Here is an 81,700-nt window from a genome sequence, read left to right as displayed (position 1 = left end):
GCTCCCCCCGCCGGACGCCCGCTCCGCGCCGGGCATGGGCGTGCGCCGCGCGGCCTTCCCCCCCCGCCCGGCCGGGGTGCCGACGGCGCACCACCGGAGAAACGGCGCACCACCGGAGAAGGAGACCCCCATGGCCGACGAGGCCCCCACCGCGCCGGTGACCGGCAGGCTGCACTCCTGGGACCTGTCCACCGGCGTCGACGGCCCGGGCACGCGCTTCGTCGCCTTCCTGGCCGGCTGCCCGCTGCGCTGCCAGTACTGCCACAACCCCGACACCCGCTACCTGGCCGACGGCCGTCCGGTCACCGCCGACGAGATCGTCCGGGAGGCCGCCAAGTACACCACCTTCATCGGGGCCGCCGGCGGGGGCGCGACCGTCAGCGGCGGCGAGCCGCTGCTGCAGCCCGCGCTCACCGGCGAACTGCTGCACCGGTTCAAGCACGAGCTCGGGCTGCACACCGCCCTGGACACCTCCGGCTACCTGGGCGCCCGCGCCGACGACGCGCTGCTGGCCGACACCGACCTGGTGCTGCTCGACATCAAGTCCTGGGACCGCGCCCTGTACCGCCGGGTGACCGGCCGCGGGCTCTCCCCGACCCTGGACTTCGCCCGCCGCCTGGCCGGTCTGGGCACCGAGGTCTGGGTGCGCTTCGTGCTCGTCCCCGGTCTCACCGACCCCACCGAGAACGTCGAGGGCGTCGCCGCCTTCGCCGCCTCGCTCGGCAATGTCACCCGCGTCGACGTCCTGCCCTTCCACAAGCTCGGCGCGGCCAAGTGGAAGGCTCTCGGCCTCGACTTCCCGCTCGCCGACACCCCGGTCCCGACCGCCGACCGGACCGCCGCGGCCCGCGCGGTGTTCACCGCGCACGGCCTGTACGCGGTCTGAGGCGCCGGGCCGCCGTTCCCGGCCGCACCGGTGGGCCCGAACCGTGTCGGGCCCACCGGTGTTCCGTGCGCTACCCGTGGGTCAGCGAACGGGTGTAGACGTGCCAGTCGTAGCTGCCGGGGCCGCCGGGGACGAGGTTGCCGCTGGTGCTGGCGAACAGCACCGTCCGGCCGTTCTCGGGGACGAACGGGTCGAGCGAGGCGCCGTCCTCCTGGGTCCCGTCGACGGCCGTGCTGACGAGTTCGGTGCGGCCGCTCCCGAGGTCCTGGCGGTAGAGGTTGAACCGCGCCTGACCGGCCCGGATGATCGTGTCGGAGCAGCCGCCGGAGAAGTAGATCCAGCGGTCGTCGGCGGTGATGGCCGCCCCGGAGCTCCCCCAGCAGATCGCGTCCGGGTTGGCGGAGGTCCGGATGCTCTTCACCCGCCCCGTGCGCAGGTCGCTGACGAACAGCTCGGTACGGGACTTGCCACCCGGCAGCGGGGCCGCGGCGAGCGCGTAGGCGGCGTAGCGGCCGTCGGGGCTGAGCCGGAGCACCTTGTCCGCCGAGCCCGGCGTTCCGTCGGGGTCGAGACCGGCCACGACGGTGGTGCCGCGGTGCAGGTCGGTGGCGTACAGGGTGGTGTAGCGCTGCCGGAGCACGCCGGCGTCGCCCCCGGGCGCGGCCGGCAGGAGGTTCGTCGCCTTGGAGCTGTAGCCGACCGTCCGGCCGTCCGCGCTGATCGTCGGGTTCTCCGACGGGCCGTTGGCGGGCTGCCCGTCCGCCCCGACGCTGACCAGCCGGGTGGCGCCGGTGACCCGGTCCGCGACGTAGACGTTGCGGGTCTCCGAGGTGACGGCGGCACCGGCCACCGCGTCGTCGCGGGCCGACATGAAGGCGACGTGCCGGCCGTCGGCGCTGATGACCGGCTGGTAGGAGCCGTGGTCGCCGGTGCCGGACGCGGTGCCGTCGGTGAGGATCTGGGTGCGGCCCTTGAGCCGGTCGCGCACGTAGACGTTGAACACCCCGTTCGCCTCGCCGGAGAACGCGATGTAGCGGCCGTCGCCGCTGATCCCCGCCTGCTCGGAGGCGTTGGGCACCGGGGTGCCGTCCTCGGCGCGGCTGACCAGCTCGGTCCGGCCGGTGCGCAGGTCACGCACGTACAGGCCGTAGGCGGGGGCCGCGGCGCCCGCCAGCAGGTTGGTCGCGGAGGAGCCGAACAGCGCGTACCGGCCGTTGGCGCTGATGCCCAGGGTCATCGACTGGCTGTCCGCCCGGACACCGTCGGTGCCGAGGTCGACCTGGGCGGTGGGGCCCCAGGTCGGAGCTGCGGCCTGGGCCGGTGCGGCGGTGGCGGCGACGGCCGCGGCCACCGCCAGCACGCAGGCGGCGCGGGCCCATCCGCGGGTGCGGGCCGTTCGGTTCGTCGCCGGTGTCTCTCGCGTCGCGCGCATGGTGATGGGTCCTCCCCGGGTCGTCGGTCCGGCCCGCCCCTGCTCCCCGTGTCGGCGGGCCCGGGGAGAGCCAAGCGCCGGACGCGGCCGACGGTCAACCGTCCGGGGGGAAACCGGCCGCAGAATACGTCTCGGGTGCGCCGTGCGGACCGGTCCGCCGTGGCGTTCGGTGCCGGATCACCCGGTCCGCCCGCCGGGTTCCGGCGGCCCGTCCCGGACATCGAGGACGCCTGAGCGCGGAGCGGACACCGGCCGGGCGGGGCGGGGCCGGGGCCCGCCCGCCCGGGATCCGGGTCACGCCTCGCGGCGGCGGCGGAATATCCGGCGGACGGCGAACACGATCGCCACCACGAGCCCGATGAAGAACAGCACGATCAGCAGCACGATGACCAGGGCGGCGATGCCGAGCTTCTTGAAGAAGCCGCCCTTCTTCTCCTTCTTGTCACCGGACGCGAGCGAGCCCGCGAGCGAACCGGTGCGGGCGGCACGGTCGTCGGCGGGCCGCACGGCCTCCGCCGACCCCGCGGCCGGAGTGGCCGGGGCGTTCGGGACCGCCGCCTCGACGGCCACGGCGGCCCGGGTGGCAGCGGGCACGGCCTGGGCGACGCCGGGCGCACCCAGCACCAGCCCGACCAGTACGAGGGCGGGGGCAACCTTCGCGATCACACGCGAGCTCACTGCTACTCCTGTTGTCTCTGTCGGTGTACGGCCGGCGGCCGGATCCGGGCCACCGGATCCATGGACGGCACGACCGTCGACCGAGCACCCCAGGGGCGGCTCGGTCGGGCCCGCACCATCCTCCGCCACCAGCCGAAATCTACAGGACTGTAGAGATTGAGGGAACCGGCGCCCGGAGTCGCCCCACCGCACGACCCGCCGTACGCGGCCCGGGAGCTGTCCCCGCGTCAGAAGTCCGGGGCTCCGGGCGGAGCGGATCACATGGTGTTGACGATCAGCCCGATGTGGGTGAAGTGGTTGAGCCCACCCGAGGGCAGGAGGACGCCGAAGGCGAGGGCGGGTTCACCGGAGGTGGCTACTCGTTGACCAGCACCGGGATCGACAGCACGGCGCTCACGGGGGTGCCGGTGAGCTTCTCGGCCACCGCGGTGAAGTCGATGCCCTCGCCGGCCGCGCGCGGGCCGTCGTGCCCGCCGGTGGCGGGCTCCTCCTCCTGGTAGTGGAAGGCCCCGGTGCCGACCAGCCGTCCACCGTCGTCGTAGAACGCGGCGCCGATCTCCAGCACCAGCACGTCGCTGATGTCGGAGGTGACGGTCAGGTGGCCGCCGACGGTGGAGCCCTTGGAGAGGGTCAGCCCGGTGAGCTTCACCCGGTCGGTGAACGGGCCCTCCTGGACCTGGACCTCGCCCGACGCGGCCGGGGTGGCCAGCACGGCGGCCGGCGCCGCCGCCTGCTTGGGCGCGGGCAGTGCCAGGGTGCTCGGTGCGGCCGGGGAGGCCGGGGAGGCGTCGGCTCCCCCGCCGCCGCCGGAGCAGCCGGTGAGCAGGCCGAGGGCGAGGGCGGCCAGGACGGCGGCGGTGCGGGCGCGGTGCTTCATGCGGACTCTTCCTGGGGGTGCGGGCCGGGGCCGGGAGGAGTGCTCCCGGCCCCGGGGTGGGATCCGGACGTCAGCGCTGCGGCGACCGGTTGAAGAGCGCGCGGTACATCTTGCCGTACAGGTCGGTGTTGTCCTGGCTGGCGGCGAAGCGCTGGCCGCCCGGGCCGTAGGCGAAGATCGGCACGTCGGCACCGGTGTGGTTGCCGGACAGGTAGGTCAGCCAGAGGCTGGCCTCGGGGGTGCCGTCGGCGACGCCGGGAGCGTCGTCGGGGGTGCGGAAGGTCGCCGGGGCGAAGTTCTTCGGGTCCTTGGAGCCGGCGCCGTTGACGATGCCGCCGGAGCGGGTGGCGTCCTTGGTGTTGCCGCCGGACGTACGGGCCGGCGAGCTGTTGTTCGCCGGGTTGCCCGCGTCGTTGTTGGCCGGCGGGGCAGCCGCCTCGGCGTTGGTGAAGGTGCCCTTCTCGATGATGTTGAAGCCGGCGCACTCGTGGTCGGCCGTGACGATCACCAGGGTGTGGCCGTCCTTCTTGGCGAAGTCGACCGCCTTGGCGACCGCGTCGTCGAAGGCCTTGATCTCGCCCAGGGTCTGGTTGGCGTCGTTGGCGTGCGAGCGCTTGTCGATCTGGGCGCCCTCGATCTGGAGGAAGAAGCCCTTGTTCTTGCCCTTCTTCGCCGACAGCAGGTCGAGCGCCTTGGTGGTCATGTCCGACAGGGTCGGCTCGGCCTTCTCGGCGGCACCGGCCGGCAGCGCGGCCTTGGCCGCCTCCACGGTCAGGTTGCCGCGGTTGAACAGGCCGACGACCTTCTTGCCCTTGGCCGCGTCCAGGTCGGCCTTGGTGGCGACCTTCTGGCTGGCGGCGGTCTGGGCCGGCAGCGCCGGGTCGCCGAAGCTGCCGAGCACCTGGTAGCCCTGGGCCTCCAGCGCCTTCTGGTCGTCCGGCTCGAAGCGGGCCAGGCCGCCGCCGAGCACGACGTCGGCCGTGCCGTTGCGGGCGATCTGCTCGGCCACCGGGGTGATCAGGGTGGTGTCGGCCGGCTTCGCCTCGTAGGTGCCGTCGGCGTTCTTCGGCAGGCAGGCCGCGTCCGAGTACGTCGGGCCCTGGCAGCCGCGCAGCAGCACGTGGCTGAACTGGCCGGCCGGGGTGGCGTCGGTGATCTCGGCGGTGGAGACGTTGCCCGTGGCGAAGCCGGCCGCCTTGGCCTGCTCCATCAGGGTGGCGACCTTCTTCTCGTACGAGTCGACGCCGAGCGCCGCGTTGTACGTCTTCACGCCCGAGGACCAGGCGGTCGCGGCGCTGGCCGAGTCGGTGACGAGGGCGGGCTTGTTGCTGCCCTTCTCCACCGCGTAGGTGGCGACCTGGCCGACGAACGGCATGCGCTCCATGTTCAGGCGGCCGGAGGCGCCGTAGAAGCGCTCGCGGCCGGCCGTGACGTGGGTGCGGCCCATGCCGTCGCCGAGCAGGTAGATGACGTTGCGGATCTCGCCGTCGCGCCCGCCCTGCTCGTTCTGGTTCTGGTGCGAGGGCTCGGACCAGGCTGCGACGGACGAGCCGCCCACCAGGGTGGACGCCATGGCGACCACCACCGCGGCCTTGAAGGCCTTGCGCTGCATAGGGATGTCTCCTCGATGCCTCAGCGCGCCCGGCGATCGAGCCGCGCACGCGCCCGGGGAGTAGCCGGGCGGCTGTGACGGTACGGAGAGTGTGTAAACGCACGTCGGCCTGAGTGTGTCGTCCCGTCAAACACCTGTCCCCCGTCGCGCCCGTCGTGGGCGAACGGCGTCAGAGCACCGGCTGCGTCGCCTCCAGCCGCTGGATCGCGGTGCGGGCGGCCGTCACGAAGCTCCAGAAGAGCGGAAGGGTGTTGCTGGCCCGCTCGGCGCGGGTGTTCTTGCCGTCGGCGAACATCGCGGCGCGCAGCTCGGTGGTCATCTCCAGCTGGGCGCCCTTGCCGAGCAGGCTGCGGTTGCAGATGTTGTCCGGCGAGATCCCGGCGATCTCCTCCTCGCCGGAGGCCGTCACGGCGCGGATGCCGGCCGCCGTGAGCTCCTCCGTCAGGTACTGGCGGAAGGTGGCGTTGAGCCCGCCGACCAGCACCGCGCGGGCACCGGCCTCCAGGCCGGCCTGAGCGGCGGTGCAGCCGTGCAGCGACAGCACGTTGAGGCTTCCGGCGCACATCGCGCGGGCGACGGTGTCGTCGTTGTGCGTCGAAGTGACGTGCAGGGCGCTGTTGTTGGAGGAGCGCAGGCCCTCGAACATCCAGAAGTCGTGCACCGGCCCGCCGGCCGGGACGCGGCCGAGGTCGGCCGGGTGGTAGCCGGCGACGGCCAGGCACAACTCGGAGGTTCCGCCCTCGATCCCGCCGCCGTGCGGCGCGATGACGGTGGTTCGGACCAGCCCCGCGCGGGCGGCCGGGTCCTGGTCGTCGACCAGGTGCCGACGGGAGCGGCGCCCGTAGTCCACCCCTTCGACCAGGGACGGGTCGGAGTAGAGCGCCGTGTTGGACGCGTAGAGGTCGGCGGCCCGGGCCGGGGAGCTACGCAGGGCGGCGTCCAGGGCCACGAGGGCCGGAGCGGTGGCGAGCGCGGCGATCAGCGAGCGACGGTTCATCACGGGCAATGATCATGACAGAGGACCCCGGGCCCCACAAGGGCAACGGGCGCCCCACCCGCCGCAGAGCCGGAGCGGCCGGCCGGGCACCGCACGTGGCGTGCGGTGCCCGGTCGGCCGGTTCTCCCGTTCCCCGGGTTACGGGACCGGGCCGAGCCGCTTCCAGGGCCGGCCGCCGTTGGCTTCGGCGGTGCCGGGGGTGGCGGTGGTGTACCACTGGGCGTACCAGTAGGAGCCCTGGTACTTCACGAACGCGGCCGTCGAGGCGGCCGGATCGCCGGTGAGCAGACGGGTTCCCCGGGCGGTGGCTCCGCCGGAGGCCTCGATGTCGTTGCCGCCGGCGGACCGGATCTTGAACAGGCCGTTGTGCCTCGGTGCGCCGGGGGCGCCCTCGCTGCCGTTGTCGGCGATGGGCACGAGCCGCCACTTCTGCTCGCCGCGCCCGTCGCACGGGAGGGAGGCGACGTCCTGCCGGACGGCGGTGGCGGTCAGGCACCTGCCGCCGCCGCCGACGGTGTAGAGGCCGCCGCCCGCGTCCTGGAACTTCCAGTACTGGTTGGGGTTCTGGTCCATCAGCTCCACGAGGTGGGCCCGGGACTGGTCGGGGTAGTTGTCGATCATCATCGGCTTTCCGGCCGGGCTGTCGCCGTACTCGGCCATCCAGCCCTGGGCGCCCTTGTCGTACAGCCGCCACAGCCGTCCGCCGTCGGGCCGGTAGACCTGGCCCGACTGCCAGTCCGGCGCCTGGCAGGAGCTGCCGGCCGCGGGGGTGGGCGGGGTGACGGTCCGCACCTCGCGGCGCTGGTCCCCGGTCGAGCCGAACTCGCGTCCGCCGATCCGGAAGGTGACGTTGGCGGGTCCGGTGACCGGCAGGTAGTACTTCAGCTCGATGTCCCGGGACTTGCCCGGCGCCAGGTCCTCGCAGTAGCCGAGGGTGACGGTCAGCCGGTGGAAGTCCCCCTGGAGTCCGCCCGTGTTGGGGCCGGTGTGGCCGGGGACGAGTCCCTTCATCGGCTTGTAGTCGTTGTCCTTGACGACGGGCGGCGTCGAGGTGGGCAGGTCGAGGGAGATCTCGGTGCCCTGGGCGAGGGTGACCCCGCTGTTGTTGGTGATGCGCAGCTTCGGCTGGACGGGGTAGAAGTCGTTCTCCCCGCTGGGGAACTCCACCAGTTCGGCCTTGACGTCGATCACCTCGGCCGGCTGCGGCCGCCCGCCCGCCTTGGTGTTGCCGGTGGCGCCGGCGCCCCGGAAGGCGTTGTCCAGCCGGGTGGTCAGGTCGTAGCCCATCCCCCACTCCCCGCCCGGGCGTTGGGCGTAGTCGCCGGACAGCTCCCAGATCATCGCGCCGCCGATGCCCTTGTCGACGATGTACCGGGCCTTGGCGTCCAGCGACTGCTCGTTCTCGGTGGACAGGAACACCTTCTTGGTGTCGTTCCACAGCCAGGACGCCCGCAGCGCGTCCGAGTACTTCGGCGTGTACGTCCCCGTCAGCACCCCGCTCGGCAGGTTGGTGTCCACCCCGTACGAGCGCAGGTAGCCGGGCGTGCGTCCGTCCTGGAGGTTCTTGGTGTGCCACAGCGGGTTGGAGCCCGCGCCGACCTCGCGCTCGTTCTCCAGGTCGTGCCAGAGGTTGTCGATCCCGACCGCGCCCAGCCCGCAGGACTGCGCGTTGGCGGGGCCGCGGCCGCCGGTGCCCAGCGGGCACTGCGCCTGGTCCGGCATCGCGGCCGTGCCCCACAGTCCGTCCGTGCCGCCCTGGACGCCGCGCCAGCCGCGGGAGTAGTACGGGATGCCGAGGTTGATCCGGCCGGCCGGCAGGGCGCCGCGGTAGTAGTGGTAGGCCCAGTCGACGTTGAAGTAACCCTCCTTCTGGTAGTCCTTGGTGTCGGGCGCCGTGTCGTTGTAGATCCCGGCGGCCGCCAGCTCGTTGTCCCGCCCGTCGTCGTACAGCGGGGCCTGCGGGCCGACGAACTTGTTCCACGAGCCGTGCAGGTCGTAGGTCATGACGTTGACGTAGTCCTGGTACTGCAGCGCCTGCCCGGCGTCCAGCCCGCGCACCAGGTAGCCGGAGGAGGAGCCCGCCGAGGTCAGCAGGTAGTAGCGGCCCGACGCGGCGCCGGCCCGGTCCAGCCGCTCGCGCAGCGTCTTCATCAGCGCGTTGTAGCCCTGCTGGAGGCCCTTGCGGCGCGGGTTGGAGACGTCCCAGTCCAGCGGGCTGCCGGTGTTGGGCAGCGCGGTCGGGTACTCGTAGTCGATGTCGACGCCGTTGAACCCGTACCGGTCCAGGAACGCGGTGACGGAGTCCGCGAAGGTGTCGATGCCCGCCTGGTTCACCGAACCGTCGGCGTTGGTGGCCATCGCGTAGAAGTTCCGGGTGCCCTCCCAGCCGCCGACCGAGATCAGCGTCTTCACCGCCGGGTGCTGCTTCTTGTAGGTGTTCAGCAGGTTGAAGTTCCCCTTGTACGGCAGCGCGCCGTCCATGGCGTTCTTCGCCCCCGGCCAGGTCAGGCCGGTCGCCGGGTTGGCCGGGTCGTTCGGGTCGCCGATGCTGATCCGGTTGTCCTGCACGCCGGCGAAGGCGTAGTTGATGTGCGAGACCTTCGACCAGGGGATGTTGGACGCCAGGTACTTGGGGTCGCCGCCCGCGCCGGTGCGCCGGCCGTTGAAGTAGCCCACCACGCGCCGGGTGCGGTTGTTGCCGACCCACTCGCGGCCGGCGCCGTCGTACACGTCGCAGTACCGCGCCGACACGCCCGGGGTCGGGGTCATGCCCTCGGGGCGGCAGTCCCCCGCCGAGGCCGGCTTGGTGCCGCGGTCGTCCGGGGAGGCGTCGAACGGGTCACCCGCGTCGCCGCCCTCGGGCTGGCCCACCGGGCGGGCGGACAGCCGCCACTTCTGCGCGGGGCTCCCGGTGCAGTCCGAGATCTGCAGGGGCCGGGTGGTGTCGGCGCCCGGGACGTCCAGGCACTTGCCCGTGGCCGGGTTCTTCAGCTCCTGGCGCGCCGTGTGGATCCACTGCTGGGCGGAGCTCCCGGTGCACGTGTACAGCTGGACGGGCGTGCCGTTGGCGCTCCTCCCGCCGTCGACGTCCAGGCACTTGGCGAGCGACTGCAGCGTGCCGTCGGTTCCCACCGTCCAGGCCTGGCCGTCGGAGCCGGCGCAGTCCGCCAGCCGGACCGGGGTCCGGTCGTCGCGGCTGCCGCCGCGCGGCTCGACGCACTTGTCGCCCAGGCCGCGGATGGTGCCGGTCTCGGTGCCGGTCCCGTTCGCCCGGAACTTCCAGCGCTGGGCCGGGTCGTCGACGCCGCAGGGCGTCACCGCGAGTGCCTCGCCCTTGCCGCGGGCGGTCAGACAGCCGCCGTCGGTACCGCTGACCAGTGTGTACCAGCCGGTGCCGGCGCCCTTGATCTGCCACACCTGGTTGGTGTTGCCCTCCGCCGCCCGGACCAGGTGGGTGGTGTGCGGGCCCGGGTTGTGGTCGACGACCATGTCCGGCGCCGCCGCGGCCGCGAGCCGCCAGTTGCCGCCGCCCAGCGAGCGCGTCACCCAGCGCTGTGCGGGCGAGCCGTCGGGGTCCTGCGCCTGGACGCCGGTTCCCGCGGTGGTGTCGCCGCCGCTGAGGGCCATGGCCACGCCGGTGGCCGAGCGCAGCTCCATCTGCTGGCCCTCGCGCGGGTTGGTGCTGCCGTCCGGCTCGCGCGGGGTGATGACGATCTCGTCGGGGTACTCGATGTACCAGGTCTGCATGTCCTTCATGCGGTCCTCGGAGCAGCCGAAGACGCTGACCCACTTCCCGTCCGCTGTGTCCGTCCCCGGGTCCTGCGTGAGGCACTTGGGCGAGTCGCCGATGGTCAGTCTGACCTTCTTGGCGTCCTCCTCCGTCGGAACGACGGTCCAGCCGGCTTCGGCGCCCGCCAGGTACGTCCACTTGGTGACGGAGCTCCGGTCCAGGAACCCGCCGTTGCGCTGGGACTGCAGGGAGATCTTCGAGCCCACGTTGTGGAGCAGCCACCGCTGGCCCGGACCGGCTTCGTCGCGGCGGGTCAGGAGGTAGCTGTTCGGCTTCGTCCCTTCGTCGTCCAGCACCTCCCCCGTCGCGGTGTTGACCAGTCGGACGACACCCTCGCGCCGGGCGGACGCGTCGGGAGTGACGCTCATGCCGTCGCCCGAACCGGCGCAGTTGAAGATGTACTGCTTGGGGTCGGACGCCACGCTCCCGAACTCGGTCAGGCACCGCGACAACGCCTGCTGACCGAACGCGTTCGGGTGAACGGCCTCCTGGACGTCGCCCTGGGCGGTGTCGCTGAGCCAGCCCACCCCGGGAACGTAGGGCACCCACCGGACCCACTCGGCCTTCGCCATCGGCAGCGGCGCGCCGTTGTTGTTCGCGTCCGTCGCCTGGTCCGCGGTCTTCGCGCACAACTCGTGCCCGGCGAAGGCGTCCTGCACGTTCAGGAACTTCGCCCCGACCGACCCCGCCGCCTGCCGCAGCATGTCGGTGATGCGGGGCACCACCGAGTTGCGGGCCCACTCCGCGTCCACGTCGAGGAAGGGACAGCCGCCCTTCTTGTACCGGTCGCTGAAGAGCACGCCCTGCGGGTAGCGGAAGTCGTCCTTGGCGGGGAGGGGGCTGGGGTACGACTGGAGCACGATCTTGTAGTCCGACTGGCCGGCGGCCGACATGGTGCTGCGGATCGCGTTCAGCGTCTTGGTGACCTCGGCCCGCACGCCGTTCAGCTCCCTGCCGAACCGCTCCTCCTCCAGATGCTTGCAGGAGGCGTCCAGTCCGAAGAAGGCGCGTGCGCACGTCGACATGATGTCGGAGAACCTCAGGTCGTTGCCCCCGATGGAGACGACGACCATCCGGATGTCGTGGCCGGCCGCGAGGTCGGCCAGTTGCTGGATCTGCGGCTTCTCGCCCTTGAATCCGTCCGAGAGGATGTTCTTGGTGGTGGCCCCCGAGCAGGCGATGTTGAACCGCTGCTCGGGTGGGATGTCCTCGAACTCCGTTCCCTTGATCGGGGCCACGTCGGAGCGGTCGCACGTGTTGCCCTTGAAGTCGTAGGACGTCGCGTCGTACACGCAGTCCTGCTCCGGCCGGCAGCGTGACCGCCGGTCGGTCCCCCAGACGTCCCCCTCCGGCTTCGTGAGGGCGTTGCCCGCCCAGCGGCCGCCTTCGCCGGAGATGTAGCTGTCGCCCATGGAGACGATCGCCGAGGGTCTCGGAGCGCAGGAGTCGCCGGCGAGGGCGGTGGCGACGCGGGCCACCGGGCCGGGAGCCGTGTACACCGTCTGGTTGTCCCACGGGGGCACGCACTCCGGGTTCGCTCGGTCCGCGGAGAAGCGCACCGGGAAGTGGTCGGAGCCGCTGTTGTAACGGGTGGTGGCGACGGTGAGCCGGGTGATCGGGTGGTTGGCCACCATGTAGTCCAGCGCCGCGCCGGCCGTGTAGTGGGTGGGCACGGCGGGACCGTCGGCGTTGCCGCCCTCCCTCGCGAAGTACGTGCGCGTATTGCCCCACCCGAAGTTCTCCGCCGTGCTGTTGAAGTCGCCGAGCGCGCGCCACGGCTCGTGGCCGACCGCGGCCTCGATGGCCTCCATCAGGTCCACGGAGTGCGGATTGGGGGTGGTGTTCGTCCGGATCGAGGCCGCATGGATGTCGAAGTACCAGACGCCGTTCACCTTGATGCCGAGGGCCGGGCGGGACCTGATCCACCTCGTGGGCCGCCGCTGCAGCTGCGGGGTGACGATCCTGATGTCCTGGATCGCATCGACGGCCTCGCCCCGCACCCAGATCGCCATCGACTTCGTGGTGTTGTAGTCCGGGGCGGGCCGGTTGTCGGGGTCCTCCTCGTCGTCGGGGTCCCCGCCCACGGGCGGGTTCACGGCGGGACCCCACTGGTTCTTGGGAAGGATCTTCAGGTAGTAGAGCTGTCCGCTCGTCCCCTGCCGCGCGGTCCCGCCCCACCGGGTGGTGTAGAGGCGGTACTTCAGGTTCGGCTCACCGTGTCCGTTCCACTGCTGATCCGCCAGGTTGTCCCTGATGGACTGACGGCCCGGCAGGTTCCTCAGCTCGAACGGAGGGGTGCTGACCTCCTGGAGTGCCACCACATCGGCGTCCTTCAGGAGCGCCGCTCGGACGAACTCCCACTTGTTTCCGCCTTGGGAGTTGAAGCTCACCGCCCGCTGCTGCATCGCCGTCTCGGCGACGATCGCCGCAGCCGGCCCGGGTGGCAGCAGCAGCGCCTGCAACAGACCCGCGATCAGGGCCAGCCCCAGTAACTGGCCCCACATCCGGCGTCGGCCCGGGCGGTGGGTCCGCCGGCTCAGCCCTTGCATGGTCATGTACTCCGTTCCTCGATGGGACCGCTCAGGAACGGATCGTCGGCGAAGCCGGTACACAGCCGGTCGACACGGCGTCAATCGGCGTGGACGGCCGCGGTCCGAACCCTCTCGGGCGGAGCGTCTCAACGCGGTCGGCCGGGCGAACGGCGGGGCCCCGGGAGCGGTGAACGCTCCCGGGGCCCCGCGTCGTCGGCTCAGCGGGTCATCAACGGCCCTGGAGGGACTTGACGTTGTCGCCGAAGGACCAGCCCTTCGAGCCGTCCCAGTTGATCGACCAGGTCATCAGGCCCTTCAGCTGGCCGCTGAAGGAGCTCCACGACTGGCTGACCAGGCTCGGCGCCATGTAGCCGCCGCCGGCGCCGGGCTGGGCCGGCAGGCCGGGCACCTGCTTGTCGTAGGGCACCTTGATGGTGGTGCCCTGGATGGTCAGGCCGTTGTTCAGGCAGGTGGTCTGCGCGGTGAAGCCCTGCACGGTGCCGGCCTGGTAGGAGTCACCGGAGCAGCCGTACATGCTGCCGTTGTAGTACTGCATGTTCAGCCACCACAGCTGGCCGTTGTCGACGTACTTCTTGATGATCGGCAGGTAGGAGCCCCAGATCGAGCCGTAGGTGACGCTGCCGCCGGTGACGTACGCGGTCTCGGGCGCCATGGTCAGGCCGAAGCCGGCCGGCATCTGGGCGAGCACGCCGTCGATGATGCGGATCAGGTTGGACTGCGAGGCGGACAGCGTGTTGATGCTGCCGCTGCTGGAGAGGCCGGTCTCGATGTCGATGTCGATGCCGTCGAAGTTGTACTTCTTCAGGATCGGGACGATGGTCGCCACGAACTTGTCGGCGACGGAGCTGGAGCTCAGGTCGATGCCCGCGGCGGCGCCGCCGATCGACATCAGGATCGTCGCGCCGGCGGCCTTGGCCTGGCACATCTCGGCGGGGGTGGAGACCTTCACGTTGGCGTCCATGCCGTCCTCCCAGAGGACGGTGCCGTCGGAGCGGATCACCGGGAAGGCGGCGTTGATGACGTTGTAGCCGTGCGCGGCCATCCGGCTGTCGGTGATGGGGGTCCAGCCCATGCCCGGGTGGACGCCGTTGGAGGCGCCGTCCCAGTTCTCCCAGTAGCCCTGCAGCACCTTGCCCGAGGGCTTGGGCTTGGTCGGGCAGGTGGAGCCCGGCGGGGTGGTCGGCGGGGTGGTGGGAGGCGTCGTCGGCGGGGTGGTGGGCGGGGTGGTCGGCGGCGTCGTGGGAGGCGTCGTCGGCGGCGTGGTCGGCGGCGTGGTGGTGCCGCCGGGGCCGGAGAGCACCACGTCGTCTGCGTAGAACGCGGGCTGGCCGTACCAGCCGTGCAGGAAGACGGTCACCGAGGTGGTGGTCGCCCCGGTGGAGAAGTTGACGCTGAGCTGGCTGTACGACGCGCTGTTGCCCGTCCAGGTGGACGTCGTGCCGCCGAGGCCGGTGCCGGTGGCGCCCAGGTAGACGTAGCTGCCCTGGACGAACGCGCTCAGCGTGTACTGCGAGTTGGGCTGCACGCTGATGGTCTGGGTGCACTGGGCGGTGTCCTGGCCGGTCGGCGTGGCCTGGAGCGCCGAGGTGCCGCTGTGCACCGGGCTGCCGACGGTCACGCCGGAGCCGCCGGAGCAGTTCCAGTCGGAGAGTCCGTTCTCGAAACCGGGGTTGGCCACCAGGTTGGGGGTGGCGGCACCGGCGTTGACCGTGCCGGCCACGGCGAGGCCCGCACCGATCACGGCGGCGGCGCTCACCACCGCGAGGGAGCGCATCAGGACGGTCGATCCGGGCTGGGCGCCGCTGGTCCTGGGCAGCTGCGTTGCGCGCTCCACGACCGCCCGCTGCGGCTGTGGGGTACGCGACCTCCGACGGAACATGCTGTGCTCGCTTCCCGCCGGGCGTCATGGACATGACCGTCGCTGTGGGGGCGCGGCGCCCGGCTCATGGGTGGGGACATGTGGGGATGTGCCGGTCCGGATCGTAGGAGCGACGGCAAGGCCAGTCAATAGGTCTGGACCAATGCCGGGTCGAACCACGGTACTCCCGGCCCGGATCGGCGACCGCCGGCGGTCACCGCGCGGGCGGGTCCGCGCGGGTGAACACCGGGCCCGCGGCGCGGCGGTGGCCGGGCGGACCGCCGCCGTCCTGCTACAAGCGGAGCGTGAACTTCCGACAGCGGGAAGGGCGGCGGAAATGATCGTCGAGGATGTCCGGAACGAACCCGTCGCCGCCGGCCGGCGCCTGTCGGCGGCGGTCCGGGCCACGGCCGAACTGCCCTCGGCGCGGCTCCACTTCACCGTGCCCGGCGGTGCGGACGACTGGCTGCCGGAGCGCGGTGACGCCTTCCTCGCCGCGCTGCTGATGCCGGCCATGAGCCTCGGCGAGGAGCTGGTGGTCGACGCCCCGGTCTCCGCCCGGCTGCTGCGGTCGGCGCGGACCGTGATGGAGATCTACGCGGCCTGGTGGGCCCGCTTGCGGGAGGTCCGGCTGACGGTGGGCGAGCCCGTCGAGGCGACGCGCGGGCAGGACGGCGTGGGGCTGTTCTTCACCCTGGGCGTGGACTCCTTCTACAGCCTGCTCGGGGACCGCGAGCGCCGTGCGGAGCCCGCCCACCGGCCGGTCTCCGAGCTGCTGTTCGTGAACTTCGAGCAGCACACCGGGCCGGACCACGAGCACCTGCTCGGCCGGGTCCGGCTGGTGGCCGGGCGCAGCGGCTGCCGGGCCGTCCCGGTGGAGACCAACCTGCGTGCCCTCACGGCCCCGCTGGTCCGCTGGGAGGACTTCCACGGGGCGGCGCTCGCCGCCACCGCGCTGGCCCTGCAGGGCCTGCTCGGCCGCTGCCTGATCGCGGCCAGCTTCGAGTACCGGCATCTCCCCCCGTACGGTTCGCATCCGGTGCTGGACCACCTGTGGTCCACCGAGGCGCTGGACGTCGTGCACGACGGCGCCGGTGCCACCAGGACGCAGAAGGTGGCGCGCCGGCTGGCCCGCTCCGAACTCGCCCTGCGGCAGCTGGCGGTGTGCTGGCGCGGCCGGCCCGGGCAGAACTGCGGGGCGTGCGAGAAGTGCCTGCGGACCATGGTCACCCTCGAGCTGGCCGGGGTGCTCGGGCGCTGCGGGACGCTGCCCGGCGTGCTCGACCTCGAGCGGCTGGGCAGCGTGCCGATGCACTCGCCGGACGCCCGGGAGGCGATGCGCGAGGTCGCCCTCGACGCCCGGGCCGGCGGACGCCCCGACCTCGCCGAGGCGGCCGAGCTGGCGGCGGACCGTCATGGGCCCCTCCCCCGTGCGGCGGTGACGCGGTGACCGGGTTCGGCCGGTGGGCCGGCCTCGGACACCGGCTCGGCGAGGTGCTCGGCGCCCTGGTCGCGCCGTCGAGCCGCTGCGCGCTGCTGGGCTTCCCCGACTACGGAAACGTCGGCGACAGCGCCATCTGGCTGGGTGCGCGCACGCTGCTGGCCGAGCTGGGCGCCGAGGTCGTCTACACCGCCGACCACCACGACTTCGACCCGGCGGCGCTGGCCGAACGGCTGCCGAACGGCACCATCCTGCTCACCGGCGGCGGCAACCTGGGCGACCTGTGGCCGAGCCACCAGCGCATGCGCGAGCAGGTGATCAGCGCCTTCCCCGGGCACCGGATCGTCCAGTTGCCGCAGTCCGTGCACTTCGGCGACCCGGCCGCCCTCGCCCGGGCCCGGGCGGTCTTCGACGCGCACCCCGATCTGGTCCTGCTGCTGCGCGACGGACCGAGCCTGCGCGCGGCCCGCCGGGCCTTCCGCGCCCCCGCCCTGCTCGCCCCGGACTGCGCCTTCGCGATGAACGGCGTGCCCCGCCTCGCCCGGCCCGAGCGGCGGATCCTGTGGCTGCGGCGTGCGGACCACGAGTCGGCCGGCCACCCGGGGCCGGGCCCGCACGCCGAGGTGCACCGGACCGACTGGACCGGGCAGGAGGGCGCCGAGCCGGGCTGGGCCGCCGAGGCCCTGGCCGTGCGGCAGCGGATCGCGGCGGCCTCGGCCGAGGTCCGCCGGACGGCGGCCGGCGCGGCGGTCGCCGAACTCGCCGCGGCCCAGGACCGCCATGCCGAACTCCAGCTCCGGCGCGGCTGCCGACTGCTCGGCAGCGCCGAGGCGGTGGTCACCGACCGGCTGCACGGGCACCTGCTGAGTCTGCTGCTCGGTCTGCCGCACGTGGTGCTCGACGACCGGAACGGCAAGGTCGGCGGCTACTGGCGGACCTGGGGGCACGAGCGGCACCGGTCCGTCACCCGGCGGGCGCCGGACGCCGACCGGGCGCTGCGGGCCGCCGCCGCGCTGCTCGCCGACCCGGCCACGCCCCGGCCGGCCCGGGAGGGCTGAGCACCGGCCACCGGCGGGGGCGTCAGAGGGGGCGTCACCGGGGGCGTCAGCGGGAAGGGCGTCAGCGGGAGCGGTCGAGCGCCAGCAGCGCCGCGCCGATCGCGCCGGCGTCGTTGGCGAAGCGGGCCGCCAGCACGGGCACCGGCGGGCGGTCGCCGGGCGCGTAGAGCCTGCGGGCGAACTCGGCGCGCGCCGGGGCGAGCAGCAGGTCACCGGCGGCGACCGGGCCGCCTCCGACGATCACCACGGCGGGGTCGAACAGGTTGGCCAGGGCGGCCAGGCCGACGCCGGTGAGCGTGCCGATCCGGCCCAGGATCTCCAGCGCCCGGTGGTCGCCGCGGCGGGCGGCCTCCGTGACGGCCTCTCCGGCGTCCGGCCGGCCCTCACCGGCCCGGCCGCGCGCGTCGATCGGGCCGCTCTCGCCGACCAGTCGGGCCAGTGGGGAGCCCGGGAGGTCCTCGGCGGCCTGCCGTCCGAGCCTCGCGATGGCGGCCCCGGAGGCCGCGACACCCCAGCACCCGCGGTTTCCGCACTCGCACCACGGTCCCCCCGGATCGACGGTCAGATGGCTGGCCTCGGCCGCGAAGCCGTGCGTGCCGTGCAGCGGCCGCCCGCCGACCAGCACCCCGCACCCCAGCCCCGTGCCCAGCGTCACCAGCACCAGGTGGTCGTGCCCCCGCCCGGCGCCGAGCCGGTACTCGGCCCAGGCGGCGACGTTGGCGTCGTTGTCCGTCACCACCGGCAGCCCCACCGCGTCCGCGATCAGCTCCCGCAGCGGCGCCCGCGCGAACTCCAGGCCGGGCGCGAAGGCCAGCGCGCCGGTCCGGGAATCGACCATCCCCGGCAGCCCGACGCCGACCGCGGTGACCCGCTCGCCGCGCACCCGCGCCACGAGTCCGGCCACGGCGGCGACCAGTTCCTCGGCCGTACGGCGCGGTGTGGCACAGCGGGCCCGCGCCGACACCTCGCCGTCGGCCGTCACCCGCACCGCCGCGGTCTTGGTGGCGCCGACATCGATGCCGACCGCCTCGGCCGGGGCGGCGGTCATCCCGCCTCCGGCAGGACCACCCGGGCCCGGCCCGGCCCCGCGGCGGTCCGGACCTCGAAGCCGCCCGGTCCGCGCAGGGCGGACAGGTCGCACGGCCGGTCGGAGGCCAGCAGATCACCGCCCACCCGGACCCGGACCGGCAGCCGGGCACCGCTCCGCTCGTCGATCCCCTTCACGTAGCAGGCCGCGAGCCGTCCGTGGGACACCTGGACGACGGCGCAGCCGCCGCTCACCAGGTCGGCGGTGACCGGGTGTTCCCCGCACACGGTGCGGGCCCGCAGGGGGGAGTCCGTGCGGTTGAAGAGGAAGACGAGCACCTCCTCGGGGTCCGCGGCGGTCCTGCGCAGTTCGAGCCACGGCCCCGGTCGGGCCCGCACGGGGGCGTCGTGGCTCCCGTGCAGCCAGTCCTCGACGGCCGCGCCGAGGGACCGCCCGCCGGGGGCCACCGTGCGCACGCGGCCGTCGCCGTGCCGGCGGACCGCGGCGGCCAGCTCGGTGCAGGGGCGCAGGTCCTCGTCCAGCGCGGGAGGTTCACCCACCAGGAGCAACGCTCCTCCCCGCTCGGCGAACCGGGCGAGCCGCCGTTGCAGGGCCCGTTCCATGAACCGGCCCGACACGGTGACCAGCGGCCCCGACCCGGGGTCGGGGCCCGCCCGGCCGGTGAGCTCGGCCAGCCGGAAGGGCAGGTTCCGCCGCAGGCAGTGGGCGACGAAGGGCACCAGGGTGCGGGCGGCCGAGGGCACGGGCCGCTCGCCGTCCGCCGTCCCCTCCCACGCCCCGACCGCGGCGTACGGCGGGTGGACGCCCCAGCACACGCCGGGCTCCGGGCGGGAGAGGGCCAGCGGCTCCTGCCGTCCGGCCAGGAAGTGGGTCAGCACCCGCAGCGCGGCGAAGGCCGGGCCGGGGCCGGCGTCGAGGCGGATCGGGGCGGCGTCCCCGTACGGCGGAGAGAACTGCGCGGGGTCACCGGCCGGGCCGGTGAGCCGGGAACCGTCCACCTCGAGGTGCGGGCCCCAGCCCTCGGTGGCGCAGGCCGGGTAGACGCTGATGCCGGTCGCCCCGCAGGCCACGCCGAGCAGGGTCTGATGGATCGGCACCACCGGGAAGGCGCAGCCCGGATCCGCCCAGCGCAGCCCCCAGTTCTCCTCGATGTTGGGGCCGGGCCCGCCCTTGGCCGCCAGCACGTAGTTGACCAGGGCCTCCTCCTCGGAGAGCACCGGGCCGGTCCAGCTGGTGTAGGCGCGGGGCAGCCCGGGCGCCGCGCCCACCCGGTTCCTGGCCAGCCAGGCGTCGTGGCGTCCGGCGGCCCGGCCGGGGACGCGGTCCGCCCTGGCCGGCGGCGAGTAGCTGGTGAAGACGGGGAGGTCCGCGCCGAGCGCCTCGGCCAGCCGCGCCATCCCGGTGGTGAGCGATTCGGCGGACCACCGGCCCCAGCTCACCAGGGAGCGCAGTCCTTCGGCGGAGAGCCGGTCCTCCGACCGGGTGGGCGCGGCCACGCCGGGGGCGAAGCCGTCGAAGCCGTCGGTGCCCGGCCGCGAGTAGTCGAGCGCGTCGATCGGCAGCGCGGTCTCGCCGTAGTGGCCCTCGTTGCCGATCTGGGCGGCGACGAGGGGTCCGTGCGGATGGGTGAACGGCCGCAGGAACAGGCCGACGGCGCGCAGCCAGTCCAGGGCGTCGGCGAGGAAGCCCGGGTCCAGGGCCGAGGGCAGTGTGAACCGGTCGCAGGGCAGCGGCCGGCCGTCGGCGGAGCGGGCGGCGGACCGCTCCGGGTCGAGCGTCGGGCTGAGCCGGTCGGGCAGCCCGCCGAAGGGCAGTTCGGCGTGCACATAGGGGCCGGGCTTCAGCACCGCGAGCAGCCCGGTCGCCGCGACCAGCTCCAGGAAGCCGGCCAGATCGCGGTTACCGTCGCCGTCGAAGCACCACCGGCGGCCGTCGCCCCGGGCGATCTCGTGGTGGCGCCAGGGGACGTAGCTGGTCACCACCTCGATGCCGGCCTCGCGCATGGCGCGCAGCTTCGGCGCCCAGCGGCCCGGGCGGTCCCGGTAGTAGGGGTACTCGCCGGTGATCAGGAACCGGGGCCGGCCGTCCAGCCACAGGGTGCCGTCCAGGAAGCGGGGCCTCATGGGGCGGGGTTCCCGTCCGTGCCGAGCAGCACCTTCATGGCGCGGTACCCGTCCGCCTCCGGCCGGGCCGGCCCGGGCGGGACGACGGCCAGCAGCGCGAGGGCCTCGGCGTACCGTTCGAGCGGCAGCACATGGGTCACCAGCGTCTCCAGCGGCAGTTCCCGCGCGAGGTCCACCGCCAGGGCGAAGTCCGCCGGCCGGTACGGTCCCGCCCCCACCAGGCGGATCCCCCTGGTCACCAGGGACCGCAGCGGCACGGTGGCGACGCCGGCCTCCTTCTCGCCCATCACCACGACGGTGCCGCCGGCCGCCACCGTGCCGAGCACGTCCCCGGGCAGCGACCCGGTGGTGTCGACGGCGACGTCGGGCGTGCCCGACGCGGCCGCCTCCGCCGCGGCCAGCACCCGGACCGTGCGCGGCAGCAGCATCCGGGCGAGTTCCACCCGGCCCGGATCGCGCTCGGCCAGCGTGACCCGGGCGCCGCGCCGGGCCAGGACCAGTGCGCACAGCGCGCCGATCGGACCGGCGCCGACCACGAGCACCCGGTCGTCCCAGCGCGGACGGGCCGCCGCCAGGTTGTTCAGCACGCAGGCGAGCGGTTCCACCAGGGCCCCGCGCCGGTAGGACACCGCGTCGGGCAGCCGGTGGACGAAGCGTTCGGGCACGACGGCGAAGCCGGCCATCGTGCCGTCCCGGTCGACGCCGAGCTCCCGGCCCTCCTTGGCCCCGCAGTGGGCCGGCATCCCGCGCCGGCAGGGGCGGCACCGGTCGCAGTGGTAGGTCGGGTTGATCACCACCCGGTCGCCCGGCGCCACGGCGGTGACGCCGGCCCCGACCGCGGCCACCGCGCCGGCCGCCTCGTGCCCGAGCACCACACCCCGCCGGGCGGGGAACTCGCCCAGCAGGATCGCCCGGTCCGTGCCGCAGATGCCGCTGACCGCCACCTCGACCAGGACCTCGTCCGCCTCGAAGGAGGGGACGGCGCGATCGTGGATGCCGGGCAGGCCCACGTCCTCGAACACGACGGCCTTCATCGCAGCCTCCCACCGGTTCGTCCCCCAACAGTGCCATAGGGTGTCCGATATGAACCGGTACGGGCGGCCGAGTGGGTGGGAGGCACCGGCGGGCCCCGGTCCGAGGATCCTGCTGCTCGGCGCGTCGGGGTTCGTGGGCGGCGGCCTCTGGAGCCACCTGGCCCCCCGCCACGCGGTGGTCGGCACGTACGCCACCCGGGCGGCCCCGGGCCTGGTCCGGCTGGATCTGCGCGACGAGACCCGGCTGGCGGCGCTCGCGGCCGACGGCTTCGACCTGGTCGTGCACGCGGCCGGCCTGGTCCCCCTGGAGGCGGCCGAGGCCGATCCCGCCCGGGCCCGCCTCCTCAACGTCCGCCCCGTCGAGGTGCTGCTGGACGCCCTGCGCGGCTCGGCGGCGAAGCTCGTCCTGCTGTCCAGCGACAACGTCTTCGACGGCACCCGCCCCCGGTACACCGAGGCCGACCCGCGCTCCCCCGTGAACGTCTACGGGCGGACCAAGGCGGCGGCCGAGGACCTGCTGCTCGCCGAGGGCGGACACCTGATCGTGCGGCTCCCGCTGGTCTTCGGGCGCGGCCCGTGGGCGAACAGCTTCCTGGCCCGTCTGGCCGCACCGATCACCCCCGCCCGCACCGACCTGGTCTGTGCCCCCGTCTACCTCCCCAGCATCGGCCCGGCCCTGGCCCGGCTGTGGCACCGCACGGGGATCCTGCACTACGGCGGCGCCGACGTGGTGACCCGCTTCGAGCTGATGTCCCGGGTCCAGCGGGCCCTGGACCTGCCCACCCGGGTGGTGCCCGCCCACGGCCCGCAGGCCCACGCCGAGTGCCCCCGCCCGCCGCGGCTCGTCCTGCGCAGCACCCGGCACCGCCTGCTGGGCCCCACCCTGGACACCGCGCTCGCCCACCTGGCGGCCCTGGGCGGCGGTCCCGGCGCGTCGTGATCGACGGCACCTGGCTCCTCGGGCGTCCCGCTTCGCCGAAATTTACCCCCGGGGGTATGGTGGAGAGCGAACGGATACCCCACTGGGTATTTGGAACCGGACCATCGGATGCAGGAGCGACCCACGGTGTTCTTCGCCCAGTACTACCTCGACTGCCTCTCCCAGGCCTCCTACCTGGTCGCCGACGAGACCACCGGCCGCGCCGTGGTGATCGACCCGCGCCGGGACATCGACGAGTACGTCGCCGACGCCGAGGCGCACGGCTTCACCGTCGAGGCGGTCATCAACACCCACTTCCACGCCGACTTCCTGGCCGGGCACCTGGAGCTGGCGGACCGCACCGGCGCGTGGATCGGCTACGGCCACCGGGCGGTGACCGAGTACCCGATCCGCAAGCTCGCCGACGGCGAGCGGATCGGCCTGGGCGAGGTCACCCTGCAGATCATGGAGACCCCCGGACACACCCCCGAGTCGATCAGCGTCCTGGTGTTCGAGCACTCCGGGGACACCGTCCCCTACGGGGTGCTGACCGGCGACGCGCTGTTCATCGGCGACGTCGGCCGCCCCGACCTGCTGGCCTCGGCCGGCACCACCGCCGAGGAGCTGGGCCGGATGCTCCACCACAGCGTCCAGCACAAGCTGATGGGACTGCCCGACGAGGTCCGGGTCTTCCCCGCCCACGGCGCCGGCTCGTCCTGCGGCAAGAACCTGTCCACCGAGCGCCAGTCCACCATCGGCGCCCAGCGCGCCACCAACTACGCCTGCGCGCCGATGAGTGAGGACGCGTTCGTCGCGATCGTCACGGCCGGCCAGTCCACCGCGCCCGGGTACTTCGGCCACGACGCCGCGCTCAACCGGCAGGACCGCGGCCTGTTCGACCCCGCGCTCGCCCACCGCCCACTGACCGCCGAGGAGTTCGCGGCCCGCCGGCAGGACGGAGCGGTGGTGGTCGACGCCCGCGGCCCGCAGGAGTTCGCCGCCGGACACCTGCGCGGGGCCGTCAACGTGCCCGCCGACGGCCGCTTCGCCGAGCAGGCCGGCGCCGTGCTCCGGCCGGACGCCGCACTGCTCGTCGTCGCGCCGGACGGCCGCGAGGGCGAGATCGTCACCCGCCTCGCCCGCATCGGCTTCGACCGCACCGTCGGCCACCTGGCCGAGCCCGAGGCGAGCCTGCCCGCGCTCGCCGACCAGCTCACCCCCGCCGCCCGCCTCACCGTGGACCAGTTGCGCACCGCCCTCGCCACCGACCGCCCCCCGCTGGTGCTCGACGTCCGCACCTGCGGCGAGCGCGCCGAGGGCGCCGTCGAGGGCTCCGTGCACATCGCGCTCAACGAGCTCCCCTCCCGTCTCGCCGAGATCCCGCGGGACCGTGCGCTGGTCGTCCACTGCGCCGGCGGCCACCGCTCCTCCATCGCCGCCAGCCTGCTGCGCCACCACGGCCTCGACGAGGTCTCCGATCTGCTCGGCGGCTACGCCGCGTGGGACCAGGCGCACCGGCCGACGGCGGTCTGAGCCGCCCGCGCGGAACGATCGAGGAGGACGAGATGGCGGAGGAACCGACCGTACGGGTCGACGACGACGCGGTCGGCGCGGCGCTCAACCGTCTGCGCCGGGCGCAGGGGCAGCTCAGCGGCGTGATCGCGATGATCGAGTCCGGGCGGGACTGCCGGGACATCGTGACGCAGTTGGCCGCGGCCTCCCGCGCCCTGGACCGGGCCGGGTTCAAGATCGTGGCCGGCGGCATGCGCCAGTGCACGGCCGCGGACGGCGAGGCGCCGGCGATGGGTGAGACCGAACTGGAGAAGCTGTTCCTCACCCTCGCCTGACTCGTCCCCCGCCCACCAGGACAGTGGACAGCAGACAGCAGGACACCGAGCCACCCAGGAATGGAGCACCCCATGGAGTACGGGATCCCCGTCACCCTCGACCTGCCCTTCGCCGAGACCGTCGAACGGGTGCGGGCCGCACTCGCCGAGCAGGGCTTCGGCATCCTCACCGAGATCGACGTCCGCGCGACCCTGCGGGCCAAGATCGGCGAGGAGATCGAGGACTACCTGATCCTCGGTGCCTGCAACCCGCCGCTGGCCCACCGCGCCCTCCAGGCGGACCGGCACATCGGACTGCTGCTGCCGTGCAATGTCGTGGTCCGCGCGGACGCCGGACGCACCGTCGTCGAGGCGATGGACCCGCAGCTGATGGTCCAGGTCACCGGGCAGCCCGCACTGCAGGCCGTCGCCGACGAGGCCGCCACCCGGCTGCGCGCCGCCCTGGCCGCGCTGACCGGCTGACCGGCCGACCGGCCGCCTGACTCCTGAACGACGGGGCCCGCCCGGAGCGGGCCCCTCCCTTTCGGCCTCCCATATACCCCCACCCGTATTTTCGCATCCGCCCCCCGGCGGGGCGCACCAGGAACGGAGCAACCCGTGAAGCACCCGGACACCACCCTCGGCCGGCCGGCCACCGCCGCGCCGACCGAGCCGGCCCCGCCCCCGGGCCTGCTCGGACGGCTCGGCCTCTGGTCCGCCCGCCACTTCAAGGCCGTCCTGGCCGGCTGGCTGCTGGTCGTCGTCGGCCTCGGCGCGTTCGCACCGCAGGTGACCTCGGCGCTCTCCGGGGCCGGCTGGCAGGCCGACGGCTCCGAGTCGGTGAAGGTCCGGCAGGTCGCCGAGCAGCACTTCGCCGGCAACGCCTCCAGCGCGCTGCAGATCGTGGTCGCCGCCGACCGCCCGGTCACCGAGCCGGACGTCCAGCAGGTGATCACCAGGGCGAGCGAGCTCGCCGCGGCCGACCCCCGGGTCTCCACCGTGGTGGCACCCCAGCCCGGCGCGACCATCGCCCAGGACGGCCGGACCGCCGTCCTGCTCGCCGGCGCCAAGGCCTCCCCCGACGACATGGTCCGCGCGGCCGACGACCTCAAGGGCCCGCTGAACGCCCTCTCCGGCAACGGCGTCGACGTGCACGCCACCGGCGCGTCGGTGCTGTGGAGCGACTTCAACAAGGCCAACCACGACGCCATGATGAAGTCCGAGATCATGTCCTGGCCGGTCACCCTGGCCATCCTGGTGCTCGCTTTCGGCTCCCTGGTCGCCGCCGGGCTCCCGCTGCTGCTCACCATGGCCGGACTCGCCGCCTCCGCCGGCTCGCTGGTCCTGCTCAGCCACCTGTTCCCGATCTCCGTCTGGGCGATGAACTTCGCGATGATGTTCGCGCTCGCCCTCGGCATCGACTACGCGCTCTTCCTGGTGGTCCGCTTCCGCAGCGCCCGGGCCGCCGCCGCCCGCCGGAACCCGGCACCGGGACACCGGCCGGGCAGCAGCGCGGCGGTCGCCGAGACCATGGACACCGCGGGCAAGGCCGTTCTGCTGTCCGGCGCGACCGTCCTGGTCAGCCTCTCGGCCGTGATGCTGGTGCCGTCCCCGGCGTTCCGGTCGATGGCCGGCGGCATCATGCTCGCCGTCCTGTTCGTGCTCGCCGCCACCCTCACCCTGCTGCCCGCCGTGCTCGGCCGGCTCGGCCACCGGGTCGACGCCCTCGCCCTGCCGTGGGTGAAGACCGGCGAGCACCGGTCGGCACGCTTCGCCGCCTGGGGCGAGCGGCTGTGGAAGCACCCGCTGCGCTACGGCGCACTGGCCCTCGCCGCGCTGATCGCGCTCGCCGCGCCCGTCATCGGACTGCGGACCGCCATGCCCTCGATCACCGTGCTGCCCGAGGACGCCAGCGCCCGCGCCGGCTACACCGCCGTCCAGCAGGCCTTCGGCCCCGGGGCGCCCGGCACCCTGCAGATCCTCACCCCGACCCACGGCGCCGAGGGCGTCGCCGCCGACATCGCCGCCACACCCGGGATCGCCGGCGTGATGCCCGCGCAGCCGGCCGCCGACGGCTCCGGCTGGTCGATGGTCCAGGCCGTTCCCGCCGTGGACCCCTCCAGCCCCGACCTGGGCCGCACCGTCAACACCCTGCGGGCCGAACTGCCGGCCGACACGCTGGTCGGCGGCGCCGCGGTGGAGAACCTGGACCTCCAGCACCTGCTGAGCGAGAAGACCCCGCTGGTCATCGGTGTCGTGATGGGCCTGGGCTTCCTGCTCCTGCTGGTCGCCCTGCGCGCCCCGCTGATCTCGGCGCTCGGCACGGCCGCCAGTCTGCTCTCCACCGGCGCGGCCTTCGGCGTCGCCCGGCTGGTCTTCCAGGACGGCCACGGCGCGGGGCTGCTCGGCTTCACGCCACAGGGCTTCCTGGACGGCTGGGCGCCGGTGTTCTTCTTCGCGATGATCTTCGCCATCGCCATGGACTACACGGTCTTCCTGCTCGCCTCCGCCAAGGAGCACTACGAGCGCACCGGCGACCCGCGCGAGGCCATGGTCGGCGCGCTGGCCCACTCCGGCCGGGTGATCTTCGCGGCGGCGGGCGTGATGGTCGCGGTGTTCTTCACCTTCGCCCTGTCCGGGCCGCTTCCGCCCAAGGAGATGGGCATCGTGCTCGGCGTCGCCGTCCTGCTGGACGCCGCGCTGGTCCGCCTGGTGCTGCTGCCGGTCCTGCTCCGGCTCACCGGCGCCGCCGCCTGGCGCACGCCGGCCTGGCTCGACCGCGTGCTGCCGAGGATCTCCTTCTCGCACGACTGAGCCCGGCCCGGTTCCGACGGCCCGGTCCGCCCCCGTGGCGGGCCGGGCCGTCGGCGTCGGTCACGGACGGCGGCCGAGCGCGGAGGCGCAGGCGGGCACGGAGGCGCAGGCGGGCACGAAAACGCGACGGGCCGTGCCGGGGATGTCCGGCACGGCCCGTCGCGGGTCCGTGGATTCAGCGGCGGCCGAGGAGCTTCGCGAAGAAGCCCCCGCCCTTCTGCGCATTGCGGTCGCAGGCGCAGCGGTCGGCCTTGGCGACGCCGGCCAGCACCTGGTCGACGTGCATGCCGCACCCCGCGTAGGTGGCCTTGCCGCAGCTCCGGCACGTCGTACGTCGACACATCGCAGGACTCCTCACGTCCGGGGGAAACGAGGGATTCTCCCTCTCCTCCACTATACCGGTGGGGGTATCTTTCCGGTGCGAAAGGGACGGCTCCGGCGACTGGGGAGCGTACGCGGGCACCCTGGGCATCGCTTCAACCCGCAAATCGATTTCGGTTCGATCACGGCGTGTCCCTTTGGTCGGATCTTGGGAGGGAGTGCGGTGATTGATCATGTTGGCGGCGGGAGCGGCGCGCTCTCATAATTCCAGCCATACGCGCGACGGGCGGCCGTGAGAGCCGCCGTGGGGTGCCCCTGAGAGGCCCGAGCGCACACTTCCCGATCCTTCCCTGGGGGGAATCCCTTTGTCCGCGCACGATCACGTGCCGCCCGCCGCCGACCCGGCCGTGGCCGCTCCGGCCACCGGTGGCCCGACCCCGGTCGACCCGGCCACCGGTCGCAAGCGTTCGCGTGCCGCCGCCGTCGCACTGGCCACCGCGGGCCTGCTCGCCGTCACGGCGGTCAGCGCCACCGTGACGGTGGCCGTCGGCAAGCCCGACGACCGGCCGGCCGTCACCGCCGCGACGACGGCCGCGCCGTCCTCGGCGAGCCCGACCGCGTCGCCTACGCCCTCCGCCTCCGCTCCGGCGACCATCCCGCCGCCCGCGCCCGTCCCCGCTCCGACGAGCACCCTCAAGGGCAGCGTCAGCGGCGGCCGGCACGACGGCGACCTGCGGTACTTCCTGCTCCCGATCCCCGCGGGCGGCGAGTCCTACGGCCCGGCCGACGGCATGCCGTTGACCGACGAGGAGATGATCAAGGAGTTCGACGGCGGGGCGGAGGTCATGCGCGCCCTCCACACGCTCGGCTACAAGGACGCCGCCACCCGGACGTACCGCACGGCTGACGGCAAGGCCGAGGTCACCGTCACCCTGCTGCGCTTCGGGACCGCCGCGCAGGCGGAGTTCTTCGCCAAGAACGACACCAGGGACCTCCCCGCCGTCGAGGTCACCGGCGACCCCGGCGCCCACGGGTACATCAGCAAGCCCAAGCAGCAGGCGTACACCGGATCGCTGAGCGGCATCTCCAGCCAGGGCGACGTGCAGTACACGGTCGACGTCGAGGTGAAGGGCGATCCCGACAAGGCGCTGCTCGGCGAGCTGATGAAGCGCCAGCGCGACTGGCTGACCTCCGGCCGCTGAAGCCGACCGGCCCTCCTCTTTCTTCCTCTCTGGAGCCTTGCGTGACCACCGAACCCGTGGTGCCGTCGCCGGTCGACGGACCGCCACCCCCGCCGGCCGCACCGCCCGTGCCCGAACCCGCCACCGAACCCGCCTCCGACCAGGTACCCGCCCGGCGCCCGCGCCGCCCGCGTCCGGTCCTGCTGCTGGTCTCCGGCCTGGTGCTCGGGACCGCCGCCGGCGGAGGCATCGGCTACGCCGTCCAGGCGGGCCGCCCTCCGACGCCGCTGCCGCCGGTCCAGGTGGCGCTGCCGGCGTACCCCTCCGGGGTGCAGGACCCGGCCGCCGCCGCGTCGACGCCCTCGCCGCTCGCCATCGACGGCGACCTGCGGAAGCTGCTGATCACCGCGCCGAGCGGCAGCAAGCCCTGGGACGACTACCCGGACACGCCGAGCTGGATCACGGTCGGCGAACACGCCGACACCTCCGGAAAGGTGGCTTCGGTCTTCACCGAGCTGAACCGGAGCGGATTCCGGCGTGCCGTGGAGGTCGACTGGCAGCAGGGCGACCTGAGCGTGCGGGTCTCCCTGGTCCAGTTCGGGCCCGACTCCGCCGTCGAGGTGGAGAAGGCGGCCAAGCGCGGCACGACCCGCCTGCAACCGTTCGCCGACCATGCCAACGGCGGCTACGAGGTCAGCGACAAGCCCGTCTACTGGGCCGAGACGACCGAGCAGTACTACCCCGGCGTGGCCGTCGCGCAGCGCGGCACCGTGCTGATGGAGATCGAGGTCTTCGGCGCGAAGCCGGTGGACGCCGAGTTCGTGAAGGGCCTCGCCAAGCAGCAGTGGGAGCGGCTGGTATGACCGACGACAACGTGACCGAGCCCCTGCTCCCCGGCCCGCAGACCGCGCCCGCCGCCACCGGACCCGCCGTCACCGGGGCCCCGGCGGCCTCCGCCACGACCCGCCGCGTCCTGCGCGCCGGCGGCGCGACCGCGGCGGCGGCCCTGGTCGGCGTGGCCATCGGCGTCGGCATCATCGAGGTCCGGTACGACGATCCGGCGCCCGCCGCGGCTCCCGCGCCCTCCACGGCCGCGTCGGCCCCGACGGCGACCGCCACGCCGTTCGGCGCGAAGTCCAACGGCAACCACTTCGGTTCGCTGCTCGACCTGATGCTGCCGGTCCCGGCCGACTTCGAGCCCGGGCCCGACGACGGCCCCGACGGCAACAACACCGAGCTGACGGCCGACCAGCTCACCGCCGCGTTCGACGACGACCTCGGGACGCTCCCCAAGGAAGAACGGGAGAAGCTCCGTCAGGCCTGGAAGGACCTGCACGTCAAGGCCGGTGGCGTGCGGACCTACAAGAGCCAGAAGGGCGACCTCGTCATCGGGATGAAACTGCACCAGTTCAACCAGCAGGAGGTGAAGTCGGCGAACGAGTACACGGCGGTGTTCACCGACACCGGCGTCTTCCGCCTCGGCCCTGCCGTCCCCGGCCACCCCGAGGCGCACTGCTACCTGATGCCCGCGCCGCCGTCCGCGCCGCTCGACCGCATGGAGTGCTCGGCCGCCGAGGGCGACCTCCTGGTGGTGATGAACGCCGAGGGCCTGGCGCCGCTGCCCAAGGACACGATCGTCGCCCTCCTGGCCCAGCAGCTCGACCGCCTCGCCCGCCCGGGAGCCTCCGTATGACCGACAGCAGCGACACCCCCGCCGTGCCCGACGCCCCCGCGGTGCCGGACGTCCCCTCTGCGGCCGACGTCCCCGTCGTGGCGCCCGCGGCCGGAGCACCGACCGAGGAGGAGCGCGCCCGCGGCAGCCGGCGCCGCAAGGCCGCGCTGCGGTGGGGCGCCGCCGCCGTGGTGTGCGCGCTGGCCGGGACGGGCAGCGCGCTCGCCGTCACCGCGCAGGACCGCACCGACCTGCCGGGACTGGCCACCAAGAGCGACGGGCGCTACACCTTCCCGGCGCTGGTCCTGCCACCGCTGCCCTCCGGCAAGGCCGCGCCCAAGGACAACAAGAGCCGGCACGCGGCGGACCTGCGGCAGCTGCTGCTGCCCGTGCCCAAGGAGGCGGGCGGCTCACTCACCCCGACGGGCCACCCGGCAGCGCTCGCGGTGACCGGCGGCGGAACCCCGAGCGCGAGTGCGAGCCCGACCACCTCGGCCTCCCCCTCGGCCACGGCCACCAGCGCCTCCCCCGCGCCCGGAGCGGCCGCCGGCCCGGGAGACTGCGACGCCTTCGTCGCCGAGCAGGCGAACCAGGCCGAGGCCCGCGCCCTGCTGCTGCAGTACGCCTGCCGCGCCGCCGTCGTCCGCGAGTGGACCGCCGCCGACGGCACCCGCACGCAGATCCGTCTGCTCTCGTTCGGCTCCTCCGCCGAGGCCTTCTCCGCCTTCGCCGGCCTGCGCGACGGCAAGGGCCCGAAGGACGTTCCCACGGTCGGCGAGGCCACGCCCACGGGCTGGGACGAGGTCTACGGCGTCACTCTCGCGACCCGGACCGCCACGCCCCATGACGCGCCGCCCGTCCGGGTGGCATACCTGGCGGCGGGCGACCTCGTGGGTGTCGTCACCCTGTCCAACCCCAAGGGCGTGCCCGCCGCCGCGTTCCGGCAGGTGGTGACGCTCCAGTCGGACCTGCTGGCCTGAAACCCGCCCCCGGATGTGCGCCCGGTCGACAGCTCGGCTCGCGAGGGCTCGCTGCGGCGCCCGGGCGTGGCGGCGAACGTGGACGGGCGGCAGCTGCCGACGGCCCGGGAGCGGTTCCTCGTCGACACCGGCCGCCGCACGCCGCGCTGCGCCACCCGGGTCCGGGTCGCCGCGCCCGGGCGCGGCGGGTCGACGGGTGACCGGGGACGCGGCCGGCGCCGCCGGGGCTCAGGACAGCCCGGCGGCCTCGGCGAGCAGCCGGTAGGAGGCCAGCAGCTCCGCCCGGTCGTAGGTGCTGGTGGTGACCAGGTACTCGTCGGCGCCGGTCCGTTCCATCAGCGCCGCGAGCTCGGCGACGACGCGCCCGGGCGTGCCCGCCAGGTGGCCGGTCAGGGCCTGCTCGAAAGCGGCCCGCTCACGCGGGGTCATCGACCGGGCCAGGACCTCCTCGGCGGGTTCGAGCGGGGAGAACTCCCCGTGGGTCCGGCTGTGGGCGCTCGACCAGGCCTCCGGGACGAGCAGCGCCCGGGCCCGTTCCTCGCTCCCGGCGACGGCGACCGTCCCGGAGACCACCACGTAGGGCCGCCTCGCCCGGGCGGAGGGGCGGAAGCGCTCGCGGTAGCGGTCGATCGCCTCCCGCATCGCCTCCTCCCCGCGCACCGCCGCGATCACCAGCGGCAGCCCCGCCTCGGCGGCCACGTCCGCGCCCGCACCGGTGGCCAGCACGAACGCGGGGACGTCCAGGCCCTCGGCGGGGCGGGCGTGCACGCCCCCGGGACCGCGCGCGGCGGGGTCGAACCAGGAGAGCAGGTCGGCGAGCTGCTCGGGGAAGCGGTCCGCGGCGTCCTTCTCCCGGCCCAGGGCCCGGCGCACTCCGTCGGTGAAGCCCACCGACCGGCCCAGGCCCATGTCGATCCGGCCCGGGAACAGCGCCTCCAGGACGCCGAACTGCTCGGCGACGACGAGGGGCTGGTGGTTGGGGAGCATCACCCCGCCGGTGCCGACCCGGATCCGGGACGTCGCGGCGGCCACGGCGGCGGCCAGCACCGTCGGCGCCGAGCCGGCCACCCCCGGCACGCCGTGGTGCTCGGAGACCCAGAACCGGTGGTAGCCCAGCCGCTCGGCCTCCACCGCGAACGCGACGGTGTCGCGCAGCGCCCGGGCGGGCTGCTCCCCCCGGCGCGTGCGGGAACGGTCCAGGACGGAGAGGCGGAGGGCGGGCGCGGCGGTCACCTCCGTGCCAACGGCCGACCGGCGCACCGTCATTCCCCGGGATTCCGGGCGGAAATTCGGTTGCGGGGCAGCAGTGACCCCTGTTAACCATGTGACATGCTACAGACCTCGCGCATCGCGCTCCGCGCCCGGCACGACGACGACATCCCGCTGCTGCACACCGAGCTCTACGACGACATCGTCACCCGTTCGCGCGCGGACACCCGCCCCTGGCGCCCCCTCGCGCCCGGCTCCCCGGAGTCCCCGTTCGTCGTGGGCCAGGGCGACGACGGGGTCGCCTTCTTCTCGGTGGTGGAGCTGTCGTCGGGCGAGCTGGCCGGGGAGGCGCTGGTCTGGGGCATCGACGCCCACCAGCGGCGCGCCCACCTCGGCCTCGCGCTGCGGCCCGGGTTCCGCGGGCGCGGCCTGGCCGGTGACCTCGTGCGGCTGCTCTGCCGCTACGGGTTCACGGTGCGCGGGCTGCAGCGGCTCCAGGTGGAGACGATGGCCGGCAACGTGCCGATGATCAAGGCCGCCACGGGGGCGGGCTTCGTGGTCGAGGGCACGCTGCGGCGCGCCGCCTGGGTGTGCGGGGCGTTCGAGGACGAGGTCATCCTCGGGCTGCTCGCCTCGGAGTGGATCGACGAGCCGGAGCCGGCGGCCGACGCCCCGGCCTGAGTCCGCCCGAGCAGAACGCTCGGCCGGGAGCCCGGCCGAGCGTCCGCGCTGCGGAGTGCCGGGCGTCAGCCGCGGGTGAGGACGAGTGACTGGACGTCGGGCAGCTTGCGCCAGTCGCTGGAGACGATGGTCGCGTGGGCGCGGGCGAGCTGTTCGGTGCGGCCGCGGGCCTGGTCGGCAGTGGGGTCGGTGTTGCTGATCGCGGGGGCGACGTTGTGCGCGTCGGTCATCGTCAGCAGGTAGTGGTTGGTGTCGTACCAGCCGGTGTCGATGCCGTTGAGGTAGGTGGCGGCGTCACCGTCGAAGACCACGAACCAGGGGCGGATCGAGGTCTCGCTGTACCGGGTGCGCGGGTCGCCGGCCGCCGCGCCGAGCGCGGTGGGGAACATCCGGGCCTCGCCGATCCGGCCGGCCGCGGCCAGGTCGCGCAGGTAGCGGCCGTACTCGACGTCGGTGTGCAGGGTGTCGAACGGGTTGTCCAGCTCGACGGTGCCGGGGATCACGTACACCAGGGCGCGTCCGGCCAGCGCCGACCTGGTCGGCCAGTTGCCGGCGCGGACGGCGTCGTCGAGGCTCGGGTAGGAGCCGCCGCCCGGCTTGGCGAGCAGGTCGGCCGGGCGCAGCGCGGCGGAGCCGAGGTGGGCGGCGATCACCGCGTCGAGCTGGGCGGGGCCCATGCCGAGGTTCCCGGAGAAGCCCGGCTTGAGCTCCAGCTTGATCACCAGCGGGCCCGCACCGGGGTGGGCGCCGAGCCAGATCCGCACGTCGTCCAGACAGGCGTCCAGGTTCTTGTTGGTGCCGCCGGAGTAGAGCTGGGCGGCCGAGGTGGCGCTGACGCAGTTGTTGGTATTGCCCAGCGGGTTGGAGTGGCTGACCTTCCACTCCTTGGTGACGACGTTCGGCCAGGCGTCCAGCTCGATCATGCCGGTGCCGGTGTCCAGGCCCTGGGCGAGGTAGCCGAAGGCCGCCGGGTCGTAGGTGTTGTGCAGGCCGACGGTGGTCGCGGAGGCGAACGGGAGCTCGCCCGGGGTGCTGCCGCCGGCGGCCTGCGCGTCGGCGCCGACGGGCAGGACGGCGGCGGCCGCGGCGAGCAGCCCGGCGGTGAGGGTGCCGATGAGGGTACGGCGGACGGTCACGGTGTCAGTCCCCTTGTCAGTGCGCCGGCGGGCCGGCGCGCCTTCGGCGGTGGCTCCCGCCGGTGCAGAGCATGACCCGTCCGGCCGTCGAACCGGTGAAGAGGACATAACAAGTTCGTGACCGTCAGCTTCCGGACCGTCACCGGACGGAGCTGTCCGGGCCGGCGGCCGGGGCCCGCGGCCGTGCCGCCGTCAGAACACCGACCAGCCGGTGGCCGTCGTCAGGGCGTCCAGGGCGGCGACGCCGAGCACCGAGTTGCCCGCGGCGTCCAGACCGGGGCTCCAGGTGCAGACCGCGCCCCGGCCGGGCAGGACCGCGAGGATGCCGCCGCCGACGCCGCTCTTGCCGGGCAGGCCCACCCGGTAGGCGAACTCGCCCGCCGCGTCGTAGGTGCCGCAGGTGAGCAGGACGGCGTTGATCCGCTTGGCCTCGCTGCGCGAGAGCAGGCGCGAGCCGTCGGCGCGCACGCCGTGGCGGGCGAGGAAGAGGCCGGCCAGCGCCAGGCCCCGGCAGTCGGCCTCGATCGCGCAGTGCGCGTAGTAGTGGGCGAGCACGTCCTCGACGGGGTTGCGCAGGTTGCCGTAACTGGCCATGAAGTGCGCCATGGCGGCGTTGCGGTGGCCGTGCTCGGCCTCGGAGGCGGCCACCGACCGGTTGACGTCGACGGTCGGATCGCCGGACTCCGCGCGCAGCAGGTCCAGGACGGCACCGGCCGCGTCGCCGGTGAGGTCGAGCAGCCGGTCGGTCACCACCAGGGCGCCGGCGTTGATGAAGGGGTTGCGCGGGATGCCGTGCTCGGACTCCAGCTGGACGAGTGAGTTGAACGGGTTGCCGGAGGGCTCGCGGCCGACCCCGGCCCACAGGCCGTCACCGCCCTCGGCGAGCGCCAGGGCGAGGGTGAACAGCTTCGACACCGACTGGACGGAGAAGGGCCGCCGCCAGTCCCCCGCCCCGAAGACCCGGCCGTCCACGGTGGCGATCGCCATGCCGAAGGCCGCCGGATCGGCCTCGGCGAGTGCCGGGATGTAGTCGGCGACCCGGCCGCGCAGCGGCGAGCGCACGGCGGCGGCCATCGCGTCACGCACCAGCGCCTGGTGGTCCGCACCGGCGCCGTCGGGGTCGTTCGGACCGGTCAGCTCGGTCAGGCCGCTCGTGTCGTTCACCGCGCCATTGTCGTCCTTGCCACCCGGCGGGCCGCGGGCGGGGTCGGCGGCGCGCCGGGGTGTCGGCCCCGGCGCGCGGTGCGCCCGACGCGCCCCCGGGTTCTCCTCAGCGGCGGACCATCCGGACGCCCGAGACCTCCAGCAGGCCGTCCAGCTCGACCCGGCCGACCCGCTGCTCCGGGCTGACCACCAGCCCGTCGCGGCGGACGATATCGAGGATCCGCTCGGCCAGCGGCAGCACCATGTGCCGCCCCCAGCAGCGTTCGTTGGCGTGCCCGAACGGCAGGTAGCCGGGCTGGGTGTCGGGATCGAGGTCCTTCCAGCGCTCCGGGCGGAAGGTCTCCGGGTCGTCCCACAGCCGGGGGTCACGATGGCTCAGCAGCGGGAGCATCAGGATGTCGTCCTTGCGGCCGATCCGGCCGTCGACGGCGCCGAACTCCGGGGAGGCGACCCGCAGGATGTTCCAGGACGGCGGCAGCAGCCGCAGCGCCTCCAGCAGGACGTCCCGATTGGGCACGTCGTCGTCGAAGGGGGCGCCGAGCCAGACCGCGTTGGTCACCAGCGCGGCCACGGTGAAGCAGATCGGCCCCGCCACCCGCCGGTAGAGGTACATCGCGTAGCGGCGGTCGTCGTACGTCTCGGCGTCCAGCACCCGGGCCGCCAGATTCGACAGCGGAATTTCGGTACCCGGCTTTCCGAGCATCGCCGTTCCGGCCGCGACCGCCATCCAGGTCAATTTCGGGGTGAGTTCCAGCCGGCGGTCGACCAGGACCCGGAATCGGAAACTCTCCCGGCCGAAAACGAGGTCCCGGAGATAGACGTGCGGAGTGTGCGGCCATCTCCCGGAGAGGTCCGTCCGCTCGCCCAGCGGTTTCTTCAGCGCCGCCCGGACATCGGCCGAGACGGCCTGCATGAGCGCGGCGGCGTCGGCCCGGGTGACCGACCGACCCTGCACGGGCTTGAAGGTCGGGCGCTCCTCGGCGTTGGCCGGCCGGCTGCGCAGCAGTCCGTCCATGAGGTCGACGCCGGCGACCCCGACGGTGTCCGCCTCCAGGCGGAACAGGTCCTGACCTCGGTACCTGTGCAGGAGCTCGTCGATCCGCGGCGCGAAGAGGGTGACCCGGGCGCTCCGGCCGGTGCTGGACATGGCCATCCGTTACTCCAAGGGTGAGCGGCTGTGGTGGCCGGCTCGCGGTGAGCGGCCCGTGCCCGGCGAGTGCGGGTGGCACTCGCCGGGCACGTGTCCGACGGCGGAAGAACCGCCGGGGAATTAGATCCAGCCGTACCAGGCGTAGGCCTTCAGGCTCTTCTCCGGCATGACCTTCTTCACGAAGTGAACGAGCTTCATGACAGCACCTCCATATCGACAGGGAACGATGACGAACAACTGTTCGGCGAGCGGTCGGCGAGGACGGGCCCCGGGGGGTTCCGCAGAATTCGACCCTCCGCTTTCCGCCGCCGGAAAAAGTGAATCCCAGCCGGAAAACCCGGTCAAGTGACGCAGCTCACCCGGAGTACGGCCGACCGGCGGGTTTGACGCCTCCCGGGCCGCCGGAGCGATCTTGACGCGAGCGCGACAGCGCTGGTCAGGGCCGTGCCCGCCGATGACCCCCAGGTGAACGCGGCCTTCCGCCCGGAGGTCGGGGAGGGGGCGAACGCTCCCGACGAAACGTTCGGTCTGCCCTTTGGGGCAACCCGCCTGCCCCTTCCGTTCCGCACCCCACCGCACGGGCCCGCGACGGGTCGTCACCGCGCACTTCGCCCCCGGGCGCCCGCCTTCGGTGGCGACGCCGCTACCCTGTGCTCCGCAGCGGAACGGCCGACCGGCCGCCAAGCACTCGCTGGGGGCGATTGTGGTCGAACGTCTGGTGGTGGATCTCCACGCCGACGGCCGGATGTCCGTGACGGAGTGGCTCCCGGGGGCCGACGTCCCGGCGCCCGCCGTCGACGCCGGATGGCTGCGCAGGCCCCTGGACGACACGGCCCTGGAGGACCTCCGCTGGTACCTGGAGGACCACCTGCGCACCCCGTTCGGGGCGTACGGCGAGCGGGGCCCGCACATCGCCCGCCAGCTCCCGGACTGGGGGGCGCGGATGTTCTCCGCGCTGCTCGGCGACGGCCCCGGCCGGGACGCCTATCTGCGGGCACGGGCCCGCGGCGGCGCATTGGAGCTCGTGCTGCGCTCGGACTCCGCGCCGCTGCTCGGCCTGCCCTGGGAGCTGATGACGGACCCGGGGCGCCGGGCCCCGCTGGTGCTCGACGACGTGACGGTGAGCCGCTGCCCGGCGGACGCCGACCCGCTCCACGTGCTCGACGCGCTCGACCCGCTCACCGCGACGGACGGGTCCCGGCTGCGGGTCCTGCTGGTGGTTACCCGGCCGGACACCGCCACCGACACCTCCGCGAACGCCGCTGCGGCCGGGACCGCCCTCGACGCCGCCGCACCGACGAGCGCCCTCCCCCTGCTGCGGCGGCTCGGACCGGGACGCGACGCGGTCGAACTCCGGGTGCTGCGCCCGCCGACCCTCGCCGCGCTCGGCGAGACGCTCCGGGAGGCACGCGAGGAGGGCCGCCCGTTCCGGATCGTGCACTTCGACGGACCCGGCGTGCTCTCCGGCACCGGCGACCTCTCCGGTCCCGCCCACGCTCCGCAGGCCTCCCGCGGCCACGACCCCGGCGACGCCCTGGTGTTCGAGCATCCGGACGGGGGCCCGGACCCCGTACCGGTCCAGCGGGTCGCCCGGCTGCTCGCCGCCGCCGCGGTCCCGCTGGTGGTCCTGAGCCCCCATCGGTCCGGGAGCCCGGCCGGACAGGCCGGGGCCGCCGCGGCCCTCCGGCTGCTCCGGGAGGGCGCCGGCGCCGTGCTCGCCCTGCCCTACGGCCCCGGCCCGACGGCCACCACCGCGTTCCTCACCGTGGTCTACGAACGCCTCCGTCGCGGCGAGCGGATCTCCCTTGCGGTGGCGGCCGGCCGTCGGCACCTCGCCGAACAGGACCGGCGCGCCTCCGTCAAGGGCCCGCTGCCGCTGGCCGACTGGACGGTCCCGGCCCTCTACCGCCGCACCGAGGTCGCCTTCCCCGCACTGGCGGCCGAGCGGTCCGCACCGGAGCACGGCGACCTGCCCGACGCCCTCGCGGCCGGACACCGGAGCGCCGTGGACCGCGACGCCCGGGACGGTCTGGAGGGCCTCGCCCCCGTCGGGGCGTTCGTCGGCCGGGACGGCTTGCTGCTCGACCTGGACGCGGGCGCCCGGCGCCACCGGGTGGTCGTCCTGCACGGCCCCGCGGGCGTCGGCAAGACCGAGCTGGCGAAGGCCTTCGGCCGCTGGTGCCGGGACACCGGCGCGGTGGACGGACCGGACGCCGTCGTGCTGCACTCCTTCGAACCCGGCGTGGCCTCGTTCGGACTGGCCGGGGTGGTCGACCGGATCGGCCACCGGCTGCTCGCCGCCGAGGAGTTCGACCCGCTCACGCCCGTCGAGCGCCGGGAGGCCGTCGAGCGGGAGCTCGCCGCCCGGGACGTGCTGCTGATCTGGGACGGCGTGGAGTCCCTGCACACCCTGCACGACCCGGCGGGCGGCACCCCCGCTCCGGGCGAGGAGGAACGCGCCGAACTGCGGGCGTTCCTCGGCCGCGTGGCCGGGCACGGGCGCGGCGCGCTCGTGCTCACCAGCCGGACCCCGGAGGACTGGCTGGGCCCCGGACCGCTGCGGATCGAGGTGCCGGGCCTGGCCCCGGAGGAGGCCGTCGAGTACGCCGAGCAGTTCCTCCCCGCGGACCCCGAAACCGCCCGCAAACGCGGGCTGCGGGTGTTCGGCCAGTTGCTGGAGTGGCCGGACGGGCACCCGTTGACCCTGCGGCTCGTGCTGGCCTCGCTCGACGCACACGAACCCTGGCACGCCCTGGACACCCTCACGCGCGATGCCGAGGCGCGGCCGGGAGGAAGCGGGCCTACGGCACTCACGGTGAGCGCCGCCCACGCGCTGGACCGGCTGACCGCCGCCGACCGGCGGGCGCTGGCCGCCGTCACGCTCTTCCGGGGCACCGCCGACGCCACCGTGCTCGCCCTGCTCTCCCGCCAACCGCCGGCGCCCGAGCGCTTCCGGGACCGCGGCACCGAGGAGTGGCAGCGGCTGCTGGAGCGGGCGGCCGGGCTGGGCCTGCTCACCGCCCGCACCGGCACCGCCTTCCTGGTCCACCCGGCGATCGCCGGCGTGCTCACCGCCCGGTGGCGGGCCGAGGAACCCGGCTTCGCCGAACAGCGGGCCGCCGCCGAGCAGGCCCTGCTGGGCGCCCAGGTCAACTTCTGCCTCCTGCTCACCCGCGAACTGCAGGGCGGCAGCACCGAGTTCGTCCTGACCGCGCTCGACCTCCAGCGGCGGACCATCGGCGGCCTGCTCGGCCGGGCCGTCGAGCAGGGGCTGTGGCCGCAGGCCCTGGCGCTCGTCCGGCCGCTGCACGCCCACTGGAGCGCCCACGGGCTGGACGCCGAGGCGCGCGGCTGGACCGACCGGGTGCGGACCGCCCTGGAGGCCGTCGACGGCCGACCGCCGGCGGCCGACACCCCGGCCGGCGCGCTCTGGCTGTCCGTGCTCGGCGCCGACGCCCGGCGCCTGGTGCGGGCCGGGCGCACCGAGGAGGCCGAGCGGACCTTCCGGGAGATCCACCACGCCGTCGACCGGCGGACCCCGGCCCCGGACCAGCTCGACGACCTCGCCGACGGCTACCAGCAGCTCGGCCGGATCGCGGTGGACCGCGGCGAGTTCGCCGAGGCCGAGCAGTGGTACCTGCACTCGCTCGCGCTCCTGGAGCGGCTCGACGACGCCCACGGCATCGCCATCGGCCACCACCGGCTGGGGGTGATCGCCCACCGCCTCGACCGCCCGGAGGACGCCGAGCGGCGGACCCGGGAAGCGCTCGACGCCTTCGAGCAGCAGGGCGAGTCCCGGTGGGCCGCCGCCTGCCGGCACCAACTCGGCGTACTGGCCCAGGAACAGGGCCGCTTCGAGGACGCCTACCTGTGGTACGGGCGCGCCCTGGCCGACGCCGACCAGCCGGCCGACCGGGCCTTCGCGACGGACCTCCACCACCGGCTCGCCGCCGTCGCCGCCGAACTGGGACGCCTCGCCGCGGCCGAGAAGTGGTGCACGGAGGCGCTGGCCCTCGCCGAGGAGTCGGGCAGCCTGCCCGACACCGCCCGCGGCTACCACCAGCTCGGCGTGCTGGCCACGGCCCAGGAGCGGTTCGAGCAGGCCGAGACCTGGCACCGCAAGGCCCTGGAGATCCGCCAGGACCTCGACGACCGGCCCGGCACGGCCGCCAGCCAGCACCAACTCGGCGTCGTCGCCGCCCGGCTCGGCGACCTGGACGGGGCGGAGGCCTGGCACGCGCGGGCCCTGACGGTCCGGGAGGAGCTGGGCGACCAGGCCGGGGTGGCGGTCAGCTACCACCAGCTCGGGGTGACCGCCCAGACCGGCGGCCGGGCGGCGGACGCCGAGGCCCGGTACCGCAAGGCGCTGGACGTCTCGCACCGGATCGGCGACACACCGGGGCTGGCCCGGACCTTCGGGCAGTTCGGGCTGTTCGCCGCGGAGCAGGGGCGGCCCCGCGAGGCGATGGAGTGGCTGGTGCGCAGCATCACCTGCTTCGAGGAGTTCCCGCACCCGCTGACCTGGCCGAGCCTGGTCAACCTGGGGCTGCTGGCGCGGGACCTCGGCCCGCGGGCCGTGGAGCGGGCCTGGCGCTCGGTCACCGGCCGCCGGCTGCCCGACGCCGTCCGGGACCACGTCGGCGGCTAGCGTCTGCCTCTCGGATCCTGGCGGGAGAGAGCGGCTCGCGGCTACCGGACGGGACGGTCGCCGAGCAGGAGGCGGCGGACCCGGCCGACGGTGGCCGCGTCGCGGGCCGTGGTGAACGGCAGGAGGTTGCCTCCGGCGAGGCGGAAGGGCGTGCCGTCCAGGGTCGCGTGGGCGCCGCCCGCCTCGGCGACCAGGAGCAGGCCGGCCGCGTGGTCCCAGGCGTTCTCCCAGGCGAACACCGTCGCGTCGAGGGCGCCGCGGGCGATCGCCACGTACTCCAGCCCCGCCGAGCCCGCGCACGGCCGGGTGTGCACGCCCTCGGTCCGCAGGTGGGCCAGCGCGCGCTTCGCCTCGGGCGTGGCCTGGAAGGGGAAGGAGGCGGCGATCTCCATCGGCGCGCCCTCGGCCGGGGAGCCCGTCCGCAGCGGGACGCCGTCCAGGCGGGCGCCCCCGCCCCGCAGGGCCGTCGCCATCCGGTCGTGGACCGGGGCGTACGTCCAGGAGGCCAGCAGTTCGCCGCGGTGGGCGAGGGCGACCAGCGTGCAGAACCCCTCGTCGCCGCGGACGAAGGTCCGGGTGCCGTCGATCGGGTCGACGATCCAGACCGGGCGGTCGCCGGCCAGCTCCGCGTACAGGCCGGGGTCCGCGTCGACCGCCTCCTCCCCCACCACGACCGAGCCGGGGAGCAGCGCCGTCAGAGCCGCCGTCAGGTGCGCCTCGGCGCCCCGGTCGGCGACGGTCACCAGGTCGTACGGGCCGTGCTTCTCGGCCACCTGGTCGGCGGTCAGCGCGCGGAAGCGCGGCATGATCTCGGCGGCGGCGGCCCGCCGGACCGCCTCCTCCACCGGGCCCAGGCAGTCCGCGGCGAATCGTTCGTCGATCATCTGTCCATCACATCACAGCTTGGGCTCTCCGGATCCCGACCGAACAGCCGGACGGTCCTGGCGGCCCGGCCGGTCCGGCCTGTCCGGCCCGTCCGGCCCGTCCGGCGCCGCCCCGCGGGTCAGGGCCGGCAGCGCCATGAGCGCCAGGACCGCCGCCACGGCGGCCACGGCGGCGAGCGCCGACCGCAGGCCGACCGCCGAGGCCGTCAGACCGACGGCGGCCGGCCCGACCAGGAAGCCCGCGTAGCCGACCGAGGAGACGACGGCCACGGCGGAGGAACGCGCCTCGGGGCGGGCCCGTGCCCCGGCGAGCGAGAGGATCGTCGGCGCGCACACGGCGGTGCCGAGGCCGGCCACGACGAGCCCCGCGAGCATCGCGCCCACCCCCGGGGCCAGCGCGGCGCCCAGGGTGCCGACGGCCGCCACCGCCGCGCCCAGGGCGAGCAGCCGACGCCGCGGCAGCCGGTCGGCCAGCCCGTGCCCGGCCAGCCGGCCGACGGTGGTGGAGGCCGCGAACACCACCGGGCCGGCGGCGGCCGTACCGGAGCCGGTGTGCAGGACCGAGCGCAGCATCACCGCGCTCCAGCTCTGCCAGGCGTTCTCGACCACGAAGGCGAGCGCGCACAGCACGCCGAGCAGCAGCAACGGGCGGTTCGCGACGCCGCCCGCCCGGCGGCCACCACCGCCGCCGGGAGCGGGCCGCGCCTCCTCCGGGCCCGGGCCGCCGACCACGACGGCGCCACCCGCGAGGAGGACGGCCACCGGCAGCAGCACCGCGACGGCGGAGAGACCACGGCCGAGCGCCAGACCCGTGGCGAGGGCTCCGCACACCACGGAGGCGGAGAAACAGGCGTGGGCGGCGTTCATCAGCGGGCCCGTGCGGCTCTCCTCCGCGCTCGCCAGCGCGTTGAGGCCCACGTCGACGGCCCCGGACGCCGCTCCGAGGACGGCGAGCGCGGCCATCAGCGCCGGGGCGCCGCGGGCGGGTCCGGGCAGCACGGCCGCCACCGCCATCACCAGCAGCAGGAGGGCGACGGCGGTGCGGCCGAAGCGGTCCACGAGCGCACCGGCCGGCCGCATCGAGCAGAGCGCGCCCAGACCGATCATCAGAACGGCGACCCCGAGCTCGCCGTCGTCCACCCGGGCCCGCCGCTGGACCTCCGGGATCAGCGCGCCCCAGCTGCCCCAGAACACGCCGAACACGGCGAACCCCAGCCGTACCCGAACCCGCGCCCGTACCACCGACACCGGCCCCCATCGATCGCGCCGCCCGTCCGGGGTGGTGATGCCCGCCACCGGCCGCCGGACCGCGCCGCCGCGGACGGCGTGCGGAAGCACGGCGCGGCGCCTCGGACGCGGCGGGCGCCCCGCCCCCCCCCCCCCCCGCACATCACTTCGTCGCCACGGCCGGGGGAGCCCCACGTCGTGTCGGGGCCGGGATCAGCGCGGGGTACGGCCCAGGGCCCGGCGCAGCGCGAGGTGGGTCAGCCAGGCCATGCCGAAGGTGAACGGCGCGGCGGTGTCGTCGGCGGGTCCGGGGACGAGCGAGCAGAGCACCATGACGGCGAGCGGTATCCAGACGCGCAGCAGCGCCCGGCGGACGACCGGCCGCCCCGGGGCGAGCGCGGCCGCCCACGGCACGAGCAGGCCGAGCACGGCGAGCGGGGCGGTGAGGCCCGCGTGCTTCACCGCCTCGAACACGGTCCACGCGAGCAGCAGGATCCCGAGCGCTCCCCAGGCGGTCCGTTCGACGGCCCGCTCGGCGGCGCGCTCGGCGGTCCTCCGTGTCATGGCGGCTCTCCCCCTGTACGTCGTGCGCCCGGCCCGCCCGTACCGTACCGGGCGTCAGCGGCCGGTGGCGGCCGGGAGCGAGCAGTGGTCGCGGGCTTCGGCCAGGGCGGCGGCCAGGGCCTCGGGCCGGCGGGTGGAGAGGTACAGGTAGGGGCAGAGCAGGGAGGGTTCGGCGACCTCGACGCGGACGGCGCGCGGGAGGTAGCTGCGGATCAGCAGACGGGCCCGGGGACCGGCCAGCCGGGTGCGCCAGGCGAAGGCGCCGGCCCGGTCGAGGACTTCGACCGCACCCGTGTGCTCGCCGCGCAGCACGATCGGCCCGGCCACCAGGACGCCGTCGCAGACCCGGATCCGGACCGCGCCGTAGCCGTTCAGCGCCGGGGCCACCAGCGCCAGCAGCAGGGCGCCGGCGGCCAGCGCGGGCAGCGGACCGAGCGGGGCCAGCGCGCAGGTGAGCGCGGTGGCGGCCGTCAGGGCGGCGAGCCACCAGTGCAGCGGGACGGAGAGTCGTTCGTCGTAGATCACCACATCCGGGATGCTGCCACGCCGCGGCCCGGTCCCGGCAGCCGGGCCGCCCGGCGCGGTGCGGGCGTGGCGCGGCGGCGCCGGGGCTCAGGCCTCGTCGTACCAGGAGAAGGCGGCGATCCGCCAGCCCTCGGGGGTGCGCACGAACTGGAAGGTCTTCGTCCCGCCGCCCCCGTAGGGCTCGCCGTCCAGGGTGCCGGACTTGCGGTACTCGCCGGTGCGCGAGGCGACGGCCCCCACGATCTCGGTCCGCTCGGAGGTCTCCCACTCCGAGAAGCCGACCAGCCGGCCGTCGTTCAGCAGGCGCTCGCGCGGCTCGACGAACTCCTCGACGGAGTAGACCGTGAACGTCGGGGCGGTGCAGACGATCACTCCCTGCGGGAGCATCAGCCGCCGGAGCCGGGCCACATCGGCGCCCTGGCCGGCGCGGTTGTCGAAGGCGCCGAAGAACTCGGCGGTCAGCTGGTCGATCTCGGTCTTGGACATGGGCCCGACCGTAGCACCGGGCGGTCCGCCGGTCCGCGCCGCGGTGATCGGTCACGCACCGTCAACGGAGTTCCCGCTTCCGGGTGTTCCGGATGTGACGATGCCGCGCCCCTATGGTGAACGCGGATCGCTGGCTAGCATGAACATGCCGTCGAAAGGTATCCGCCGACCCTCTACAGGAGGAGCCCACCATGAGCGCACAGGTCCTGGAGATCCGCGACGCCGGCCTGCTGGAGATCGACGAGGACACCATCGCCTTCGAGGACGAGTTCGACGCGGACCTCGCGCCGGTGGCGTGCATCGACGACCCGTGGGTCACCTACGTCCCCACCCGGTTCGAATGCGGGCTCAACTCCTGACCTCCACCGAGCGGTCCGCGTAACCGGCCGCCGGGCGGGCGCCCGCCCGGCGACCCCAGGGCACGGCGGACCAGGGAGGGAGCGGCGGAGGCCATGGCGACAGCGGCACCACCGGGCCGGGAGCCCGGCCACGGAACGGCCGAGGACGTGCGCTCCCGGATCGCGGCCCGGCTGGCCGCGCCGGACGGCGCCGCGCACCGCCGGCTGCACGCCGGCGACGGCTGGCTGTATCTGCACGACCCGGAGATGCCGGCCCTCGCCCACGGCTGGAAGCTCCACCTCTCCGCCCGCCCCGAGCACCTGCCCGACCTGGTCGACCTGGTGCTCCCCGTCCTGCTCCGGCACCGCTGCGACGCCAAGTTCGCCGCCGACGCCGCCGTGCTGGGCCGGCTCAACTCCGGGCTGCGCGGCGCCGCCGCCGTCGGCAAGGCGGTCACGGTCTACCCGGCCCCGGGCGGGATCGAGGCGCTGGCGGCCGAGCTGGCCGAGGTGCTGGCGGGCCGCCCCGGCCCCCGGGTGGTCAGCGACCGGCAGCTGCGGGCGGACGCCCCCGTCTACTACCGCTACGGGCCGTTCCGGGTCACCGGCGACGACCCGGACCTCGTCATGACCGGCCCCGCCGGGGAGGCCTTCCCCGGCCTCGCCGACGGCGCCTACCGCCAACCGCCGTGGACGGCCGACCCGTTCGCCTCCCGTGCCGCGCGGCGGGAGGCGACCACCCGGGTCGGCGACGGCCGCTACCGGATCACCGCCGGGATCACCCGCTCACCGAACGGGCACGTCTACCGGGCGGTCGAACTCGCCACCGGGCGGGCGGTGGTGGTCAAGCAGGCCCGCGCGTTCGTCGCCGAGGACCCGTCCGGCACCGACGCGCGCGGCCGGCTCCGGCACGAGCGGCGGGTGCTCGACGCGCTCGACGGAGTGCCCGGAGTGCCGCGGGCGGTCGACTACTTCCGGCACGGCGAGGACGAGTACCTGGTGAGCACCGTCCGCGGACCGCACGACCTGCGCCGCGACGTCCTCACCGCGGGCCCGTACCCCGTCGGGGCCGGGGACGCGGGCGGCCGGGGCTGGTGGGCGCTGGCGCGCGGACTGTTGGCCGTCCTGGACGCCGTGCACGCGCGCGGCGTGGTGGTGTGCGACCTCAAGCCCGCCAACGTCGTGCTCGACGGCTCGGGTGGCTGCTCGCTCGTCGACTTCGGCGTCAGCGCCCTCGCCGGTGAACGGCCCGAGGGCGCCACCCTGGGCTACGGCCTGCCCGGCGCCGGCGCGGCACGGCCCGCCGACGACTACTACGCGCTCGGCGCCACCCTGCACTGGGCCGCCACCGGACTCGACCCCGTGGTGATCGACCCGGACCCGGCCGTCAACCGCGAGCGCACCCTCGCCTGTCTGGCCGGCGCGCTCCCGGGGCACGCGCCGGCGGACACGGACGCGGACGCGGTGGTGACGGTGGTGGCCGGGCTGCTCGCTCTCGACGCCGGGGCGCGGACCGCGGCCGCCGCCGAGCTGCGGCGCAGCGGCACCGTTCGGTCCGGCCTCCGTTCCACCCGCCGGGCCCACCGACCGCCGACGGCGACCGGGAAGCTGCTCGACGAAGCCGTCCGGCACACCCTCGACCGCTGTGTCCGGATGGCCCACGACCTGGTCGACGCCGACCCCCGGGGCGGGCGGCCACGCACCCTGCTGTCGTTCTACGACGGCGCCGCCGGACTCGGCCTCGAACTGCTCCAGCACCCGGACCGGCCGCGGGCCCGCGCGGCCGCCACCGCCCTCGCCCGCTGGACGGCCGCCCACCCCGCGCTCGGCCGGCTCGGCCCGGGGCTGTACGACGGCCGGGCCGGCGTCGAGCTGTTCCTCGCCCACGCGGCCCGGCCGCTCGGCACCGAACGACCCTCCGCGTGGGGCGAACCACTCGGCGACGACCTCCCGGCCGACCAGATCTCCGGGGCCGCCGGGGTCGGCACCGCCCGGCTGCTGCTGGCCCGCGCGGCCCGCGCCGACGGCCGCCCGGAGGAGGCCGAACGGCACCTGGCCGTCGCCGCCGAGTGCGCCCGCCGGCTGACCGACGGCCGCCCCACCGACCCCCGGGAGACCCCCAACCCGGGTACGGCGGCGCTTGTCGAGGGCTTCGCCCACGGCCGGGCCGGGCCGGCCCACTTCCTCCTCGCCCTGCCCGACGAGTCCAACGAGTCCAGCGGGTCCGACGGGTCCAATGAGCCCGGCAAGCCCGGCAAGCCCGTGGAGGCCGCCCGGCGCCTGGTCGACGGCCTCGCCGCCGACGTCCCCCGGCTCGCGGCGGCCGCCGGCGCCCCCGGAGCGACCCGCCGCTACGGCTCCTGGTGCCGCGGGCTCGCCGGGATCGGCACCGTGCTCGTCCAGGCCGCCCACCGCCTCGGCGACCCGGCGCTGCTCACCCCCGCCGCGGAGGCGGCGCAGGCCTGCCGCGCGCTGGCGCCGAGGATGGGCATGACCGGGCAGTGCTGCGGCCTGGCGGGCGTCGGCGAACTACTGGTCGACCTGGCCGCGGCCACCGGGGACGAACGCCACCGGCACGCCGCCGAGGAGGTCGCGGGCCTGATCCTGGCCCGCGCCGGCGGTCCCCTGGGCCGTCCGCTGCTGCCCGGCGCCGGTCCCACCGCCGAGTCCCACGCCTGGGCCACCGGCACGCCCGGCGTGCTCGCCTTCCTGCGCCGTCTGCAGCACGGGGGCGGCCCGCGTCCGGGCCGGCTGTTCCCGGCCCGACCCGACGATTTTGGTTTCTGATCATCCGTTGGTAGTTTTTTCCTCGTCGAGAGGGCGGGCCGCGCGAGACGCGGAAAGCCCGGTCGGCCAGGCGTCGGTGGTGCATTGGCAGCACGCCCGCTTTCAGCGGGAAGAGTTCGTTCGATTCGGGCCCGGCGCTCCATCTTCGGGGGTGGCATCCGTACGACGGGTGCCGCCCCCGGCCCGTTTCCCACGTCCCCCGTGCCGGGAGGAGACTGCTCCCCGTGACCCTGCTGCTCTCCCGCACGGACATCGAGGCCGCCCTGGACATCCCGGCCGTCCTGGCCGCCCTCGACGCGGGCTTCCGCACGACGGACCGGCTCCCGGCCGCCCAACGGGTGGGCGCCCGCCTGCCCGGCCCCGGAACCGCCATGTGCCTGATCCCGGGGCTGCTCCCCGACGTTCCCGCGTACACCGTGAAGGTCAACGCCAAGTTCCCGGCCGCCACGCCCGCCCTGCGCGGGATCGTCTGCCTGCACGCCCTGGCCGACGGCGAACTGCTCGCACTGCTCGACTCCGCCTCCGTCACCGCCTGGCGCACCGGGCTGGCCGCCGCACTGGCCACCCACACGCTCGCGCCGCGGCAGGCGCGGACGGTCGCCGTCATCGGCGCCGGCGCGCAGAACCGGACCGCGCTCCGGGCCCTGCGCACCCTGCGGCCGATCGACGAGGTGTACGCCTACGACCTGGACCCGGAGCGCGCCGCGGCCGTCGGCACGGTGATGCCCAGCGCACGGGCCGCCGCCACGGCGGCGGACATCGTGCTCACCGCGACCTGGTCACGCGAGCCGCTGCTCGACGCCGACGTCCTGCGGCCGGGCCTGCACCTCACCAGCCTCGGCTTCGACGAGCCCGGCAAGACCGAACTCTCCCCCGCCCTGCTGCGCGCGAGCCGCCTCGTGGTGGACGACCCCGCGCTCGCCGCCACCTCCGGCGTCCTGCACGACACCACCGTCGACCCGGCCCTCGCCACCCCGCTCGCCGACGTCCTGCGCGGCACCGCCCCGGCCCGCCCCGACGACCGCCCCACCGTCTTCGCCCCGGTCGGCCTCCCCTGGCAGGACCTCGCCCTCGCCTGGCCCGTCTACCTCGCCGCCCGGTCCGACGCCGCGTCGCCCTCCTTCACCTTCCACTGACCCGCCGTGCCGGGTCGCCCCCCGGGAGGCGTACTTCTGGGAGCGCCTCCGCGACGGCTACCGTTTCCGGGGCGGACACCGACGCCCCCCCGGAGCCGACACGCCGACCCACCCCGCCCCGCCCCGCCCGCCGTGCGACGGAGGAGACGACCGTGGAGAAGTTCGTTCCGAAGTACCAGGGCGCGCCGTGGCCCGACGGCGCCCGCGTCCTGCACGTCTACGCCGTCCCCGACCTGCGGACCGACCTCGAACTGGCGACCCTGGTCGGCGAGTGCCGAACGGCGATGCTCCCCTTCCCGATCACCCCGCTCGGCGACACCACCCTGCACTGCACCCTCGACATGATCGCCGACACCACCGCCGAGGAGATCACGACCACCGAGCGCGCCGAACTGGTCGCCGCCCTGCGCGAACACCTCGCCGGCACCGGCCCGTTCGAGGTCATGGCCGGCTCCCCGATCGCCGGCCGGGCCGGGGCCTTCCTGGACCTCTCCCCCGACCACGCCCTGGTCGACCTGCGCGAACACGTGCGCGACGCCATCCGCCGCACCCGCGGCCCCGACGCCCTGCGGCACAACGGCGGCCGCCCCCACATCTCCCTCGGCTACGCCTGGTCCGACGCCTCCTCCGACGCCCTGCAGACCGCGCTCCGCCGGATCTCCCCCAGCCACGCCCCCGTGCACGTCCGCGAGGTCCACCTGCTCGACGTCCGCTTCCGCCTCCACCCGCGCCCCGGCGGCGAAACCGCCTGGCAACTCTCCTGGTCCCCGGTGGCCACCATCCCCCTCACCGCCTGACCCGGCACCCACCGCGTCCCGCTCGGCGGGCAACCTGACCAGTCGTCAGGCGGCCTGCCAGAGCTCGATCCGGTGGCCCTCGGGGTCGGTGACCCAGCCGAAGCGGCCGATCCCCGCCAGGTCCTGCGTCCGCTCGTCCACGGCCGCGCCCTTGGCCCGGAGCTGGGCGAGCATCGCGTCCAGGTCGCGGACGCGGAAGTTGAGCATGGTCTGCTGCTCCCGGGAGCCGAAGTAGTCGGTCCCGGAGTCGAAAGCGGCGAACACCGTCGGGCCGGCGTCCTGCCGCCAGAGGCCGTTGTCGTCGGCGTCCAGGCCGAGGCAGTCGCGGTACCAGGCGCTCAGCGCCGCCGGGTCGGCGGCACGCAGGAAGTAACCGCCGATTCCAAGCACACGTTCCATGCCCGCCATCCTGCCAGGACGGCGATCGGTCGGCGGCCGGTCGGTCAGCGGTCGGCCACCCCGGGCGTGTCGGGGGGCCAGGAGCCGGTGGCCACGATGTGCCCGACGATCCGGAGCGCCTCGGCGAGCGGGACGCCGTCCCGGACGGCGCGGAACGCGAGGGCCGATTTCCGCCAGCCCGGCCCGGGGCGGGAGCGCAGAGTGGGAGGCGTGGGACGGGTCGGACGAGTGACCGGAGAGCGGACGTGAGCGTGCACACCAGGAGCGGGACCCCCGCGCAGCGGGTCGGCGGGGCCGACTGGGCGGCGATCGGCGAGGAGGTCGAGGAGCACGGGAGCGCGCTGACGCCGCCGCTGCTCGACCCCGCCGAGTGCGCCGAGGTGGCCGGGCTCTACGACGAGGTGGAGCGCTTCCGGAGCACCGTCGACATGGCGCGGCACCGGTTCGGCTCCGGGCAGTACCGGTACTTCCGCGAGCCGTTCCCCGCGCCGGTCGCCGCCCTGCGGGAGGCGCTCTACCCGCGACTGCTGCCGATCGCCCGGGACTGGGCGGCCAGGCTCGGCCGGCCCGCACCGTGGCCGGACGGCCTCGCCGAGTGGCTGGAGCAGTGCCACGCCGCCGGGCAGACCAGGCCCACGCCGATCCTGCTGCGCTACCGCGCCGGCGACTGGAACGCGCTCCACCGGGACCTGTACGGCGACCTGGTGTTCCCGCTCCAGGTGGTGATCGGCCTCGACGCCCCCGGGGTCGACTACACCGGCGGCGAGTTCCTGACCGTCGAGCAGCGCCCCCGGGCCCAGTCGCGCGGCAATTCCGTCGCCCTTCCCCAGGGCCACGGCCTGGTCTTCACCACCCGGGACCGCCCCGTGCGGTCCGCCCGCGGCTGGTCGGCGGCCCCCGTCCGGCACGGCGTCGGCACGGTGCGCTCGGGACTGCGGCACACGCTCGGCCTGGTGTTCCACGATGCCGCCTGACGCCCTCCCCCCAGGCCTCGCCACGCCCTGGCCCGAGCCGCACACGGCGGCCGAACTCGACGCCGTCCTGGGACTGGTGGCGCCGGACGCCTCCGTGGTGATCGGGCACGGCCGCGACGAGGCCTCCGTCGCGGCGGCCCGCGCGTTCGCCCGCGCCTTCGCCGAGCGCCGGCGGGCCTGCGGCGGGAGCGTGCTCGACGTCGTCGACTGGCCCGAGGAGGCCGCCTCCTGGCTGCGCCAGGCCCGCCGGTTCACCGCCCCCGCGCCGGACGCCTGGGTGGTGGCCGCCGGGCCGCGCGGCTGGGCGGGCATGAGCCGGCGGCTGCGGCGAAGCACCGACTGGGACCCGGCGCGGACCGTCGGCTTCGCGTCGACCGGCAGCGCCCTCGCGCTCGCGCTCGCCGGTCCGGGCACCCTGGACGGCCTGCGCGGCGCCACGGCGGACGGTCGGACCTGGCAGGTGGGCGGCGGCGGGAGCCACGGCGCGCCTCCCGCCCCGCCGCAGCGCTGAGCGGCGTGGCCGCCCCGGCTGCCGCCCCGGGGGAAACCTCGGTCACAGTCGGCCGATTCGGGGCGGTCGGCGGGCCGGGATCGTGACGTAGGGTCGGCCCCGGGACGGCCGCGCGGGTGGGGGTTCGCGCCGGAGCCGTCCCCGGTGCGGCCGTCGTTCTCGCGATCGGTCACGGTACGGCCGCCCCGGGCACCGTGGTTCACCGTTGCTCACGGACGTTCACCGTTGCCCGCGCCGTTCACCGCTGCTCCTCGCTCTCCGACGCTCCGACGTTCCGTCACTCCGGGACGCGGCCCGCGCGGCGGCCCCGGCACCGCGCCACCGCGCCACCGCGTTCGGCCGCCCGTCCCGGGTGACGCACCGCAGCACGCCGAAGGGATTGTCATGCCCGAGTACACCGACCCGTCGCCGAGTTCCCCCGGCGACCCGCTCCCCGTCTCCCGGATCGGCCGCCGGCGCCTGCTGCGCGCCGGGCTGGCCACCGGCGGCGCGCTGGCCGCCGTCCGGCTGCTTCCCGCGACGGCCGCCGGCGCCGCGCCCACCGTCGCCGTCCGCCCGCCCGCCGGCGGGTACGCACCGGCACCGGCCGCCGTCCCCGCCGCGTGGCCGGACTGGGCGCGGTTCGCCCGGCTGGCCGACGGCACCTTCGACGAGGTCGCCGACATGCAGGGCACCATCGACACGCTCAAGGCCCAGAACGTCAGCGTGATCGAGCTGGACACCGTGCTGTCCGACTGGCACACCGACGCCGAGTTCACCGCCCACGCCGCGCTGGTCAAGACCTTCGCCGGCAAGGCGCACGCGGCCGGTCTGAAGGTCGTCATGTACTACCCGTCCCTGGAGGTCATCTCGCCCGGCGGCGAGAAGGGCCGCTCGTTCTACAAGAACGACCAGGGCCGCAACTGGGTCCAGCGCTCCCTCGACGGCAAGCCCAACGTCTTCTACGGCAGCGTGGTGGTCTGGGTCGACCCTGGCGACGAGAGCTGCTGGGTGAGCCCCAACTCCCCCTGGCGGGACTACTACCTGAAGCGGATCAAGCAGCTCGCCGGCACCGGCGTGGACGGGATCTGGCCGGACGTGCCGATCTACTTCGACGGGGTGCTCACCTGGTGCGACGCCTCCACCTGGGGCGCCGCCGCGTTCACCGCGGACACCGGACTGCCCGCCCTGCCCAAGGCCGCGAACGACAACGACCCGGTCTTCCGCCGCTACGTCGAGTGGCGCCACCGCAACCTGCTCCAGTTCCAGCTCGACATCGCCGCCGCCGGGCGCAGCGTCAACCCCGACCTGGTCACCTTCGTCGAGACCGTCTCGATGGACTACCGCTACGCCACCTCGATCGGCCTGGACGGCGCCTACCTGCGACAGGCGGCGGGCAACGTCAGCCAGGTCTGGGAGGTCGACATCCTCGCCAACGAGGACGGCATGCGGCACGCCACCGCGACCGACTGGACCTGCCTGATCTCGATGTACAAGTACGCGCGGGCGGCCAGCGGCAGCAAACCGGCCTGGGCCTTCTCCTACGGCTGGAAGGCCGACGACGCCTCGCTGGTGATGTCGGAGCTGATCGCGGCCGGCTGCAACCCGTACGAGGTGAAGACGCCGTACAAGAACGACACCACCGACGCGGCGATGCGCACCCGGATGTTCGGCTTCGTCAAGGCCAACGAGCGGCGGCTCTACGACGCCGCCTCGGCGGCCGAGGTCGGCGTCTACCACTCCAGCGCCTCGCGCGACTACGTCGGCCCGGGCGAGGGCAACGGCATGTACGCCAACGCGACGGCGCCCGCCGGGATCCTCGACTGGTGGGGCGGCGACGACGCGGCGATGAGCTGCACCACGATGCCGTGGCTGGGCGACTTCCGCGGCACCGTCAAGGCCCTGGTGTACGCGCACATCCCGTTCGACACGGTGACCAGCCCGGGGCTCGCGGCCGAGGACCTGGCGCGGTTCAAGGTGGTGCTGCTGCCGAACCTCCAGGCGGTCTCCGACGCGGAGGCCGCGGTGCTGCGCGGGTACGTCGCGGGCGGCGGCACGATCGTGCTCACCGGGCCCGCGCCGACGGGCCTCGACGAGTACGGCACGGCCCGCGCCGAGTACGCGCTGGCCGACGTGCTGGGGCTGCGCCGGGCCGATCCGCTGCCGGCGGGCCGGCGCACCGCCTTCGGCGCGGGCGTCTGCTGGTACCTCGGCGGCGAGCTGCCGGGGCTCGCCTATCTGCGCACCGCCGACCAGGCCGCGGGTGACCGGCTGCTGGCCCCGGTCCGGGAGGCCGCGCCGCCCTCGCTTGGCCTCTCCGGCGACCGGCGGATCCACCTTGAGGCGCGCCGGCTGGGTGCGGAGACCGTCGTCCACCTGGTGAACTTCAGCAACTTCGGGGACACCCCGGCGGCGTTCCGCACCACGCCGGCGTCCTGCACCCTGACGTACGCCGTCCCGGCCGGGCGCACCGTCGCGGCGGTCACGGTGGCCACCCCGGACGGGACCGATCCGGCGCCGCGGCCGGTGCCGTTCACGGTGACCGGGGCGGTGCTGAGCGTGCCGCTGACGGTCGCGCAGTACGCGGTCGTCGGCATCACCGTGAGCTGATCCCGCGCGCCCCCGGCCGGCCCGTTCGGGGCCGGCCGGGGTGCGGGCACGCGAACGCCCCGGAGCCGACGGCTCCGGGGCGCGGGGCGAAAGGATCAGCCGTTGCTGCTCTCGAAGGCCGCCAGCCAGCTGAGACGCGGGCCGACGAGGCCCACCGCGGCGTTGCCGGCCTCGAGGCCCGCCGAGTAGGAGGGCTGCTCGCCCCCGCCGTGCGCCACCGCGGCGGTCGGCGCGATCACGGCGGCGGCGGCCACGACGGTGGCGACCACGGCGAACTTGCGGAGCTTTCCACGAACCGACATCTCAGGTACTCCTTGATGGTTGGTCAGCAGTCTGCGCCGGCCGTCGCGTGGGACGGCCGGGCGGCACACACGTTGGCACACGAAGGTGGGGGGCCGGACGCATTCGCAACCCGACGCGGGCGGCGGGGCGGGAAGTTCCCCCGGGAGGGTGAAACGGGGGGCGGGTGCCCGTTCGGGCAGACGAATCCTCCGAAGCTGCCACCGGAAACCGGACTGTGGGTACATTCAAGATCGACTTCCGAGCAGTCGGACCGCGCTCCCCGCACGCACCGAGACAGGATCCCGATGACCGAGCCCAGCTCCGCCGTCAGCCGCCGCACCCTGGTGACCGCCATCGGCGCCACCGCCGCCGCGCTCGCCACCGCCCCGGCCGCACACGCCGCCGCGCCGGGCGCCCCGGCCACCGCTCCGGCTGCCCCGGCTGCCCCGGCGCCGGCCGGAACGCCCGCCCGCACCGTCACCGTGCCGGCCACCCGGGCCCGCTCGGCGGCCGGTCGCGCGGCCACCGCCGCACGCACCGACTTCCCGATCCACTACGTCGGCGTCAGCTGGGACGGCCCCCGGCGCGGCGGCTCGATCCGGCTCCACCACGAGGGCACCGGCCCCGGCGCCTGGCAGCCGCTCACCGCCGGCTGCGCGGGCGGCCCCGACCTGCCGGCCGGCTCGGCGGGCGCCGACGCCTCCCGGCGCGCGGCCGTGCTGGTCCCCGCCGGCGGCGCGGTCGGCTACGACCTGCGGCTGCCCGACGGCGCCACCGACGCGCGCTCCACCGCCCTGGACACCACCCAGGGGCCGGCCCGCACCACCACGCTCTCCCCGACCGCACCGGTCACCCTCTGCGGCGTCCAGTACCTCAGCCGCGCCGCCTGGGGCGCCGACGAGTCCAAGCGCTTCAAGAACGGCGTCGAGAACTCCCCGGCCAAGTACTACCCTCTGCAGACCCTGACGGTGCACCACACCGACACCCCGAACGCGGACGCCGACCCGGCCGCCACCGTGCGGGCGATATACGAGTACCACGCCGTCACCCAGGACTGGGGCGACATCGGCTACCACTTCCTGATCGACGAGGCCGGCCGGATCTACGAGGGCCGCTGGTCCGGCGACGACGGCCTCCCGGCGCACGACACCAACGGCAACGTGGTGACGGCCTTCCACACCTCCGGCTTCAACTCCGGCAACCTCGGCATCGCCCTGCTCGGCACCCTGACCGGCCAGGAGCCCACCGCCGCGGCCCGCCACTCGCTCACCCTGCTGCTCGCCCTGCTGACCCGCACCCACGGGCTCGACCCGCAGGCGCACGTCACCTTCGTCAACCCGGTCAACGGCGTCACCAAGCCGGTCGACCTGATCAGCGGCCACCGCGACTGGCTGGCCACCGACTGCCCCGGCGGCACGATGTACGCCACCCTGCCCGCCCTGCGGGCCGAGGTCGCCGCGCTCTGACGGCCCGGCCCGGCCCGGGGTCCCCCGCCCCGGGCCGGGCCGGACGGCTCAGGCGTGCTCGACGCCGTCCGCGCCGCCGTCCAGACCCAGCAGGCCGACGGCCCGCTCGCGCATCTCCACCTTGCGGATCTTCCCGGTGACCGTCATCGGGAACTCGTCCACCAGGTGCACGTAGCGCGGCACCTTGTAGTGGGCGATCCGCCCCGCGCAGTACGCGCGCAGCGCCTCGGCGGTCAGCTCGGGCGCGCCGGGGCGCAGCCGGACCCAGGCCATCAGCTCCTCGCCGTACTTGGCGTCGGGCACCCCGATGACCTGGACGTCCTGGACGTCCGGGTGGGTGTACAGGAACTCCTCGATCTCGCGCGGGTAGATGTTCTCGCCGCCGCGGATCACCATGTCCTTGAGCCGGCCGGTGATGGTGAGGAAGCCCTCCTCGTCCATCACCGCGAGGTCGCCGGTGTGCATCCAGCCCTCGGCGTCGACCGCCTCGGCGGTGCGGTCGGGCTGGTCCCAGTAGCCGAGCATCACCGAGTAGCCCCGGGTGCGCAGTTCGCCGGGCGTGCCGCGCGGGACGGTCTCGCCGCTCTCCGGGTCGGCCACCTTGACCTCCAGGTGCGGGCCGACCCGCCCGACGGTGGAGACCCGCCGCTCCAGCGGGTCCTCGGCGCGGGTCTGGGTGGAGACCGGCGAGGTCTCGGTCATGCCGTAGCAGATGGCGACGTCCCGCATGCCCATCCGGTCGACGACCTGCTTCATCACCTCGATCGGGCAGGGCGAGCCGGCCATGATCCCGGTGCGCAGGCTGGACAGGTCGTGCTCCGCGAAGCCCGGGTCGTTGAGCTCGGCGATGAACATGGTCGGCACGCCGTAGAGCGAGGTGCAGCGCTCGGCGGCCACCGCGCGCAGGGTGGCGACGGGCTCGAAGGCCTGGGCGGGGATCACCACGCAGGCCCCGTGGGAGAGCGCCGCCAGGTTTCCCATCACCATGCCGAAGCAGTGGTAGAAGGGCACGGGCACGCAGATCCGGTCCGCCTCGGTGTAGTCGCAGAGCTCACCGACGAAGTACCCGTTGTTGAGGATGTTGCGGTGCGAGAGCGTGGCGCCCTTGGGGAAGCCCGTGGTCCCGGAGGTGTACTGGATGTTGATCGGGTCGTCCGGGCTCAGCCCGGCCCCGATCCCGGCCGGCCGGTCGCGGTCGCCGCGCTCCCCCGCCGCCAGCAGCTCGTCCCAGCCGGCGGAGCCGATCAGCAGCACGTCGCGCAGTCCGGGGCAGCGCGGGCCGGCCTCGGCGAGCATCGCCGCGTAGTCGGAGGTCTTGAAGGCGGGCACCGCCACGACCGTGCGGATCCCCGACTGCCGCAGCACGTACTCGACCTCGTGGGCGCGGTAGCCGGGGTTGACGGTCACCAGGATCGCACCGATCCGCGCGGTGGCGTACTGGGTGAACACCCACTCCGGGCAGTTCGGCGCCCAGATCCCGACCCGGTCGCCGGTCCGCACCCCGAGGCCGAGCAGCCCGAGCGCGACCCGGTCCACCTCCGCCGCCAGTTCCCGGTACGTCCACCGCCGGCCGCTCGGCACGTCCACCAGCGCCTCCCGGTCGGGGAAGGCGGCGACGGCGCGGTCGAGCGCGGCACCGATGGTGTGCTCCAGCAGCGGCACCGAGGTGTCACCGGTGCTGATGCTGGGAGACGGGGAGGGCGAGGTCATGGTGAGGGCTCCTGGACTCGTCCGGCGCAGGTCGACCGACTCTACGCCGCCCGTCCCGCCCCGTCACCCACGCGCGCACCACCCTTTCCCCACGGGCGACGGACGACCGGCGGCGGGTGCCGTGCCGGGGCCGCCGGTGCGGCCGGCCCCGGCGTCCTCCGCCCGTCAGGCGGAGGCGGCGTCACGCACCGCGGTGCGCTCGGGGGCGCCGGGGGCGGCCTTCGGGGCGCCCTGGCCGGGCGAGAGCGGGATGGTGGCGGCCACCGCCGCGGCGACCAGCGCCACCCCGCAGCCGATCAGCAGGCCGACCCGGAAGCCGGTCTCGGAGGGCAGCACATGGCCGCCCATGGTGGTGGTCAGCTGGGCGAGCACCACGCCGACCACGGCGGCGGAGAGCGAGGTGCCGAGCGAGCGCATCAGGGTGTTGAAGCTGTTCGCCGAGGCGGTCTCGGACATCGGCACGGCACTCATGATCAGCGCCGGCATCGCCCCGTAGGCGAGGCCCACACCGGCGTTGCAGACCAGGGTCACGACCAGCACGCCCCAGGTGGAGCCGATCAGCAGCATCGACAGCCCGTACCCGGCGGCGATCGCCAGGGCGCCGACGACCAGGGTGAACTTCGGGCCGCGCGCCGTCGAGAGCTTGGCGCCGAGCGGCGAGACGACCATCATCATCAGGCCGGAGGGGGCCATCCACAGGCCCATGGCCAGCATGGACTGGCCCAGGCCGTAGCCGGTGGCCTCGGGCAGCTGGAGCAGCTGCGGGATGATCAGCGCCTGCGCGTACATCCCGAAGCCGACCAGGACGGACGCGGCGTTGGTCAGCAGCACGCGCGGGCGGGCGGTCACCCGCAGATCGACCAGCGGCTCGGCGATCCGCAGCTCCCAGACGCCCCAGCCGAGCAGCAGCACCACGGCGGCGGCGAACAGGCCGAGCGTCGTGCCGTCGGTCCAGCCCCAGTCGCCGCCCTTGGAGACCGGCAGCAGCAGGCAGACCAGGCCCGCGCCCAGGCCGAGCGCGCCGAGGCCGTCGAAGCGGCCGCCGGCCGGCGGGGTGGCGGGGGCGGGCACCAGGAAGCGGATCATCGCGGCGATCGCGACGGTGAGCACGGCCGCGCCCCAGAACAGCGCGCGCCAGCTGGCGTACTGGGCGACCGCCGCCGAGATCGGCAGGCCGAGGCCGCCGCCGATTCCCATCGAGGCGCTGACCAGGGCGATCGCCGAGCCGAGCCGCTCGGGCGGGAGCACCTCGCGCAGCAGGCTGATGCCGAGCGGGACCACGCCCATGCCCATGCCCTGCAGTCCGCGTCCGACGATCATCGGCAGGACGGAGGAGGTCAGCGCGCAGATCACCGAGCCGACCAGGAGCGGGGCGCAGCAGGCCAGCAGCATCCGCCGCTTGCCGAGCAGGTCGCCGAGCCGGCCGCTGATCGGCACGAAGACGGCGGCCGACAGCAGGGTCGCGGTGATCACCCAGGAGGCGTTGGACGCGGAGGTGTCCAGGATCTTCGGCAGCTCGCCGATCAGCGGGGTGACCAGGGTCTGCATGATCGCGGCCACCGTACCGGTGAGGGCGAGCGTGGCGACGATCCTCCCGGTCCGGTCGGGGGCGGTGGTCTGTGGGGCGGCCATGGGCGGGGGCTCCTCGGTTCCGTACGACGGTCGACGGATATGCATCCTACACATGATATGCATGATGCATAACGACTCCGATGGGCGCACACCTGCCATACTGTGCGCAAACATCGCAGGTCAGGGCACCGACGCCAGGGGCGGGAAGGACGACGTCATGAGCGGACCCACGGACGAGGTGGCGTTCGAGTACATGGTGCTCAGCCGGCACCACTACCTCAGCCCGGTCGGCGTCCGGCCGCACGGCAGCGGCCTCGACCGCAGCGCCTACATCCTGCTGAGCCGGATCCGGATGCAGGGCCCGATGTCGATCGGCGAGCTCAGCGACGCCTTCGGACTCGACGCCTCGACCCTCAACCGGCAGACCGCCGCGATGACCCGGGCCGGGCTGGTCGAACGGATCCCCGACCCGGAGGGCGGGCTGGCGCGCAAGTTCCGCATGACCGAGGAGGGCGAGCGGCGGCTCGACGAGGACCGCGCGGCGCACGCCCACGCCCTCGGCCTGGTGATGGAGGACTGGCCCGACGAGGACGTCGAGGCCTTCGCCGGGTTCCTGCGGCGCTTCAACACGGGCATCGAACGGCTCGACGGGCGGCCCTGGCCCCGCCCCTGACACTCCCTGACGCTTCCGGACACCGCCGCCCCGCCGGACCCGACCGCCCCACCAGGAGCCCGACAGATGGACCGCCCGCAGGCCCCCGCCCTCCTCCTCGACGCGCTCGCCCCCGCCCATCCGGCCGGCATCCTGGACGCCGCCGAGCAGGCCGAACGGCGGGGCGCGGACCGGCTGGTGGTCTCCGAGACCGCCTACGACCCGTTCCTCCAACTGGCCCGCGCCGCCGACCGCACCAGCTCGATCGAGCTGGCCACCGGAGTCGCGGTGGCCCTCGCCAGGACCCCGATGACCCTCGCCTACCAGGCCTGGGGCCTGCACGCGGCCTCCGGCGGACGGGCCGTCATCGGGCTCGGCTCGCAGGTCAAGCCGCACATCGAGAAGCGCTTCGGGATGCCCTGGGACCGGCCCGCCGCACGGATGCGCGAGTACGTGCACGCGGTGCGGGCGATCTGGCACAGCTGGCAGACCGGCGAACGGCTGCGCTTCCGGGGCGACTTCTACACCCACACGGTGATGACGCCGGTCTTCTCCCCCGATCCGGTCCCGGCCGGGGTGCCGCGGATCCTGCTGGCCGGCGTCGGTCCGCTGATGGTGCGCACCGCGGGCGCGGTGGCGGACGGCTTCCTCAGCCACCCGTTCACCTCCGTCGACTACCTGACCCGACAGGTGCTGCCGGCGCTCGCCGAGGAGCGCGAACGGGCCGAGGCCGAGGGCGCGGCCTGGACCGGGCGGCCCTTCGAGGTCGTCGGCAGCGTGCTCACCGCGACCGGGCGCACCGAGGAGGAGCTGCGCGCCAACCTGGCGGCCACCCGCGAGCGGCTCGCCTTCTACGCCTCCACGCCCGCCTACCGTCCGGTGCTGGCCCAGCACGGCTGGGAGGAGCTGCACGAGGAGTTGCACCGGCTGTCGCTGCGCGGCCGCTGGCCCGAGATGGCCGCGCTGATCGACGACCGGGTCCTCGACACCTTCGCCGTCACGGGCACGGTCGAGGAGGCCGCGCGGGAGATCCACCGCCGGTACGCGGGCCTGGCCACCCGGGTCTCGGTCAGCCTCCCGGAGGACGCGGCGCCGGACCTCGGCCTGGACGTCCTGGACGCCCTGCGCGCGATCGATCGACCCGCGCCGCGCTGACGCTCTGCGGCCGACGGGCCGTCAGCTCCACGCCGTCCAGGATCCGCTGACGGACCGTCGGCCCGTCCGGCCGTGGCTACGCTCCGCAGCCGCCGCCGGACGGGCCGGCGGGCAGGGAAACCGGACAAGCGGTATCATTCGACGACTTTGCCGGCCTCGCCGGCCTCGCGGGTGACTGCACCCTCCGCCTCGGCGCCGCCGCGCGCGGCGACCATCTCGGCGTACACCCGCGCGCCCCGGTCCGGGGCCAGGTCGAGGCAGGCCAGCACCCCGGGGACGGCGATGCTCGGCATCAGGTGCCGGTACAGCGTGGCGACCCGATCGGCGAGGTCGGCCCGGCCGGTGAAGCGCTGCGACTGGAGCTGCACGCCCACCCAGGAGGCCGTCATCAGCCCCGCCGTGTCGGCCGGCACCACGTGCGGCAGCAGCTCGCCACGCTCGCCCGCCGTCACCAGCAACCGCTCCAGCCTGGCGATCCACCCCGGCGCGGCGTCGAACCCCAGATGGCCCTCCGCGCCCTGGTCCACCGAGAGCCGCACACCGGCGCTGACCAGCGGGTCGATGGGCACCAGATGGGTGACCACCATCCCGGTGTCCACGAACTCCTGCAGCCTGCACGAGCGCTCCGGCACGGCCTCGGCCTCGAACTGCCCCTCGATGACCCCCTGCGCCAGCTCGCGCTTGGACGCGAAGTGGAAGTAGACGGCACCCCGGGTCACACCGGCCCGGGCGACCACCTCGCCGATGGTCGCGCGCTCGTATCCGCACTCGTCGAACACCGAGGCCGCGGCCTCCAGAATCAGCCGCCGCGTCCGCAACGCCCGCTCCTGTCGCGCCACCACGACCACCCCCGCCCACACGCACCGCAACAAACCAAACAGCCCGTATCTTACCCGGGGCACCGAACCGGCCCGGGGCGCTCCCCGGCGCGGCCCCGGGCACGCGGTGTCAGAGGATACCGACCGAGCGGTCGGCCCCGACCCGGCACCCGGTGCTCCGGCAGCCCCCTGCCCGCGCGCTCCGGGCGCTCCGGACCCCGGCGGTCAGCCCAGCACGGCGACCGCCTCGACCTCGACGAGCTGGTCGTGGTACCCGAGCACGGAGACACCGAGCAGGGTGCTCGGCACGTCGTGCTCGCCGAGGTACTCGCGGTAGACCTCCCAGACGGCGCCCAGGTCCGCCTGCCGGGAGGAGGCGACGTACACCGTGGTCCGCACCAGATCGGTGAGCGCCGCGCCCTCGTCCTCCAGGACGGTCAGCAGGTTCCGCATCACCTGGTGGGCCTGGCCGACGTAGTCGCCGACCGCCACGGTGCGCCCCTCGGCATCCAGCGGACAGGCGCCGGCCAGCCAGAGCGAGCGGACCGGCGCGTCGACGGCCGCCGCGTAGGCGTAGTCGACCGCCTGGGTGAGGCGGTGGTTGCGGATCAGCCTGACGGACTTGCTCATGGGTCCCTCCCGGACGGACGTTCGGCCCTGCCGCGCCCCATCGTTGGATCCTCGCGCCGGAGCGTCAACCGATTTCCGGGCGTCGCCCCGGGCGGATCGGGGCCGACGGCCGGCGAATTCACCGGTGCGGGTGATGGCGGGCCGCCCGCTCCGGCCGGGATCCTGGTGGCTCGCCCGGCTCGCCCGGTTCGTCGACGACCGAGGGGTCCACATGCCGTTTCCGCACCTCACCGGGGTCTGGGGCCGCCGCCGGATGCTGGGACTCGCCCTGGGGGCCGGCCTCGCCCCCGCCCTGGGCACCGGGCCCGCCGTCGCCCGCCCCGGCGACGAGGGCGGGGACCTCGCGCTCGGCCACCGGGTGGCCGCCGTGGCCGCCGCGCAGATCGGGGTGCCCTACGCCTGGGGCGGCGGGGACCGGCTGGGCGCGAGCATCGGCTTCTGCGACGAGGAGAACGGCTACCTCGACGGCCAGTGCCTCGGCGAGAGCACGGTCGGCTACGACTGCAGCGGCCTGTCGCTGTACTGCTGGTACCGGGCCAGCGGCGGCGCCGTCGAGCTGGCGCACTACACCGTGGCCCAGTTCCACCGCTCCGCCCCGGTGGAGCGGTCCGCGCTGCTCCCCGGCGACCTGCTGTTCTTCTCCCGGCCCGACGCGCCGCTGCACCACGTGGGCCTGTGGACCGGGGACGGCGCGATGATCCACGCCGAGCACACCGGCACCCTGGTGGCCCGGCTGGAGGGCGTGTTCGACGTCCCCCGCTGGTCCCGCGAATTCGCCGGCGCCCGCCGCCCGTTGCCGTCGCCCTGAACGTCCGGAGGACGCCCGGCCCTACGCCTCGTCCCACAGCTCCGCGGAACAGGCGTCCACCTGGGCGCGGATCCGGGCCAGCGCCGCGGCCGCCGGCAGCGGGTCGGGCCGGCGGCCGTCGCGCAGGCGCAGCGCGAGCAGGTCGTCCGCCGCCTCCCGGGGGCCGATGACCGCCTGGTAGGGCACCAGCCGCGCCTCCCGGATCCGGGCGCCGAGACTGCCCCGCTCCGGTCCGGCGACCTCGACCCGCAGCCCGAGGTCCAGACAGCGCCCGCGCACCCGCTCGGCCCGCTCCCGCTCGCCCTCGGACAGCGGCAGCAGCACCAGCTGGGTCGGCGCCAGCCATGCCGGGAAGGCCCCCCGGTACAGCTCGATCAGATGGGCGACCACCCGCTCGACGCTGCCGATGACGCTGCGGTGGACCATCACCGGCCGGTGCTTGTTGCCGTCCGGCCCGGTGTAGCGCAGGCCGAACCGCTCCGGCTGGTGGAAGTCGATCTGCACGGTGGAGAGGGTGGACTCGCGCCCGGCGGCGTCGGCGATCTGGACGTCGATCTTCGGTCCGTAGAAGGCCGCCTCGCCCTCCGCCGCCTCGAACGGCACCCCGGAGCGCCGCAGCACCTCGGTGAGCAGCGCGGTGGCCCGCTCCCAGAGCGCCGGGTCGGCCACGTACTTGCCGCCCTCGCCCGGCAGCGAGAGCCGGTGGCGGACCGGCCGGATGCCGAGGGCCCGGTGCGCCTCGCCGATCAGCTCCAGGGCGCCGACCGCCTCGTCGGCGGCCTGCTCGGGGGTGCAGAAGACGTGCGCGTCGTTCAGCTGGATGGCCCGCACCCGGGTCAGCCCGCCGAGCACGCCGGACGGTTCGGAGCGGTACATGCCGCCCAGCTCGGCGATCCGCAGCGGCAGCTCACGGTGGCTGCGGGCGCGTGAGCGGTAGATCAGGGCGTGGTGGGGGCAGAGGCTGGGGCGCAGCACGACCTGCTCGGTGCCCAGCTCCATCGGCGGGAACATGTCGTCGCGGTAGTGCTGCCAGTGGCCGGAGATCTCGTACAGCTCGCGCTTGCCGAGGACGGGCGAGTAGACGTGGCGGTAGCCGGCGCGCCGTTCGCGGTCGCGGATGAACTCTTCCAGGGCGTGCCGGATCGCGGCGCCGTCGGGCAGCCAGTACGGGAGGCCGGAGCCGATCAGCGGGTCGGTGTCGAAGAGTTCGAGTTCCCGGCCCAGCCGGCGGTGGTCGGCGACGGGGGCCGCCGGGGGTGCGACGGGGTTGCTGCTCATGGTGGTGGTCTCCACTCGGCTCGGCGGGCGAGTGGACCGGTACGGCGAAGCCCCGGGGCACTCGCCCCGGGGCTTCGGACTAGGTCAGCAGTCAGCGCGCCGGGACTCTCTCCGGCGTCGTCGTGAGGACGGCTGCGGCGCGCTTCATGACATCGACGCTAGCACCCGAACGCCCGCCGGGCGAGCGGTTTCCCCGGACGGACCCGCCCGCGCGGGCTCAGTGCAGCACCACGCAGCCGCGCGCCGCCAGCGCCGACAGCAGTGCGGGGGCCGGCTCGACCGCGTTCCAGCGCAGGTCGAGCTTCTCCAGCGCGGGCAGCGCCGCCGGGTCCGCCAGCCAGTCCGGCAGCCCGGTGATCCGGTTGCCCCGCAGGTCGAGCCGGCGCAGCCGCGGCAGCCCGGCCAGCACCGCGGGCACCTCCGGGAACGCGTTCTCCCGCAGTTCGAGCTCGCGCAGCTCGGCGAGGCCGGCGAAGGAGTCCGGCAGGGCGGTCAGCGTGTTGCCGCGCAGCCAGAGCTCGCGCAGCGCGTGCAGGCCGCCGAGCGATCCGGGCAGCGCGGTGAGCGCGTTGTGCTGGGCGCGGAGTTCCACCAGGCCGGCCATCGCGCCGAGGGCGTCGGGCAGTTCGGCGATCCGGTTCTCGCCGATGTTGAGGTAGCGCAGCGCGGTGAGCCCGCCGAGGGCCGCCGGGAGCGCGGTGAGCGCGTTGTCGTGCAGGTAGAGGAAGTCGGTGAGGCCGGTGAGGCCGCCGATCTCCTCGGGGAGTGCGGCGATCCGGTTGTGGCCGAGGTCGAGGGTGCGCAGCCGCCGCAACCGGCCGATGGCGGCCGGGACTTCGGTGATGCCGGTCTCCGCGAGGATGAGCACCGTGAGGTCGGTGCGGTCCCAGACGTCGGCGGGCACGGCGTCGGGGTGGCGGCGCCAGAGATTGAGGATGGTGTCGGTCACCCGGCCATCCTGCCGCACCCGCACCCGCCCGCGGCCGTGGTCCGCACGTTCCCTCCCCGTCCGTCCCGGCCCGCGCGGAACGGGCCGGGACGGACGGGTGGGTGGGTGGGTGCGGTCACCCGCCGACGGTCAGGGGCGCAGGACGCGGGAGGGCGCGGCGGCGTTGTCGGCCGCGGCCTGGGAGCGGAGGGCGGGGGTCACGCAGACGTCGTCGCCGGGCCAGGCCTCGCGCCAGACGTAGCCGTTGACGCAGGTGTGCGGCCCGTAGGGGCCGGAGACCCAGCGGCTGGCGCGGACCGCGTTGTCGGCGGCGGTCTGGTTCCGGTTCGCCGGGGTCACGCAGGTGTAGTCACGGTTGTCGCCGTCCCGCCAGACGTAGCCGGCGGCACAGGTGTTGGGACCGTAGGCCGCCATCGAGGTGGCCGAGTAGACGGTGACACCGGCGGTGCCGCCGCTGATCGAGGTCGAGATCGAGTCGCCGTTGGCGTTGAGCGAGCTGACGGGCAGCCGGGCGCCGCCGTCCAGGGTCCGCTGGAGGTAGGGCGTGCCGTTGACGATCTCGTGGATCAGCACGACGTCGTCGGGGATGCCCGCGGAGTAGCCGAGCTTCCGGGTGAACTCCACGGTGTAGTAGTGGAACGGGTCCGTTCCGATCGGCACCCGCAGCAGCTGCGGGTGGGAGCCGTCGTCGCTCTGGAAGGAGGTGAGGGTGTAGCTGCTCCAGCCGGCCGGGGCGACCGCCACCCGGCTGTGGTCCACCCAGCCGAGCTTGTCGAGGTGGTAGGCGGCCAGGCCGACCGGCCGGGCGTTGCCGTAGGTGCTGCCGACGCCCGGGCTGTAGACGTTGGCCGCGCTCATCTCGTCCCACGGGTCGTCGTACTCGCCCGGCTGCGACCACGGGGCGTTGCGGTAGCCGGTGTCGTTGGAGTAGGAGTGCCCGAGCCCGTATCCGTGCAGCATCTCGTGGGCGACGGAGACCGAGGAGAGGCCGGTGCCGTCCAGGTAGATCGCGTTGGTGCTCCCCCACCAGTCGATGCCGACGTTGGTGACGACGATCGTGCGGTGCCCGGCCGGAACGGTGTACCCGCCGGCGCGCGCGGCGGCGACGCAGTCCTGGAAGCGGGTGCCCCGGTCGCGGCCCTGCTCCTGCGCGAGGGTGTACGGCATGGTGTACCAGCCGGCGGCGTTGGAGTTGCGGATCTGCACGGCGCCGGCCGAGATGCTGTTGAAGTAGTCGTACATGCCGCCGGTGCCCGCGCCGGAGTCGGTGAAGAAGTTCCGCAGCCAGCCGGCGGTGTGCGGCTCGGAGGCGTTGTCGGAGACCTTGCACATGAGGATCGACCAGCCGGTGTAGCCGCGGACCGGCACGGCCCCGGCGCCCTGCGGGAGGCCGAGCAGCACCAGGAGGACGGCGGCCAGCAGGGCCGTCCCTCTGGCGCCGATCCGGCGCATTCGATGTGTGCGCATGTAGGCGTTCCCCCCTCGTCCCGGTGTTCCGGGGCCTGCCCCCGGACGGGTCAGGCACCCGTACCCAGGCGACGATGAGCAATAAACTCCTTACAGGCAGCGGTAGTTGAAGGAGATCGAGGGCCCGGTCGGCGGTTCGCCGACCCGGCGGCCGACGGGCCGGCGAACCGTCAGTCCCGGTAGTCCATGGCGTAGCGGCAGTGCGCGGGGGCCGTGCGGCGCTCCTCCGGCGCGGACTCCTCCCCGGCCCCTTCGACGGCCGCCTCCGCGGCCTCGTACGGGCGGTGGTCGCGCGGGTCCTCGGAGAGCGGTCGGTACTCGGTCATGGCGCGGACGTCCTTCCGGTCGCGGCGGCGGCCCCGGTCGGCCCCGCCCACGGTTCCAGTCCATCCCCGCGAACGGCCTGGCGCACCGGCTCTTGACGCCCCGGCTACGCGGATCCGCCCCGCGTTGACGGCACTTTGACGGCGACCGCCCGTGGCTCCGGCCCCACGCCCCGCACCCCGTGCCCCCGCTCAACGGGAAGGGCCCGTCCGGCGGAGGGCGGTCCCCCCGCCGGACGGGCCCGGCACCGGAAAGGTGCGATCACATGTTGATCATGTGACCGGCCAGTCCGTGGATCGCCTCCTTGACCGCCTCACCCAGGGTCGGGTGCGCGTGCACGTTGCGGGCGACCTCGTGCACGGTGAGGTCCCACTGCTGGGCCAGCGTCAGCTCCGGCAGCAGCTCGGTGACCTCGGGCCCGATCAGGTGGGCGCCGAGCAGCTCGCCGTGGGTGTTGTCACAGATGACCTTGACGAAGCCGGTCGGGTGGCCGAGGCCGTGCGCCTTGCCGTTGGCGGTGAACGGGAACTTGGCGACCTTGACGTCGTAGCCCAGGTCGCGGGCCTGCGCCTCGGTGTAGCCGAAGCTGGCGATCTGCGGCTGGCAGTAGGTGGCGCGCGGGATCATCGCGAAGTCCACCTCCATGGTCTCCGCGTCGCCGATCGTCTCGGCGGCGATCACGGCCATCGCCTCCGCGGCGTGCGCCAGCATCAGCTTGGCGGTGACGTCGCCGATGGCGAAGATGTGCGGGACGTTGGTGCGGCCGCGGCCGTCGACCGCGATGGCGCCGCGCTCGGTCAGCTTGACCCCGGTGTTCTCCAGGCCGTAGCCGTGCACCCGCGGGGCGAAGCCGATCGCCTGGAGCACCTTGTCGGCCTCCAGCACCTGCTGCTGCCCGTCCTTGGCGGTGACGGTGACCTTGACCTTGGCGGCCGGGTCCTTGTCGTCGATCGAGTCGACCCGGGTCGAGGTGAGCACCTGGATGCCCAGCTTGCGGTACTGCTTGGCGAGCTCGGCGGAGACCTCGGCGTCCTCCAGCGGCACCATCCGGTCGAGGAACTCGACGATGGTGACCTGCACGCCGTAGTTGTGCAGCACGTAGGCGAACTCCACGCCGATCGCGCCGGCGCCGGCGATGATGATGCTGCCGGGCAGCTGCTCGGTGAGGATCTGCTCCTCGTAGGTGACCACGCGCTCGCTCAGGCTGGTGCCGGGCAGCAGCCGGGTGGTGGCACCGGCGGCGATGACGCAGTGGTCGAAGGTGACGACCTCGAAGCCGCCACCGTTGAGGGCGACCTGCAGGGTGTAGTCGTCGACGAAGGTGCCGCGGCCGTCGTACTCGGTGATGTCGTTCTTCTTCATCAGGTAGTGGACGCCCTTGACGCGGCCGTCGGCGACGGTGCGGCTGCGCTTGAACGCCTCGCTGTAGTCGAAGGTCACCTGGCCCTCGACCTTGATGCCGAAGGTCTTGGCCTCCTTGGTCACGATGTGCGCGAGCTCCGCGTTGCGCAGCAGGGCCTTGGAGGGGATGCAGCCCACGTTCAGGCAGACCCCGCCCCAGTACTTCGACTCGACGACGGCGACCTTCAGGCCGAGCTGCGCGGAGCGGACGGCCGCGGTGTAGCCGCCGGGGCCGGCGCCGAGGACGACGACGTCGTAGTGCGTGCTGCTCATGGTGCTGACTCCTCCGAGGGTGTCACGGTGTCGTGATCTCGGTGCCATGGTGTCAGGCCCCCGCCCCGCGCACCCATCGGACCCCTACCGCCGGGCGCCCGACCGGGTTGCCGGTCCGGCCCCCTGCCCGCCGGGCGGGGAAAGGGGGCCGGGCCGGACCGGATCAGACCTCGACCTCGTGCGCGTGGCCCTCCTGGAGGCCGCCGCCCTCGGTGCGCTGCGGCGGGACGGGGGTGTGCAGCGAGGAGAGGTCCCAGGCGTAGGTGCCCACCGAGTCCGCGATGACGTCGATGTTGACGTCGAAGGCGGTCAGGTCCAGGTTGCGGAGGTCGTCGCAGGCCTTGTGGTAGCAGGGGTCGAAGGCCTGGCCGGCGGTTCCGCCGTACTTGGCGGCCTGGGCGGGCGTCTTGATCACCTCGGCGCCGGTGTCGGTGCCGCCGGCCGGGATGCCCGCGTCGATGAACGGACCGTAGTCGGAGCGGCCGGTGAAGTCGGTGCCCTCGTGCGGCAGGCCGCGGCGGTCGAGGTAGTCGGTGATGTGCCGCTCCAGCTGCGCGGAGCCGTCCGGGCCGGGGCCGGAGCCCACGTGGTCGGAGTCGTCGCCGTCGTAGACGAACTGCGCGGAGTTGGGCGAGGCGATCATGTCGAAGTTCAGGTAGAGCTTGATCTTCTTGCGGTCGGCCTCGGAGAGCGACTTCACGTACGCCGCGGAGCCCCGCAGGCCGAACTCCTCGGCGGACCACCAGGCGAACCGGACCTTGTTCTTCACCGGACGGTGGGCGAGGTTCCTGGCGACCTCGAGGATGCCGGCCGTGCCGGAGGCGTTGTCGTTGATGCCGGGGCCGGCCTGCACCGAGTCGAGGTGCGAGCCGATCACGACGGTGTTGTCCGGGTCGCCGCCGCGGGTCTCGGCGATGACGTTCCAGGTCGTGCGCTTCTCCATGAAGGTGCGGATGTCCAGGGCGACGGTGACCGGGCCGGCCGCCGCCTTGGCGGCGAGCGCCTGTCCGGCGGCCTGGGTGATGCCGCCGACCGGGATCCGCCCGAGGCCCGGCTCGCCGAGGGTGCCGTTGAGGTCGCCCTCGACGTTGTTGTAGATCACCGCGCCGAGGGCGCCCGCGTCGGCCGCCGCGGCCTGCTTGACCGCGAAGCTGCAGCCGCCGCGCCGGATCAGCGCGATCTTCCCGGTGACCGCGCCGGAGGCGTAGTCGGCGGCCTCGCAGCCGGTGGTGGCGTCGACCGGGACCACCGCGAGCGCCGCGGTCAGACCCGCGTCCGGGCCGCCGACCGAGTAGGTCATCGCCTTGATCACGACGTCCTCGGCCTGCGGCGAGACCACCGAGAGCCGCTCGGACAGCTCCTGGAAGTACGTGTACTCGAACTGCTGCCTGGACACCTTGAGCCCGGCCCGGCGGGCCTGCTCGTAGACGTAGCCGGCGGACTGGTCGTGGCCGGACGTGCCCGCCACCCGGTTGCCGCCGTTGCGGCGGGCGATCCGCTGGAGCGCCTCCAGGGTGTCGTAGGCACCGTCCACACTGCTCTCCTCCACCAGACGGGCGGCCAGCTTCGCCCCCTTGCGGGCCGGGTCCGGGTCGGCGGCGGCGCTGCCGGTGCCGACCAGCAGCAGCGGGGTGACCAGCGCCGCCACCGCCAGCGCGGCGCCCGCCGTCCGGCGGGCGGGGGCGGTGCGGGCGCGGAGGGTGGCGGCCGGGCGACCGGTCCGAGCGTTCAAGGCTTGTCCTTCCGACGGTCCGTGGGACTCCCGATTTGACATGTTCCTCGCCCCCTTGCCAAGCCCGGCGCACAAGCTGACCGGATGCGGACACCCCGGTGTGCGGCGATGCTGGGAGAGGTGGGGCCGTCTCATCCGGGAGTGTGACCACATGTCCATGTTCGACAAGCTCAAGAGCATGCTCAAGGGCCATGAGGACCAGACCGAGAAGGGCGTCGACAAGGCCGGCGACATGGTCGACGAACGTACCCAGGGCAAGTACAGCGGCCAGGTCGACACGGGCCAGGAGAAGCTCAAGGACCAGCTGCGCGACGACCGCCCGCCGCAGTAGTCCCCTCCCCGAACCCGGGCCGTCACGCAGTCACCGGCCCGCCGCCCCGGTTCGTGCGCGCGCTTCCCGGCGCACCCACGGACCGGGGCACTATTTTCAGACTTTACATACTCATTACTATTAGTCCGGTTGCGCGTTCGCGTCTCATACGCGGTCAGGCGCCGGCGTCCCGTGCTCCGGCGTGCCCGCGCCGTGCGCAGCCTCTGGGAACCGCTCTGACGAGAGGACAGCCGCCGTGTCGATCGCCCGTGTCCGGACCACCCCGCTCCCCGGTGTCGGAGTCCAGTACGACCTCACCACCCGAGAACAGCGGCACCTGTCCGTGATCGCCCACCGGGACGGCTCACGCAGCCTCAACGTCTACCGCTCGGACGACCCCGACGCCTGCTCCCAGGCCTTCCGGCTGACCGCCGAGGAGTCCACCGCCCTGGTCGACGCCCTGACCCCGGCCCACCACAACCCGGCCCTGCTGCACACCACCGACCTCGGCCTGGTCGCCGAGCGGCTCCCGGTCGACGGCACCTCGTACTGGAACGGGCGGCTGCTCGGCGAGACCAGGATGCGCACCGAGACCGGCGCCTCGATCGTCGCCGTGCTGCGGCGCACCGGCGCCGTCCCCTCCCCCGCACCGGACTTCCGGCTGGCGGGCGGCGACACGCTCATCGTGATCGGCACCCGCGAGGGTGTGGACGCGGCGGCGGCGATCCTGGAGCGGGGGTGATCGGGGGGTGCACACCGCGACCGTCTTCATCGAGCTCGGCTCGGTCATCCTCGTCCTCGGACTGCTCGGCCGGATCGCCGGCCGCTACGGCTTCTCCCCGATCCCGCTCTACCTGCTCGGCGGGCTCGCCTTCGGCACCGGCGGGCTGCTGCCGCTGAGCGCCAGCGAGGAGTTCGTGGCGACCGGCGCCGAGATCGGCGTCGTCCTGCTGCTGCTGATGCTGGGCCTGGAGTACACCGCCGCCGACCTGGTCACCAACCTCAAGGCCCAGTACCCGGCCGGCGCGGTCGACTTCCTGCTCAACGCGATACCCGGCGCCGTCGCCGCGCTGCTGCTCGGCTGGGGACCGGTGGCCGCCGTGGTGCTCGCCGGCGTCACCTGGATCTCGTCCTCGGGCGTCATCGCCAAGGTGCTCGGCGACCTCGGCCGGCTCGGCAACCGGGAGACCCCGGTGATCCTCAGCATCCTGGTGCTGGAGGACCTCGCGATGGCGGTCTACCTGCCGATCCTGACGGCGCTGCTGGCCGGGGCCGGCCTGCTCGCGGGCTCGATCACGCTGGCCATCGCCCTGGCCACCGCCGGCGCGGTGCTCTTCGTCGCGCTCCGCTACGGCCGGGTGATCTCCCGGTTCGTCTCCCACGACGACCCGGAGAAGCTGCTGCTGGTGGTGCTCGGGCTGACCCTGCTGGTCGCGGGCATCGCGCAGCAGCTCCAGGTGTCGGCGGCGGTCGGCGCGTTCCTGGTGGGCATCGCGCTCTCCGGCGAGGCCGCCGAGGGCGCGCACACCCTGCTCAGCCCGCTGCGGGACCTCTTCGCGGCGGTGTTCTTCGTCTTCTTCGGCCTCAGCACCGACCCGACCAGCATCCCGCCGGTGCTGCTCCCGGCCCTGCTGCTGGCCGTGGTCACCGCGCTCACCAAGGTCGCGACCGGCTACTGGGCGGCCCGCCGCGCCGGGATCGCCACCCGCGGCCGGTGGCGGGCCGGCGGGGCGCTGGTCTCGCGCGGCGAGTTCTCCATCGTCATCGCCGGGCTCGCCGTCACGGCCGGGATCGAGCCCGGCCTCGGCCCGCTGGCCACGGCGTACGTGCTCATCCTGGTGGTCACCGGCCCGCTCGCCGCCCGGTACACCCAGCCCGCCGTGGAACGGCTGGGCGCCGTGCTCGCCCGGCGCCGGCGTCCCTGGGCTCCCGAGGCGCGGACCTCCGAGGCGCGGATCCCCGTGCAGGGCACGTCGGCGGACGCCGCGGAGCCGGTGGAGGATCCGCTGGACGAGGGGTCCGGGCAGCCGCTCGACGGCCTGTCGCGCTGACCAGGTCCTGAACGGCGCGCCCGCGCGCCGACCGCACACCCTGCCCCCGGGCGGGTCACCTCCGGTGGTCCGCCCCGGGGCTTTCCGCGTCCTCGGCGCGCTCGTCCTCGGCGCGCTCGCTGTTCGACGGCACGCCCTCGGTGGCCCGCGCACCGCCGCCGCAGTGCTCGCAGGAGCCGGGGCCGGACCGCTCGCGCAGCCGCCCGCACGCGTCGCACACCCGGTCCAGCCAGCAGGCCGACTCGCCGCCCTCGTCCATGCCGCGATTGTGCCTGCCGACCGGGCCCGGACGCGAGTAGACAGTGTCTACTCGGCCTTGGTAGACACTCCCCCATGACCGAACAGGACAACCCCGCCGGCTTGCGCGCCCGCCTGGTCGCCGCCGGGGTCGAGCTGCTCACCCTGGAGGGCGTGCACGCGCTCACCCTGCGCGAGATCGCCCGCCAGGCCGGGGTCTCGCACGGAGCCCCGCGCCGCCACTTCGCCACCCACGCCGAACTGCTCGCCGCCATCGCCCGGCACGGCTTCGACGACCTGGCCGGCACCCTCGGACTGCGCGGCGCCGGCGCCCACGAGACGACCGCCGTCCACGGCCCCGCCGAGGCCCGCGCCCGGCTCGAACGGCTCGCCCGCGGCTACCTGGCCTTCGCGGCCGACCGGCCGGGCATGTTCGAGCTGATGTTCCGTCACGACGTTCTCGAAGGCAGCGGCGCCGAGCTGCGGCGCACCTCGCTCCCGCTGTTCGACGCCCTCACCCGCCTGGTCGCCCTGGTCCACCCGCCCACCGGCGACGGCGACCCCTCCCCGACGACGGCCGCGGCGGCGCTCTGGGCCAACCTGCACGGCCTCGCCCAGCTCCGCGCCTGGGGCAGCCTCGCCCTCACCACCGGAACCGACGCCCTGGACCCCGTCCTGCGCGCCACGCTCGACGCCCACCTCGGTCAGGCACCCCGGTGAGCGAAACCCGCGTGGCGAGCGGGGCCGGCACGGTGACCGGGACCGGCGCGCGGCGGCTCACCCTGACCGGCAGCATCCTCGGCGCCGCGATCGTCGCCCTCGACGGGACGGTGCTCACCGTCGCCCAGCCCAGTCTCCAGCGCGACCTGCACGCCTCCCTCGCCGCCGTCCAGTGGACCAGCACCGCCTACCTGGTCACGGTGGCGGCCCTGCTCGTCCTCGCCGGGCGGCTCGGCGACCGCTACGGCCACCGCCGGGTCTTCGCGGTCGGCGTGCTCGGCTTCGGCGCCGCCTCGGCCGCCATCGGGCTCGCCCCCGGCATCGGCTGGGTGATCGGCCTTAGGGTCCTCCAGGGCGCGGCGGGCGCACTGCTCCAGCCCGCCACCCTGGGCCTGCTGCGTGCCGCCTACCCGGCCGACCTGCTGGGCCGGGCGATCGCGCTGCGCACCAGCGCGATCGGGCTCTCGGCCGCCGCCGGCCCGGTGATCGGCGGCGCCCTGACCACCCAGCTGGGCTGGCGGTCGGTCTTCCTCCTGACCCTCGCACCGGCCGCCGTGGCCGGCGTGGCCGCGCTGCTGGTCCCGCTGCCCGCCACCGCCGACGACGCCGACGCCGACGGCCGTGCGACCGGCCGCACGGTCGGCCTGGACCTGCCGGGCGCCGCACTGCTCGGCTGCGCGCTGGCCTGCCTGGTCTTCACCTTGACCGGCCTGCCGGACCGGGGCCCGACACCGGGCAGCGGGCTCGGGCTCGCGGCCTCGGCCGCCCTCGGCGCGGCCTTCGTCCGCCACGAGCGCAGCGCCCGGTCGCCGTTGCTGCCGCCGGCCCTCCTCCGGACCCCGGCGGTGACCCCGGCACTCGGCGTACTGCTCGCCGCCTCGGCCACGCTGTTCGGCACGCTCTTCCTCGCCACCTACTTCCTGCAGGACGTGCTGTCCCTCGATCCGCTCGCCAGTGCGCTCCGGGCGCTGCCGCTGGCGGTGGCGATGGTGGCGGCCGCGCCCGCGTCGGCCCTGCTGACCCGGCGGCACGGGCCGCGCCGCACGGTCGTCGCCGGGATGTGCTCGATCACGGCGGGCGCCCTGACTGTCGCGGCCCTGCGCCCGGGCACTCCGGCGCTCGTGCTCGGCGTGGCGTTCCTGCTGCTGGGCGCCGGCTTCGGGGCGGTGATGGCGACGGCGACGGCCGCGCTGGTGCGCGCTACCCCGGTGCACGCGGCCGGGGTGGCGGGCGGATTGCAGCAGACGGCGATGAACATCGGGCCCGCGCTCGGTGTGGCCGCCGCCACCACCCTCACCGCCGGCCGCCCCCTGGTCGACGCCCTCCCTGCGGCCCTCGCCGTACTGGCGGCCACCGCCGCCGGCGGAGCGCTGCTCGCCACCCGGCTCCCGGCGGTACGCATCGCGTGACCGGCCGTCGGTCCGACCGACCGGCCGACCGGCCGACCGGCCACGGGGCACCGAAACGGCTCGGCCCGACCGCGTTCCCGCGATCGGGCCGAGCCGGGCGACGGGGCCGGGCCTACCGTGAGGGGGCGCGGCTCCCGGCGGGTTGCCGTTCGGTGCCTCGCACCGGCATCAGTTCGTCGGCTGCTCGACGGGCGCACCGGCGACGGGCGCACCGGCGACGGGCGCGGGAGCGTCCGTGCCGAGCGCGGCCCAGTTGGAGTCCGCCCCGTCGGCCGGCCAGGCCGCGTCGCCCGTACCGAGCGCGGCCCAGGGGGACTCCGCGCCATCGGTGGTCCACTGCGCACCGGTGCCGAGGGCGGCCCAGTTGGAGTCCGGCCCGTCGGTGGGCCAGGTCGCGTCGCCCGTACCGAGGGCGGCCCAGTTGGGGTCCGTGTCGGCCGCGGCGGCGGCGCCGACACCGGTCAGGCACAGGATCGTGGCGGCGGCAGCGGCAGCGGCAGCGCAGAGCAGTCGTTTCATGGGAGGTCCTCCTCGGTGGGGTTGGAACTCCGCCAACAGTTCCCACACGATCCGTCAGGGTAACCGCCCATTCGCATGACCATGTCGTACCGGCGGCCCCACCACCGTCCGAGCGGCGGATCGGCAGCGGGTGTCGGCACCGCGTCAGCGATCAGACACCGGGTTGCGCGGGGAAGAGCGCGTCGAGGCGGGGTGTCCCGGCCCGCACGGCGGCCGCTGCGGCGCCGGTCTCGTCCTCGGGCTCCGCCCATGCCTCCTGGACGGCGTCCAGAGCCTCGTGGAACGCCTCGCAGCCGTCGTCCTCCTGGCCCGTCAGCTCGCCGAACGCCTCCTGGGCCACGTAGTCGAGCTCCTCCCATTCCGGCCACTCGTCGTCATGCCACTCCCGCAGGTCCCGTCCCACCAGGGCCCGCACCTCGGCAACGTCGGCGAGGGCGTCCGGATCGGCGAGCACGGCCTGGTACGTCCCCCGCCCCTGGGCCACCAGCCAGAGCGCGAAGTAGTCGAAACCGTCGTCGGAGCACAGGCCGCCCTCGATCCGGCGCACCGCCCGCCACAGTGCGTCCGTGCCGACCGCCGCGCACGCGGCCTCCAGATGTGCCTGGAACTCCACCGCCTCCGCGGCCGGTCTGCGCCACAGGCTCCCGCGCAGCCACTCCAGCCGTTGGTGCCGGTCACCCGGCTGACTGCTCAGCTCGTCCATGAGCGCCCAGAAGGTCGTGTCGTCCATGCCGCACAGGATCGCAACCACCACTGACACATTCGAGAGCCCCCGGGAACCGCGACAGCGGCTCTGCCAGGACGGGCCTGCCTGTCGCGCCTCGCGAACCGTGCGCGTCCGCCCGAAGCCGACCGAGCACGTACAGGTGGTCGCCGGCGACGGATCAGCGGCGTTTCAGCGGCGGACGAAGAAGGTGGCGGTGTCGTGATTGCCGAGCCAGCGCAGGGTCAGCGGGCAGCGGGACACCGGGCGCCAGTGGGAGGCGAGTTGTGCGAAGAAGGCCGGGTCGGCGCAGAGGCCACCGGAGCGGTCGCCGAGGTAGAGGACGCCGGGGCCGCGGTAGGCGCGCAGGGCGTCGGCGGCCATCGGGTCGCGGTGCGGGGGCCAGAGCAGCGCGAGCACCCGGTCGGGGTGGGCGGCGGCGTCCTCGGCGGCCCGGCCGGGGCGGACCTCGGTGTACTGGAAGCGGTCGGTGAACCCGTTGTGTCCGGCGTCGGCCACGGCGTCCGTGGCCAGCACGTCGATGCCGCGGGCGCGCAGCAGCCACGCCCAGTAGCCGCTCCCTGCGCCGACCTCCAGCAGACCACGGCCGTCGAGACGGTCGGCGATCCAGTCCACGGCGGTGCGGGAAGCCAGGGCCCAGCTGTAGACGCGGGAGAGCTCCTGCCGCCGGGGCAGCGGCGGGCCGGCCCCGGCGGGGAGGTGGTCGAACACATCGATCACCGGCCTCGCCCCACTGCCGTGGCACAGCGCCGGGTACCAGAGCAGCGGCACCATCTGCGGGTTGTGCGCGGCGAACTCGACGTCCTGCGCGGGCAGCAGGTCACCGAGTTGACGGAAGGGCCGTGCCCACCCGGGGTGGTGCAGCTCGGGCCGTCCGTCCCAGAGACGGATCAGCCGCTCAGCCGTCGCGGCGACCATCCGGGCGGTGGGGTCGCCGGGGGCGGCGGTACCGTCCGGGTGGTCGCCGCGAGCTTCGGGCAGCACCGTCGGCACCGTCGGCACGGTGAGCGTGGTCGGCGCGGTCACGGGCGCTGTCCGGTGGCGGGTCAGAGCGCTATGTGGTCCTGGACCGCGAGCCGGTCCGGGCCACCGGCCTGGCCGAGCATGCCCATGTGCGCCTCGACGACGATGCCGGGAGCGTTGGCGGGCTCCTGGACGGCGCTCACGCCGCTCACCACCGCCGCGGCGGCGAGCGCCGCGGTGGCCGCGCCGATCAGGGCGGTGTGACGAGTACTCGACTCCATGGCTCCACCTTCGCTTTCGGGAGATCGATCGTGTGCAGCTTAAGCAGTCGCCCTTCGATCGCTCAAGCGATTTTCTGACGCCCGTTCAGCGGCACCGGCGGCGGGCCCGGCGCCACCCGCGTCCGACCGGGGGGCGGGGCAGCGGGAGGCGGAACAGGGCGAGTTGGACGAGGGCGCCGATCGTCACACCGGCCCGGATCCCGCCGACGCCGAGCGGGCGTGGCCGGCCGAGACGATCGCCGGGCCGGAGGGCGACACGCCGAACGCGTGAACAGCGGCCGGACGCTCCGGTCGGAACCGGTCCGGCCCGGTGCGGCGTGACTATGATGAGCCGCCATCCACCACGGCCGATCCGTCCGGTACCACGGCACCGCCGCGCGTGACCAGGGCACGGGCCCGCCCCGCGCCCGCCCCGTCCCGTCCCGAGGGAGACCGCCGTGCCCAGTGCCGAGACCGCCTCCGACCAGCCGGCCGCCCGCCGCCCCGCCGTCCGTCCCGCCACCACCCCGGACGCACCCCGTCCGGCGCGCCCGGCGGACATTCCCGGCTGGTTCTTCCGGCTCGACCAGGAGGCCTTCCGCCACCTGCTCACCGCCCAGAGCGCGGCCGGGCTCACCGGCGACATCCTCGAACTCGGCAGCTACCTCGGGCGCAGCGCCGTCCTGCTCGGCGACCACCTCCGGCCGGGCGAGCGGCTGACGGTCTGCGACCTGTTCGACTCCGAGGCGGGCGACGCCGACAACGACGCCGAGATGACGATGTCCTACCGGTCCTCGCTGACCAGGCGCGGGTTCGAGGCCAACTACCTGGCGTTCCACCCGGAACTGCCGACGATCGTGCAGGCGCCGACCTCCGTGCTGGCCGACGGCCGCATCCCGGCCGGCAGCTGCCGCTTCGTCCACGTCGACGCCTCCCACCTCTACGAGCACGTGGCCGGGGACATCGCGGTCGCGCGGCAGGCGCTGGCCGCGGACGGCCTGGTGGCGCTGGACGACTACCGCTCGGAGCACACCCCGGGCGTGTCGGCGGCGGTCTGGCAGGCGGTGTTCACCGGTGGGCTGCGGCCGGTGCTGCTGACCCCGATGAAGTTCTACGGGACGTGGGGCGATCCGGAGCCGGTCCGCGAGGCCCTGCTCACCCGGGACTGGCGGGCCGAGGGGTTCACCGTCGACGAGGACGCCATCGCGGACCGGCGGGTGCTGCGGCTGAACGTCGCCGTACGGCCGCCGGTCCCGCACTCGGGTCCGCGCCGGCTGCTGCTCGACCTGCTGCCGCCCGCGGCCACCCGGGCCGTCCGGCGCGGGCTGCGGGCGCTGCGGGATCGGCAAGGGGCCCGTCCGGGCGGGGCCGGTGGCCGGCGGGGCCGGTAGCCGCTCTCTCGGCAGCGTCATCGCGCTGGTGTTCACGCTGCTGCGCCGATCCCGCTGCTCGGACGCCCCCCGGCGCGCCGGGGGACCGCGGATAGGGTCGGCCGGTACGCCCGCCGACCCCGCCGGCGGAGCGATCCCGCACCGTGGAGGCCCCGTGGAACCACGACCGCCGCACCCGTCCGACCAGCCGCACGCCCCCCGCCCGCCCGAGGGCCCCTACCTTCCGGCCGACGAGGACCTGGCCGAGGCGCTGCTGGCGCTGGCGGTGCCGTTCGAGGAGGTGAACGGCCTGCTGGCGGCCCGCACCCGGCTGGCCCGGGACCGGGGAGTGCGGGCGCTCTTCGAGGAGACGCTGCACGCCCAGGCGGGCGCCGTGGGAACGCTCGGGGAGCCGGCCGGCATCGACCGCGACTGGCCGGCCGGCGTCGCGGACGGCGCGGGCCTCGCGACGCTGCTCTTCACCGCGCTGGCCCCATACACCCGGGCCCACCACCGCGCGCTCGGCGTCCCACCGGAGGTGACCCGGTCGACGCTGGCCGACCTCGGCCGGCAGCTCGTGGTGAGCCGGTGGCGCGGCCACTCCGGGCTGGGCAATCCGCGCTGGCTGACGCTGCACTTCCGGGGCGAGCTCTTCCAGCTCGGCCGACTGCAGTTCCAGCGCCGTCGACCGACCGGGGCGGACACCGAGGCGGCGCGGGCGGCGGAGGCCGGCGAGTGGACCATCCAGGTGCACATCCCCGACCACTGCGGCCCGCTCTCCCCCGAGGCGTGCGACCGCGCGCTGGACCGGGCCCGGGCGTTCTTCCCCCGGTACTTCCCGGGCGAGCCGTACCGGAACGCCTGCGTCTTCTCCTGGCTGCTCGACCCGCAGCTCGCCGACTACCTGCCGGAGGACTCGAACATCCTGCGCTTCCAGCGGCGGTTCGCGCCGCTGCGGCGGCCGAGCCGACCGCACGTGCCCGAGGACACCAATCCGCTGCGGTACGTCTTCGGCGACGTCGACCGGCCGCTGGAGTCGCTCCCCCGGGACACGGTCGTCCAGCGCGCCCTGGTCGACCACCTGCGGGCGGGCGGCCACTGGTACGTGTGCGGCGGCCGGCTCGCGCTCTGATCGGCCGCCGCCACCCGATCGGCACCGGTCGGCTCCCGGTCGGCTCCCGGTCGGCTCAGACGTCGAAGGCCGTGGCCGTGGACCGCTCCTCCCAAGCGGCGACATCCTCCCGGACCTGGTCGAGGTGGGCGAGGACGGCGCCCACCGAGTCCTCGCCGAGCGGCAGCCGCAGCGGGGTCGACTCCGCCTCCAGCGCGGCCAGGATGACCGCCGCCGCCTTGGCCGGGTCGCCGGGCTGCGAGCCGTCCCCGCCGGCCACCAGGGCGCGGGTGTCCTCCACCTTCGGGTACACCCCGCTGTCCGCGCTGACCCCGGCCCGGCCGGTCTCGAACAGCGAGGTCCGGAAGGCGCCCGGCTCCACGATCAGGACCTTGACGCCGAACTCCCGCACCTCGTCCGCCAGCGCCTCGGACAGGCCCTCCAGCGCGAACTTGGTCCCGCTGTAGGCGCCGAAGCCCGCGAAGGACAGCTGCCCGCCCACACTGCTCATCTGCACGATCGCGCCCGAGCGCCGCTCCCGCATGTGCGGCAGCACCGCCCGGACCAGGGCCGCCGGGCCGAAGAAGTGCACGTCGAACAGGCGGCGCAGCTCCTCGTCGGTGGTCTCCTCGACGGCGCCGACGTGGGTGCGGCCCGCGTTGTTCACCAGTACGTCGATCCGTCCGTGCCGGGCCACGACGCCCCGGACGGCCTCCTCGATCGCGGCGGTGTCGGTGACGTCCAGCCGCAGCGCCGCCACCTGGTCGGGATGCGCGGCCACCAGGTCGTTCAACGCCTCCGGGTGCCGGGCCGCGCCGACCACCACGTCGCCGGCGGCGACGGCCGCCCGGGTGATCGCCCGCCCGAAGCCGCTGCTCGCACCGGTGACCAGCCACACCTTGTTCATGACGAACTCCCCGTTGGATCCCGTGGATCCCCTCGATCGGACAACTCCTGACACCGACCAGGGTGCCGCCGAATTCCGTTGCCCGTCCAAGACCCGCGGTGATAGCCAACGGTGATGACCATGGACGTCCACGCGCGAGACCTCCGCTACTTCGTCGCCGTCGCCGAGGAACTGCACTTCACCCGTGCCGCCGAACGGCTGTACCTGTCGCAGCCCGCGCTGAGCAAACAGATCCGGACGCTGGAGCGGCGGCTGGGCGCGGAACTGTTCCGGCGGGACCGGCACGGAGTGGCGCTGA

General features: G+C 74.6%; 72 protein-coding genes and 1 tRNA gene (1 of these 73 only partly in view). 34 read left to right on the top strand and 39 right to left on the bottom strand.

Features of this window, described 5'->3' with window-relative positions:
• Positions 1 to 130 precede the first annotated feature (130 nt).
• Positions 131 to 886 (top strand): pyruvate formate-lyase-activating protein, encoded by a 756-nt coding sequence (gene pflA / locus ACFVUH_RS21775; protein ID WP_355376349.1) that lies wholly within the window; start codon positions 131 to 133, stop codon positions 884 to 886.
• Between the two features lie 70 nt (positions 887 to 956).
• Here pflA and ACFVUH_RS21770 read toward each other — a convergent pair whose 3' ends face one another.
• The 7 genes from ACFVUH_RS21770 to ACFVUH_RS21740 all read right to left on the bottom strand — a co-directional run bounded on the left by ACFVUH_RS21770 (position 957) and on the right by ACFVUH_RS21740 (position 14,658).
• Complete coding sequence (locus ACFVUH_RS21770; protein WP_387914970.1) at positions 957 to 2,318, bottom strand: hypothetical protein; 1,362 nt, start codon at positions 2,316 to 2,318, stop codon at positions 957 to 959.
• Positions 2,319 to 2,612: 294 nt separating this feature from the next.
• A complete protein-coding gene (locus ACFVUH_RS21765) occupies positions 2,613 to 2,996 on the bottom strand; it encodes a hypothetical protein (RefSeq protein WP_387914969.1) in 384 nt (127 codons plus the stop codon).
• Positions 2,997 to 3,351: 355 nt separating this feature from the next.
• Complete coding sequence (locus ACFVUH_RS21760) at positions 3,352 to 3,873, bottom strand: hypothetical protein (protein ID WP_387914968.1); 522 nt, start codon at positions 3,871 to 3,873, stop codon at positions 3,352 to 3,354.
• Positions 3,874 to 3,943: 70 nt separating this feature from the next.
• Positions 3,944 to 5,485, bottom strand: coding sequence for an alkaline phosphatase (locus tag ACFVUH_RS21755; RefSeq protein ID WP_387914967.1), 1,542 nt, complete (start codon positions 5,483 to 5,485; stop codon positions 3,944 to 3,946).
• Between the two features lie 169 nt (positions 5,486 to 5,654).
• On the bottom strand, positions 5,655 to 6,482 hold the full coding sequence (locus ACFVUH_RS21750; RefSeq protein WP_387914966.1) for a poly-gamma-glutamate hydrolase family protein: 828 nt from the start codon (positions 6,480 to 6,482) through the stop codon (positions 5,655 to 5,657).
• Between the two features lie 138 nt (positions 6,483 to 6,620).
• A complete protein-coding gene (locus ACFVUH_RS21745) occupies positions 6,621 to 12,827 on the bottom strand; it encodes a glycosyl hydrolase family 18 protein (RefSeq protein ID WP_387914965.1) in 6,207 nt (2,068 codons plus the stop codon).
• A gap of 205 nt (positions 12,828 to 13,032) precedes the next feature.
• Positions 13,033 to 14,658: a carbohydrate binding domain-containing protein gene (locus ACFVUH_RS21740; RefSeq protein ID WP_387914964.1), complete on the bottom strand. Its 1,626-nt coding sequence runs from the start codon at positions 14,656 to 14,658 to the stop codon at positions 13,033 to 13,035.
• A 361-nt stretch (positions 14,659 to 15,019) separates the two neighbouring features.
• Here ACFVUH_RS21740 and ACFVUH_RS21735 point away from each other — a divergent pair, with 361 nt between their 5' ends.
• Both ACFVUH_RS21735 and ACFVUH_RS21730 read left to right on the top strand, forming a co-directional pair.
• Positions 15,020 to 16,132, top strand: coding sequence for a hypothetical protein (locus ACFVUH_RS21735; protein WP_387914963.1), 1,113 nt, complete (start codon positions 15,020 to 15,022; stop codon positions 16,130 to 16,132).
• Complete coding sequence (locus ACFVUH_RS21730) at positions 16,129 to 17,181, top strand: polysaccharide pyruvyl transferase family protein (RefSeq protein ID WP_387914962.1); 1,053 nt, start codon at positions 16,129 to 16,131, stop codon at positions 17,179 to 17,181. Before ACFVUH_RS21735 ends, ACFVUH_RS21730 begins: the two co-directional genes overlap by 4 nt.
• A 61-nt stretch (positions 17,182 to 17,242) precedes the next feature.
• Here ACFVUH_RS21730 and ACFVUH_RS21725 read toward each other — a convergent pair whose 3' ends face one another.
• Genes ACFVUH_RS21725 through ACFVUH_RS21715 form a run of 3 tightly spaced genes read right to left on the bottom strand, consistent with a single transcriptional unit; the run spans position 17,243 to position 21,386 of the window.
• The gene (locus tag ACFVUH_RS21725; protein WP_387914961.1) at positions 17,243 to 18,229 is read right to left on the bottom strand and encodes an ROK family protein; all 987 of its coding nucleotides are present in this window, start codon (positions 18,227 to 18,229) and stop codon (positions 17,243 to 17,245) included.
• The gene (locus ACFVUH_RS21720; RefSeq protein ID WP_387914960.1) at positions 18,226 to 20,352 is read right to left on the bottom strand and encodes a beta-galactosidase; all 2,127 of its coding nucleotides are present in this window, start codon (positions 20,350 to 20,352) and stop codon (positions 18,226 to 18,228) included. The genes ACFVUH_RS21725 and ACFVUH_RS21720 overlap by 4 nt, the downstream gene beginning before the upstream one ends.
• Positions 20,349 to 21,386, bottom strand: a complete 1,038-nt coding sequence (locus ACFVUH_RS21715; RefSeq protein ID WP_387914959.1) for a zinc-binding dehydrogenase — start codon at positions 21,384 to 21,386, stop codon at positions 20,349 to 20,351. Before ACFVUH_RS21715 ends, ACFVUH_RS21720 begins: the two co-directional genes overlap by 4 nt.
• Positions 21,387 to 21,435: 49 nt before the next feature.
• Between ACFVUH_RS21715 and ACFVUH_RS21710 the strand changes: the two genes are divergently transcribed.
• From ACFVUH_RS21710 to ACFVUH_RS21690, 5 genes are all read left to right on the top strand, one after another.
• Positions 21,436 to 22,326 carry an SDR family oxidoreductase gene (locus ACFVUH_RS21710; RefSeq protein ID WP_387914958.1) on the top strand — a complete coding sequence of 297 codons (891 nt, stop codon included), beginning with the start codon at positions 21,436 to 21,438 and terminating at the stop codon, positions 22,324 to 22,326.
• Positions 22,327 to 22,452: 126 nt separating this feature from the next.
• Positions 22,453 to 23,838: a rhodanese-like domain-containing protein gene (locus tag ACFVUH_RS21705; RefSeq protein WP_387915038.1), complete on the top strand. Its 1,386-nt coding sequence runs from the start codon at positions 22,453 to 22,455 to the stop codon at positions 23,836 to 23,838.
• Between the two features lie 32 nt (positions 23,839 to 23,870).
• The gene (locus ACFVUH_RS21700; protein WP_387914957.1) at positions 23,871 to 24,152 is read left to right on the top strand and encodes a metal-sensitive transcriptional regulator; all 282 of its coding nucleotides are present in this window, start codon (positions 23,871 to 23,873) and stop codon (positions 24,150 to 24,152) included.
• A gap of 72 nt (positions 24,153 to 24,224) precedes the next feature.
• A complete protein-coding gene (locus ACFVUH_RS21695) occupies positions 24,225 to 24,614 on the top strand; it encodes a DUF302 domain-containing protein (protein WP_355360971.1) in 390 nt (129 codons plus the stop codon).
• A 135-nt stretch (positions 24,615 to 24,749) separates the two neighbouring features.
• Positions 24,750 to 26,945 (top strand): MMPL family transporter, encoded by a 2,196-nt coding sequence (locus tag ACFVUH_RS21690; RefSeq protein ID WP_387914956.1) that lies wholly within the window; start codon positions 24,750 to 24,752, stop codon positions 26,943 to 26,945.
• A gap of 175 nt (positions 26,946 to 27,120) precedes the next feature.
• Here the strand turns inward: ACFVUH_RS21690 and ACFVUH_RS21685 are convergent, their stop codons facing one another.
• Positions 27,121 to 27,288, bottom strand: a complete 168-nt coding sequence (locus ACFVUH_RS21685; RefSeq protein WP_355360977.1) for a hypothetical protein — start codon at positions 27,286 to 27,288, stop codon at positions 27,121 to 27,123.
• Between the two features lie 343 nt (positions 27,289 to 27,631).
• Between ACFVUH_RS21685 and ACFVUH_RS21680 the strand changes: the two genes are divergently transcribed.
• The 4 genes from ACFVUH_RS21680 to ACFVUH_RS21665 are packed head-to-tail and all read left to right on the top strand — an operon-like array spanning position 27,632 to position 31,099.
• Positions 27,632 to 28,468 carry a hypothetical protein gene (locus ACFVUH_RS21680; RefSeq protein WP_387914955.1) on the top strand — a complete coding sequence of 279 codons (837 nt, stop codon included), beginning with the start codon at positions 27,632 to 27,634 and terminating at the stop codon, positions 28,466 to 28,468.
• A gap of 41 nt (positions 28,469 to 28,509) precedes the next feature.
• Positions 28,510 to 29,310 (top strand): hypothetical protein, encoded by an 801-nt coding sequence (locus tag ACFVUH_RS21675; protein ID WP_387914954.1) that lies wholly within the window; start codon positions 28,510 to 28,512, stop codon positions 29,308 to 29,310.
• On the top strand, positions 29,307 to 30,140 hold the full coding sequence (locus ACFVUH_RS21670) for a hypothetical protein (RefSeq protein WP_387914953.1): 834 nt from the start codon (positions 29,307 to 29,309) through the stop codon (positions 30,138 to 30,140). The genes ACFVUH_RS21675 and ACFVUH_RS21670 overlap by 4 nt, the downstream gene beginning before the upstream one ends.
• Complete coding sequence (locus tag ACFVUH_RS21665; RefSeq protein ID WP_387914952.1) at positions 30,137 to 31,099, top strand: hypothetical protein; 963 nt, start codon at positions 30,137 to 30,139, stop codon at positions 31,097 to 31,099. The genes ACFVUH_RS21670 and ACFVUH_RS21665 overlap by 4 nt, the downstream gene beginning before the upstream one ends.
• Positions 31,100 to 31,327: 228 nt before the next feature.
• Here the strand turns inward: ACFVUH_RS21665 and ACFVUH_RS21660 are convergent, their stop codons facing one another.
• Positions 31,328 to 32,332: an LLM class flavin-dependent oxidoreductase gene (locus tag ACFVUH_RS21660; RefSeq protein WP_387914951.1), complete on the bottom strand. Its 1,005-nt coding sequence runs from the start codon at positions 32,330 to 32,332 to the stop codon at positions 31,328 to 31,330.
• 96 nt (positions 32,333 to 32,428) lie between these two features.
• On the opposite strand from ACFVUH_RS21660, the gene ACFVUH_RS21655 reads away from it, so the two are divergent.
• The gene (locus tag ACFVUH_RS21655) at positions 32,429 to 32,989 is read left to right on the top strand and encodes a GNAT family N-acetyltransferase (RefSeq protein ID WP_387914950.1); all 561 of its coding nucleotides are present in this window, start codon (positions 32,429 to 32,431) and stop codon (positions 32,987 to 32,989) included.
• A gap of 65 nt (positions 32,990 to 33,054) precedes the next feature.
• On the opposite strand, the gene ACFVUH_RS21650 is transcribed toward ACFVUH_RS21655, so the two are convergent.
• The 4 genes from ACFVUH_RS21650 to ACFVUH_RS21635 form a co-directional block, all read right to left on the bottom strand.
• On the bottom strand, positions 33,055 to 34,125 hold the full coding sequence (locus tag ACFVUH_RS21650; protein ID WP_387914949.1) for a phosphatidylinositol-specific phospholipase C domain-containing protein: 1,071 nt from the start codon (positions 34,123 to 34,125) through the stop codon (positions 33,055 to 33,057).
• A 192-nt stretch (positions 34,126 to 34,317) separates the two neighbouring features.
• Positions 34,318 to 35,214, bottom strand: a complete 897-nt coding sequence (locus tag ACFVUH_RS21645) for a glutaminase (protein ID WP_387915037.1) — start codon at positions 35,212 to 35,214, stop codon at positions 34,318 to 34,320.
• 181 nt (positions 35,215 to 35,395) lie between these two features.
• Entirely contained in the window at positions 35,396 to 36,442 is a 1,047-nt protein-coding gene (locus ACFVUH_RS21640; protein ID WP_387914948.1) for a cytochrome P450, read from the bottom strand.
• Positions 36,443 to 36,559: 117 nt separating this feature from the next.
• Positions 36,560 to 36,637 (bottom strand): tryptorubin family RiPP precursor, encoded by a 78-nt coding sequence (locus tag ACFVUH_RS21635; protein WP_350540985.1) that lies wholly within the window; start codon positions 36,635 to 36,637, stop codon positions 36,560 to 36,562.
• Positions 36,638 to 37,160: 523 nt separating this feature from the next.
• Here ACFVUH_RS21635 and ACFVUH_RS21630 point away from each other — a divergent pair.
• A complete protein-coding gene (locus tag ACFVUH_RS21630) occupies positions 37,161 to 41,087 on the top strand; it encodes a tetratricopeptide repeat protein (protein WP_387914947.1) in 3,927 nt (1,308 codons plus the stop codon).
• 41 nt (positions 41,088 to 41,128) lie between these two features.
• On the opposite strand, the gene ACFVUH_RS21625 is transcribed toward ACFVUH_RS21630, so the two are convergent.
• The 5 genes from ACFVUH_RS21625 to ACFVUH_RS21605 all read right to left on the bottom strand — a co-directional run bounded on the left by ACFVUH_RS21625 (position 41,129) and on the right by ACFVUH_RS21605 (position 44,773).
• On the bottom strand, positions 41,129 to 41,971 hold the full coding sequence (locus tag ACFVUH_RS21625; protein WP_387914946.1) for an inositol monophosphatase family protein: 843 nt from the start codon (positions 41,969 to 41,971) through the stop codon (positions 41,129 to 41,131).
• 12 nt (positions 41,972 to 41,983) lie between these two features.
• Complete coding sequence (locus tag ACFVUH_RS21620; protein WP_387914945.1) at positions 41,984 to 43,309, bottom strand: MFS transporter; 1,326 nt, start codon at positions 43,307 to 43,309, stop codon at positions 41,984 to 41,986.
• 102 nt (positions 43,310 to 43,411) lie between these two features.
• Positions 43,412 to 43,762 carry a hypothetical protein gene (locus tag ACFVUH_RS21615; RefSeq protein WP_387914944.1) on the bottom strand — a complete coding sequence of 117 codons (351 nt, stop codon included), beginning with the start codon at positions 43,760 to 43,762 and terminating at the stop codon, positions 43,412 to 43,414.
• A gap of 54 nt (positions 43,763 to 43,816) precedes the next feature.
• On the bottom strand, positions 43,817 to 44,290 hold the full coding sequence (locus tag ACFVUH_RS21610) for a DUF3093 family protein (RefSeq protein ID WP_387914943.1): 474 nt from the start codon (positions 44,288 to 44,290) through the stop codon (positions 43,817 to 43,819).
• A gap of 84 nt (positions 44,291 to 44,374) precedes the next feature.
• The gene (locus ACFVUH_RS21605; protein ID WP_380687139.1) at positions 44,375 to 44,773 is read right to left on the bottom strand and encodes a DUF4440 domain-containing protein; all 399 of its coding nucleotides are present in this window, start codon (positions 44,771 to 44,773) and stop codon (positions 44,375 to 44,377) included.
• Positions 44,774 to 44,964: 191 nt separating this feature from the next.
• On the opposite strand from ACFVUH_RS21605, the gene ACFVUH_RS21600 reads away from it, so the two are divergent.
• The 5 genes from ACFVUH_RS21600 (at position 44,965) to ACFVUH_RS21580 (ending at position 49,831) form a co-directional block, all read left to right on the top strand.
• Positions 44,965 to 45,132: an SflA family class IV lanthipeptide gene (locus tag ACFVUH_RS21600; RefSeq protein ID WP_387914942.1), complete on the top strand. Its 168-nt coding sequence runs from the start codon at positions 44,965 to 44,967 to the stop codon at positions 45,130 to 45,132.
• Between the two features lie 93 nt (positions 45,133 to 45,225).
• Positions 45,226 to 47,898, top strand: coding sequence for a class IV lanthionine synthetase LanL (lanL, locus tag ACFVUH_RS21595; protein WP_387914941.1), 2,673 nt, complete (start codon positions 45,226 to 45,228; stop codon positions 47,896 to 47,898).
• A gap of 70 nt (positions 47,899 to 47,968) precedes the next feature.
• Positions 47,969 to 48,040: transfer RNA gene (locus ACFVUH_RS21590), tRNA-Glu, on the top strand.
• Between the two features lie 82 nt (positions 48,041 to 48,122).
• Positions 48,123 to 49,034 carry an ornithine cyclodeaminase family protein gene (locus ACFVUH_RS21585; RefSeq protein ID WP_387914940.1) on the top strand — a complete coding sequence of 304 codons (912 nt, stop codon included), beginning with the start codon at positions 48,123 to 48,125 and terminating at the stop codon, positions 49,032 to 49,034.
• 152 nt (positions 49,035 to 49,186) lie between these two features.
• A complete protein-coding gene (locus tag ACFVUH_RS21580; protein ID WP_387914939.1) occupies positions 49,187 to 49,831 on the top strand; it encodes a 2'-5' RNA ligase family protein in 645 nt (214 codons plus the stop codon).
• 45 nt (positions 49,832 to 49,876) lie between these two features.
• Here the strand turns inward: ACFVUH_RS21580 and ACFVUH_RS21575 are convergent, their stop codons facing one another.
• Positions 49,877 to 50,230, bottom strand: a complete 354-nt coding sequence (locus ACFVUH_RS21575) for a VOC family protein (RefSeq protein ID WP_387914938.1) — start codon at positions 50,228 to 50,230, stop codon at positions 49,877 to 49,879.
• A gap of 245 nt (positions 50,231 to 50,475) precedes the next feature.
• Here ACFVUH_RS21575 and ACFVUH_RS21570 point away from each other — a divergent pair, with 245 nt between their 5' ends.
• From ACFVUH_RS21570 to ACFVUH_RS21560, 3 genes are all read left to right on the top strand, one after another.
• The gene (locus ACFVUH_RS21570) at positions 50,476 to 51,204 is read left to right on the top strand and encodes a 2OG-Fe(II) oxygenase (RefSeq protein WP_387914937.1); all 729 of its coding nucleotides are present in this window, start codon (positions 50,476 to 50,478) and stop codon (positions 51,202 to 51,204) included.
• Positions 51,194 to 51,715: a hypothetical protein gene (locus ACFVUH_RS21565; RefSeq protein WP_355361034.1), complete on the top strand. Its 522-nt coding sequence runs from the start codon at positions 51,194 to 51,196 to the stop codon at positions 51,713 to 51,715. Before ACFVUH_RS21570 ends, ACFVUH_RS21565 begins: the two co-directional genes overlap by 11 nt.
• 384 nt (positions 51,716 to 52,099) lie before the next feature.
• The gene (locus tag ACFVUH_RS21560; protein ID WP_387914936.1) at positions 52,100 to 54,304 is read left to right on the top strand and encodes a hypothetical protein; all 2,205 of its coding nucleotides are present in this window, start codon (positions 52,100 to 52,102) and stop codon (positions 54,302 to 54,304) included.
• A 95-nt stretch (positions 54,305 to 54,399) separates the two neighbouring features.
• Here ACFVUH_RS21560 and ACFVUH_RS21555 read toward each other — a convergent pair whose 3' ends face one another.
• On the bottom strand, positions 54,400 to 54,606 hold the full coding sequence (locus tag ACFVUH_RS21555) for a hypothetical protein (RefSeq protein ID WP_355361040.1): 207 nt from the start codon (positions 54,604 to 54,606) through the stop codon (positions 54,400 to 54,402).
• A gap of 285 nt (positions 54,607 to 54,891) precedes the next feature.
• On the opposite strand from ACFVUH_RS21555, the gene ACFVUH_RS21550 reads away from it, so the two are divergent.
• Positions 54,892 to 56,052, top strand: coding sequence for an N-acetylmuramoyl-L-alanine amidase (locus ACFVUH_RS21550; RefSeq protein ID WP_387914935.1), 1,161 nt, complete (start codon positions 54,892 to 54,894; stop codon positions 56,050 to 56,052).
• A gap of 48 nt (positions 56,053 to 56,100) precedes the next feature.
• Here ACFVUH_RS21550 and ACFVUH_RS21545 read toward each other — a convergent pair whose 3' ends face one another.
• Entirely contained in the window at positions 56,101 to 57,762 is a 1,662-nt protein-coding gene (locus ACFVUH_RS21545) for an AMP-binding protein (RefSeq protein ID WP_387914934.1), read from the bottom strand.
• 165 nt (positions 57,763 to 57,927) lie between these two features.
• Positions 57,928 to 59,394, bottom strand: a complete 1,467-nt coding sequence (locus ACFVUH_RS21540) for an MFS transporter (protein ID WP_387914933.1) — start codon at positions 59,392 to 59,394, stop codon at positions 57,928 to 57,930.
• A 157-nt stretch (positions 59,395 to 59,551) separates the two neighbouring features.
• Between ACFVUH_RS21540 and ACFVUH_RS21535 the strand changes: the two genes are divergently transcribed.
• Together ACFVUH_RS21535 and ACFVUH_RS21530 are read left to right on the top strand one after the other, a co-directional pair.
• On the top strand, positions 59,552 to 60,007 hold the full coding sequence (locus ACFVUH_RS21535; protein ID WP_355361052.1) for a MarR family transcriptional regulator: 456 nt from the start codon (positions 59,552 to 59,554) through the stop codon (positions 60,005 to 60,007).
• Between the two features lie 66 nt (positions 60,008 to 60,073).
• Entirely contained in the window at positions 60,074 to 61,141 is a 1,068-nt protein-coding gene (locus ACFVUH_RS21530) for a TIGR03617 family F420-dependent LLM class oxidoreductase (RefSeq protein WP_387914932.1), read from the top strand.
• 134 nt (positions 61,142 to 61,275) lie between these two features.
• Here the strand turns inward: ACFVUH_RS21530 and ACFVUH_RS21525 are convergent, their stop codons facing one another.
• Both ACFVUH_RS21525 and ACFVUH_RS21520 read right to left on the bottom strand, forming a co-directional pair.
• Positions 61,276 to 61,980: a ScbR family autoregulator-binding transcription factor gene (locus ACFVUH_RS21525; RefSeq protein ID WP_387914931.1), complete on the bottom strand. Its 705-nt coding sequence runs from the start codon at positions 61,978 to 61,980 to the stop codon at positions 61,276 to 61,278.
• Positions 61,981 to 62,184: 204 nt separating this feature from the next.
• Positions 62,185 to 62,589, bottom strand: a complete 405-nt coding sequence (locus ACFVUH_RS21520; RefSeq protein WP_355361061.1) for a RidA family protein — start codon at positions 62,587 to 62,589, stop codon at positions 62,185 to 62,187.
• Between the two features lie 211 nt (positions 62,590 to 62,800).
• Between ACFVUH_RS21520 and ACFVUH_RS21515 the strand changes: the two genes are divergently transcribed.
• On the top strand, positions 62,801 to 63,397 hold the full coding sequence (locus ACFVUH_RS21515; RefSeq protein WP_387914930.1) for a C40 family peptidase: 597 nt from the start codon (positions 62,801 to 62,803) through the stop codon (positions 63,395 to 63,397).
• A 21-nt stretch (positions 63,398 to 63,418) separates the two neighbouring features.
• Here the strand turns inward: ACFVUH_RS21515 and thrS are convergent, their stop codons facing one another.
• The 6 genes from thrS to ACFVUH_RS21485 all read right to left on the bottom strand — a co-directional run bounded on the left by thrS (position 63,419) and on the right by ACFVUH_RS21485 (position 70,743).
• Positions 63,419 to 64,675 carry a threonine--tRNA ligase gene (gene thrS / locus ACFVUH_RS21510; RefSeq protein WP_387914929.1) on the bottom strand — a complete coding sequence of 419 codons (1,257 nt, stop codon included), beginning with the start codon at positions 64,673 to 64,675 and terminating at the stop codon, positions 63,419 to 63,421.
• Positions 64,676 to 64,892: 217 nt separating this feature from the next.
• Positions 64,893 to 65,624: a leucine-rich repeat domain-containing protein gene (locus tag ACFVUH_RS21505; protein ID WP_387914928.1), complete on the bottom strand. Its 732-nt coding sequence runs from the start codon at positions 65,622 to 65,624 to the stop codon at positions 64,893 to 64,895.
• 129 nt (positions 65,625 to 65,753) lie between these two features.
• Entirely contained in the window at positions 65,754 to 67,091 is a 1,338-nt protein-coding gene (locus tag ACFVUH_RS21500) for a hypothetical protein (RefSeq protein WP_387914927.1), read from the bottom strand.
• Between the two features lie 170 nt (positions 67,092 to 67,261).
• The gene (locus ACFVUH_RS21495; RefSeq protein WP_387914926.1) at positions 67,262 to 67,417 is read right to left on the bottom strand and encodes a hypothetical protein; all 156 of its coding nucleotides are present in this window, start codon (positions 67,415 to 67,417) and stop codon (positions 67,262 to 67,264) included.
• Positions 67,418 to 67,676: 259 nt separating this feature from the next.
• Positions 67,677 to 69,089: a dihydrolipoyl dehydrogenase gene (gene lpdA, locus ACFVUH_RS21490; protein WP_387914925.1), complete on the bottom strand. Its 1,413-nt coding sequence runs from the start codon at positions 69,087 to 69,089 to the stop codon at positions 67,677 to 67,679.
• Between the two features lie 163 nt (positions 69,090 to 69,252).
• Positions 69,253 to 70,743 (bottom strand): M28 family metallopeptidase, encoded by a 1,491-nt coding sequence (locus ACFVUH_RS21485; RefSeq protein WP_387915036.1) that lies wholly within the window; start codon positions 70,741 to 70,743, stop codon positions 69,253 to 69,255.
• Between the two features lie 229 nt (positions 70,744 to 70,972).
• Here ACFVUH_RS21485 and ACFVUH_RS21480 point away from each other — a divergent pair, with 229 nt between their 5' ends.
• The 3 genes from ACFVUH_RS21480 to ACFVUH_RS21470 all read left to right on the top strand — a co-directional run bounded on the left by ACFVUH_RS21480 (position 70,973) and on the right by ACFVUH_RS21470 (position 73,182).
• Positions 70,973 to 71,152 carry an antitoxin gene (locus tag ACFVUH_RS21480; protein ID WP_387914924.1) on the top strand — a complete coding sequence of 60 codons (180 nt, stop codon included), beginning with the start codon at positions 70,973 to 70,975 and terminating at the stop codon, positions 71,150 to 71,152.
• Positions 71,153 to 71,387: 235 nt separating this feature from the next.
• Positions 71,388 to 71,873, top strand: a complete 486-nt coding sequence (locus ACFVUH_RS21475; RefSeq protein ID WP_355361085.1) for a TrkA C-terminal domain-containing protein — start codon at positions 71,388 to 71,390, stop codon at positions 71,871 to 71,873.
• A 7-nt stretch (positions 71,874 to 71,880) separates the two neighbouring features.
• Positions 71,881 to 73,182: a cation:proton antiporter gene (locus ACFVUH_RS21470; protein ID WP_387914923.1), complete on the top strand. Its 1,302-nt coding sequence runs from the start codon at positions 71,881 to 71,883 to the stop codon at positions 73,180 to 73,182.
• A 55-nt stretch (positions 73,183 to 73,237) separates the two neighbouring features.
• On the opposite strand, the gene ACFVUH_RS21465 is transcribed toward ACFVUH_RS21470, so the two are convergent.
• Complete coding sequence (locus ACFVUH_RS21465) at positions 73,238 to 73,441, bottom strand: hypothetical protein (RefSeq protein ID WP_387914922.1); 204 nt, start codon at positions 73,439 to 73,441, stop codon at positions 73,238 to 73,240.
• A gap of 74 nt (positions 73,442 to 73,515) precedes the next feature.
• Here ACFVUH_RS21465 and ACFVUH_RS21460 point away from each other — a divergent pair, with 74 nt between their 5' ends.
• Together ACFVUH_RS21460 and ACFVUH_RS21455 are read left to right on the top strand one after the other, a co-directional pair.
• Entirely contained in the window at positions 73,516 to 74,139 is a 624-nt protein-coding gene (locus ACFVUH_RS21460; RefSeq protein WP_387914921.1) for a TetR/AcrR family transcriptional regulator, read from the top strand.
• Positions 74,136 to 75,548 (top strand): MFS transporter, encoded by a 1,413-nt coding sequence (locus tag ACFVUH_RS21455; RefSeq protein WP_387914920.1) that lies wholly within the window; start codon positions 74,136 to 74,138, stop codon positions 75,546 to 75,548. Before ACFVUH_RS21460 ends, ACFVUH_RS21455 begins: the two co-directional genes overlap by 4 nt.
• Before the next feature lie 168 nt (positions 75,549 to 75,716).
• Here ACFVUH_RS21455 and ACFVUH_RS21450 read toward each other — a convergent pair whose 3' ends face one another.
• The 4 genes from ACFVUH_RS21450 to ACFVUH_RS21435 form a co-directional block, all read right to left on the bottom strand.
• Positions 75,717 to 76,067, bottom strand: coding sequence for a hypothetical protein (locus tag ACFVUH_RS21450; RefSeq protein ID WP_387914919.1), 351 nt, complete (start codon positions 76,065 to 76,067; stop codon positions 75,717 to 75,719).
• A gap of 151 nt (positions 76,068 to 76,218) precedes the next feature.
• The gene (locus ACFVUH_RS21445; protein WP_387914918.1) at positions 76,219 to 76,797 is read right to left on the bottom strand and encodes a DUF4240 domain-containing protein; all 579 of its coding nucleotides are present in this window, start codon (positions 76,795 to 76,797) and stop codon (positions 76,219 to 76,221) included.
• A 165-nt stretch (positions 76,798 to 76,962) separates the two neighbouring features.
• Positions 76,963 to 77,817 carry a hypothetical protein gene (locus ACFVUH_RS21440; RefSeq protein ID WP_387914917.1) on the bottom strand — a complete coding sequence of 285 codons (855 nt, stop codon included), beginning with the start codon at positions 77,815 to 77,817 and terminating at the stop codon, positions 76,963 to 76,965.
• Positions 77,818 to 77,837: 20 nt separating this feature from the next.
• A complete protein-coding gene (locus ACFVUH_RS21435) occupies positions 77,838 to 78,035 on the bottom strand; it encodes a hypothetical protein (RefSeq protein ID WP_387914916.1) in 198 nt (65 codons plus the stop codon).
• Between the two features lie 437 nt (positions 78,036 to 78,472).
• Here ACFVUH_RS21435 and ACFVUH_RS21430 point away from each other — a divergent pair, with 437 nt between their 5' ends.
• Both ACFVUH_RS21430 and ACFVUH_RS21425 read left to right on the top strand, forming a co-directional pair.
• Complete coding sequence (locus ACFVUH_RS21430; protein WP_387914915.1) at positions 78,473 to 79,405, top strand: class I SAM-dependent methyltransferase; 933 nt, start codon at positions 78,473 to 78,475, stop codon at positions 79,403 to 79,405.
• Positions 79,406 to 79,559: 154 nt separating this feature from the next.
• Positions 79,560 to 80,516, top strand: coding sequence for an acyltransferase domain-containing protein (locus ACFVUH_RS21425; protein WP_387914914.1), 957 nt, complete (start codon positions 79,560 to 79,562; stop codon positions 80,514 to 80,516).
• Positions 80,517 to 80,571: 55 nt separating this feature from the next.
• Here the strand turns inward: ACFVUH_RS21425 and ACFVUH_RS21420 are convergent, their stop codons facing one another.
• Positions 80,572 to 81,402 (bottom strand): oxidoreductase, encoded by an 831-nt coding sequence (locus ACFVUH_RS21420; RefSeq protein ID WP_387914913.1) that lies wholly within the window; start codon positions 81,400 to 81,402, stop codon positions 80,572 to 80,574.
• Between the two features lie 114 nt (positions 81,403 to 81,516).
• Between ACFVUH_RS21420 and ACFVUH_RS21415 the strand changes: the two genes are divergently transcribed.
• Positions 81,517 to 81,700, top strand: partial view of a LysR family transcriptional regulator gene (locus tag ACFVUH_RS21415; RefSeq protein ID WP_387914912.1) — the 5' portion only. 719 nt of this gene lie beyond the right edge of the window; 184 of the gene's 903 nt are visible here — the first part of the coding sequence; its start codon is at positions 81,517 to 81,519; its stop codon lies beyond the right edge, outside the window.

This window comes from Kitasatospora sp. NPDC058032 (assembly GCF_042885845.1).
Lineage (GTDB): Bacteria > Actinomycetota > Actinomycetes > Streptomycetales > Streptomycetaceae > Kitasatospora.
The sequence above is the reverse complement of the archived record's forward strand: the minus strand, read 5'-3'. Positions and strand labels throughout refer to the sequence as shown.

Bases quoted from the DNA above. Each gene is read 5' to 3' on its own strand.
- ACFVUH_RS21745 (WP_387914965.1), bottom strand. From the start codon at position 12,827: ATGACCATGCAAGGGCTGAGCCGGCGGACCCACCGCCCGGGCCGACGC.
- ACFVUH_RS21770 (WP_387914970.1), bottom strand. From the start codon at position 2,318: ATGCGCGCGACGCGAGAGACACCGGCGACGAACCGAACGGCCCGCACC.
- ACFVUH_RS21725 (WP_387914961.1), bottom strand. From the start codon at position 18,229: ATGACCGCCGCCCCGGCCGAGGCGGTCGGCATCGATGTCGGCGCCACC.
- lpdA (WP_387914925.1), bottom strand. From the start codon at position 69,089: ATGAGCAGCACGCACTACGACGTCGTCGTCCTCGGCGCCGGCCCCGGC.
- ACFVUH_RS21545 (WP_387914934.1), bottom strand. From the start codon at position 57,762: ATGACCTCGCCCTCCCCGTCTCCCAGCATCAGCACCGGTGACACCTCG.
- ACFVUH_RS21565 (WP_355361034.1), top strand. From the start codon at position 51,194: ATGCCGCCTGACGCCCTCCCCCCAGGCCTCGCCACGCCCTGGCCCGAG.
- ACFVUH_RS21615 (WP_387914944.1), bottom strand. From the start codon at position 43,762: ATGACACGGAGGACCGCCGAGCGCGCCGCCGAGCGGGCCGTCGAACGG.
- ACFVUH_RS21575 (WP_387914938.1), bottom strand. From the start codon at position 50,230: ATGGAACGTGTGCTTGGAATCGGCGGTTACTTCCTGCGTGCCGCCGAC.
- pflA (WP_355376349.1), top strand. From the start codon at position 131: ATGGCCGACGAGGCCCCCACCGCGCCGGTGACCGGCAGGCTGCACTCC.
- ACFVUH_RS21635 (WP_350540985.1), bottom strand. From the start codon at position 36,637: ATGAAGCTCGTTCACTTCGTGAAGAAGGTCATGCCGGAGAAGAGCCTG.
- ACFVUH_RS21760 (WP_387914968.1), bottom strand. From the start codon at position 3,873: ATGAAGCACCGCGCCCGCACCGCCGCCGTCCTGGCCGCCCTCGCCCTC.
- ACFVUH_RS21465 (WP_387914922.1), bottom strand. From the start codon at position 73,441: ATGGACGAGGGCGGCGAGTCGGCCTGCTGGCTGGACCGGGTGTGCGAC.
- ACFVUH_RS21515 (WP_387914930.1), top strand. From the start codon at position 62,801: ATGCCGTTTCCGCACCTCACCGGGGTCTGGGGCCGCCGCCGGATGCTG.
- ACFVUH_RS21420 (WP_387914913.1), bottom strand. From the start codon at position 81,402: ATGAACAAGGTGTGGCTGGTCACCGGTGCGAGCAGCGGCTTCGGGCGG.
- ACFVUH_RS21700 (WP_387914957.1), top strand. From the start codon at position 23,871: ATGGCGGAGGAACCGACCGTACGGGTCGACGACGACGCGGTCGGCGCG.
- ACFVUH_RS21605 (WP_380687139.1), bottom strand. From the start codon at position 44,773: ATGTCCAAGACCGAGATCGACCAGCTGACCGCCGAGTTCTTCGGCGCC.
- ACFVUH_RS21715 (WP_387914959.1), bottom strand. From the start codon at position 21,386: ATGAAGGCCGTCGTGTTCGAGGACGTGGGCCTGCCCGGCATCCACGAT.
- ACFVUH_RS21495 (WP_387914926.1), bottom strand. From the start codon at position 67,417: ATGACCGAGTACCGACCGCTCTCCGAGGACCCGCGCGACCACCGCCCG.
- ACFVUH_RS21670 (WP_387914953.1), top strand. From the start codon at position 29,307: ATGACCGACGACAACGTGACCGAGCCCCTGCTCCCCGGCCCGCAGACC.
- ACFVUH_RS21655 (WP_387914950.1), top strand. From the start codon at position 32,429: ATGCTACAGACCTCGCGCATCGCGCTCCGCGCCCGGCACGACGACGAC.
- ACFVUH_RS21735 (WP_387914963.1), top strand. From the start codon at position 15,020: ATGATCGTCGAGGATGTCCGGAACGAACCCGTCGCCGCCGGCCGGCGC.
- ACFVUH_RS21720 (WP_387914960.1), bottom strand. From the start codon at position 20,352: ATGAGGCCCCGCTTCCTGGACGGCACCCTGTGGCTGGACGGCCGGCCC.
- ACFVUH_RS21535 (WP_355361052.1), top strand. From the start codon at position 59,552: ATGAGCGGACCCACGGACGAGGTGGCGTTCGAGTACATGGTGCTCAGC.
- ACFVUH_RS21685 (WP_355360977.1), bottom strand. From the start codon at position 27,288: ATGTGTCGACGTACGACGTGCCGGAGCTGCGGCAAGGCCACCTACGCG.
- ACFVUH_RS21520 (WP_355361061.1), bottom strand. From the start codon at position 62,589: ATGAGCAAGTCCGTCAGGCTGATCCGCAACCACCGCCTCACCCAGGCG.
- ACFVUH_RS21755 (WP_387914967.1), bottom strand. From the start codon at position 5,485: ATGCAGCGCAAGGCCTTCAAGGCCGCGGTGGTGGTCGCCATGGCGTCC.
- ACFVUH_RS21710 (WP_387914958.1), top strand. From the start codon at position 21,436: ATGAACCGGTACGGGCGGCCGAGTGGGTGGGAGGCACCGGCGGGCCCC.
- ACFVUH_RS21480 (WP_387914924.1), top strand. From the start codon at position 70,973: ATGTCCATGTTCGACAAGCTCAAGAGCATGCTCAAGGGCCATGAGGAC.
- ACFVUH_RS21695 (WP_355360971.1), top strand. From the start codon at position 24,225: ATGGAGTACGGGATCCCCGTCACCCTCGACCTGCCCTTCGCCGAGACC.
- ACFVUH_RS21450 (WP_387914919.1), bottom strand. From the start codon at position 76,067: ATGAAACGACTGCTCTGCGCTGCCGCTGCCGCTGCCGCCGCCACGATC.
- ACFVUH_RS21665 (WP_387914952.1), top strand. From the start codon at position 30,137: ATGACCGACAGCAGCGACACCCCCGCCGTGCCCGACGCCCCCGCGGTG.
- ACFVUH_RS21530 (WP_387914932.1), top strand. From the start codon at position 60,074: ATGGACCGCCCGCAGGCCCCCGCCCTCCTCCTCGACGCGCTCGCCCCC.
- ACFVUH_RS21460 (WP_387914921.1), top strand. From the start codon at position 73,516: ATGACCGAACAGGACAACCCCGCCGGCTTGCGCGCCCGCCTGGTCGCC.
- ACFVUH_RS21445 (WP_387914918.1), bottom strand. From the start codon at position 76,797: ATGGACGACACGACCTTCTGGGCGCTCATGGACGAGCTGAGCAGTCAG.
- ACFVUH_RS21750 (WP_387914966.1), bottom strand. From the start codon at position 6,482: ATGAACCGTCGCTCGCTGATCGCCGCGCTCGCCACCGCTCCGGCCCTC.
- ACFVUH_RS21435 (WP_387914916.1), bottom strand. From the start codon at position 78,035: ATGGAGTCGAGTACTCGTCACACCGCCCTGATCGGCGCGGCCACCGCG.
- ACFVUH_RS21540 (WP_387914933.1), bottom strand. From the start codon at position 59,394: ATGGCCGCCCCACAGACCACCGCCCCCGACCGGACCGGGAGGATCGTC.
- lanL (WP_387914941.1), top strand. From the start codon at position 45,226: ATGGCGACAGCGGCACCACCGGGCCGGGAGCCCGGCCACGGAACGGCC.
- ACFVUH_RS21550 (WP_387914935.1), top strand. From the start codon at position 54,892: ATGACCGAGCCCAGCTCCGCCGTCAGCCGCCGCACCCTGGTGACCGCC.
- ACFVUH_RS21555 (WP_355361040.1), bottom strand. From the start codon at position 54,606: ATGTCGGTTCGTGGAAAGCTCCGCAAGTTCGCCGTGGTCGCCACCGTC.
- ACFVUH_RS21640 (WP_387914948.1), bottom strand. From the start codon at position 36,442: ATGGCCATGTCCAGCACCGGCCGGAGCGCCCGGGTCACCCTCTTCGCG.
- ACFVUH_RS21560 (WP_387914936.1), top strand. From the start codon at position 52,100: ATGCCCGAGTACACCGACCCGTCGCCGAGTTCCCCCGGCGACCCGCTC.
- thrS (WP_387914929.1), bottom strand. From the start codon at position 64,675: ATGAGCAGCAACCCCGTCGCACCCCCGGCGGCCCCCGTCGCCGACCAC.
- ACFVUH_RS21600 (WP_387914942.1), top strand. From the start codon at position 44,965: ATGAGCGCACAGGTCCTGGAGATCCGCGACGCCGGCCTGCTGGAGATC.
- ACFVUH_RS21625 (WP_387914946.1), bottom strand. From the start codon at position 41,971: ATGATCGACGAACGATTCGCCGCGGACTGCCTGGGCCCGGTGGAGGAG.
- ACFVUH_RS21500 (WP_387914927.1), bottom strand. From the start codon at position 67,091: ATGCGCACACATCGAATGCGCCGGATCGGCGCCAGAGGGACGGCCCTG.